Source organism: Anaerofustis stercorihominis DSM 17244 (assembly GCF_000154825.1).
In the GTDB taxonomy this organism is placed as follows: Bacteria; Bacillota; Clostridia; order Eubacteriales; family Anaerofustaceae; genus Anaerofustis; species Anaerofustis stercorihominis.
In genome coordinates this window covers 1-103155 of sequence record NZ_DS560017.1, presented here as the reverse complement: position 1 = coordinate 103155, position 103155 = coordinate 1, and the positions used below count along the sequence as shown (strand labels likewise).

The 103155-nt window shown below is 33.7% G+C and carries 92 protein-coding genes, 1 tRNA gene, 2 riboswitches and 1 other annotated feature; of the genes, 28 read left to right on the top strand and 65 right to left on the bottom strand.

Annotated features, from left to right (window positions below; genetic code table 11):
• Positions 1-163: 163 nt before the first annotated feature.
• From ANASTE_RS03790 to ANASTE_RS03780, 3 genes are all read left to right on the top strand, one after another.
• Entirely contained in the window at positions 164-1078 is a 915-nt protein-coding gene (locus ANASTE_RS03790; RefSeq protein ID WP_007049625.1) for a hypothetical protein, read from the top strand.
• 73 nt (positions 1079-1151) lie between these two features.
• Entirely contained in the window at positions 1152-1697 is a 546-nt protein-coding gene (locus ANASTE_RS03785) for a Holliday junction resolvase RecU (RefSeq protein ID WP_007049624.1), read from the top strand.
• Positions 1690-3336, top strand: coding sequence for a nucleoside kinase (locus tag ANASTE_RS03780; RefSeq protein WP_007049623.1), 1647 nt, complete (start codon positions 1690-1692; stop codon positions 3334-3336). The genes ANASTE_RS03785 and ANASTE_RS03780 overlap by 8 nt, the downstream gene beginning before the upstream one ends.
• A 125-nt stretch (positions 3337-3461) precedes the next feature.
• Here ANASTE_RS03780 and mgtE (ANASTE_RS03775) read toward each other — a convergent pair whose 3' ends face one another.
• From mgtE (ANASTE_RS03775) to ANASTE_RS03765, 3 genes are all read right to left on the bottom strand, one after another.
• Positions 3462-4793 carry a magnesium transporter gene (mgtE, locus tag ANASTE_RS03775; RefSeq protein ID WP_007049622.1) on the bottom strand — a complete coding sequence of 444 codons (1332 nt, stop codon included), beginning with the start codon at positions 4791-4793 and terminating at the stop codon, positions 3462-3464.
• 12 nt (positions 4794-4805) lie between these two features.
• A complete protein-coding gene (gene mgtE, locus ANASTE_RS03770) occupies positions 4806-6143 on the bottom strand; it encodes a magnesium transporter (RefSeq protein WP_007049621.1) in 1338 nt (445 codons plus the stop codon).
• A gap of 477 nt (positions 6144-6620) precedes the next feature.
• On the bottom strand, positions 6621-7469 hold the full coding sequence (locus tag ANASTE_RS03765; RefSeq protein WP_007049620.1) for a patatin-like phospholipase family protein: 849 nt from the start codon (positions 7467-7469) through the stop codon (positions 6621-6623).
• Positions 7470-7565: 96 nt separating this feature from the next.
• Here ANASTE_RS03765 and ANASTE_RS03760 point away from each other — a divergent pair.
• The 3 genes from ANASTE_RS03760 (at position 7566) to ANASTE_RS03750 (ending at position 11273) form a co-directional block, all read left to right on the top strand.
• Positions 7566-7641, top strand: a tRNA-Thr gene (locus ANASTE_RS03760).
• Positions 7642-9165: 1524 nt separating this feature from the next.
• Positions 9166-10053 carry a YihY/virulence factor BrkB family protein gene (locus ANASTE_RS03755; RefSeq protein WP_007049619.1) on the top strand — a complete coding sequence of 296 codons (888 nt, stop codon included), beginning with the start codon at positions 9166-9168 and terminating at the stop codon, positions 10051-10053.
• Positions 10054-10712: 659 nt separating this feature from the next.
• Entirely contained in the window at positions 10713-11273 is a 561-nt protein-coding gene (locus ANASTE_RS03750) for an SGNH/GDSL hydrolase family protein (RefSeq protein ID WP_007049618.1), read from the top strand.
• Positions 11274-11857: 584 nt separating this feature from the next.
• Here the strand turns inward: ANASTE_RS03750 and ANASTE_RS03745 are convergent.
• From ANASTE_RS03745 to ANASTE_RS03700, 11 genes are all read right to left on the bottom strand, one after another.
• The gene (locus tag ANASTE_RS03745; RefSeq protein ID WP_007049615.1) at positions 11858-14245 is read right to left on the bottom strand and encodes a homocysteine S-methyltransferase family protein; all 2388 of its coding nucleotides are present in this window, start codon (positions 14243-14245) and stop codon (positions 11858-11860) included.
• A gap of 165 nt (positions 14246-14410) precedes the next feature.
• Complete coding sequence (locus ANASTE_RS03740; protein ID WP_039944935.1) at positions 14411-15784, bottom strand: MATE family efflux transporter; 1374 nt, start codon at positions 15782-15784, stop codon at positions 14411-14413.
• Between the two features lie 116 nt (positions 15785-15900).
• Positions 15901-16500, bottom strand: coding sequence for a vitamin B12 dependent-methionine synthase activation domain-containing protein (locus ANASTE_RS03735; RefSeq protein WP_007049613.1), 600 nt, complete (start codon positions 16498-16500; stop codon positions 15901-15903).
• A gap of 482 nt (positions 16501-16982) precedes the next feature.
• A complete protein-coding gene (gene metF / locus ANASTE_RS03730) occupies positions 16983-17846 on the bottom strand; it encodes a methylenetetrahydrofolate reductase [NAD(P)H] (RefSeq protein WP_007049612.1) in 864 nt (287 codons plus the stop codon).
• Between the two features lie 189 nt (positions 17847-18035).
• Positions 18036-18602 carry an InlB B-repeat-containing protein gene (locus tag ANASTE_RS11280; protein ID WP_007049611.1) on the bottom strand — a complete coding sequence of 189 codons (567 nt, stop codon included), beginning with the start codon at positions 18600-18602 and terminating at the stop codon, positions 18036-18038.
• Complete coding sequence (locus tag ANASTE_RS11275) at positions 18568-19620, bottom strand: BspA family leucine-rich repeat surface protein (RefSeq protein ID WP_052294589.1); 1053 nt, start codon at positions 19618-19620, stop codon at positions 18568-18570. Before ANASTE_RS11275 ends, ANASTE_RS11280 begins: the two co-directional genes overlap by 35 nt.
• 164 nt (positions 19621-19784) lie before the next feature.
• Complete coding sequence (locus ANASTE_RS03720) at positions 19785-22661, bottom strand: metallopeptidase domain-containing protein (protein ID WP_007049609.1); 2877 nt, start codon at positions 22659-22661, stop codon at positions 19785-19787.
• 727 nt (positions 22662-23388) lie between these two features.
• Complete coding sequence (locus tag ANASTE_RS03715; RefSeq protein ID WP_039944933.1) at positions 23389-25638, bottom strand: leucine-rich repeat domain-containing protein; 2250 nt, start codon at positions 25636-25638, stop codon at positions 23389-23391.
• A gap of 310 nt (positions 25639-25948) precedes the next feature.
• A complete protein-coding gene (locus ANASTE_RS03710) occupies positions 25949-26749 on the bottom strand; it encodes an ABC transporter permease (RefSeq protein WP_007049607.1) in 801 nt (266 codons plus the stop codon).
• Positions 26742-27629 carry an ABC transporter ATP-binding protein gene (locus ANASTE_RS03705; RefSeq protein ID WP_007049606.1) on the bottom strand — a complete coding sequence of 296 codons (888 nt, stop codon included), beginning with the start codon at positions 27627-27629 and terminating at the stop codon, positions 26742-26744. The genes ANASTE_RS03710 and ANASTE_RS03705 overlap by 8 nt, the downstream gene beginning before the upstream one ends.
• A 194-nt stretch (positions 27630-27823) precedes the next feature.
• The gene (locus ANASTE_RS03700; protein WP_007049605.1) at positions 27824-28441 is read right to left on the bottom strand and encodes a TetR/AcrR family transcriptional regulator; all 618 of its coding nucleotides are present in this window, start codon (positions 28439-28441) and stop codon (positions 27824-27826) included.
• A gap of 923 nt (positions 28442-29364) precedes the next feature.
• Here ANASTE_RS03700 and ANASTE_RS03695 point away from each other — a divergent pair.
• Complete coding sequence (locus ANASTE_RS03695; protein WP_039944930.1) at positions 29365-29994, top strand: GNAT family N-acetyltransferase; 630 nt, start codon at positions 29365-29367, stop codon at positions 29992-29994.
• A gap of 672 nt (positions 29995-30666) precedes the next feature.
• On the opposite strand, the gene rplL is transcribed toward ANASTE_RS03695, so the two are convergent.
• From rplL to rpmG, 7 genes are all read right to left on the bottom strand, one after another.
• Positions 30667-31041 (bottom strand): 50S ribosomal protein L7/L12, encoded by a 375-nt coding sequence (gene rplL, locus ANASTE_RS03685; protein ID WP_007049602.1) that lies wholly within the window; start codon positions 31039-31041, stop codon positions 30667-30669.
• Between the two features lie 45 nt (positions 31042-31086).
• Complete coding sequence (gene rplJ / locus ANASTE_RS03680; protein ID WP_242648101.1) at positions 31087-31608, bottom strand: 50S ribosomal protein L10; 522 nt, start codon at positions 31606-31608, stop codon at positions 31087-31089.
• Positions 31609-31619: 11 nt separating this feature from the next.
• Positions 31620-31744 (bottom strand) — a sequence feature (ribosomal protein L10 leader region).
• Positions 31745-31806: 62 nt separating this feature from the next.
• A complete protein-coding gene (gene rplA, locus ANASTE_RS03675) occupies positions 31807-32496 on the bottom strand; it encodes a 50S ribosomal protein L1 (protein ID WP_039944923.1) in 690 nt (229 codons plus the stop codon).
• A gap of 79 nt (positions 32497-32575) precedes the next feature.
• On the bottom strand, positions 32576-33001 hold the full coding sequence (rplK, locus tag ANASTE_RS03670; protein WP_007049599.1) for a 50S ribosomal protein L11: 426 nt from the start codon (positions 32999-33001) through the stop codon (positions 32576-32578).
• Positions 33002-33024: 23 nt separating this feature from the next.
• Positions 33025-33582 (bottom strand): transcription termination/antitermination protein NusG, encoded by a 558-nt coding sequence (nusG, locus tag ANASTE_RS03665; protein WP_007049598.1) that lies wholly within the window; start codon positions 33580-33582, stop codon positions 33025-33027.
• A 6-nt stretch (positions 33583-33588) separates the two neighbouring features.
• Complete coding sequence (gene secE / locus ANASTE_RS03660; protein WP_007049597.1) at positions 33589-33828, bottom strand: preprotein translocase subunit SecE; 240 nt, start codon at positions 33826-33828, stop codon at positions 33589-33591.
• 12 nt (positions 33829-33840) lie between these two features.
• Positions 33841-33990: a 50S ribosomal protein L33 gene (rpmG, locus tag ANASTE_RS03655; protein ID WP_007049596.1), complete on the bottom strand. Its 150-nt coding sequence runs from the start codon at positions 33988-33990 to the stop codon at positions 33841-33843.
• Between the two features lie 1543 nt (positions 33991-35533).
• Here rpmG and ANASTE_RS03650 point away from each other — a divergent pair.
• Together ANASTE_RS03650 and ANASTE_RS03645 are read left to right on the top strand one after the other, a co-directional pair.
• Complete coding sequence (locus ANASTE_RS03650; RefSeq protein ID WP_007049594.1) at positions 35534-35890, top strand: helix-turn-helix domain-containing protein; 357 nt, start codon at positions 35534-35536, stop codon at positions 35888-35890.
• A gap of 46 nt (positions 35891-35936) precedes the next feature.
• Positions 35937-36212 carry a DUF6809 family protein gene (locus ANASTE_RS03645; RefSeq protein ID WP_007049593.1) on the top strand — a complete coding sequence of 92 codons (276 nt, stop codon included), beginning with the start codon at positions 35937-35939 and terminating at the stop codon, positions 36210-36212.
• Positions 36213-36561: 349 nt separating this feature from the next.
• Here the strand turns inward: ANASTE_RS03645 and ANASTE_RS03640 are convergent, their stop codons facing one another.
• Positions 36562-37320 carry a DeoR/GlpR family DNA-binding transcription regulator gene (locus tag ANASTE_RS03640; RefSeq protein ID WP_039944918.1) on the bottom strand — a complete coding sequence of 253 codons (759 nt, stop codon included), beginning with the start codon at positions 37318-37320 and terminating at the stop codon, positions 36562-36564.
• A 171-nt stretch (positions 37321-37491) separates the two neighbouring features.
• Between ANASTE_RS03640 and ANASTE_RS03635 the strand changes: the two genes are divergently transcribed.
• The 3 genes from ANASTE_RS03635 (at position 37492) to ANASTE_RS03625 (ending at position 40897) form a co-directional block, all read left to right on the top strand.
• Positions 37492-38142, top strand: coding sequence for a transaldolase family protein (locus tag ANASTE_RS03635; protein ID WP_039944915.1), 651 nt, complete (start codon positions 37492-37494; stop codon positions 38140-38142).
• A gap of 61 nt (positions 38143-38203) precedes the next feature.
• Positions 38204-39496 carry a PTS galactitol transporter subunit IIC gene (locus tag ANASTE_RS03630; protein WP_039944913.1) on the top strand — a complete coding sequence of 431 codons (1293 nt, stop codon included), beginning with the start codon at positions 38204-38206 and terminating at the stop codon, positions 39494-39496.
• Between the two features lie 519 nt (positions 39497-40015).
• Positions 40016-40897 carry a cation diffusion facilitator family transporter gene (locus ANASTE_RS03625; RefSeq protein WP_039944911.1) on the top strand — a complete coding sequence of 294 codons (882 nt, stop codon included), beginning with the start codon at positions 40016-40018 and terminating at the stop codon, positions 40895-40897.
• 273 nt (positions 40898-41170) lie between these two features.
• Here ANASTE_RS03625 and ANASTE_RS03620 read toward each other — a convergent pair whose 3' ends face one another.
• The 10 genes from ANASTE_RS03620 to ANASTE_RS03590 all read right to left on the bottom strand — a co-directional run bounded on the left by ANASTE_RS03620 (position 41171) and on the right by ANASTE_RS03590 (position 51163).
• Positions 41171-41569, bottom strand: coding sequence for an RrF2 family transcriptional regulator (locus ANASTE_RS03620; protein WP_007049588.1), 399 nt, complete (start codon positions 41567-41569; stop codon positions 41171-41173).
• A 260-nt stretch (positions 41570-41829) separates the two neighbouring features.
• Positions 41830-43749, bottom strand: a complete 1920-nt coding sequence (locus tag ANASTE_RS03615; RefSeq protein ID WP_007049587.1) for a leucine-rich repeat protein — start codon at positions 43747-43749, stop codon at positions 41830-41832.
• Between the two features lie 375 nt (positions 43750-44124).
• Positions 44125-45168, bottom strand: a complete 1044-nt coding sequence (locus ANASTE_RS03610; protein ID WP_007049586.1) for a zinc-dependent alcohol dehydrogenase — start codon at positions 45166-45168, stop codon at positions 44125-44127.
• 815 nt (positions 45169-45983) lie between these two features.
• The gene (locus ANASTE_RS03605; protein WP_007049585.1) at positions 45984-46253 is read right to left on the bottom strand and encodes a DUF6809 family protein; all 270 of its coding nucleotides are present in this window, start codon (positions 46251-46253) and stop codon (positions 45984-45986) included.
• 1 nt (position 46254) lies between these two features.
• A complete protein-coding gene (locus ANASTE_RS11910; RefSeq protein WP_007049584.1) occupies positions 46255-46422 on the bottom strand; it encodes a hypothetical protein in 168 nt (55 codons plus the stop codon).
• A 100-nt stretch (positions 46423-46522) separates the two neighbouring features.
• The gene (locus tag ANASTE_RS03600; RefSeq protein ID WP_007049583.1) at positions 46523-46693 is read right to left on the bottom strand and encodes a ribbon-helix-helix protein, CopG family; all 171 of its coding nucleotides are present in this window, start codon (positions 46691-46693) and stop codon (positions 46523-46525) included.
• A gap of 111 nt (positions 46694-46804) precedes the next feature.
• A complete protein-coding gene (locus ANASTE_RS12070) occupies positions 46805-46969 on the bottom strand; it encodes a hypothetical protein (protein ID WP_007049582.1) in 165 nt (54 codons plus the stop codon).
• Between the two features lie 26 nt (positions 46970-46995).
• Positions 46996-47163 carry a ribbon-helix-helix domain-containing protein gene (locus ANASTE_RS11690; RefSeq protein WP_007049581.1) on the bottom strand — a complete coding sequence of 56 codons (168 nt, stop codon included), beginning with the start codon at positions 47161-47163 and terminating at the stop codon, positions 46996-46998.
• 1091 nt (positions 47164-48254) lie between these two features.
• A complete protein-coding gene (locus ANASTE_RS03595; protein ID WP_039944909.1) occupies positions 48255-49646 on the bottom strand; it encodes an NAD(P)/FAD-dependent oxidoreductase in 1392 nt (463 codons plus the stop codon).
• Between the two features lie 49 nt (positions 49647-49695).
• Positions 49696-49791: riboswitch (purine riboswitch) on the bottom strand.
• A 211-nt stretch (positions 49792-50002) separates the two neighbouring features.
• Positions 50003-51163: a hypothetical protein gene (locus tag ANASTE_RS03590; protein ID WP_198004099.1), complete on the bottom strand. Its 1161-nt coding sequence runs from the start codon at positions 51161-51163 to the stop codon at positions 50003-50005.
• Positions 51164-51602: 439 nt separating this feature from the next.
• Here ANASTE_RS03590 and ANASTE_RS03585 point away from each other — a divergent pair, with 439 nt between their 5' ends.
• Entirely contained in the window at positions 51603-52193 is a 591-nt protein-coding gene (locus tag ANASTE_RS03585) for an SIS domain-containing protein (RefSeq protein WP_052294588.1), read from the top strand.
• A gap of 513 nt (positions 52194-52706) precedes the next feature.
• Here the strand turns inward: ANASTE_RS03585 and gatB are convergent.
• Together gatB and gatA are read right to left on the bottom strand one after the other, a co-directional pair.
• Entirely contained in the window at positions 52707-54137 is a 1431-nt protein-coding gene (gatB, locus tag ANASTE_RS03580; protein WP_039944907.1) for an Asp-tRNA(Asn)/Glu-tRNA(Gln) amidotransferase subunit GatB, read from the bottom strand.
• Positions 54138-54147: 10 nt separating this feature from the next.
• A complete protein-coding gene (gene gatA / locus ANASTE_RS03575) occupies positions 54148-55608 on the bottom strand; it encodes an Asp-tRNA(Asn)/Glu-tRNA(Gln) amidotransferase subunit GatA (RefSeq protein WP_007049576.1) in 1461 nt (486 codons plus the stop codon).
• A gap of 416 nt (positions 55609-56024) precedes the next feature.
• On the opposite strand from gatA, the gene ANASTE_RS12065 reads away from it, so the two are divergent.
• The 3 genes from ANASTE_RS12065 to ANASTE_RS03570 all read left to right on the top strand — a co-directional run bounded on the left by ANASTE_RS12065 (position 56025) and on the right by ANASTE_RS03570 (position 56774).
• Positions 56025-56192, top strand: coding sequence for a hypothetical protein (locus ANASTE_RS12065; protein ID WP_007049574.1), 168 nt, complete (start codon positions 56025-56027; stop codon positions 56190-56192).
• A 112-nt stretch (positions 56193-56304) separates the two neighbouring features.
• Positions 56305-56466 (top strand): hypothetical protein, encoded by a 162-nt coding sequence (locus ANASTE_RS11905; protein WP_007049573.1) that lies wholly within the window; start codon positions 56305-56307, stop codon positions 56464-56466.
• A complete protein-coding gene (locus tag ANASTE_RS03570; protein ID WP_007049572.1) occupies positions 56463-56774 on the top strand; it encodes a hypothetical protein in 312 nt (103 codons plus the stop codon). The genes ANASTE_RS11905 and ANASTE_RS03570 overlap by 4 nt, the downstream gene beginning before the upstream one ends.
• Before the next feature lie 164 nt (positions 56775-56938).
• Here the strand turns inward: ANASTE_RS03570 and ANASTE_RS03565 are convergent, their stop codons facing one another.
• A complete protein-coding gene (locus ANASTE_RS03565; protein ID WP_007049571.1) occupies positions 56939-57841 on the bottom strand; it encodes a LysR family transcriptional regulator in 903 nt (300 codons plus the stop codon).
• A 152-nt stretch (positions 57842-57993) separates the two neighbouring features.
• Here ANASTE_RS03565 and ANASTE_RS03560 point away from each other — a divergent pair, with 152 nt between their 5' ends.
• Complete coding sequence (locus ANASTE_RS03560; protein ID WP_039944905.1) at positions 57994-59136, top strand: acyl-CoA dehydrogenase family protein; 1143 nt, start codon at positions 57994-57996, stop codon at positions 59134-59136.
• Between the two features lie 466 nt (positions 59137-59602).
• Here the strand turns inward: ANASTE_RS03560 and ANASTE_RS03555 are convergent, their stop codons facing one another.
• Positions 59603-60805: an FprA family A-type flavoprotein gene (locus ANASTE_RS03555; protein WP_007049569.1), complete on the bottom strand. Its 1203-nt coding sequence runs from the start codon at positions 60803-60805 to the stop codon at positions 59603-59605.
• Positions 60806-60817: 12 nt separating this feature from the next.
• The gene (locus tag ANASTE_RS11685; protein ID WP_007049568.1) at positions 60818-62722 is read right to left on the bottom strand and encodes an acyl-CoA dehydrogenase family protein; all 1905 of its coding nucleotides are present in this window, start codon (positions 62720-62722) and stop codon (positions 60818-60820) included.
• A 140-nt stretch (positions 62723-62862) separates the two neighbouring features.
• On the opposite strand from ANASTE_RS11685, the gene ANASTE_RS03545 reads away from it, so the two are divergent.
• Positions 62863-63510 (top strand): Crp/Fnr family transcriptional regulator, encoded by a 648-nt coding sequence (locus tag ANASTE_RS03545; RefSeq protein ID WP_007049567.1) that lies wholly within the window; start codon positions 62863-62865, stop codon positions 63508-63510.
• A 439-nt stretch (positions 63511-63949) separates the two neighbouring features.
• Here ANASTE_RS03545 and ANASTE_RS03540 read toward each other — a convergent pair whose 3' ends face one another.
• Complete coding sequence (locus ANASTE_RS03540) at positions 63950-64906, bottom strand: ketopantoate reductase family protein (RefSeq protein ID WP_007049565.1); 957 nt, start codon at positions 64904-64906, stop codon at positions 63950-63952.
• A 66-nt stretch (positions 64907-64972) separates the two neighbouring features.
• On the bottom strand, positions 64973-65566 hold the full coding sequence (locus ANASTE_RS03535; protein ID WP_007049564.1) for a LexA family protein: 594 nt from the start codon (positions 65564-65566) through the stop codon (positions 64973-64975).
• 212 nt (positions 65567-65778) lie between these two features.
• Between ANASTE_RS03535 and ANASTE_RS03530 the strand changes: the two genes are divergently transcribed.
• Positions 65779-66075, top strand: coding sequence for a sigma factor-like helix-turn-helix DNA-binding protein (locus tag ANASTE_RS03530; protein WP_007049563.1), 297 nt, complete (start codon positions 65779-65781; stop codon positions 66073-66075).
• A gap of 502 nt (positions 66076-66577) precedes the next feature.
• Here ANASTE_RS03530 and ANASTE_RS03525 read toward each other — a convergent pair.
• Positions 66578-67000 carry a MerR family transcriptional regulator gene (locus ANASTE_RS03525; RefSeq protein WP_007049561.1) on the bottom strand — a complete coding sequence of 141 codons (423 nt, stop codon included), beginning with the start codon at positions 66998-67000 and terminating at the stop codon, positions 66578-66580.
• 122 nt (positions 67001-67122) lie between these two features.
• Between ANASTE_RS03525 and ANASTE_RS03520 the strand changes: the two genes are divergently transcribed.
• A complete protein-coding gene (locus ANASTE_RS03520; protein ID WP_007049560.1) occupies positions 67123-67965 on the top strand; it encodes an aldo/keto reductase in 843 nt (280 codons plus the stop codon).
• Positions 67966-68019: 54 nt separating this feature from the next.
• Here ANASTE_RS03520 and ANASTE_RS03515 read toward each other — a convergent pair whose 3' ends face one another.
• From ANASTE_RS03515 to ANASTE_RS03500, 4 genes are all read right to left on the bottom strand, one after another.
• A complete protein-coding gene (locus tag ANASTE_RS03515; protein ID WP_007049559.1) occupies positions 68020-68790 on the bottom strand; it encodes a nitroreductase family protein in 771 nt (256 codons plus the stop codon).
• A 564-nt stretch (positions 68791-69354) separates the two neighbouring features.
• A complete protein-coding gene (locus tag ANASTE_RS03510; RefSeq protein WP_007049557.1) occupies positions 69355-70602 on the bottom strand; it encodes an MFS transporter in 1248 nt (415 codons plus the stop codon).
• A gap of 88 nt (positions 70603-70690) precedes the next feature.
• Complete coding sequence (locus tag ANASTE_RS03505; RefSeq protein WP_007049556.1) at positions 70691-71335, bottom strand: TetR/AcrR family transcriptional regulator; 645 nt, start codon at positions 71333-71335, stop codon at positions 70691-70693.
• Between the two features lie 1034 nt (positions 71336-72369).
• On the bottom strand, positions 72370-73413 hold the full coding sequence (locus ANASTE_RS03500) for an alcohol dehydrogenase catalytic domain-containing protein (protein ID WP_007049555.1): 1044 nt from the start codon (positions 73411-73413) through the stop codon (positions 72370-72372).
• Positions 73414-73599: 186 nt separating this feature from the next.
• On the opposite strand from ANASTE_RS03500, the gene ANASTE_RS03495 reads away from it, so the two are divergent.
• From ANASTE_RS03495 to ANASTE_RS03475, 5 genes are all read left to right on the top strand, one after another.
• A complete protein-coding gene (locus ANASTE_RS03495) occupies positions 73600-74181 on the top strand; it encodes a nucleoside recognition domain-containing protein (RefSeq protein WP_007049554.1) in 582 nt (193 codons plus the stop codon).
• A complete protein-coding gene (locus ANASTE_RS03490; protein ID WP_007049553.1) occupies positions 74175-74699 on the top strand; it encodes a spore maturation protein in 525 nt (174 codons plus the stop codon). Before ANASTE_RS03495 ends, ANASTE_RS03490 begins: the two co-directional genes overlap by 7 nt.
• 908 nt (positions 74700-75607) lie before the next feature.
• Positions 75608-76666 carry an MGDG synthase family glycosyltransferase gene (locus ANASTE_RS03485; RefSeq protein WP_039944903.1) on the top strand — a complete coding sequence of 353 codons (1059 nt, stop codon included), beginning with the start codon at positions 75608-75610 and terminating at the stop codon, positions 76664-76666.
• Between the two features lie 9 nt (positions 76667-76675).
• On the top strand, positions 76676-77377 hold the full coding sequence (locus tag ANASTE_RS03480; protein WP_007049551.1) for a polysaccharide deacetylase family protein: 702 nt from the start codon (positions 76676-76678) through the stop codon (positions 77375-77377).
• A complete protein-coding gene (locus tag ANASTE_RS03475) occupies positions 77367-78413 on the top strand; it encodes a lysylphosphatidylglycerol synthase transmembrane domain-containing protein (protein ID WP_007049550.1) in 1047 nt (348 codons plus the stop codon). Before ANASTE_RS03480 ends, ANASTE_RS03475 begins: the two co-directional genes overlap by 11 nt.
• Before the next feature lie 44 nt (positions 78414-78457).
• Here ANASTE_RS03475 and ANASTE_RS03470 read toward each other — a convergent pair whose 3' ends face one another.
• The 8 genes from ANASTE_RS03470 to ANASTE_RS03435 form a co-directional block, all read right to left on the bottom strand.
• The gene (locus ANASTE_RS03470; protein ID WP_007049549.1) at positions 78458-80110 is read right to left on the bottom strand and encodes a tail fiber domain-containing protein; all 1653 of its coding nucleotides are present in this window, start codon (positions 80108-80110) and stop codon (positions 78458-78460) included.
• Between the two features lie 199 nt (positions 80111-80309).
• On the bottom strand, positions 80310-81038 hold the full coding sequence (locus ANASTE_RS12195; protein WP_007049548.1) for a peptidoglycan-binding protein: 729 nt from the start codon (positions 81036-81038) through the stop codon (positions 80310-80312).
• A 12-nt stretch (positions 81039-81050) separates the two neighbouring features.
• Positions 81051-81404 carry an SPP1 phage holin family protein gene (locus ANASTE_RS11270; protein ID WP_007049547.1) on the bottom strand — a complete coding sequence of 118 codons (354 nt, stop codon included), beginning with the start codon at positions 81402-81404 and terminating at the stop codon, positions 81051-81053.
• Positions 81391-81741 carry a hypothetical protein gene (locus tag ANASTE_RS03455; RefSeq protein ID WP_039944900.1) on the bottom strand — a complete coding sequence of 117 codons (351 nt, stop codon included), beginning with the start codon at positions 81739-81741 and terminating at the stop codon, positions 81391-81393. The genes ANASTE_RS11270 and ANASTE_RS03455 overlap by 14 nt, the downstream gene beginning before the upstream one ends.
• 240 nt (positions 81742-81981) lie before the next feature.
• Positions 81982-83946, bottom strand: a complete 1965-nt coding sequence (locus ANASTE_RS03450) for a DUF859 family phage minor structural protein (protein ID WP_007049545.1) — start codon at positions 83944-83946, stop codon at positions 81982-81984.
• Positions 83946-86063 (bottom strand): hypothetical protein, encoded by a 2118-nt coding sequence (locus ANASTE_RS03445; protein WP_007049544.1) that lies wholly within the window; start codon positions 86061-86063, stop codon positions 83946-83948. The genes ANASTE_RS03450 and ANASTE_RS03445 overlap by 1 nt, the downstream gene beginning before the upstream one ends.
• A gap of 2 nt (positions 86064-86065) precedes the next feature.
• Positions 86066-86641 carry a hypothetical protein gene (locus tag ANASTE_RS03440; protein WP_007049543.1) on the bottom strand — a complete coding sequence of 192 codons (576 nt, stop codon included), beginning with the start codon at positions 86639-86641 and terminating at the stop codon, positions 86066-86068.
• Between the two features lie 4 nt (positions 86642-86645).
• On the bottom strand, positions 86646-88157 hold the full coding sequence (locus ANASTE_RS03435; RefSeq protein WP_007049542.1) for a phage tail protein: 1512 nt from the start codon (positions 88155-88157) through the stop codon (positions 86646-86648).
• 69 nt (positions 88158-88226) lie between these two features.
• Here ANASTE_RS03435 and ANASTE_RS03430 point away from each other — a divergent pair, with 69 nt between their 5' ends.
• Positions 88227-88718 carry a hypothetical protein gene (locus ANASTE_RS03430; RefSeq protein ID WP_007049541.1) on the top strand — a complete coding sequence of 164 codons (492 nt, stop codon included), beginning with the start codon at positions 88227-88229 and terminating at the stop codon, positions 88716-88718.
• A gap of 310 nt (positions 88719-89028) precedes the next feature.
• On the opposite strand, the gene ANASTE_RS03425 is transcribed toward ANASTE_RS03430, so the two are convergent.
• From ANASTE_RS03425 to gdhA, 8 genes are all read right to left on the bottom strand, one after another.
• Entirely contained in the window at positions 89029-89322 is a 294-nt protein-coding gene (locus tag ANASTE_RS03425; RefSeq protein ID WP_156777667.1) for a hypothetical protein, read from the bottom strand.
• A 107-nt stretch (positions 89323-89429) separates the two neighbouring features.
• Positions 89430-89738: a hypothetical protein gene (locus ANASTE_RS03420; RefSeq protein ID WP_007049539.1), complete on the bottom strand. Its 309-nt coding sequence runs from the start codon at positions 89736-89738 to the stop codon at positions 89430-89432.
• Positions 89739-89812: 74 nt separating this feature from the next.
• Positions 89813-90205 carry a hypothetical protein gene (locus tag ANASTE_RS11265; protein ID WP_007049538.1) on the bottom strand — a complete coding sequence of 131 codons (393 nt, stop codon included), beginning with the start codon at positions 90203-90205 and terminating at the stop codon, positions 89813-89815.
• A 22-nt stretch (positions 90206-90227) separates the two neighbouring features.
• The gene (locus ANASTE_RS03410; RefSeq protein ID WP_148344992.1) at positions 90228-90593 is read right to left on the bottom strand and encodes a hypothetical protein; all 366 of its coding nucleotides are present in this window, start codon (positions 90591-90593) and stop codon (positions 90228-90230) included.
• Between the two features lie 165 nt (positions 90594-90758).
• The gene (locus ANASTE_RS11900) at positions 90759-90923 is read right to left on the bottom strand and encodes a hypothetical protein (RefSeq protein ID WP_007049536.1); all 165 of its coding nucleotides are present in this window, start codon (positions 90921-90923) and stop codon (positions 90759-90761) included.
• Between the two features lie 711 nt (positions 90924-91634).
• Positions 91635-92039, bottom strand: coding sequence for a sigma-70 family RNA polymerase sigma factor (locus ANASTE_RS03405; protein WP_007049534.1), 405 nt, complete (start codon positions 92037-92039; stop codon positions 91635-91637).
• Between the two features lie 295 nt (positions 92040-92334).
• Positions 92335-92781 carry a DUF1492 domain-containing protein gene (locus ANASTE_RS03400; RefSeq protein WP_148344991.1) on the bottom strand — a complete coding sequence of 149 codons (447 nt, stop codon included), beginning with the start codon at positions 92779-92781 and terminating at the stop codon, positions 92335-92337.
• 295 nt (positions 92782-93076) lie between these two features.
• Entirely contained in the window at positions 93077-94420 is a 1344-nt protein-coding gene (gdhA, locus tag ANASTE_RS03395; protein WP_007049532.1) for an NADP-specific glutamate dehydrogenase, read from the bottom strand.
• 290 nt (positions 94421-94710) lie between these two features.
• On the opposite strand from gdhA, the gene ANASTE_RS03390 reads away from it, so the two are divergent.
• The gene (locus tag ANASTE_RS03390; RefSeq protein WP_039944891.1) at positions 94711-95127 is read left to right on the top strand and encodes a PaaI family thioesterase; all 417 of its coding nucleotides are present in this window, start codon (positions 94711-94713) and stop codon (positions 95125-95127) included.
• An 84-nt stretch (positions 95128-95211) separates the two neighbouring features.
• Here ANASTE_RS03390 and ANASTE_RS03385 read toward each other — a convergent pair whose 3' ends face one another.
• From ANASTE_RS03385 to ANASTE_RS11260, 5 genes are all read right to left on the bottom strand, one after another.
• Positions 95212-96981: an Ig-like domain-containing protein gene (locus ANASTE_RS03385; RefSeq protein ID WP_039944889.1), complete on the bottom strand. Its 1770-nt coding sequence runs from the start codon at positions 96979-96981 to the stop codon at positions 95212-95214.
• A gap of 130 nt (positions 96982-97111) precedes the next feature.
• A riboswitch (cobalamin riboswitch) is annotated at positions 97112-97278 on the bottom strand.
• Positions 97279-97983: an ECF transporter S component gene (locus tag ANASTE_RS03380; protein WP_187361987.1), complete on the bottom strand. Its 705-nt coding sequence runs from the start codon at positions 97981-97983 to the stop codon at positions 97279-97281.
• On the bottom strand, positions 97973-99541 hold the full coding sequence (locus ANASTE_RS03375) for an ABC transporter ATP-binding protein (RefSeq protein WP_007049528.1): 1569 nt from the start codon (positions 99539-99541) through the stop codon (positions 97973-97975). Before ANASTE_RS03375 ends, ANASTE_RS03380 begins: the two co-directional genes overlap by 11 nt.
• Positions 99514-100407, bottom strand: a complete 894-nt coding sequence (locus tag ANASTE_RS03370) for an energy-coupling factor transporter transmembrane component T (RefSeq protein ID WP_007049527.1) — start codon at positions 100405-100407, stop codon at positions 99514-99516. The genes ANASTE_RS03375 and ANASTE_RS03370 overlap by 28 nt, the downstream gene beginning before the upstream one ends.
• Positions 100408-100415: 8 nt before the next feature.
• A complete protein-coding gene (locus ANASTE_RS11260; RefSeq protein WP_007049526.1) occupies positions 100416-101579 on the bottom strand; it encodes a DUF4430 domain-containing protein in 1164 nt (387 codons plus the stop codon).
• Positions 101580-101741: 162 nt separating this feature from the next.
• Here ANASTE_RS11260 and ANASTE_RS03360 point away from each other — a divergent pair, with 162 nt between their 5' ends.
• Complete coding sequence (locus ANASTE_RS03360; RefSeq protein ID WP_007049525.1) at positions 101742-102653, top strand: ketopantoate reductase family protein; 912 nt, start codon at positions 101742-101744, stop codon at positions 102651-102653.
• Positions 102654-103155 lie beyond the last annotated feature (502 nt).

Genomic DNA, 103155 nt, shown 5'->3' with positions numbered 1-103155 from the left:
AAAATACTTTTTAAATGTTTAATAACAAAAAAATAAAACGCATAAAGTATCTTTTCAATATGATTATCAAATTTTAAAGCTATATAGTCTTTAGTCGTTGTTCCTTTACAAAAAAGAAAAATTATGATAATATAAGTCATAATATCAATAACGGGAGTATATTATGAAGCCAAAAACAAGACAGTTAATAGCCAGGATAATTGTCGCTGTCCTTGCTGTATTAATGGTTTTAGGCGCCGTATCGCCTTATATCTGGGGAGCAGAAAAATATAAAACTTACACAAACGAAAAGCTTCATGTCAGCATGAAGCTTCCTTCTTCTGCGAAGAAAAACATGGAAAAACTGAGCGAAAACGCAAGAGAATTCCCCGTTAATTTCTATTTGACGGCGAGAATAGTCTACGGTGACATATATGAAGATACTTTAAGCGAAAAAAAACTTTCCAAGGATGAACTTTTAAGAGAAGAGGTTTATATAGAAAGTCAGTATACAAAAGATACTTGGAACGATAAAAAATATATCACAAAATATTTCAAAGATATTTTGGGGGACGCGAAAAGCGAATATTCTTTTGAAGTCTCAAAGTCCAAGTTAAGCGGGATACCTGCTTGGAAATGTTATTACAAAGGTAAATCCGCAAAGAGTGCGGGGTATTATTACCTGACCGTCACCAACGGAGGACTTTACGTACTTCAGCTCGACTGCTACTTAAAGAGCCTTTCGAATTATAAAGGCACGATAAATAAAATAAAAGACAGTTATACAATAACAAACCTTGTCGTTCCCGATGCTGCCGAAATAGCGGCAAAGAAAAAGTCTTTGGCAGCGAAAAAAAACAAGGAAGCTGAGGTAAAGGAAGAGCAGAAAGAGACACCGAAGGAAGAGACTTCGCCTGCTGAAATACAAACGGAAAAAGAAGGCGAATCGGTTTTCGGATATTTCTTTGGCGGAGGGATACTTATACTGATTGTCGGCGGGATAGTGATATATGCTCTAAGGCAGAAGAAATATAAGAATATGAAGAAAAAAAGAAAAGAACTTAGAGTAAAAAGGAAAAATAACGATAAAATAGAATAGAAAATGATAAAAAGAAGTTTTAAACTTCTTTTTATTTTAATATAATAAGGGTAAAGATATAAGGAGAGAAAAAATGGGATATTGGCAGACCAGAGGACTTCGGGGAAGCGACTTTGAAGATTTGATAAACAGGACGAACAAAGAATACTTTGACGACGACCTTGCAGTCGTACAAAAGATCCCCACCTCTATCAAGCCCGTAAAGCTTGATAATGAAAGAGGCGTGATTTCTCTTGCATATTTTGACGAAAAGAGTACAGTAGACTATATGGGAAATGTTCAGGGGATACCGGTTTGTTTCGACGCAAAGGAAACGACGCATAAATCCCTGCCCATAGCGAATATCCACTCTCATCAAGTCGAATTTATGGATAAATTCGATATGCAGGGAGGTATCGCATTTTTACTTGTTCACTTCAGTAAATTTGATGAATATTATATTTTAGATATGAAAACTCTTATCAAGTATTATAACGATGCGCAAAACGGGGGAAGAAAATCGATCCCTTATGAGGCATTCAATAAGGACTTGGAGATTTTTACGGACACGAAATATCCTCTTCACTATTTGGAAGGGGTAGGTACATATCTTGAGATTAAGGAGAAGACGAATGATTAAGCTTTTGATAGATAATAAAAAAGAAATAGAAGTAAAAGAGGGAACCACTATCGAGGACATAGTTGACTTAAGCGAAAATCACAGATTTGTGGTCGGGGGACTTGTTAATAACGTAGTCGAAAGTTTGAATTATGAATTCAAAAAGGACAGCACCTTTGAGTTCGTGTATATAAATTCCTCTCTCGGAAAGAAGATTTATGAAAAGACCCTGCTGTTCCTGCTTGCGGTAAGTTCAAAGCAGGTTTTTAAAGACAGGGAGATCTCCATAGGATATTCTCTCGGAGGAGGTATCTTCTTTGAATACACCGACGAGAGCGACTTGAGCGAAGAGGATATAAAAAAGCTTAAGTATGAAATGAAGAAGATAATAGAAGATAATTATGACATAAATAAACTCAAGACCACCAGAGAAGACATGAAAGCCTCTATCGATAAAAATATATTCCTTACCAACAAAGAACTGGTAGACTGCTTAAGAGACGGTATACTTACTTTATACGAGCTTGGAGGGGCTTACGGATATTTCTACGGGGACCTTCTTCCTTCCACAGGGTATTTAAAAGTATTTGACATAATCAAATACAATCACGGAGCGATACTCCTCGGGTGTGACAAGACTCATCCCGATAAGGTACATGAATTTTTTGATAATCCCAAACTCTTTGAAGAGTATGAAGAGTTCGATAAGTGGCTTAAAGATGTGGGGGTTACTAATATAGCTTCCCTCAATAAAAAAATCGAAAACAACGAAATTGAGGAGCTTATACTTGCAAGCGAAGCCAGACATGAATATCTTATAGCAAAAGCTGCGGATAAGATAATCACCTCAAAGGATAAAAAGAGGATAATTTTAATAGCAGGCCCCTCTTCTTCCGGAAAGACCACCACATCAAAAAGACTTCAGACTCATTTGATGGCAAGGGGGCTAAGCCCGGTTACCATAGGTCTCGATGATTATTTCCTAAACAGAGACATCACCCCCAAGGACGAAGACGGGAAACCTATGTACGAGTGTTTGGAAGCCATAGACGTTTCTCTTTTTAACGAACATCTCTTAAAGCTCATAAACGGAGAAGAAGTGGAAATCCCTATCTTTGATTTCCATACGGGAACGAGGAAGAAGTTCGGAAGAAAAATCAAAGTTAGCGAAAATAATCCTATAATAATAGAGGGTATCCACGGACTCAACGAAAGACTGACCGTTTCCATACCCGATAAGGATAAATTTAAGATTTATATATGTCCTTTTACCGTAATGGGTATAGACCAATACAATAGGATAACCACATCAAAAATAAGGATGCTCAGAAGGATAGTAAGGGATACTCATGCAAGGAGCAAAAAAGCGATAGACACGATAAGCATGTGGGAAGACGTTAGGAGCGGAGAAAAAGTAAATATAATCCCATACAGAGAGCAGGCGGATTATATAATAAATTCCACTTTGTTATACGAGATACCTATCCTTAAAAAGTACGCTTATCCTCTTTTACAGGAAATAGGAAAAGGAGAAAAGTATTACTATGAAGCCAGACATCTCCTCGATTTCTTATCCTTCTTTAAAACCATAGAAAACGAAGAATATATCCCCGGAGTTTCTATTTTAAAAGAATTCATCGGCGGGAGTTTTTATGAATAATATATAAGGGGCTCTGCCCCTTGTAACGGGTCTTAGGGCGAAACTTAAAAACAGAAAGGCAAATATTACACAAGAAAAGGTATTAGGAAAATCCTAATACCTTTGTTTTTTAGGGCCTAAGCCCCTTATAAATTCATTATTTTAAGTGCAACGTTGAAATATACGAGGATGGAACAAGTATCAACAAGGGTCGTAATAAGCGGAGCCGCCATTATCGCAGGGTCCAGCTTCAATTTTTTTGCCGCTATGGGCAGGATACACCCCATAAGTTTCGCCATTATGATAGTCGCTATCAAAGTGATACCGAGTACCAATGCAAGAATAGTATCGTGATAGAAGATTATTATCCTAATCCCGTTTACTATCGCAAGAGAAACACCCACAAGAAGTCCTATTTCCCCTTCTTTGAGCATGGCTTTGAATACGTCTTTAGGCTCAATTTCATCAAGGGCAAGACCACGGATAATCATCGTCGAGCTTTGTGAACCGCAGTTCCCCCCTGTCCCCGTTATCATAGGTATAAAGGCAACGAGAAGAGGAACTGTCGCAAAAGCCGCTTCATAGTGCGTTATCACCGCTTGAGTCATGGTCGCGGATAACATCAAAAACAACAGCCACATTATCCTGTTCTTGGCATGAGTGAAAGCGGGAGTCTTGAAGTAACTTTCGTCACTTGGCATCATAGCTGCCATTTTTTCGAAGTCCTCTGTGTTTTCTTCTCTGATTACGTCGATGGCATCGTCTACGGTTATGATACCTATAAGCCTGTCTTCTTTATCTACTACGGGAACGGCAAGTAAATCGTATTTATCGAACATCTTCACTACGTCTTCTCTGTCCGCCAAGGTATGAGTATAAATGAAGTTTGTCTCCATTATATCCTCGATCATCTCGTCCATATCGGAAAGAAGGATATCCTTGGTGGAAACAAGTCCGATGAGCTTTTTGGTCTTATCCGTAACGTAGCATGTGTATATAGTTTCTTTGTCTACCCCCGTAGCCTTTATTTTATTAAGAGCTTCAAGGACGGTCATATCTTTTCTTAAAGACACAAACTCCGTAGTCATGATGCTTCCCGCACTATCTTCGGGATATTTAAGTATTTCGTTTATTAGCTTCCTTGTCTTTACATCGGTATGTTTGAGTACTCTCTTCGCCACATTTGCAGGCATTTCCTCTACAAGGTCCGCCGTATCGTCTACGAATAATAAATCAAGTACTTCTTTAAGTTCTTCATCACTGAAAGCCCTTATAAGATATTCCTGATTGTCGTTATCTATTTCAACAAAAGTCTCTGCGGCAGTCTCCTTAGGAAGCAGCCTGAAGATTATGAGCACATCCTCCATGGGTATTTCGTCAAAGAGAGGTGCTATATCGTTTGGATTCAGCGTTTCCAAGAATTTTTTCAGTTCATAAAAACGTCTTTCATTTAACAGTCTTAATATTTTTTCTTCCATCTTACCCCTCCTTTAAATGTGTAATATGTTCATTGCAATATTAAAATATATTATCAGAGAACACGCATCTACCACCGTTGAAATAAGCGGAGATGCCATGACCGCCGGGTCTACTTTAATTATCTTTGCCAAAATCGGAAGGATACAACCAAGTATCTTTGACATAAAGACGGTACATATCAGCGTAAGCCCAAGGACTATAGCCAAAGTAATATTGTGATAAGTAAGGATTATCCTAAGTCCGTTGACAAGGCTTAAAACTACCCCCACCATTATGGATATGGCACTTTCCTTTTTTACTACCTTTAATATATCTTTGGGTTTTATCTCATCCAGAGACATCCCCCTTATAACCATGGTCGCACTCTGAGAACCGCAGTTTCCTCCGGTATCGCTTATCATCGGAATGAACGAAGCCAAAATCGGAACGACGGCAAAAGCCAGTTCGTAGTGAGTGATTATCGTTTGGGTAAAAGTCGCGGATAACATCAAAAACAACAGCCAGCCAAATCTCTTCTTTGCATGAGTAAAGACGGAAGTCTTAAAATAAGTATCTTCACTGGGAGTCATGGCAGCCATTTTTTCAAAGTCTTCGGTATCCTCTTCAACGATTACGTCGATAACGTCATCGACGGTTATGATACCGATGAGCCTCTTTTCATTATCCACAACGGGTATAGCAAGCAAGTCGTACTTGTGAAAAAGCTTAACGACCTCTTCCCTGTCTTCAAGAGTATTTGCATAAATAATGTTTGTTTCCATTATATCTTCTATTTTATCTTCCATATCGGATAAAAGAAGATCCTTAGTGGAAACGAGTCCGATAAGTTTCTTTTTAGAGTCCGTGACGTATAAGGTATAGATAGTTTCCTTGTCTATACCGGTTGCTTTGATTTTTAAAAATGCATCATATACGTCCATATCTTTTCTCAAAGATACAAACTCCGTAGTCATGATGCTTCCCGCACTGTCTTCGGGATACTTTAGGATCTCATTTATCTGCTTTCTGGTTTTATAGTCCGTATGCTTTAATATCCTCTTTGCGACACTTGCAGGCATTTCTTCTATTATGTCTACGGTATCATCTACAAATAATAAATCCAAAACTTCTCTTAATTCATCATCGCTGAAAGACTTTATAAGATATTCCCGGATATCGTTATCAAGTTCCGCAAATACATCGCTTGCCGTGTCTTTTGGCAAAACACGAAAAATAAGCGGAATGTCTTCCAATGGGATTTCATTAAAAAGAAGAGCAATATCCGCAAAATTCATTTCTTTTAGTACATCTTTGATCCTTCTGAAGTCACGACTATCTAAAAGTTTTAATATTAATTCTCCTTTGTTCATGTTTTTGAATTGAATGCTAAAACTAAACCTTAGGAGTATATTTAATTAGCTCGAAAATGAACGCACTTTTAAAGCAGTACGTCCTAAACTGATTATAATACGCCCTCCGGGTTCAGTGCTGATACTACTTCCCGCATCCATTTTCTTCACCACCTTTTCTTTATTTATCTAATAATTTATTATATGCGCTTTTAAAAATTTTGTCAACGATTTTACCCTTTCATTTGCTTTTCTTTAATAAATATAACAAATATCGTAAAACGAAAGTAAGTATAATATCTTTAGACATATTGCAAAAATATTAAGTTCATAATCGATTTTTACATATTATTTTATCATTATAAAACAAAAGGATTATTTAAAAATCTTATTATTAATCGAGATATTTTTAAAATGAAATAATCGTAAAAAAAGCGGGCACTACGCCTGCTAAAGCAGATTCCGCGCCCGCAAATATTGACTTTATTTTTTACTTTTCTATTTCCCGAACATCTTTACTATCTTATCCATGTTGGTCATAGCTTCTTTATACCCGAAGTCGTAAACCTGTTTGATATAATTATCGTCTAAAGTAAGCTTAGTATCTTCCAAATATGGATTTATTACAAGATCGGAAGCATTGATACCGTCGTAAAGGCTCCTGTCAGCCATGATATCTATGGTAGCGAAAAGCATATCGAAGTACTTCGTGCTGTCGGTACCTATTTTGGAATACTTCTTTAAGTTTATACTAAGGACCTTGTCCGCACCCTTATCCTTTAAGATATCCGCAGGCATATTATTTAATACGAGCCCGTCGACTAGAGTATATTTATCGCTTACAACGGGAGTGAAAACGCCCGGTATGGCACTGCTGGCTCTGACCGCAGTAGCAAGTCTGCCCTTATCCATTACTACCAGCTTACCGCTTTTCAAGTCCGTGCTGACCGCATAAAAAGGAATCAAAGTATCATTGAATAACTTATCTCCTCCGATACCCAAAAAGAACTTCTCTATATTTTCCGAATCTATCGCAGGAGAAAGGGTTATCCCTTTAAAAGAATTTATCAAATCCTTGGCGGAATCGAAACTAAGTTTATTTCTGACACTTTTATAATTGATTATATCCCTTACTTCCATGCTGAGTGAATAATCAAGCATTTCATCCGCACCTATACCCAGTGCATACAAAGCACCTACGATACTCCCCGCACTGTTTCCCGAAGCCATATCGAACTTGATACCATTCTCTTCCAAAGCTTTTATGACTCCGATATGAGCAAAACCTTTCACACCGCCTCCGCTGAAGCATATTCCCGTCTTTTTCTTCTTAATAAAGTTAAACATATCCTCACCTCTTAAATAAATTATATACGAAAATATAAATAAGTAAACAATAGTTATTGACACTTAATGATTTTTTAATTAAAATATAACTTGTGGGCTGGTATAACTCAGCTGGTAGAGTAACTCATTCGTAATGAGTAAGTCGTCGGTTCGAATCCGACTATCAGCTCCATTAAATTTTTTCAGGGGTTCCACCCCTATGACCCCGCTAAATCTTTGCTCGCCCAAAGATTTAGAATAAAGGGCTCCGCTGGGCGCGGTGCCAAAGCCTTCGGGAAAAGGGATATTAAACTTACTAAAGTCAATCACACGCATATTACCTGAATGATTTATTTACTTATTAGAAAATGACAACATCATATGTAAAAAGATTATAAATAAAATATATTGATTTATGAATAACTGTTATATTTAAATTACTAAGAGCTTTGTTTCAAAGTATAGGGACAAATTCTTTTTTTATTATATTGATTAAACAATGATTTATATTATTTTAAAGGTGTTAAATGCTTTCTATAAATGCAGTGCCTTGTATTACAATCAGCTTTCCTAAAATTTTGGAACAGTCGCTACCCCAACCATTATTAAATTAAAAGTTTTATGATTATACTGTTATCCCCCTTAAACAAAGAAAAATCAAATTTATTAAAGTAAATCAACCGCAAATTATCTTAAAAAGTTTATATGTTCTTTTTCAAAATAAAAAAACAAAAAATCTCTACTCAAGCCGTTGTAGCTTAGCATTCGTGGAAAGGATATTAAACTTACTAAAGTCAATCAACCGCTTATTACCTGAATGATTTATTTACTTATTAGAAAATGGCAACATTATATGTGAAAAGATTATAAATAAAATATATTGATTTATGAATAACTGTTATATTTAAATTACCATAAAGGATTTGTTTCAAAATATAGGGACAAACTCTTTTTTGTTTATACAGCTTCAAGCCAAGACATTTATATTATTTCAAAGGAGTTAAAATTTTTCATTCTAGAGGACATTACGCTGACAAGAAAGATATTAAACGCCCAATTTCCTTTCATATTTCAATTACATAAAAATTTATTTATCTCATAAGTTACCAGTTACTTTAAAATTATGAGGAACAAGTAAAGTATAGGTATAACAAGATATTAAATCTACTAAATTAAATCAACCGCAAATTATCTAAAAAAGTTGTTTACTTTTATAAATGATAACTTTCAAAGTACGAAAATGATATAACAAATATAAGTCATATTTAAGATAGTCACAATAACACCCTCTATTTATGATTATTTTAAGAATTATTTAGAATTATTGTTGAACATTCATTAAAATTCAAATATATATTTACACATACAAAATAACACGATTTCTTTAGTTTGCTGTACAGCAGTTTTACATTAACGATATTTTAAGGTTTCTTGTTTTTATATCAAACCGATTTTACCCAAACAATCACTATTATCAAAGCTCTAAAAATAAGTTTTATTTATTCATCTTCTTCTAAACTTCCATTCATCATTTACGCACCTAATTTAAACCCAAAAGTATAATAATGTACATGCAATCAGTAATATACATTCCTTAATCTTGGCTCCGGATCACAAAATAGTTTAATTAAAAAAGCCACTCTATTATTTCTTATTTTTATGTTTATTATTAAGTATATTTGGTGTAAAATATAATAAATAATAAAAGGGGTAAAAAATGAACCTATATCAGTTTTTAAAGGACATCAAATCAAGCCTTGACAAACTAAGTGAAGATTTTATTTATACATTCGCTGCACAGTCGGCTTTCTTTATGATGTTCTCTTTCGTACCTCTGATAATGATAATCGTCTTGCTCGTACAGTACCTTCCTTTGACACAGGAAGAACTCATAAGCATATCTATCCATATATTCCCTCAGGCGCTCGCAGGCTTTATCACTGACTTATTCAAGGGACTATATATAAACTACTCGGGAACAGTGCTCCTCGTTACATTTCTAACGCTTGTATGGTCTGCTTCAAAGGGTATTTACTCAATATCCAAGGGACTTAACACAATATATAAAACAAAAGATGAAAGAAATTATATTCAAATAAGAGGGGTATCTCTCCTCTACACGATTTGTTTCGGACTTATTTTCCTTTCGGTAATAATCCTGTTGATATTTGGGATAAACATAGCTAAATTTCTGCAAAGCGAACTGTTTTTTATAGGTGATCTTCATATAAATTACAGTTATCTGGGTGGATTTTTCTTGCTCCTTGCAATATTTCTTATAACATTCTGCGTACTTCCAAAGAGAAAATGTCATATCTTAAAAGAACTTCCCGGGGCGATATTTTCCTCGGCAGGCTGGATAATATTCTCCTGGCTTTACTCATTATATATAACAAAGGTCGGAGCAAACTCGCTTATTTACGGTTCTCTAAGTGCGGTGATACTCTTCATGCTTTGGCTATACATCTGCATGTATATAATCTTCCTCGGTGGAGAACTGAACGTTGTGCTTCAAACCTATGACATAAAGAAAATAGTAAAAAGCTGGTTTAGTAAACCAAAGAAAAAAGCGACGTTAAAGGATTATTTTAAACTGCTTTTTTAAAACAACATATAAGGGGCTCCGCTCCTAAAACCAAATGCAGGTCGTTACCCTGCGACCCAACATTCTGCAAGGCTCCGCCTTACGATCCGCCCTTTTTTGTCCGAAGAAACAAAAAAGGGGTAAAAATTCTTCCACTGCGTGGTGCTAAGCCTTCGGCAAAAGGGATATTAAACTTACAACAGATATTCACCCAAATATTACCTAAAAGAGTTATCACCTTTAATAAATAATAGAATTTTTCTTTTTAAGAGGTTAAAGTTGAGACTGTTTCATAAAAAGCGAACAGTATTTTTTCGGAAGAGAAGCTAGCCCATTCCCCCTACATATAGAATTTCATTTTACTATCAAATAATAAATCTTTATAAAAGGGACGGGAAAGCGACTGTTTCACAAAATGCGGGCAGTATTTTGACTGTTTACTATTTCGAAGAAATAGACATATTTTATAAATAAAATATGTGCAGTCTTTAGACTGATAAACAACACGAGCAAATTTACATAAGCAAGATTTGCGAGTTCCTTTAATTTATCCAGTCGCTTTTAGCCTTCGCGGCTTGAGCGAAGATTTTTTGGTACTTTTTAATCTTTTAAAAAGTGCCGGGGTGTAAGGGGCAGCGCCCCTAGGAAGTTTGTTTCAAGAAAAGAAAGGATACTGTTTTATGAAAGTAATATGTATCGGCGACAGCCTTACAAACGGAAACATAGGTTATACTTACAGAGATTATTTAGGTAAACGATACGAAACTATAAACAAAGGAATCGACGGAGATACGACGGAGGGCGTGGCGTTCAGACTTAAAAGATGTCTGAAAGATAAAAGATACAAGGATATAGATACATATATTTTATTTGTGGGGATAAATGATTTACTTTTTTCTTTCTCTGCATTTTCTTATTTTGATGAAGAAATGTACGAAAACAGTCAAACTGACTTCAAAGAGCTTTATGAAAGCATGCTTATTGATTTAAAAAATAATGATAAAAAAGTGATTATTATAGGTCTTCCTTACGTTGAATATTCCGACTTTAATCAAAATCTTATAATTTCAAGAAATAATGTAATAAAAAGCTTAGCAGAGAAATACGGCTTTTCATATATAGATATATATTCCCTTCAAAAAGAGGAAGCGGAAAAAGGAATACCCCTTACTTTGGACGGAGTTCATTTTGCCGAAATCTCCGCAAAGCTTTTGGCTGTTGCCATCACCAAACAACTTTAAGAAGTTCTGCCCTTAAACCCACATTAGTGGTTCTGTCCCTAAAATCCCGCAAACCTATTATCGGGCAAAATTTTCTAAAACAATCTTTACTTTTTGTAGGGCAAAGCCCTACAACCAATTATAAGGGACTCCGTCCCTTAAGAACCATGCCAGTATTTTTACAAATAAAAAACAACTTAGGGAAACTCGCAAATCTTGCTGATGCAAATCCGCTGCACAGTATAACTTCGAAATCGTGTTGTTTAATGTGCCGAGGCACATCTTGATTAAAAAAAATCCAGCCCATTTTTCTAATGGGTAAACAGTCAAATTCTTCCTCTGCGTGAGGAAAAGAGCTTCGCTAAAAGGAATATTAAACTTACTAAAGTCATTCACCCGCAAATCACTTAAAAGATTTATTAATTTAAAATAAAATTTTCTTTGTATGGGGAAGGGAATAGCTTCTCTTCCTAAAAATAGCGGGTAGCATTTCTTAGGAAATCGAGAAGCGTTAAGCTCCACCACGTCGAACGAGTGGAGCTCTTTATCTAATCTTTGGGTAAGTAAAGATTAGTGGGGCGTAGGGCAACGCCCTACATTGGATTTTAGGGTGAAACCTTAAATAAATTTTCAGCATAAGCAACACTCGCCATCGCATCTTTTGCATAATAATCGGCGTTTATGGTCTTTGCATAGTCTTTCGTCAAAACCGCTCCGCCTACAAAAACTTTACAGTCAGGAACTTTTTTATTTAGTTTTTTTATCGTCTCTTCCATACTTGGGACCGTGGTCGTCATAAGCGCACTCAGCCCCACAAGTTTTACATCTTCTTTTATGACAGTATTAACAATCAAATCCGGATCCACATCTTTACCGAGGTCGATAACATCATATCCGTAGTTTTCAAGCAAAACTTTAACTATATTCTTACCTATATCGTGAATATCGCCCTTTACCGTAGCTATCACTATCTTTCCTATTTTTTCTTCCTTTTGTCCGCTCTTAACAAGATGATTTTTTACTTCGTTAAAAGCCGCTTTTGCAGCCTCCGCACTCATCAAAAGCTGAGGGAGAAAGATAGTACCTTCTTCAAAACCTTTTCCCACTATATCTAAAGACGGGATAAGCTTTTTATTTATTATTTCCAAAGGTTCGCTTTTTTCAAGTTCCTCCAAAGTGGCTGTCTTGGCTCTTTCTTTCATTCCCTTTACGATGCTGTCTTCAAGGCTCATAAGCCCCTCTTTTTTTATCCCTGTTTCTCTCTTTTCACTTGCGTACTTATCTATATAATCCATGCACTTTTCGTCCATATCAGATAATGTCCTGAAGGATATATAGCTTCTCATCATATCTTCGTTATTGGGGTTTATTATCGCCGCATTAAGTCCTCTGTCCAGCGCCATTGCAAAGAACACCGAATTTATTATCATCCTGTTGGGAAGTCCGAAAGATATATTTGATACTCCCAGCACACTGTTCATTTTAAGTTCGTTTTTAACTATGGATAGAGTATCCAAAGTGACGAGAGCCGAAGAAGTATCCGCACTTACCGTCATTGCAAGAGCGTCGATTATTATATCTTTTCTCTCTATACCGTACTTCTCTGCTTCTTTGATAATCTTATTTGCGATTTTTATCCTGCCCTTTGCAGTCGAGGGTATCCCGTCTTCATCAAGGCAAAGTGCGACTACTACTCCACCGTATTTTTTTACCAGAGGGAATACTTCGTCCATGACTTCTTTTTTACCGTTGACGGAGTTTATTAGAGCCTTTCCGTTATATAGCCTAAGTGCCCTTTCCATAGCTTCCGTATTTGAAGTATCCACCTGAAGCGGAACGTCTACACTGAACTGTAATTCTTTTATTACCTTTTCCATCATCTCGGCTTCATTGATTTCCGGAAGTCCCACATTTACGTCCAGTACATGAGCACCCGCCTCTACCTGCGTATTCGCTTCATTCAATACATACTCTATATCATCTTCTATTAATGCCTGTTTAAAACGTTTCTTCCCTGTCGGATTTATCCTCTCCCCGATTATTATAGGGTCTTTGTCTATATATACACATTTAGAGAAAGAAGAAATCATCGTTAAGTCTTTCTTTGTTATTTCTTTGATTTCAACATATTTACAAAGTTCCACGGTCTTTTTGATATGCTCGGGAGTGGTCCCGCAGCACCCGCCGAGTACACTGACACCCATATCCGCAATTTCTTTCATTGTAAAAGCGAATTCGCCGCTGTTTATATCATAGACTGTCTTTCCTCCCTCACTTCTGGGAAGTCCCGCATTTGGATTTAACATCAGAGGAGTGGAAGAAACTTCAAGCATTTTACCTATAAAAGGTTTTAACTGAAGAGGACCGAGTCCGCAGTTAAGTCCTATGATGTCAACTCTAAGCCCTTCCATCATAGCGATTATACTCTCCGCATTCCCTCCCGTAAGGAGCTTTCCGTCCTCACCTAAAGTCATGGAAACGAATACAGGCAAATCACAGTTTTCCTTTGCCGCAAGTATAGCCGCCTTCGCTTCGTAACCGTCGGACATCGTCTCTATCAAAATGATATCGGGATTTTCCTTTACCCCAAAAAGAATGATTTCTTTATATATTTCATAAGCGTCGTTAAAATCAAGGTCACCGAGAGGCTTTAAAAGTTTTCCCGTAGGACCTATATCCAAAGCCACATAAGCATCTTTGCCGCTTTCTTTTACTGCCTCTTTCGCATTCCTGACTCCGCTTCTTATTATATTCTCCACCGAATAAGTACCCTCTTTATCAAATTTAAGAGAATTACATCCGAAAGTATTTGCAGATATGATATCTGCACCGCTTAAAAGGTATTCTTTATGGATATCTTTAACCACATCACTTTTATCGACATTCCACATTTCGGGGAACTCCCCCGCCTTTAAACCCTTTTCCTGAAGAAGACTTCCCATACCTCCGTCGAAGAATACTTTTCTTTTTTTGATAAGCTTTAATATATCCATAATTTTTCCTTTCTAATATAACTTTATCGTACATTGTCCTGTAACCAATTTGCAGGGCACTGCCCTACTACCCTTTTTATAGGGTTCCACCCTACGAACCGCCAGTATTTTTCCTAAGCAAAAAATATCTGAAAAATATTTGCGGGGGTTTATGGGCGGAACCCCTTATACAACCTGTTTATCCTCCCACTTGGGACTTCTATACCTGATAATAAAGAATATCGCCCTTATTACCCAGTCCATTATCATCGCCATCCAAACACCGAACACTCCAAATCCCATATATTTACCGAAGATATAGCTGAAAATTATCCTGCATATCCACATTGAGCTTATGGAAGTTATCATGCAGTACTTTACATCTCCCGACGCTCTTAAAGTTGCGGGAAGAGTAAATGCCAAAGGCCATACTATCATGGCAAAACATCCATGGAACAATAAAATCTTAGTTGCCTCGTTTGATGTCATATCCGATAGATTGTACGCATTCATGATTACGGGAAGAAGGAGTACGATAATACCAACAAACAATGCTATACATACATATGTTATCTTCAACAGCTTCTTTGTATAATACCTTGCCTGCTCGTATTCCCCCGCACCCGCACATCTGGAAATAACGGTGGTAACTGCGAGGGAAACAGCCATACCCGATAATATCTGGAACGCCGCCACTACGTTCGATACCGCATTTGCGGCTATTGCATAAGTCCCGAATGTGGAAACCAAACTTAATACAATGATTTTCCCTAGCTGGAACATACTGTTCTCAAGTCCGTTTGGGACTCCTATATATAAAATACTTTTTATCATATGAAAGTCGGGCTTATATTTAAAACTCTTCTTGATATGAAGTGTGACATTTTTGTTAAGCAGTAAGATAGTAATTACTATAGCCGCCACTATCCTTGAAAGGAGTGTCGGTATGGCAACTCCCGCAGTTCCGAAATGAAATCCGTAAATGAGTATAGCATTCCCTACAACGTTTATAAGGTTCATAAGGATGGAAACCATCATTGATACTTTGGAATTACCCATTGAACGAAATATCGCCGCTCCGGAATTATAAAGTGCGATAAAGGGGATTGAAGCACTTACTATTAATAAATAAGTGTTTGCATGACCCATTACATCTGCGTCTATGCTCCCGAAAACAGTGGTAAGTATAAACTTTTTAAGAACATATACCAAAATCATCACCGCTGTGGCTATAATAGTAATGAACCATACGAGCTGGTTAGAAGCCTCGCAGGCATTATCCCTGTCTCGTTTACCGAGATACTGCCCCGCAACCACAGCTCCTCCCGTTGCAAGAGCCGCAAAAATATTTATAAGAAGTAACATCAAGCTGTCCACGAGAGATACTCCCGAAACAGCCGCTTCCCCTACGCTTGCAATCATTATGGAGTCAGCCATACCTACCAGTATCGCAAGAAACTGCTCTACTATAAGCGGCAGTATCAAAATAAAAAGTGCTTTATTTGTAAATAAATAATCCTTGGTTTTTTCTTTGTTTTCAGATTTTGTCAAGATATTCATTATTTTCCCCTGTAGATGTAAAATTGCTTGAAACAAAATTGTAAATATTTGTAAAATTTAAAAGTAATTTTCAATAATTAATATTATACATCCAAGGAATGAATAATCAAACAGTTTTATTCATAATCGCAGACATTTTTATCTTCTTCGCTAAGACCAATAAAAGCCGTCACTGTCTTTGACGGTGCCATTATAAGGTTATCCATCAAAGTGGCTCCTATCCTCCTAGGCAAATCAAGGATTTTAAATATATCCCTTTGGTATTCGAGGGATAAATCCGCATATCCGGGAGAAAATCTCGGTCTTAAGAAAAGTCCTTCTTTTTTTGCTTTTTCTTTTATTTCATCTTCCATACTATCCATATAAACTTCTATCATACTTGCGGCAGAGGCTTGAAGAACTACGGCTCTACTCGCCGAAAGTTTGGAATACTTCTGAAGCAGGATATCCACTCTGGGACCCAAAGTCGCGGCAAATAATATGACTTTTTCGCAACCCCTCAAATTTCTGCAAAGGGCTTTGCTTTTTATCTTTAGGACTTCCATATCCAAAGTATCATCATCTATTCTATTTAAATCAAAAACTTTGTAAGTACTTTTCGGATTTGCACTTTTTTTAAGCAACTCTTCACATTCTTCCATAAGCTCTAAAGTATTATTATCAACTTCTTCGCATTTATACCCGAGATACCTTAAGGTTTCACTCCTGTTGAACATTATATTTCCTCTTTTCCTTTTTAAGAAACAAACATTTAAGGGACGCTGTCCCTTACACCCTGCTTAATCTTTGCTCGCCCTAATTCGCAAATATTGCTGACGCAAATCTGCTCATGTTATTTAGTGTACTTCGTACACATAGATTTTAATTAATTAAAATCTAAAAATCTTTTTTAAAGATTTAAAATAGTCAATTTAAGAATAAAGGGCTTAACTCATATGCCGTGATGACTTTAAACGCACTTCAATTTTCCATAAAATGCTGCCCCGTCCACTGACATTAAATATCAACCGTTTTATTAACATTATTTGAGTCAAATTCTATTAAAAGAAATACAGCTAATATTTCATAATATCACAAACATATCTAAATCATATATTTCGAGTTTCTTTATTTTATCTCTGTTCGATTTTCGGGGAACAGTCAAAACACGTATCATCTGCATAAAATTTCAACTTTCACAAATAAAATTATTTATATCTTATAAAATATTGGAAAGATTATTTTTTATCCCCTCTGCTATCTCCGGTTTATTCATGGAGTAAACATGGATCCCTCTCACATCATTGGCAAGAAGGTCTATTATCTGCTCCGTTGCGTAAGCTATACCCGCTTGTTTCATTGCCGCAGGATCGTCACCGAATTTATCCACTATGGCTTTAAAACGTGTTGGAAGGTAAGTCCCCGAAAGTTCGGTTATCCTCTTTATTTGTTTCCCGTTCGTAACAGGCATTATACCCGCGAATACCGGAACTGTTATCCCGATTTCCCTTATCCTGTATAAAAAGTTATAAAGTACGTTATTATCGAAGAACATCTGTGTAGTCAAGAAATCAAGTCCTGCATCTACCTTTTCTTTTAAAAAGTAGATATCGTCTGCCTTGTGTTCACACTCCACGTGTCCGTCGGGATAGCATGCTCCTCCGATACAAAAATCTCCGCTTTCCTTTATATCTCTTATAAGCTCTACCGCATGAGTATATTCCGATTTTTCCATAAGTGACTTATCATTTGGTATATCCCCTCTGAGAGCAAGTACATTTTCAATATCATTATCCTTTAAAAGTTTAAGCTGAGCTTTTATATCTTCCTTTGAAGAACACATACATGTAAGGTGAGAAAGTGTGGGTACTGCGTATTCCTTTTGGATTTCCTTTGCGATGTTCACGGTATACGAACTGGTGCCTCCTCCCGCTCCGTATGTAATGCTCATGAAATCGGGCTTTAATTTTGCGATTTCCCCTGTTGCTTTTTCTACATCCTTATAATTAACTTCATTCTTCGGAGGGAATACTTCGAAAGAAAGAGTAGGTTTATCATGCTTTAATATTTCTGTTATTTTCATTATTTACCCCTTAATACTGTGAATTTTTAGAATTATACCATAAATCCCCGTTATTATAAAGGAATTGAGAGTTATTCACCTATTGCGATTTATGATACCTATATATAACTAAAAGGAATATCAAAGTATTTTATATTAATGCTATTGTTTATAAAAAAAACTCTCATAAAACAGAGAGAGTTTTTTTATTTATTTTCTTTTCTTTATATATATTCCTGTAATTATCATTCCCGCACCCATTAATGCCGTTAATCCAAACCACAGGCTTAAGCTGTTATTATCAGACGTATCGGGCGTATTTGAATTTGTTTTCGACCCATATTTATTATCAGAGGAATAACTATTACCTATCTTTTTATCCGAGTTATCCTCATTCGAGCTCCCGTTCTGCGGACTGTTTTTATCATCGTCCCTTTTTATATCCTGCCACTGTGCATATAAAGTAATATCATCGTAAATATAGAAGCTATCTCCCGCCTTATATGAAATCCCGCTTCCGTCTCTTTTTGTGTTCCATTCCTTAAATTCTTTTCCCTTCACGGGTGTAAATGTATTTTTTATTACGGTTACCTTACTTTCGGCCATATAAGGAGAATTTTCATCATTTAAAATCCCGCGGCCTCCGTTACTGTCGTATAATAAAGAGTAATGAATGTTAAACATCAAATTGTCATTGTTGATACCGGTTTTAGTACTGTCATTAAAAGCAGTTTCACTTTCCTTACTTCTTAACGATTCCCAAAGCAGGTTTATCATCGATCCGCTTGCCGGCATCCTCAAACATACTCGATATATTAACACTCTCTTTCAATGTAAAATTAAACAAATCAACTCTCTTTAGAGAACCGTCGCCGTAAAACATAAAAGACATATCCGTAACATTGGAGGTATCAAAGCTCATTAAATTCACTAAAGATAACTTTGGGCATTCTCCGAACATACCATACATATTGGTAACTTTGGAGGTATCGAAATCAGATACATTTACAGAAGTTAACTTTTCGCATGTAGCGAACATGCTTGACATATCTCTTACATTTGAAGTATCAAAATGCGATAAGTCTAAATCGGTCAAGGCGGTTTGAGAAAACATAAGCGACATATTCCTAACTTTGGAAGTATCAAAGCTTGTTATATCCGGTGAAGATAACTTCTCACAACTATCGAACATATTTGACATATCCGTAACATTGGAAGTATTAAAACCGGATAGATCCAAGTTAAATAAAGATCGGCAGGCAACAAACATCCATTTCATCTCAGTAACTTTAGATGTATCAAAACCCGTCAAATCAATATCGGTCAAAGAATCCATAGTGGAAAACATATTTTGCATATCCATGACTTGAGAAGTATCAAAAGAAGATAAATCAAGTCTTTTAACAGTAAACAGACCACTGAACATCCTATTCATAGATATGACTTTTTTCCCTTTAAACTCACCGTTCGGACACGGATTGGGAAGAGGCTGTCCGTCTTTCCAAGTATAAGTATTTCCCGAGGAATCTACAGCAGTCGTGGTATAGCTTCCACCTCCTCCTATCTTATTTAATTGATATATAAAGCTTTTATCATCATCGCCATTACCGTGAATTCCTACACTTAATCCATCCTGCCCGCTGTAGCTGCAATCCGTATAAGTATAAAATTCTTCCCTTTGAGCATCGGTCAAATTATCCGAGGCTGCATATACTTCATTATTAAAAGTAATTCCCATACTGACTAAAAAAACGAATGTAAAAACGATTAAGGATAACAATAATTTATTTTTCATGATTTTTTTCTCTATCTTATTATATTTACTTTATTGTAGCATAAAATGAAACAAATATTTAAGGAAACTGTTTAATAATATGATTTCAGATACATATCTTACATTTTCTACCATAATTATTAATAAACTATCAAAGGTTTTTATGAACAATAAAAAAGCAAAGGCTATCTGACCTTTACTTTTTTTATGCTTGAGTAAGAAGAATAAACTGTTTTCTTACCTACCTTTTTATAGGCTCTGACTTTATAATAATAAGTCTTCTTTGATTTAAGTTTTTTATTAGTATAACTTCTGCTCTTTGTAGTCTTTATAAGCTTGTATCCCTTGCTTTTCTTTGTGGAACGATAAATCTTATATCCGCTTGCACCTGATACTTTATTATATTTTACTATTGCTTTTTTCTTTCCACTTTTTAATTTTACGGACGGACTTTTCAGAGAAGGCTTTACTTTTACGGTGTTGTATTTGCTCGTTACCATTCCGTTTTTATTGTTATAAGCAACAACTCTGTAATAATAATATCTTCCGCAGGTAAGCCCGGAATTTATATAAGAAGAACTTTTATAGCTTAATGTCTTGATTTTCTTAAACCCGCTCTTAGAAGATGTCGAGCGATATACATAATATCCGCTTGCATTCTTGACTTTCCCCCATGAAACTTTTACGGCATTGTAATTATAACTCACAGATTTTGATTTTACTGCCGACAGAGATATCTTAACGGGAGGCCTAACGACGGGTTTATCATCTTCTATAGGCGGCTTGACAGGTTTTTGTTCTTCTTCGGATATGGTCACGGCGTCCTTTGATTTTAAAATTACTTGATATTTAACATTATCTCCTACCAAAGCATAGACCTTTTTGCTGTCAACAAAAAAACTCATATCGGAGGATTTTGAATATATATCATTACCCAGCTTATTCCATTTAACATCCTTTAAATAATAGATTTTGGAAGTTCCGTTATCTATGGTCCCCATATAAATCACATCGTTCTTCACACCAAAGCCTGCGTCGTAAGACTGAAAATCCAAACCCGATATAGTATCATCATTCCAATTACTACCGTCAAATTTTGTCATTACGATTTTTTCATCTTTATTTCCATTATATCCGAAAGCATAAAGACCGTTATTGTCTGCACATAAATCGATATATGATTTATATCCTCCCGAAAGCTCATGAACTTTCTTAAATATATTATTTTCAAGCTTATATATTGATACATTGTTTATACTTGTATCATTGTCCGCATACATAAGGTAAACGGAATTTTTATACATTACCATTCTTGGATTTACTATATATTTTGCATCCAGCGTATTCCCGACACTGTCCATACCGCTTCCGTTCCATTTAACAACTTTAACATTCTTATTATCACTGTCATAAACCATATAAAGTTCATTGTTTAAATTTACGGCGTAAGGTGAATTAGAAAAGCTGCTGCCTGTCTTTGCTCTCCATTTTTCGACCCATTTCCCACCTTCGTATTTTTTTAATACAACGGCATTGTTATTTCCTATGTATTCCGGATAAAAGACATATACTTCTCCGTTTACCACAGCCATATTTGAATTGAGCCTTACATCGTTTCCTATTTTTCCTCCGAGAAGACTGAAAGTATTATTTTTATACTCATATACCTTATCTTGGTTTAAAACATATATGCTGTCGTTATACTTTTCTACTGCCGTAGGCTGCATACTATCCCCGAAAGTCAAATTTCCGTTATCCTTTATGGTTTCCCACTGATTTTCGGTATCCAATTTCGGCATGGTAAGGTCAAAAGTTATATAATCATCACCCTCATCGGTCACTTTTGCAGTTATCATACTGTTGGCACCGTTTGTATATACTATGGCATTATCTGTAATCCCCTTATTTACATCACTGCTTCCGATAGAGACTCTCTCAGGATTATTCTTAATCGATAGAGCAGCTTTCATCACATTTCCGCCGTTGTCGTTTACTCCCGTTTCCCCCGGACGGAAAACATATATGTAATTGCTTTGAAGATTGCTTCTTTGGTCATTTGATAAAGCATCGTTTACCCTATAGCATATAAGCCCCGAGTAAGGTATTTTCTGATCGACATTATTATAGTCATTTATATCCGTCTTTTTTCTGTATTCGAATACAAAATATTCATTTTCATTTAAAGAAGTCCTTACCATAACGGCATTCTTCCCCTTATCGGAATATGGTTTATGTAGTGTAAAGGACTTTGTACCATCGAATACTTCTTCTTTTAAATCATCATATCCCAAAACCTTTCTGTTCCAGCTTAACAGATGTGAAGGGAAAGGTGTAGTGTGTGCCATTATATCATAAGTCCCTACAGGGTCGCCTCCTTTATTGGTATACAAATCAAGTATCCCTAAACAATGAATGAATTCATGGACGGTAGTTGCTGTAGAGTCTGGCATTCTGCTGTTCAAAACATTGTAATTAAATATACTCTTTCCCGCTATTTTAAAATCAGGGTCTTCAAAATTGGCTTTGTGAGACCACAATAAATCTCCCCTATCGCCATCGTCAGGATAATCTTCCTGAGAAATCTGAGCCATTATTGTTACATTATCTATATACCCGTCATTATCCTTATCTATCAATGAAGAATCTATTTTATCCTCGTATCCCTTCGCCTTTTTAAGACAATCTGAAACAAAGGTCTCTCCGTTTGAATAATCGGATTTATCTTTATCTAATGTGATATATGTTATCGTTCTGTTATCATCATTGACCTGAGGGAAATAGGAAGTAACGTTTACTTTACCATTTGAAATCAACTTCATATATTTTTGAAATGATTCTTTTATAGAACTATCATCATATTGATTAAATTCATGCTCCATATGAGTAAAATTTGTATGACCGCCATAAGAATCTTCATTGTACATTTCACTGGTATCGCTCTTAAAACGTACAATAAAAACAAGGTTTCCCATTTCTTTAGTCGAAGCATTTGCACTAGGTATAAAGGCTAAAAAGCTTAAAAGCAAAACACTCAAAACTATCAAAGTCTTTTTTAATTTCATTTTTATTTCCCCCAATATATCTTACTTTGATTATATTATATCTATTTTAAAATAGCTACCAAAATCGGTAAAACCTTTACAAAAAATATGATTGTTTTATATATTTTTGTAACTTATAGAATGAATTCAATATACACAAAAAAAGATAAAGGCTATTTGACCTTTATCTTTTTTACACTGGAATAAGATGAGTAAACTGTACTCTTTCCTACTTTTCTATATGCTCTGACTTTATAATAATAAGTCTTCTTTGTTTTAAGTTTTTTATTAGTATAACTTCTGCTCTTTGTAGTCTTTATAAGCTTGTATCCCTTGCTTTTCTTTGTGGAACGATAAATCTTATATCCGCTTGCACCTGATACTTTATTATATTTTACTATCGCTTTTTTCTTTCCACTTTTTAATTTAACGGACGGACTTTTTAGGGAAGGTTTAACTTTAACGGTGTTGTATTTGTTTCCGAGAATTAATTTATCCGATTTATTATATGGAACAACTCTAAAGTAATAATACTTACCGCATATAAGTCCTGAACTTACGTATGATGTGGTTTTATTACTTAGTGTCTTTATTTTAGTATACTTACCTTTTAAGCTGGTTGATTTATAAATATAATATCCGCTTGCGTTAGAAGTTTTATTCCAACTTAACTTAACTGCATTATAATTATAGCTTGATGCTTTAGTTTTAAGAGAACCAATGATAAGCTTTGGAATAGATGAAGTTTTTAATGGGATTTATCACGAGTACAAGTATATTTCATAACTCCATTATGACTCACAGTTGCCTTTTGAGCTACAACACCTCTATCCCAAGCATGCCCTAAAACTTCTATTTCCATTTCGGAATTTGGCATTATTTCATTACATACATTACATACTTTATACATTAATCCATTTTCAGTACACGTAGGAAGGATTGCAATAACAACTTTATTGAATTTATGACCTAATGCATTACCTACAAACTTATCTTCTTTATAACCACAATTCCTTGAACATTCCTGATGTAAAATTCCAGCTTTAGTACATGTTGAGGAAGTTTCTCTTATAGTTTTCATATCATGTCTGAGAGATGATATAACCTCATCCCTAGTATCATGACAAACTTTACATACTTTATGTTCACTGCCCTCTTTTGTACAAGTAGGCTCCAAACTTACAAAACTTTCATAATCATGTCCGTTAGGTAATCCTTCCATTATATCCTGAGTATACCCGCATTCTCTAGAACATATTTTATGAATTATCTTAGACTCCGTACATGTTGCCGGAGTTTCTCCTATAATATGCATATCATGTCCCAACTTATCAATCTGTACATCTTCAACTTTACTGCAAACTTTACACGTTTTTACTATAAGTCCAAATTCAGTACAAGTTGGTTCCAATTGTATTTCTTCATTAAAGTCATGAGGAAGCATTGGAATAATTTCATCAACTTTTCTATATTTACATACACTGCACGTTCTACTCTTTTCTCCTTTTGAAGTACATGTAGCATCTATGATATTTTCATCTCCTAGTGAACATATATTATTATATTTAAACTTATAACCAAGAGGCTTCAATTTATTATAATAGTAAGTATATACACTTGATTTAGCATGAGCTTCTATAATAATACTATCATCATATGAATTATCTGTAAAATTAAATGAATATTTGCCAATTGAAGGATTTACGGCTTTTATAACAGCCAACTTTATATTTTTACACATATCAAAAGCAAAATCTCCTATAGTACTGACATTATCAGGTATAATTATACTACTTAAACCTACGCACCCATAAAAGGACGACTGCCCTATAAAGGTCACCGTATCAGGTATATTTACTGCTTTTAAATTTTCACAATTATAAAATGCATATTTATCTATATACTTTAATCCTTCATTAAGAGTTACGTTCTCAAGAGAGTATGTATCTCTAAAAACACTATCACAAATTTTTTCTACATTACTTGGTATCACAATACTTTTCAAAGAAGTTTCTGAAAATGTATAATCTTTAAGAATTTTAATATTATTAGACAATGTTACACTTACTAAATCTTCACAGTAAGCAAATGAAGCATCTTCTATTTCAGTGACGCTATCCGGAATATCTATACTTTTAAGTCCTGTTCGAGAAAAGGCACCATTACCTATAAAAGTAAGTTCTTTTGGAAGTATAATCTCAGTTAAATTAATGCAGCCTAAAAATGATAACCCATCTATCATTTTAACAGTATCGGGAATCACAATACTTTTTATACCACAATCTTGAAATAAACCACTTGATATTTTGTTTATTGTTTTAGGTAAAGTTACATCTGTTAAATAAGTACAACCGGCAAACGCTAAGCTACCGATATCCGTAACGGTATCGGGAATATCAATCGTTGAAATCTTGGTAGCTGAAAAAGCTTCCTTTCCTATGGACAATAAACCTTCCGGCAATTCTAAATTTGTAAGTTCACTACATCCGGCAAAAGCATAATCACCAATAATTTCAACTGTTTTGGGAATATTCAAATCTGCAATTCCGGTATTAGAGAATGCACGTGATTTGATATTTTTAGTTCCTTCGGATAATTTTATACTTGTTAAATTAGAACACTCATAAAAAGCGAATTCATCAATAATTTCAACAGTACCCGGTATTTCAATACTTGTTATTTTATTACTTCTACTATTAAAACTGTTATCAGGAATATAAGTGACAGTATAACCATTTATAATACTTGGGATTATAATATCCCCACTACAATCAGGACCTTCGCTTACGGATACTTTTTTAGAACCTGGCGTATTATTAATAATTTGAAATGTCAACTTATCATCATCCGAATTAAACTCTTCCCACAGCGTATAAGAATAGTTGCTAGTTTTATTTGTATTATATGTATCACTATTCTGAGCAGACACGCAGGCACTTCTAAAACACATTATGCACAGTGAAAAAACAAATATAACAACAAGTTTGTTCCTTTTCATATCATTTCCCCTTTTTATATAATAACGAACAATTTAGATATAAATATCAAAATCTTTTACTATATTTATTATACTACAAAATACCACCCAAATCACAAGAACTTAACTAATAAACTTAAATAATCTGCTCTCACGGGGCACTACGCCTGACTTCGTCAGATTCCGCGCCCCTTAATTATCTACTAACACCCCAAAAAGCGTTCAATATTGATCAACCTAAATCATAACCATTAGCTTTGACACAGCTATAAACATATTCCCTTCAAATATACAAATAAAAAACGACCTCTACCAAAGGTCGTTTTATTATTTACACCGATAAGTCTTTCTTAGAAAACACCAAAGCTCCTATTATAAACATAACTGCAGCAAGCAGATATAATACACCCATACATATATACGAACTCTCGTCTCCTGCTACGATCCCGCTCGTATCAAACAAAGTAAGAGGAGTTAAGTATTTAAGTTTTTCAAACTTATCTCCCGCCTGAGAAAGCATTTGAATGAGAAGAAAACCGACGTTAAAAGCCGCAGATAATCCCAGAGCATACTTGCTGTCGGAGAATATACATGAGAACATAAAGCATAATGCGACGATAAAAGCCTGAAGTCCGAACAGCCCTATATTCATTACAAGGAATTTTCCTATATCAAGTTCACCCTCAAACATTACCTGACTTAAAACTATTGAAAGTACAGTCACATACACTATCAAAATCAATACCATAAGTATCATAGTAAATATCCATGTTGCTATTATTTTTCCTCTTCTGTTGGGAGTGGATAATATATAGGACATGGAACCCTTGTCGATATATCTTGTTATAAGCCTGTTTGACAGGATTATGGAGAATATCATCGGAAAGGCTACAAATAAAAATCCATATAAATAATTTGATATGAATTCTATCATGGTACTTCCGGGGTCAGACATTTTAAATGCGGAAAAAAGACCCGGCATGCTTTCAGCCATCTGTTTTAAGCTTTCGCCCAGCTTAGGGTCGAACATGCTTATTATCATCGAAGAATAAAGAGTAAGTACACCTATGAATATAAGAAGTATTTTATAGTTGGACTTTATTTCTTTTTTCAGTAAAGTTAAATTAATCATTATTTTCGCCTCCGTAAAAATGCATAAAAAGCTCCTCAAGGCTTTGCTGTTCGATATCAATATCAATTACATCAAAAGACGCAAGCTTCTTTATGAATTCGTCCATATTCCCTTTTACACCGACCTTGACGACTTTATCTTTAATGGAAGTATTCATGAACATAGCCGCAAAATTTTTAGCTTCGAATTCGTTTTTAAATTCTATCCTGAAATTCTTGTTCTTATTTTCCTTTAATTTATTTATGTCTTCGGTAAGAACAAGCCTTCCGTTTTTGATTATTACGCTCCTGTCACAGGTCTTCTCTATTTCTTCGAATATATGAGATGACATCAAAATCGTAGCTCCTCTTTCCTTTTCTTTTAAAATCAGTTCCACGAATTTATTCTGCATCAATGGGTCCAGTCCGCTTGTAGGCTCGTCTAAAATGAGTATATCCGGGGAATTCATAAAAGCACATACTATGCCTATTTTTTGTTTCATCCCCTTAGACATCTTCTTGATTTTACCGCTTGCGTCAAGTTCAAAAAATTCCTTCAGCTCGTCGGCTCTGTCTAAGTTATTCATCCCCTTCATGTCTGCGATAAACTTTATGAAATCGTCCCCCTTCATTTCGTCCATCAAAGAATTTTCTCCCGGCAGATATCCGAGAGATTTATTTACTTCCTCCGCATTTTTAAAAGGATCCAGCCCGTCTATACTTACACTTCCCCTATCCCCTTTGATAAACCCCAAAAGCGTTCTTATCGTAGTTGTCTTCCCTGCCCCGTTGGGACCTAAAAAGCCTAGGACTTCTCCCTTTTTGACTTCAAAACTAAGGTCGAATACGCCTTTATTACTTCCGTAATCCTTAGTCAGATTTTCTATTTTTATCACACTCATTTTGCTCTCCTTATTGCTGTTTCATTATTTATGACAAGAGGATCTCTTCTCTTTGATTTAATAACTGTTAGTGTTTATACTTTTTCCCTTTTTAGAACTGTTTTGATAGCATACATTATCAAAATTCTAAAGGTCATTCACAGACACCGATAAATCTTTGCGATTATCCGTAAATAATATATAAATCTATTATATTATTTATAAAAATTATTCTTAAATATCTCCATCCACTTATTAAATTCCACAAGCAGTTCATCAATATTTACTTTCTCATGTTTCATTCTCTTTTCATGCATGTAGCCGTCGCACATCCATATGGACATTTTATAAATCTCGTAAACATCTTCTTTTCTCTTGAATTTCGATAAATCCAGATTGGAAAAATAAAGCTCAAAACTATCTTCATATAACTCGGCGAGCTGTTCATTGATTTCATCCGAAATCAACTCTTTATCGTTATAAAAACATCTCAGACAAAAATCCATAAGAAAAGGATTTTTTTCCAAAAGATTTATTTTTATCTCCGCCCCGTAATCAAGCAAATCAAAGAAATCGGTTATTTTTCCGATCTCGCTTTGGTCTATATTATCCGAAACCAGCTTCATTGCATATTGATATATAAACATGTATAAGGTCTTCTTATTTTTAAAATAGTGAAACAACAGACCCTTTGATATATCGGCCTTTGCCGCAATATCGTCCGTAACGGCTCTATTGTAGTCATTCTTTGAGAATACTTCCATAGCCGCATTTATTATCCTAAGCTGTTTTTCCTCCTCAAGAGAATAGAACTTTTCATTTATTTCTACCATATTTGACCTCTTATCAACATTATTTATTTACTAAAAATCAATCTAATGTATATATTTCATAATTAAACTATTTATTGATTATATACCATGCAGCCCCAAAGTCATCACCAATAAATACATAATAAAATATCATATATATAACTTAAAACTTGGATTTTTATACATTGTTTCAAAATCAAGGCTATGTATCAATAACCAAAGTAATTTATCATACTTAAGTTAAAACTATATAATCGGTTAAAATTCATAGCTCAAGTTAAGTTATTTTAATATATTTCAAGCAAAAATATATCCTGACTCAGTGCTTAAAAGCTTCTTATTAAATATGTATCATCTTATAAATATTATTTTGCCATTATTATATATAACTAGTTTCATGTTCATTTACAAAAAGCTTGATCACTCTACCCCACGGAAATTTCGATTCTTCTGTTCTCGTTAATTCAAAAAATATGATTTTCATACATAGCTTTTTTGTCCCTTATAACCAAAGATTAGAAACACACTTATTTTAAATGTTGGTTCTTATGTTTATAATTATAAAAATCTAATATAATAAATTAATTAACATTTTATTATTAAAATATCACTTAAGCTAAATATTTTCTGATCTAATAATATAAACAAAACTTATTATAAAACATATATCAAATCGTAAATATAATACCGCCCATATTATTTACGTATCCATACTTTTGCATCTCTTACGGCAAAGGATAAGGCACTGAGCCTAGGAGAAATTTTGGTTCTTTTTATTCCTAAAAAGAACATATACTCCCCTTAACCGCCTCGGTTAATAACAAGTATAATCCATTGACTATTTTTGTAAACCCCCTCAGTCAATAAATTTCATATTCTTTTAAAACCAAGAACACTGGAACTTTTATATAAATATGATAGAATATCATTACACGGAGGACATAATGACACAAGATAAAATCAAATTGAGAGAATTAAAAGAACAAGACTTACCGGAAATAAAAGGATTATTATATGAAACATGGATAGAACCCGACTTTGGAGATAATGAAAAAGTCGCTGATAAAATGAGCATGATATTCTTATATGAACTTTTGATAAGGCATACTTACTCAAAAGTAGCGATATACGAAGAAAGAGTAATAGGAGTTATACTCGGAAGAAGCGATAACACATATAAGCTTAGATATAATTTGAAATATCTTATCAAAACCGTTTTCCATGCTTCATCTCTATTTTTGACAAAGGACGGAAGGAAAGCCATAAAAGAAGGAAATAAAGAAGGTGAAGCGGATAAACAGCTTTACGATAAAGTAAAAGACCATACGAACGGAGAGCTGGTCCTTTTTGCGATGGATAAAAATATGAAAGGCATGGGGATAGGGAAAAAATTATTAAATGACTTTTATAGCTACATGAAAAAAGAAAATGTAGACACGTTCTATTTATTTACAGATTCAAAGTGCGATTATTCTTTTTACGATTACAACGGATTTGAGAAAAAAGACGAAAAGGAAGTCGTCTTTAATAATCAAAGGGAAAGGTATTTTGTTTATACCAAAAATGTTGAATAAGGGCTTTCAGCCCTTAAACCTTCCTGCGGGGTTTCGCCCCGCACCCCACCAAAAATTTGCTCGTCCAAATTTTTGGATTAAAGGACGCCACTCAATCGCCGTGGTGGCTTATAGCGACTGGATTTTCTACAAAATGCTACCCGCATTTTGTGAAACAGTCGCTACCCCATTCCCCTAACATAAAAAGTTTTATCTTAAATTAAAGGTAGTAAATCTCTTAGGTAAAATGCGGATGAATAACTTCAGTAAGTTTAATATCTCTTCCACGAAGGCTTAGGCACCTCGCCCAGCGGGGTCGTTTTGTTCATTCTGTGACTATTAAAAAACTTCGAAGAAGGCTTACTAAAATTTACTTAAGTCAATTTTATATGTGTGAAACACAATTAATAACACGATTTCGAAGTTATGCTGTGCAGCGGATTTGCAGCAGCAATATTTGCGAGTCGGACAAGCAAAGAATGGTCAGGTTTTTAAGGGCAGAGCCCCTAGGAATGTTGTTTCTTTAATAAAAGATTAAAATTCGCAAATAGCCATAAATGGAATTTGCTCATGTTGTCCGTTATATTTCATATAAAAATATTTTATCAAAGCTAAAATATTCAAGACTCTTCGAGTCTTCGGATAGTCAAAAAAAGACCATCATACGATGGTCTTTTTAAAATAATCGTTAAATTATTTAAGTTCGATTTGTCCGCCAACTTCTTCGATTTTAGCTTTGATTTCTTCAGCTTCTTCTTTGCTAGCGCCTTCTTTAATAGCTTTTGGAGCGTTATCAACGATTTCTTTAGCTTCTTTAAGTGCTAAACCTGTTACTTCTCTAACAGCTTTTACAACTTTAAGTTTTGCATCTCCTGCTGATGTTAATACTACATCAAATTCTGTTTGTTCAGCAGCTGAGCCTGCAGCACCTGCATCACCTGCAACTACTACTTGTGCAGCTGCGGCACTTACACCAAATTCTTCTTCTAAAGCACTAACTAATTCAGATAGTTCTAAAACTGACATTGATTTTACTTCTTCAATAATTTTATCAAATTTTTCACTCATTTTAATTTTCTCCTATTATTTTCTTAATTATTTTACGCTACGAAACTAAGCACTTGCCTGTTCGTCTTCTTCTTTCTTTTCTTTGATTGCATTGATAACACATGCAAAGTTTGAAATTGGAGCTTGTAAGCTTCCAAGCATTTTTGCAAGTAATGCTTCTCTTGATGGTAATGTTGCGATTTTTTGTAATTCTTCAAGACTTGCTATGCTGCCTTCGATTACGCCGCCTTTGATTGTTAAACATTCCAAATCATTTGATTTAGCGAATTCGCTAACAACTTTAGCGGGAGCAACAACATCACTGTTACAAAAGCCAACAGCAGTACTTCCTTTTAATGCATCTACAAGTTCATCATATCCGCATTCTTTTGCTGCAAGTCTTAAGAATGTATTCTTATAAATCTTATAATCTACATCTGCTTCTCTCGCATTTTTTCTGAATGCAGTATCTTGTTCCACATTGATACCTTTATAGTCAACTAAAACGAATGCCTGTGCATTTTTCATTTTGTCTACTATTTCGGCAACTATGGCTTTTTTACCTTCTAAAATAGTTTCTGATGCCACGATATTTCCTCCTATCATAAAAAATACTCTTTCCGCATGTTAAGAAGAAAGAGTATCTGTAACTCCACTCTTAACCTCGGCAGGAACTTTACGGATTTTCTCCCCCTGCTGTCTGCGGTATATATAAAAGGTTTTACCCTTTTAAAGACGTGAATAAGTTTTATTTAATTTTAAAACTTAATTATTATACAACATTAATTAGAATTTTGCAACTGAAAGTTTGATTCCAGGAGACATTGTGCTTGTTAGAGTAACGCTTCTGAAATATTGACCTTTAGCAGCAGATGGTTTTGCTTTCTTAACCGCTTCTATCAATGTATTTAAGTTTTCTGTGATTTGTTCTTCACTGAAGCTTGCTTTAGCTATAGCAACGTGAATGATGTTTGATTTGTCAAGTCTGTATTCAACTTTACCGGCTTTGATTTCTTTCACTGCCTTTTCAACATCGAATGTTACAGTACCTGATTTAGGGTTAGGCATTAAACCTTTAGGTCCCAAAACTCTACCTAGTCTACCTACAACACCCATCATATCAGGAGTTGCTACGACTGCGTCAAATTCAAACCAGCCTTCTTTTTGGATTTTATCCAAATATTCTTCGGCACCTACATAATCAGCGCCCGCAGCTTTAGCTTCTTCGGCTTTTTCACCTTTTGCGAATACCAATACTCTAACTGTTTTTCCTGTTCCGTGAGGAAGTACGATCGCTCCACGAACTTGTTGATCGGCATGTCTTGAGTCAACGCCGAGTTTAACGTGAAGTTCAACCGTTTCGTCGAATTTAGCTGTCGCCATTTTTTTGATCAAAGCTACAGCTTCGTTTATATCGTATGCTTTACCTTGTTCAAGCATTTCTTTTTTTGCAAGATAATTTTTACCTTTTTTCATTATATATATATCCTCCTGTGTGGTTACATTTAAATCCTTATTTATCTCTCCCACATACTACGAAATAAATAATTCCTTATTATTCTTCTACCGTGATACCCATACTTCTTGCAGTACCTTCGATCATGCTCATAGCTGTTTCGATCGTAGCTGCATTTAAGTCAGGCATTTTCATTTCCGCAATTTCTTTAACTTGCGCTTTTGTTAACTGAGCCACCTTGTTTCTGTTTGGTTCGCCGCTTGCTTTTTGTAAGTTAAGCGCCTTTTTGATAAGAACCGGTGCAGGTGGTGTCTTTGTTATAAATGTATAAGAACGGTCTTGATATACGCTGATTACAACAGGGATTATAAGTCCGCCTTGTGATTCTGTTTTTGCGTTAAATGCTTTACAAAAGTCCATGATGTTTACACCATGCTGACCAAGAGCAGGTCCAACAGGTGGTGCAGGTGTTGCTTTACCTGCAGGAATTTGTAATTTTATCATTCCAACAATTTTCTTTGCCATTTTACTATCTCCTAAAAATTCAATTAAAATTTACTTACTTGTGTAAAATCAAGTTCTACAGGTGTTTCCCTGCCGAACATAGATATGTTTACTTTTAATTTAGCTTTATCTATATTTATTTCTTCTATTACTCCCGTGTAGCTTTCAAAAGGTCCGGATAAAACTTCTATTTCATCGCCGACTTTAAGATCGGTAGTAATCGTTTCTTTTTCAATAATTCCGAGATTTCTAAGTTCTTCTTCCGTTAATGGTACAGGTTTTGATGCGGGACCTACAAATCCGGTCACCCCTCTGGTATTTCTGACGATATACCAAGCGTCATCAGTCATGTACATTTTTACCAAAACATATCCGGGAAAGACTTTTTTTTCTACAACTTTTCTTTCTCCGTTTTTAGTCTCTTCAACTTTATGCATAGGCACTACGACTTCTTCGATTATATCGGACATATTCCTTCTTATAACAGCGGCTTCGATATTCTCTTTGACCTTGTTTTCATATCCGGAATAAGTATGTGCAACATACCAAAGTGCTCTAGTGCTGTCGCTTTCAATTTGTTTTACATTTTCACTCATATCCATTACCTACTAAAAAAGACCTTTTAATAAACCTAAAACAGTATCTAAGCCCCAAATAAATAGTGTCAGTACCGCACAAATCACTACAACCACTATCGTATACTGAATCAATTCATCCTTTGTAGGCCATGTAACTTTTTTCAGTTCCACAGACACGCCTCTGAAAAAGTTTGAGACGCTTTTAAACCATCTAATTAGAAAAAATTCAGGTTTCTTTACGGCTTTAGCATTTTTATTACCTTTTGCCATGATCCATACCCCTTATTTTGTTTCCTTATGATTAGTATGTTTCTTGCAAAATCTACAATACTTTTTAAGTTCTAATCTTTCTTTTGGATTATCTTTATTTTTCATTGTATTATAGTTTCTTTGTTTACACTCTTCACATGCAAGTGTTACTTTTACTCTCATTATTTACAACCTCCGCTGTATTCTTGTGAAATTTCATATCTACAGGATTAAATACGAAATCTCTGCAAACTTTACTTTTTATAAGCGGTCCACATCACTGATAAAAATTCGGCTTGCAACATTAAAAAAAGGCTTTTTTCGCCTTTAGCACAATTAGTATACCATATATATGGGAAAAATCAAGAGAAATAAGGGATTTTTTTGAAATTTTTATGGTCTTCTGCACTTTTCATTTACCCTTAGATATTATATATAAAACTCTCTCTTATAAATATTAATGAGAATTCATTAACATATAAAAAATAATTTTTCAAATCACATGGGCAGTGACTAAAATGTGACCACTTTCGAGATAAATATTGAACAAATATTCGAAGTAGTATATAATAAGACCGAGCCGTAGAATAAGGTGCGGGTGGTTTCCTCTTTACTACATAAAGGGGGTGGTGCTATGAAGATAGATTACGTACTGATAATAAAAGTACTTATACTACTATTCGAAATAGCCGCCGCTATTTTAAGTTTCTTTATTTAAAAAATAAGAAAAATTAAAATAACTACCCAGTTGCAACCTAGGTAGTTATTTGTTATTAAAAAACACATCTGGGAAGCCACCTTCATCTCTACGGCTCCTTCTTTATTTATATTATATTCTTTAATTTATATCTTGTCAATACTTATATTAAGGGCTGTCCGCCCTTAAACCCATTGTAAGGGACTCCGTCCCTTACGAACCCTGCAAATATTTTTCCGAAGCAAAAAATATTCGATAAAATGCTTTCACTCAATCGCCGTGACGGCTTTAACGCGGTTCGATTTTCTACAAAATGCTGCCCGCATTTTGTGAAAGAACCGCTATCCCTACCAATAAAAAACTAGGGATTCTACACCTTTCACCACTCAAAGTTTTCTCCAAAGCAAAAAACTTTGAGTAAAATACTTCCACACTGTGAAGCTAAAGCTTTCGGGGAAAGGATATTAAACTCATAATCCATATTAATCCGAATAATACCCAAGAGATTTATTTTCTATAGTTTAAAAATATACTCATATTTCCTTGTAAGACTTTAACATATGATTTTAGACAGTTGCTATTACTATCCATATAAAATTAAACTTATTAACTTAAAACAAGATGATAAAAAAGAATACAAATGTATTTTTTTTGCAGGATTTTATAAAACTATTTTTCAAAACTATTTCTGTTTACGCACTCTTATAATTTAAACTATATTTATCAATATGAGATTATACTTTTCAATTTACTTTAACAAAATCACTCTTAAAAAATACCAGTTAAGTTTAAAACTCTTCACAACTATAACCGATAAAATACTTCTATTCTCTTAGTCTATTCAAATATAAACAAATAAATATTAAAATAATATTGACGATACAATCTGTAAAAATGAATAAATGAAACATGCTGATAATGAGCAATTACAGTATGTAAACAGATATAAATCGTAAAATCACAATCTGAATTGCCTTATTAAAAAAGAAATAAATATTATTTAAAATAAAAAACAAAAACGGATTTAAGATGAAAATAGACTATAGAAAACTAGGAAAAAGGTTAAAAGAGCAAAGGAAGAAACAAGGTCTTACACAGGAAAAATTAGCGGAGTATGTAAACCTGTCGGTAAGTCATCTTAGTCATATAGAAAACGGGAACGAAAAGACATCACTTCAAACTATAGTTAATTTAGCAAATATTTTAAATATAAGCCTTGATGACCTTTTAGACTTAAATTTGAGAAAAAGATCCATGTACCTAACGATAAGAGAAATCGATTTACTGTTTAAAGACTGTACAAAAGAAGAACGAAAAATATTGATAGATAATCTTAATTATTTAAAGAGGGTCGAGTTGAGAAAGACGGAGAAAGAATATATATAAGCTAAATAAAATGGATTTTAGATTTTTTATAAAATAGGAGCGAAAAATGGAAAGAAAAATATTGGAAGATTTGTTTTATGGAAATATAGAACCGATGCAAATAGAAAGTGAACTTAGTGATGAGGTCTTGGAAAAAGGGAACAATCTATTTAAAAAAGAAAATAGTTTTAGCAAAAGTTTATCAAAAGAAAAGTCAGAAGAATTTGAAGAACTGAGTAAAAAGTGGCTGGATTATAATTTAGCTGATTGTGCTCATTATTTCATTGTGGGTTTCAAACTTGGAGCTAAAATGATGAAGGGTATATTGGAAGAAGATAAATAAAACACTCCTATAGGGTGTTTTTTTATTTAATAATATTATTCTTGTAGGCAAATAACGGGTTAATGACATCAGCAAGTTAAAAATTTCTTCAACGAAGGCTTTAGCCACCGCGGCGAGCGGGGTCGTTTTGTTCATTCTGTAACTATTAAAAGACTTCGAAGAAGGCTTATTAAAAATCACCTTAGGAAATTTTATATGTATGAAACACATTCAATAACATGATTTCGAAGTTATGCTGTGCAGCATATTTGCTTTAAGAATATTTGCGAGTCGGACAAGCAAAAAATAGCGGCGAATAGAAGCGCCTCATGGAATTAAGGACTAAAAGGGGCAGCGCCCCTGCCCTTTTTTAATAAACGACCATACACTCATTTTCCTCTGCCAAATAAATTATCTCGTCCCCTGGTCTGTCATTGGTGATTAAGATATCTATATCTTTGAAAGAAGCAAAAGGATAAGGGCTTATGATATCGAATTTTTTGCAGTCTATCATCATTATAACTTTATTTGCATTTTCCATGACTTTTCTTTTAAGCTCACATTCATTGTAAATAAGACTGGAAAATCCTCCGTCCATGCTAAATCCTGAAGCACTTAAAAAGGCAGTATCGATATTTACTTTATCAATGCTGTATAAAGCGGTAGGTCCTGCTAAAGATACCGCTCGTTTATTGAGGCTCCCTCCCGTAAGGTTTATATCTATGTTGTTTTTCAGCTGTAAATCAAGAGCGATTATAGGATCATTGGTAGTAACAAAACAGTACTCATCGGGTATTATTTTTGCAAGCTCCAAGACCGTAGTACCGGAATCCATATAAAGACAGCTTCCTTTATCTATGTATTCCAAAGCTTTAACCGCTATTTTACTTTTCTCAAATTTATTTACTACTTTTCTATGCTGATGAGTCAAATCTTCTCTCAGCATATTGTCGTTTAGTACTGCGCCTCCTCTCGTTCTTATGATATAACCGTTTTCCTGCAAAGAATTAAGGTCTCTTCTTATGGTCATTTGAGTATAATCGGGAAACAGCTCACAGAGCTCCTTAATACTCACTTCTCCCTTTTTCTTGATATAGTTATAGATTATCATCGTTCTTTTGGATGCCATGATAACACCTCCTGATACAAGTTTACATCCATATGTTAGTTTTGTCAATAAATATAACATTTAAATGTAAGTTGACAATGATATAATGCAGATATATACTGACATTAAAGATAGTATCAACGATACCAAATTAACATTTAAATGTTATATTTAACTTGGAGGAATGTAAAAATGGAATATAGGATTTTTTTGGATACCGCAAACATCAAGGAAATTGAAGAAGCTTTGAAAACAGGTATAGTAACGGGGATTGCAACAAATCCTAATAAAATGGCAAAAGCAGGCAGGACTTACGAAGATGTACTGAAGGATATAAGAAGTATATTCGACGGACCCGTTGCCGTTGAAGCTATTTCAACAAAGGCGGAGGATATAATAAACGAAGCACAGGAGCTTTCTTCCATGTCCGAAAATATTGTAATAAAAATACCCGCAAACATCGAAGGGATAAAAGCTATAAATAAACTCGTTCCAATGGGGGTAAAGACGAATGCGACACTTATATTCAACCCCGCACAGGCACTTGCCGCAGGTCTTGCAAATTCACCGTTCATAAGTCCTTTTATAGGAAGAGTGAACGATATAGGACACGACGGTCTTACACTATTCAAACAAGTAAGAGAAATATATGATTTTTATGATATAAATTCCAAAGTCATAGCCGCAAGTATAAAAAACTGCAGCGAAGCTATCAATGCAGTCTTAAACGGAGCTGATTCTCTTGCTCTTACATATAAAGTATTCAATCAATTATTTGAACACCCTTTGACCGAAATAGGGATTAAAAACTTCACCAGGGATTACGACTCCATATATAAATAAGAACATAAATATTAAGCATAATTAATATTCAAAATTCATTAATTTGAAAGGAGGAAATAAAATGGATTTTATAATGAGTATTTTTAACTTTATAATCGATATGGGTGCTGCTGTAATGATGCCTATCATATTGATTATAATAGGCCTGATAATGGGAGCGAAGTTTGGAGATGTCGTAAGAGCCGGAGTCACATTCGGAATTGGTTTTATCGGTCTTAATCTTGTCATCGGTCTTATGTCAAGCACCATTACTCCCGTAGCAAACGACTTGGTAAAAAATCTCGGTTTTAAACTGACTGCCATTGACACAGGCTGGGCGACAGCATCCGCACTTGCATGGAGTACGGAAATAGTGCCTTTGGTATTTATGGCGATCCTTCTTACCAACGTAGTGATGTTACTGTTTGGTTTGACAAAGACGATGGATATCGACATTTGGAATTACTGGCATGCACTTTTTATAGCTTCTTGTATAGTACTTGTAACGGGGAATGTATTCGTAGCCGTTTTATCATCTATAATAAATATGGCTATATGTTTCAAACTGGCAGACTGGACGCAGAAAGACTGCGAAGAAGTATTGGGGCTTGAAGGGATATCCCTTCCTCATATGCAGGCTGTAAACTGGGCGATAATCACATACCCACTTAACTGGCTCCTTGACAGGATACCGGGAGTAAAAGACATTGAGTGGACCACGGACGGAATAGTGGAAAAATTAGGTTTGCTTGGAGAACCTATGATGCTGGGACTTATCATAGGCGGTTTATTATCTGCGGCAGCTCAGTTTTCCGCACCTGATGTAAACGTTATAAACGCTATCCAGCAGATTTTTATCGTCGGAATGAACGTAGCGGCGGTACTCTTACTGATACCTAGGATGATTTCATTATTGATGGAAGGTTTGATGGTCATTTCCGAAGCTACGCAGGAATTTCTAAATAAGAGATTTCCGGGTAAAGAAATATACATAGGACTTGATGCGGCAGTTGCAACGGGACACCCATTCGTAATAGCAACAGGGTTACTCATGATACCTATAACTTTACTCTTAGCATTTATACTTCCCGGAAATACCACACTGCCTTTGGCTGACTTATCTGTTCTTACTTTTGCAGTTATATTTTCCGTTGTGCCTTGCAAAGGCAACTTGTTCAGAGCACTTATAATGGCGACCATAACCATGATAATAGTACTTTACGTTGCATCTTATGCGGCACCGTATATGACGGGACTTGCGAGCAATGCCAACCTAACGGTTCCCGAAGGTGCGGCACAGCTTACTTGCCTTGGTGCGGCTTTTCAGTGGTATTCATGGATACCGTTCGCACTTGCAAAATTCTTTTTGACATAATTTTATATAACTAAATATATTGTTACAATAAAAAATGTGCAAGGAGCAAAACTCCTTGCACATTTTAAAGTAATATTTAAATCGGTTCTGCATTTTTTATCTTATTTTAAATTAATATTTTGATTTTTCATATTTACCTTATACTAACTTCACTTATATTTTATCTAAAATGAATGCAATAAACGCTCCAAAGATTTGTATTGTCCCCTTTCACTGTTATCATATACGTTTTTTATAAATCTAAGATATGTTCAAAATTAAATATTAATAATAAACACCGTTTCTTGATTTATCATACATGATATTTGGGGTAACCAAGATTTGTATGATTTAAGTAAATTTTCCGCCTTTAATAAAGAACACATCAAAGCTTATTGACATATAATAAAATATGTAGTAATATACGTCTAATAAATTTAGCGAAATATCGTATTAAACAGACTTAGGTCGGGCTAATAGCAGCAGGATATATCTGTGGGTTTCATGGATATATTTTTTTATAAACATAAGGAGTTAAAAATGGATAAGACTTTGGAAAACAAACAAATCGCAATGAAAGTTTCATGGTGGAGCATGATAGTCAATATCCTATTATCTATAGTAAAAGTAGCGGTAGGTCTTTTTGCAATGTCTTCGGCTCTTATATCCGACGGCGTTCATTCTTTATCGGATGTGTTCAGCACCGTTGCTGTAATGGTAGGGATAAATGTTTCAAGCAAAAAATCCGACAAAGAACACCGCTACGGACATGAAAGGCTTGAATGTGTCGTAGGGATGTATTTATCCGCTTTCCTTGCTGTAATAGGTGCGGGTATAGGCTACGACGGGATATTGAAGATAGTAAATCATACTCAGATATCAACCCCGGAAAGCATAGCTTTATATATAGCCATATTATCCGTGGTAACAAAGGAAGTAATGTTCAGAGTAACCATGAATGCGGGAAAAAAGACAGGTTCAACAGCTCTAATGGCAGACGCATGGCACCATAGGTCGGATGCACTTTCTTCAATAGGAAGTTTCATAGGTATACTCGGAGCAAGGCTCGGATATCCTATCCTTGACCCTATAGCTTGTATAGTCATATGTATACTTATATTTAAAGCCGCATTCGATATAGGAAAAGACAGTGTAGATAAAGTTGTGGATAAATCGTGCGACGAACAAACAATAAAAGAGATGAAAGAAGTAATTTTAAATATCGACGGAGTGTATTCCATCAAAGACATAAAAACAAGACTATTCGCAAGCAAAAAATATGTAGATATAATAATATACGTAAACGGAGAGATTTCCGTTGCCGAAGGGCATCATATCGCAATGAACGTTCATGAGGCAATAGAAACGGAATTTGAAGGAGTAAAGCACTGCATGGTCCATGTAGATCCGATTTTCTTTTAACTATAAAAAAAACGACCGCTTTGTATGCAGTCGTTTTTTGTTGTGATTAGTTGATTTAAATGAATTTTAGTTTTAAGGTTATTGTTTTTGGTTTCTTTTAATATCCCCTCCTTTAAAATAAATTTTAGAGTTGAAAAGTTTATATTAATACATAAGTATTATTATCTATTTGCTAAATTTCCTTTTTTATATTTATACGTATGGGTTAGATATTAATATTGAAAGGAAATTTAGCTTATAATATCAAAAAGATATCATGGGCATTTTAATGATTTATCTCATCAGACTTTTAAGCGTGGTTTTTCTAAGAATTTTCTCTATACTCCCCTGAAGCCCCACATAAAAAGCATGGACTTTGCAATTCCCGTGTCCGTCCTTTGAACATTCTCTGCCGTCCAAGGCACATCGGTTTATATTTATAGAACCTTCAACCAAAGTTACGATATCAAATACAGATATATCTTTCGGATCAACTATTAATTTATATCCTCCGTCAATTCCTCTTACTGCCTCTACATATCCGCATTCTCTAAACTTTGCCATCAACTTATACAAATAATTTTCAGGTATCTTGGTAGCCGAGCATATATCCCGCCTGCTGACTTCCCTGTCCTTTTCGGCAATATATATAAGAGATCTTATTGCATAATCTGTAGTTATATTCAGCTGCATTTTTTCACCATATTCAAATTTTATCTTGTTTTAAATAAATTAATTCTTTTCCGTAAATCACTGTATTTTAATCCCTATTCCAAACAAATGAAATTAAAATACATATTATTGACTGAGTATAAACTCAGTTACAAATATATTATAATATAAAATAATATAAAAGTATACAAAATTCGACAAAATTTTTAGGATATATTATAAATCCTTTATAATAATTTATAACATAAAATAAAAAGGACCGTTTTAGCGGTCCTTTTTTATTATTTAACTTTTACTTTATAAACCTTAGAAAAACTTCCTTTATATTTTCCGTTAACGGCTCTTACTTTATAGTAATAGGTCTTTTTTGATTTAAGCTTCTTATTTACATATTTTCTGGACGATGTAGTCTTTATCTTCTTAAATCCTTTGTTTTTCTTGGTAGAACGATATATTTCAAACTTTCTCGCTCCGAATGTCTTGGATATGTTTATCGTCGCTTTTTTCTTTCTGCTCTTTAGCTTTAATTTTGAAACTTTCTTCGGTACGACAGTTACTGTAACCCTAGCATACTTACCGCTTCCGTCTTTTGCCCTCGCATAAATATAGGCTTTGCCTATATCTTTAGCTTTTATTGTTCCTTTCGAAGATACACTAGCCACGTATATAACGGAAGAATCATACGATACAGATTTATAACTTGCATTCGAAGGCGATACGCTTGTCTTCAACATATAAGTACTGCCTATGCCAAGCTTTAATGATGTTTTATTCGTTTTTACTTTTGTAATCTTCACTGTAACAAAAGGTATTTTATTATTTTTAGCAAAGGTTTGAGCATAAGACCCTTTTTTACCACAAATAACAACATTAGGGCATTTATAAAAAGCATTTGAACTTATTGATGTAACGCTCGCAGGTATTTCTATAGACTGCAAATTCCTGCAGCTGCTAAACGCACTTGCATTTATGCTTTTTACAGAAGAAGGAATTTTTATATTCTTTAAGTTACCGCAAGCACCGAACATCTTTTTTGAAATCATAGGAAGTCCTTTTACTTTCGTTGATTTTACTGATTTCGTATTTGAAGTATCACTTACTACTTGATTTTTTATATTAACTCCGGTCAACTTGCTGCAAGATAAAAATGCTTCTTCATCAATATATTCAACTGACGAAGGAATAGTTACTGAATTTAAATAATAGCAATCAGCAAAAGCTTGATATCCGATACGTTCCACAGAATTAGGGATATTTACCGATGTCAATCCGGAATAAGAAAATGCATTTTTACCTATTAATATCACACTGTCGGGAATATTGATATTTTTTAATGCATATGTACCATTAAAGCAGTTTTCATCAATAAACTGTACTCCTTTTTCAATATATACATTAGATAGTTTTTTACAACCGTTAAAGGCTATTTTTGTATCTGTTACAGAAGATGGTATTGTCATACTTGTTAATGATTCACACCCACTAAAAGCTTGGCTTAAATCTGTAACCGTACTAGGTATTTTTAAATTTTTTAATCTTTTACAATCTGAAAAAGTACTATATAACGAGGTAGTACCTTCGGGTATATTTACGCTTTTTAAGCTGCTGCAGCCATAAAACGCACTGTCCATATTAAATTTATTAGAAACCTTAACCGGTAATTTTACACTAACAAGACTATAACAATTTAAAAATGCATAATTTATATTCTCAATTGTATCCGGAAGAGTAATGGAAGTAAGAGAAGAACAAGAATCGAAAGCACCACAATCTATCATTAACAATCCACTTGGAAAATTAATATCCGATAACATAGTACAATTTTTAAAGGCATAAGGCTCAATATTTTTAATAGTATCTGGAAGTTTTACTTTTCTGATTTTCTTATTGTTACTAAAGGCATCCATGCCTATTTTTGTTATACTTTGCCCTTCAATCATACTTGGAATTGTAACATTTGTATCATTTCCATTATATTTAACTATACAACTACTATCCTTATCATACTCAAAATCTCCATACATTACTGAAGCCATCACTTTTTTTACAGAATTGCCATTTCTTTTCAATTCATCTTTTGACTGTACAGATTTTTTAAGTTGTGTATTATTAGTCTTTTCAGACGCAAATACAGAAAAAGGAGTTATTATGCTAAATAAAATAAACACTGACATAAAACTCGCAACAAATCTTTTTTTCATTTTTATTTCCCCTAATCAATTTATATATAATATTATACTACTTCATGCGATAGAAAGTAAAATAAAATAATACAGAAATTGTTATATTTAATAACTTCCATGTTATTTTTATCTATCTATATCTACATTTATACTCCAAAGAAAAGAAAAACAGCCCCCTTAGCAAGGCTGTTCTTCTTTTCTTTAATCTCGGTAATATTTTATTACCGACTACCCTTATTAAATAAATTATAATTTCGCCCTAAAAGACGCCTATCTTTTTTACGAAACCAAAAAGATGAAAAAAGTCTTCTACTTTAGCCGAATCGGCTTATTGACACCCCTTATTCCAAATCTTTGGATGAGCAAAGATTTAGGGACAAAGTACCTTTTATTTTATTCCCAAGGCTTAAGTACGACTTTGATAGCTTCCCCTGTCTTGATAGCCTTGATACCTTCTTTTATATCTTTTAAAGGCATGATGTGTGTAACGAATTTTGTTGCATCGATTTTCTTTTCAACGATCAATTCGACAGCTTTGGCAAATACATCAGGTGCATAAGCAAATCCGCCAACTACGTTCAATTCTTTATAATGAATCAAGTTAGAGTCAAAGGATACATGACAGTTATCCTTTGGAAGACCACCGAATAGTACTACAGTTCCTCTTGGTTTAACAAGATGTGTAGCCTGTTCCTGAGCGGCACCTACCGGACATGCAACTATTACAACGTCTGCTCCGTAACCGTTAGTTTCTCTCTCAACACATTTTTCAAGAGGTTCTTCTTTAGGATTATTGAATACATCTGTAGATTCAAATCTATGAGCCATTTCAAGTCTTGATTCGCTTGGTTCTGAAATAATGACTTTTCTTGCTCCTCTTGCTTTTGCAATGGCACTATGTAAATTACCTAAAGGACCTGCACCCATTATAACTACATCGTCGCCTTCTTTGACTCTCGCGAATTCCTGAACTGAATAAACGCTTGATGTCGTTTCAGCCAACGGGATCAAATCAAGATCGAAATCATCGGGAACTTTTACTATAGTATCGTCCGTACAGCAGTCTTCGGGAAGTGCTGTGTACTGAGCATAACCTCCCGGTAAGTTTGTTCCTAAAGTTATCTTGTTTTCACAGTGGTTCTTTAAATCATGTGTACAGTAATAACATTCTCCGCAAAGTCCAACAAGCGGATTTATAACGATTTTTTCGCCCTTAGGATATTTTTCATTATTACTTTCAACTATTTCGCCTGCGGCTTCATGACCTAATATATATGGTGGTGTAACTGCAAAGTGACCTGATGAGAATGTCCTTACGTCAGAACCGCAAAGTCCTACGGCATCTACTTTTATAAGAACTCCTCCCTTAGGGCACTTAGGTGTTTCTACTTCTTCAAGCCCGAAATCTTCGGGACCTCTGAATACAACTGCTTCCATTTTATCTTATCTCCTTATATAAAAACATATTTTAAATACATCATTATGTATTTCCTAATATTTATTATAAACATAATTACTATCTTTTCAAGGCAAACTTAAATGAAAACATTTGCACGTTACTGTATACACGTTTATTCGTGGTTTTTTGATACTTTTGCTCATTAAATAGATATTTTATTATCTATTTAAAAATCATTATGTTTATTACATTATTTTCCATTGTGAAAATATTAGGAGTGATTTCATCATTAAATGATATAATTTTCTTATAAGTTAACATCTCTTTTAAATACTCCTTACTTATCGTTATAAGTTATGCTTGGTCATTAGATAAATAATTCTTTTAAGTGATTTGCGTGTGATGTACTGTTATAAGTTTAATATCCTTCTTTGAACTTATCTTATTTTCTATCCTTATAATTTAAAGTTACTATTTCATATGAGAAATATATGACTCTTTTAGATAACCTGCGATTGAATGACTTAAGTAAATTTAATATCCCTTCCAAGCTTATATCAAAAAAGATTTAAAGGGAAAACTCGTCTCGATAATGAAGTTTGGGCAGCGGTCGTTTTAAAAATCTCGGGGAGAGATAAAAAAATAACTCGCAAATATTCCTTCGGCAATTTGCTCGTGTTATTCATCAAGTGTAAGCTTGCATAAATTTAACTTTTGTTAAATTTATCTGTTCTGACGAACAGTGAATAGTCAAATCCGACCGCCATAAAAGCCACCACATCGATTTAGTGGAGCCTTTTATTCTAAATCTTTGGGCGATTTAGCTGGGTGTAAGAGACAGCACCCCTATTATTTACTCTTCAAAAACCTCGACCATGATCCTAGCCCCCGCCTTAAATCCCATAATAAATGCGTCTTTAACTGCAAGGGGTTCCAATAAAAATATCTTATTCATTAAATTCACATAATCCTTTTCAAGTTCCTTTGGAAGTCTGTATCTGATATCATTTTCCTTTTCGCATACTTCATAATACATTTTCTTATATTCATCCAAAGAATAAGCAAACTGTTCTATGGGCTCAAAATCACCGTAGTATATTTCGTTTAAGATACTATCTTTCATATCACTGCACCGCCTTCCCCGTTTTTTTATCCCCGGTGAATTCATCTATGGCAAAACTTACAAAATCTTTAAAACATATTTTCTTTTTCTTACAGTATTTCAATACCGACAAATATGTTTTCAAATCCAGCCTGAACCTTATTACATTGTCACTTTCTTTCTTATTCATGATTTTTCCTCCTGATTTAATATTTGAGTTCCATAAATTAATTATAGTAGTTGGAACTCAACAAGTCAAGAGAAAAATAAAAAAACACTCAAAATGAGTGTTAATTAATATTTAAATATTCCTTAATAGCATTTCTAATAAACTCTGCTCTTGTAATTTGTTTTTTTTCACATATTCTTAAAATTTTATCGTTTGTACTCTGATTTATTCTTACTTTTATATCAATATCCAGAGGATTATTACTTTTAGGTCTTCCCATTTTTTTACCCATAATGTTTCCTTAATTAATATTTATAATGTGGTTTCCATAAATTACACTTAGTTTAATATATATAATAAACTTTGTCAAATAAATCAAACTATATAGAAGTTTTTATTTTATTTATTTAAAAAATTCAGTAACGGCTATTCTTACAACTTCACCGCATGTTATATTATTTTCTTTGCTATATTCAATAATTTGCTTATTCATTTCCTCTGTAACCCTTACTCTAAGCCCTACATTTTTGGGATTATCTACTTTGGGTCTACCCATCTTTTTACTCATTATTCATCTCCATATCCAAATATTAATTATTTATTTAATAATTCATCAATTGCATTTCTTATAGCTTCAGCACGTGTAATATGATTTTTCTTACTATAATCAAGAAGCTTATTATTCATATCAGTTGTTATTCTAACTTTAACCTCTACATCTTTAGGATTTTCAAGCTTTGGTCTACCAATCTTTTTACTCATTTATAAACTCCTAATTATTCATTAAAATACCATACACTTTATGTACTCCAAAAAGTATCTTTAGTTTAATATATATTATATATTTTGTCAAATAAATTGCATTCTAAAGTTTCATTATTATTTTTTAATGCGGGTAATTTACTTTTATCTTTAATATCATTATTAACTAAAAAAGCTCTTAATTTTTAATACAATATATAACTTTTAATATTAACCGTGGAGGGGTAGCGACTGTTCCAAAATTTTCGGGTAGAAAATTTTAGGAAATCCGGTTGAGTTAAAAGCCACCACGGCGATTGAGTGGAGCCATTTATTCTAAATCTTTGGGCGAGCAAAGATTTAGCGGGGTGTAAGGGGCAGCGCCCCTTATATACTATTGTGAACAGAAAGTGACCACTTTCACCATAAATATTGAACAAATATTCGAAGTAGTATATAATAATACCGAGCCGTAGAATAAGGTGCGGGTGGTTTCCTCTTTACTACATAAAGGGGGTGGTGCTATGAAGATAGATTATGTACTGATAATAAAAGTACTCATACTACTATTCGAAATAGCAACCGCTGTTTTGAGTTTCTTTATTTAAAAATATTTTTAAGAAAATAAAAACAACTACCCAAAACGCTAACTCAGGGTAGTTGTTTCAAAAACTAACAACTTTGAGGAAGCCACCTTCATCTCTATGGCTCCTTCTTTGTTTATATTATATTCTTTAATCTATTTCTTGTCAATAATTCTAACTAGTTTAAAAGTGACAAAAATTTGCTATATCATTTTTGAACTTTTAAAGTTGTTATTTACTAATAAATAAGTTTAATTTGAATTATGGGCTGGGACAGCGGTCGTTTTGCAAAATTGCGGGTTTCTTTTGAATACTGCCAGCATTTTGTGAAATAACCTATATCCCGCACATTACCTTGAAAAGTTTTATATTATATCTAAGGTAATAAATCTTTTAGGTAATTTGCGGGTGAATGACTTCAGTAAGTTTAATATCCCTTTTAGCGAAGCTCTTAGCACCGTGCAGCGGAAGACTTTTTTTCATCTTTTTTGGCTTCGGAAAAAAGATGGTCGCCCTTTAGGGCGAAACCTAAACCAATTCTCTGCCCATCAACACTCCCATAACGGAAGCCATCATAAGCCCTCTGGTCCATCCGCTGGAATCCCCCAGACAGTGAAGTCCTTTTATATTGGTGTTGAATTTATTATCCATTTTAACTCTGTTGGAATAAAATTTAAGCTCGGGAGAATATAAAAGTGTTTCCATTGAAGCAAAGCCCGGAACCACATGGTCTACGGCTTGAATGAAATTGATTATATTCATCATCGCCCTATAAGGCATTGCGGAAGTTATATCCCCCGCTACAGCGTCGGGAAGAGTAGGTTTCACATTCGACCTAACAAGCTCCTTCTGCCATGTCCTCTTTCCGTCCAATATATCTCCGTACCTTTGTACCAATATCCTGCCGTCTCCCAGCATGTTCGTAAGCTCTCCCACCTTTTGAGCGTAAGCTATAGGCTGATTGAAAGGCTCCGTAAAATTAAGGGAACAAAGTATGGCAAGATTAGTGTTTCCCGATTTCAAATCTTTATAAGAATGTCCGTTTACAACGGCAAGGTCATTGTCGTAATTTTCCTGACTTACAAACCCTCCCGGATTTTGACAGAACGTACGGACTTTGTTTTTAAAAGGTTTTGGATATCCGATAAGTTTGGATTCATATAAAGCATTGTTCACGCTTTCCATGATTTCATTCCTTACCTCTACTCTGACTCCGATATCCACTGTACCCGGTTCATGAGCGATACCATGCTCAGCACATAAGTTTTCAAGCCAGTCCGCACCTCTTCTTCCCGTTGCAACGATTATATCATCTGCATATATCTCGTCTTCTTTTTCACCTTTTTTGATATATACTCCCTTGCAGTCTTCGCCCTCAAGAATAAGGTTGGTACATTCATATCCGAATATTATTTCAACTCCGTTGTTTTGAAGGTACTTCTCTATTGCAAGATATATTTCCTGTGCTTTTTCCGTACCAAGATGTCTTATCGGACAATCAACAAGCTTGAGTCCCGCCTGTATTGCCCTTTTTCTGATGTCTTTTACTTCTTCGCCTTTATTAATACCTTCTATATGTTCATCGGCTCCGAATTCAAGATATATCTTATCCGCATAATCGATCATTTCCTGAGCCAAATCTTCACCAATCAGCGAAGGTAGATCTCCCCCTACTTCATAGCTAAGTGATAACTTCCCGTCACTAAACGCTCCCGCACCCGAAAATCCCGTTGTGATATGACAGTATGGTTTGCATCCCACGCATTTTTTAAGTTCGGTCTTAGGGCATTTTCGCTGTTCTATAGCCTTGCCTTTTTCAACCATTACGATCTTCTTTTTACTTCCCTTTCTTATCATTTCAAGGGCCGTAAAAATCCCCGCAGGTCCTGCTCCTATTATAACTACATCTGTTTTCATCATATTACCTCCGTGTTCTTGGCAAAAAAATAACTGCCTTGTAAACATGTAGACTACTCCCATTGAGCATTATAGTCAACTGTTACGGCAGTTGGTAGAAACATTCATCCAATCATGAATTTATATAATCTCTCCAATCAAGTATTTTAATGTATAATCAACGATTTGTCAATGAAAACATTTAAATAAAATTTACTGAACCGATAGGCAATAAATTTTTAATAACAGCTTATTATTTTTCAATTTCAATAAATAATATGCTTTACCGAATATAAAATGATTAAAATATCAAAAAAGACTTCGCAGGCATTTAACGAAGTCTTTAAAATTTATTCTAATATTGATCTAAGTTTTAAATTTTATTTTATTTTAACTATTTTTCTCACAGAGAATAACACACCCAAAACAGATATCAAGAAAACCAAGCTTATCAGCGTTAAATTTGTATTGTCATATGTATTGGGAGATTTCACATCGGTACTTGTCTTTTTAATATGCGGTTTATTTTCTTTATCTGAAGTATTATCCTTTACAGGTTTGGTTTTATGGGAATTATCTTCTTTTTCATCATCAGATGGTTTGGTTCCTTCTTTTTTTATTTCAAAAGTGCTGTTATTACCAAGTATGGTTAATTCCTCCACACCCATCTGCGGATAATCGGGGTAAAGGGGAATTTCCAATTTCGTATCCTTTATAAATAAAGTAAAACTGTCGCAGTTTAAAGTTTCTTTAGCATTGAGAGTAAAACTGCCGTCTTCATTTACGTCCTTTACGGTTCCGTCGGATAATTTTAATGCAATACATTTATTTTTTACCGCCAAATTATTGTCGGCATCTTTTATCTGACCTTTAAATCCTTCTCCTTTTTTCACATCTGAATTTTCGATTTTCAGCTTTATGATATAGTAATAACGACTTCCACTTGCAACATAATATTTATCATTTATGACCTGACTATATAACGATAATTTCAAACGATTATTAAATAAATTTTCGTCCTTTATTTTTACGATACCATTTTCATCGACTTTGTAATCGGAACCTCCTCCAGTATAACCACAAAAAGTGATATATTTTTCTATAGGATTATTATCATCGTCTTTAAAAGAAAATAAAACGGTATCATTATAATCTTGTATTTCTGCATCTACCTTTACATTTTTTGTTTCATAACTTTGATCTTTAAATGTGTACCATTCTGTCTTATCTAATTTAAATGAATTATATTCATCATTTCCGTCAAAATCGATTTCAAGATATGTTATAACACCATCACCCATATTAGGTGTAGGCATCCAATAACATTCCCCATAATTATTCGTTGTTAATGAAGCAAAGGAAGAGCCTCCCCTGCTGTCGTAGCCTTTTATTTTAAATTTACCTAAATTCGGAATTAAATTCCCGCTTTCTTTATCCCAAACGGTTAAAATAACAAATGAATATTTCGTAATACCCAATGGATTTAGATTTTCTATTTTTACATCAATATCTTTTTTACCATTCATTTGAGTTTTAGCCATTGTTATATTAGGTGTACATAAAGTTATAAACATAATGGAAATAAGGATTAACGATAAAATAATTTTTTTGGGTTTCATACTTTGTACCTTTGTATAATATATATTTTAAATCCGTGATATAAATTTATCATAAGTTTTTTAATTATATCATAAATAATATATTTTTTAGATTTTTATTTCATTTTGAAACCAATATAATAACTTCGGAAATCAAACACAGTAATAACTAAATCAAAATCATATTTTTAAATTGAAACATATAAACAATAAAGAAACCCTTACTTTTATATCAGTTATTTAATATGAAACCGTAAAGGATTAATCACATAAGTTTTTATAAATTTTTCAATGCAGTAAAAAAAATATTTAAATAAACAATAAAAAATGGTAATATAGAAATATAAATAAACGATTAAATCAATAAAGGATGGTGAAAAACATGAATAACAAAGAAGTATTAAAAGAAATGCTTAATAGAGAAGTAAACGCGGTAAATAACCTCAGCAAGGTGCTTGATTTTGATAAAATCGATAAAGCGGTTGAAAAAATAGCAAACTGCAAAGGGAATGTGATTTTTGCAGGCTGCGGTTCATCGAGCACTGCGGCATTCAGGGCGGCAAACATATATAATTTCTTATATATCCCGTCTGTAGCGATCAATGTTATGAATGCCCTTCACGGAGAATATGGAATGATTAGAGAAGGGGATATATTTATCCCTATATCTAAAAGCGGAAACACCGAAGAACTCGTACAGTCTATCCCCATAGCAAAGAAGCTGGGAGCATATATAATCGGTCTTACGGAAAACGATAATTCTTACATAGCCGAAAATTCCCATATAGCTATTACTTTCAATTCCTTAAAAGAACTGGACGACAAAGATATGGTAGCCACATCTTCCACAACATGCTCGAGCATTATCCTCGATATAATAGGCGGTGCTGTAATGAAGAAAAATAATATAACGGATAAAGACTTTAAACTCATTCACCCTAACGGTGCGGTTGGACAAATGCTAAAAGATTAATAAGGGGCTCTGCCCCTTAAGAACCCTGCCAGTATTTTTCCGAAGCAAAAAATACTGGACAAAATGCTTCCACTCAATCGCCGTGTTGGCTTTTACGCAGTCGGATTTTCTAAAAATCTCTACCCGAGATTTTTGAAACGACCGCTACCCAAACCCATCTAAAAAATTCTATTTATTTATATTACTCTTATACCTCTTTCATAACTATTTTTCAAACACGAAATACCAATATTAGATACACAAAATTCACATAATAATTATTTTTATAAAGCAATGCTCTACCACATATAAAAGTGAACTATATATTAACAAATTTACTCAATATTTATTAAATATCTAATGTTCAAATTAATTTTCATATTAACTCTTTATAATAAATAGCAAACGTATAACTTTAAAAAGTTAAAATGTTTATCTATTAAAAAATTATGAACTTACATTAACGATAATCCTTTCATATATTTTTTATATTTTCTCACAAAAAAGAGACTGCGTCTGTTAGACGCGTCTCTTTTATAATCCGAGTATTTCGTTGATTAATTGATTAACTATTCCCGGATTGGCTTTTCCTTTTGTCTGTCTCATTACCTGACCGACAACAAATCCGCCAGCTTTTTTCTTTCCGCCTTTTAAATCTTCAACGACCTGAGGATTATCATTTAATATCTTTTCTACGATAGCCTTGATTTCTCCGGTGTCGTTCATTTGTTTAAGTCCTTTTTCTTCGACTATTTCTTCGGCGTCTTTTCCGCTTTCAAACATTTCGCTTAAGACTTTTTTAGCCGTAGATAAGTTGATATCTCCTTTATCTACCAAGTTAACGAGCTTTGCAAGGTTACTTGGAGTAAACTTGATGTCGGAGAACTCGAGTTCATTGCTGTTCAGATAAGCTGAAATATCCCCCATTAGGAAGTTTGCAACTGATTTTATATTCTTTGTATCCTTTATAGCTTCTTCAAAGAAGTTTCCTACTTCTATAGATGAAGCAAGGAAACCTGCGTCATATTCGCTAAGCTTATATTCGTCGATAAATCTCTTCTTTTTAGCGTCAGGAAGTTCGGGCATTTCTTCTTTATACTTCTGAATTTCCTCATCCGTAAGGATTATAGGTACAAGGTCGGGGTCAGGGAAATAACGATAGTCATGAGCGTCTTCTTTACTTCTCATAGAGAAGGACTTGCCCTTTTCGTCATCCCATTTTCTGGTTTCCTGAACTATTCTTTCGCCCTTTTCAACAGCCTTTACCTGTCTTTTATATTCATATTCGATAGCTCTCTTTAAAGATCTGAAAGAGTTTAAGTTCTTCATTTCCGTTCTCGTTCCGAATTCAGAAGAACCTTCGGGCATTACGGATAAGTTTACGTCGAAACGAAGTGAACCTTCCTGCATTTTACAGTCCGATACACCCACCGTCAAAAGATTGTTTCTTACCGTTTCGGCAAATAGTAATGCTTCTTCCGCACTTCTGATTTCGGGTTCCGTAACTATTTCTATCAAAGGAACTCCGCAGCGGTTGTTATCTAAAAGAGTCTGATAATCTTCGTGGATAAGCTTTCCCGCGTCTTCTTCGATATGGATCCTAGTTAAATTTATCCTCTTCTCTTCCCCGTTTTCCTTTGTTATATCAAGATATCCACCTATACATAAAGGCTGGTCGTACTGAGATATCTGATAAGCTTTCGGAAGGTCGGGATAGAAGTAATTCTTTCTGTCAAGCTTAGAATAGTTCGCTATTTTGCAGTTTAGAGAAAGCCCCGCTTTTACCGCATACTCAACTACTTTTTTATTTAAAACCGGAAGTGTTCCCGGCATTCCCATACATCTTTCACATACATGTGCGTTTTCTTCGGCGCCAAATTCCGTCGGGCAAGAACAGAAAATCTTACTTTTGGTGCCAAGTTCGCAGTGGATTTCAAGCCCTATAACCATTGTATAATTTTTCATTTCTTACCTCCTATAAATTTGGTTTTTGTTTATGATGATCCGTTACATTTTGATAATTGTAAGCAGCCTTTATTATCTTACCTTCATCGAATACATTTGCTGAAATCTGAAGTCCTATAGGCATACCGTTTTCGGACATTCCGCAAGGTATACTTGCAGCAGGGATACCTACCAAGTTAGCCGTAACGGTGAATATATCAGCCAAGTACATTTGAGTTTGGTCGGTTGTTTTTTCTCCGATTTTAAATGCTTCGCCGGGTGTTGTGGGAGTAAGGACTATATCGCATTTTTTGAATATATCGTTATATAAATCTTTGATAAGTTTTCTTACTTTCAAGGCTTTGTTGTAATACATATCGTAGTATCCCGCAGATAAAGCATAAGTTCCGAGAAGTATCCTTCTCTTTACTTCTTCCCCGAAACCTTTTGTCCTGGAGTTGATTATTATATCTTCCAAAGTTTCGCCCTCTTCTCTTACTCCATACCTGATACCGTCAAATCTGGATAAGTTCGAAGAAGCTTCAGATGAAGAAATAAGGTAGTAAACAGGTATTGCATAATCGAAACAGTCAAAGGAAATATCTACGATTTCAGCTCCCATTTCCTTGAATTTATCTATGGCTTTTCTTATATTATAAACAACATCTTTATCTATTTTATTTTCGTCCAAAAGAGCATAATCCACGCCGACTTTCATTCCCTTGATATCTTCACTAAGGAAAGAAGTATAATCCGGCACGTCCACTTTCATACTGGTAGAGTCGTTTTCGTCATGTCCCGCAATCACATTGAGTACACTTGCAACGTCTTTTATATCTTTTCCGAAAGGACCGATTTGGTCAAGAGAAGAAGCAAAAGCAACAAGTCCGTATCTGGATACTCTTCCGTAGGTAGGTTTAAGTCCGGTCACTCCGCAGAATGCGGCAGGAGTCCTTATCGATCCGCCTGTATCGGAACCGAGAGAGAATGCGGCTTCACCCGCACTTACGCTTACGGCACAGGCTCCCGAAGAACCTCCCGGAACTCTTGAAGTATCCCATGGATTTTTTACGATATGATAAGCCGAGTTTTCGTTTGAAGAACCCATTGCAAATTCGTCCATATCCACTTTACCGAGTAAAACGGCTCCGCTTTTTTGAAGCTTTTTATAAACCGTAGCGGAATAAGGAGGTATAAAGTTATCAAGAAGTTTGGATGAACAAGTAGTCCTTATATCCTTGGTACACATATTATCCTTTAGAGCATAAGGTATACCGTCCAAAACACTTAATGTTTCCCCTTTCAATATCCTTTCTTCACTTTCCTTTGCATTTTTCTTAGCAAGGTCAAAAGTCTTTGTCAAGAATGCGTCAAGCTTAGTATCCACCGCTTCTATCCTATCGATATAGCTGTTTAAAACTTCACTTGCACTCACTTCTTTTTTATCTAGAAGCTCTCTTAACTCATATATAGTTTTGTCATATAAAGCCATGTTTTTTCCTCCATGTTTTATTAATCATTTACTTTATTATTAACTCTTCCATTAATTGTTTTATTATACATTTTTTTCATATTATTTGCAACTAATTATCAAACCATTTAAGGGCTATCCGCCCTTAAGAACCCGACCATTTTTGTCCAAAGCAACAAAAATGGATAAAATGCTTCCACTCAATCGCCGTGGAGGCTCTTACGCGACTGGACTTCCTCAGAAAATCTACCCGATTTTCTTGGAACAGTCGCTACCCCACCTCGATTACATAAAATTTTTGCCTTTTTATATAAAAAAATACAATATAAATAAAAATAAACATAGGCGATATATCATACTTTATCCTACTTTTACATTGACTTACGTACATAAATAGTATTATAATATATACGTACATAAGAAGGGAGGGTATTTTATTGTTACGAAAAGGAAGACCCACAAATAATCCCAAGAGAAACAGAATGGAAGTAAGATTATCAGATGAGGATATAAATTATTTAGATTTTTGCTGTAAAAAGCTAAATAAAACAAAAGCTGAAATTATAAGGCTCGGGATCAAGTTGGTTTATGAAAAGGAAAAATAAAAGGTAGCCCACCCGCTCACCAAGCAAACATGGACTACCAACCCCAAACGGAGTATGTAAATATTATACACTTCGTACCTCTGTTTGGCAATAAAACACGGAGGTATTTTTTATGAAAGAATATAAATATATAGGTATTGATATGGATAATCAAACTAAAGAAAAGTTAAATAAAATATGCAAATCAAATAATATCAGTGAACAAGAAGCAATACATCAAATAATTTCAAGTCTAAAAAATCATCACTTTTTTAGCAATGAGGAACAAAAATGAAAAATCGAATATTGGAAGAAATATATGACAATTACATAAACAGTGATATCAATCAAAGTAGAGACGGTTTTGAAGAAATCAATAATAAAAGATTTATTATCATAAAAAAGATAAATGATACCGTGGGAGACGAAGTCTTCCGAAAAATCGAGCAGGATATCGGAGATTATGCTTATTTTGCTGAAAAAGAATGTTTTATCAGAGGATATAAAGAAGCAGTAAATAACCTCAGACAAATAATAGAAAACATATTTTTATTTGTTTCCATATCAGACGAAAATAAATTCAAGAACTATAAGATGAAATAAAAAGCTCCCATAAAAGGAGCTTTTTATTTTCTAAATGACGCTGCGATGTAAGCTATGGTAACTTTTAGATCTCTCCCCTTAAGTATATAATTTTAAAACTAAGAGGAAATTTTAATAATCATACTTAATAAAAACACCTTCGCATTAGGCTGATAACGATTTTATTAATTCAATAAATCCTCTATCCCGACTTTTTTATCCAATAAATCAAGTGCTAACTCCATTTGCGGACTAAGCCATTTATTTTTATTATAAACATAAATGGAATTAAATATTTTTTCATCAAGCTCTGTCTTGATCGGCACCAACGAACCGTTTTTTAACTCTTCTTCGATAGAATAGGTCGGAACGACCGCGATCCCCAAATTATTCATTACGCACCTTTTTACTGCTTCTATACTTTGAACTTTCATATAAGGATTAAGCACAATTTCCTTTTGATCAAGATATTTATTCATTTCAATTTGATAATACCCGTCCGGTTCATTGCAAATCAAACTAAGAGGTTTTCTTTGATTTGGAGTAGTAAAATCAAGCAAATCTTTATTTATAAAAGGAGAAGCAACAAGAAGGATTTTATATGTGCCCAGTCGTTTATGAATGACAGTATCGGGATAACTGCTTTTTTCACAATTTATACCTATATCGGCACTACCCTCCATAACGGCTCTGTTTATTTCTCCTGAAGGTATTGAGTTTACAATAAGGCGAATATTCGGTGCTTTATGTAAAAATGCTTGTAAAAAGGGCTGCATATTATATATTAAAATAGAATCGGGGATAGCCAGCTTTAACGAGCCTGTAATTTCAGAAAGACTTTTCCCGTAGTTATTTATTTGTTCCTCATTATGTAAAATCGTGTCAATATAAGGAAGTATATCCTTACCTGCTTGTGTAAGCTCCATTTTCCTTCCTATTTTTTCAAATAGTTTTAAAGACAATTCTTCTTCCAACTGCTTTATCTGAAATGTGATCGTAGATTGTGTGTAATTCAAAGTATCTGCCGCCTTTTGAAAGCTGCCTGTTTCAAGAATGGTTTTAAACGTTATTAAACTTTTTGTATTCATATATACCTCCAACAATATATCGAATATATCGAATTAAGAAATCAAAAACATTAACTTTTTAAATATATTTTCCTATGCTATTATATATTTCAAATAAAAGAAAAGCAAGCATTTCAATCTTTAAAGATAGAAAAAAGCAGGAGGATTTAAATATGGATTTTAAATTTAAAAAAGAAGAACAACAGGTAATTGACCTAATTCACGAATTTGGAGTAAATGAAGCAGCACCATTAGCGGCAGAAGTCGATGAGCAGGAACGCTTTCCCGAAGAAAACAGAAAAAGGTTAGCCGAACTCGGTATGATGGGCATTTGCTACCCCAAAGAATATGCAGGTGCAGGTCACTCATATCTTACATATATCGCAGTCATTGAAGAATTGGCAAAGCATTGTTCCACTACATCCGTTATGTTATCCGATCACCATTCTTTAGGTGCTTTCCCTATATCGGAGTTTGGCACAGAGGAACAAAAACAAAAATATTTAGTACCTCTTTTAAAAGGAGAAAAACTCGGAGCGTTTGCGGTAACAGAACCCTCCGCAGGAAGTGACCTCTCAAATCAGCAAACGACGGCAGTAGATATGGGAGACCATTGGTTACTAAACGGTTCCAAAATATTTATTACAAACGGCTTTTATGCTGATACATATTTTGTTACAGCTATGACGGATAAAAGCAAACGCAGTAAAGGTATTTCCGGATTTATCGTTGAAAAAGGCACACCGGGATTTACTTTCGGGACAAAGGAAAAAAAGATGGGTATACGAGGTTCTGCAACATATGAACTGGTTTTCCAAGACTGTAAGATACCAAAAGAAAATCTATTGGGAGAATTAGGAAAAGGCTTTAAAATGGCTCTTATGACATTGGACGGCGGGCGTATCGGGGTTGCGGCACAGGCGCTGGGGATTGCTCAAAGCGCGATTGATCACTGTAAAAAATATGTCACTGAGCATATGCAGGGAGAGCAGAGAATTTCACAATATCAGTTTACACAATTTGAACTTGCAGATATGCAGGCAAGAGTTGACGCAGCCCGCTTATTGGTATACCGTGCCGCACAGGCGAAACAAGACCATGAAGCATTTTCACATCTTGCAGCCATGGGTAAATTATACGCCGCGGAAGCCGCAACGAATGTAACACGCCGCTGTATCCAGCTAGTCGGCTATGACGGATATTCAAGGGATTATCCATTCGAGCGTTTGATGAGAGATGCAAAAATCACAGAGATTTATGAGGGAACTAGCGAGGTTCAGAGAATGGTTATTTCTTCATGGATGGGCATTAAATAATATAAAAGAATAACGAAATCATATATCTTTTATATGTTTATAAAATCAAACTATTTTTCATAAATAAATTTCTTATATTATATAAAGATTTTAAAAATAAATTTAAATTTTGACTTTTAATTATACTTACTCTTATCATTAAAAAATGATAAATGATTAAAAATAAAAAGCTCCCATAAAGGAGCTTTTTAAATTTCTAAATAACGCTGCGATGTAAGCTATCGTGACTTTTATATATTCCACAAATTCTTGTTTTCGATAGCGAAGTAAAATTTAGTAAATTTTGATTATAACATTCCCTCCCAAAAGGGATAGGGTAGCGACTGTTTCACAAAATGCGGGCAGCATTTTGCAGAAAATCCAGTCGCCTTATAAGCCTCCGCGGCTTGAGCGGAAGCATTTAACTCAAAGTTTTTTTGCTTTGGAAAAAACTTTGCGGGGTTTTAGGGAAAGCGCCCCTTATCTACTATTCATTAATAGATTCAATTATCGCATCCGCCAAAACATCCATTTCAACAATGCTGTTCTCGTTAAGTTCGGAAACAAGTGAAACCTGTTCATTTAAAACGGTCATCAACTTCATTTCATCCAAGAATTCCTTCATAAGTTCTCCTGATTTAGGAGCCCAAGAACCGTTTTCCACTAAAGCTACCGTACGTTTTTGAACATTGAGTGCTTTCATATCCATTAAATAATTGTGCATTGGAGGATATATACCAAGGTTATACGTAACCGAAGCAAGCACTATATGACTGAGTTTAAATGTTTCGCTTATCAAATATGAAATATGAGTCTTTGAAACATCAAACATCGATATATTGCTCATTCCTCTTTCCACGAGCTTTGAAGCCAGTACGTTTGCCGCATTCTCGGTATTCCCGTACATAGAAGCGTATACTATCAAAACGCCCTTTTCTTCGGGTTCATAACTGCTCCATTTATCATACTTATCTAATAAATATCCGAAATCGTTTCTCCATACGGGACCGTGAAGCGGACAAATCATTTTGATATCTATGGTTCCCGCTTTTTTTAATAGTGCCTGAACATGAGGTCCGTACTTACCTACGATATTTGTATAATATCTTCTTGCGTCGTCTATCCAGTCTCTGTCGAAATTCACTTCATCGTTAAACAGTCTTCCGTCCAAAGCTCCGAATGAGCCAAAAGCGTCCGCAGAGAAGAGTACTCCGTTTGTAAGGTCGAATGTGACCATGGCTTCGGGCCAGTGTACCATAGGAGCCATAACGAAAGTCACTTCGTGCTTACCGAACTTTCTCGTATCTCCTTCTTTTACTTCGTCCACATGACCGTCAACGGTAAAGTGGAACTGTCTCATCATCAAAAATGCTTTTTCCGTACTGATTATCTTGACGTTGGGATATCTTATGAGTATCTCTTCAATACTTCCGCCGTGGTCAGGCTCCATATGATTTATTACCAAATAGTCAAGATCTCTTCCGTCCAGTACATATTCCACATTTTCCAAAAATTGTCTCGCAACAGACCAGTCAACCGTATCGAACAAAACCGTTTTTTCGTCCATTAACAAGTATGAGTTGTATGAAACACCGCGAGGTATAGGATGAACATTTTCAAACAGTTCAAGTCTCCTGTCGCTGGCACCAACCCAGTATAGATCCTCTGTTACTTTTCTTACGTTATACATTTATTAGCCTCCTTATGCCTCTATAAATTCATTCTTACTTTCTCCGCAGTCCGGACAAATCCAGTCTTCCGGAAGTGCTTCAAATAATGTTCCCGGAGAAACTCCCGCACTTTCATCACCCACAGCAGGGTCGTATTCATAACCGCAGCCGCTGCATACAAAAGTCTTCCAAGGCGGAGCTTCCTTCTTAGGTGTAGCTTTTCTCATTTTTACCATAGGAGGAGCAGGTTTCTTTTCCTCTCCGTTATCGAGAGCCTTTGTAAGGATAGGAAGTACTTCCGTCAAATCCCCTACTATACCGTAGTCCGCATTTTTAAATATAGGTGCATTCTTATTTTTATTTATAGCAACTATCGTCGTAGCCCCGGTTATTCCTTTTAAATGCTGTCCCGCACCGGAAATACCGCATGCGATATATAAGTTTCCGTTGAACTTCTGACCCGACATACCCACATATCTGTTTAAAGGAACGTATTTAAGTGTTTCCGCTACAGGTCTTGAAGAGCCTATCGCCGCTCCCGCCTGGATCGCCAAATCCTCGATAAGTTTCATATTCTTCTTATCTCCTATCCCTTTTCCTACGCTTACTACTCTTTCTGCTTCGGGGATAGGTGTATCTATATCTATTCCAACGGTAAAGTCGTATCCATCGTTTTTAAGCGCCGTTACCAAGTCCTCTACCTTTTTATTGATATCTCCTTCTTCGAATATCTTTTTCTTTCTTGCTCCGGTTATAGCTCCCTTGGCTTTCGCCGAAACTTTTTCTTTCTTTGGAGTCTTACCTACTATATGAGAAGCTATTACGACTCTTTGGATTTCGTTCGTACCTTCGTATATGGTACAAATCTTAGCGTCACGATAAGCTCTTTCCACGTCCATACCTTTTAAATAACCGCTTCCGCCGAAGATTTGAAGTGCGTCGTTTACGACTTCAAGACAAATATCAGATGAATACATCTTAGCCATTGCCGATTCCATTCCGTAAGGTTCATGGTGTTCTTTTAGTTCAGCCGCAGAATAATTTAAAAATCTGGCACATCTGAGTTTTGTTGCCATATCCGCAAGCTTAAATCCAATGACTTGATTATGTGCGATCGCAGTCCCGAACTGTTCTCTCTCTTTTGCGTATTCCACCGCATTTTCATATGCACCCTGAGCTATACCCAGTGCCTGAGAAGCGATACCTATACGTCCGCCATCCAAAGTAGCCATAGCGATTTTAAAGCCTTCGCCTTCTTTACCGAGTAAATTTTCTTTAGGAACTTTAACGTCGTTGAATATAAGCTCTGCTGTCGCAGAAGAACGGATACCCATTTTATCGTAGTGGTCTCCGAATTCAAAACCTTCCCAGCCCTTTTCAACGATAAATGCACTTATCCCTCTAGTTCCTATACCGGGTGTGGTTACCGCAAATACGACATAAGTATCTGCTTTATCCGCATTTGTTATAAATATCTTGCCGCCGTTTAAAAGGTAATAGTCTCCCTTTAATTCCGCAGTAGTTTCAGTTCCGCCTGCGTCGCTTCCAGCATTAGGTTCGGTAAGTCCGAATGCTCCCAGCTTTTCGCCTTTCGCAAGAGGAACCAAGTATTTTTTCTTTTGTTCTTCGCTGCCGAAGGCAAATATAGGATATGAACCTAAAGAAACGTGAGCGGAAAGTATAACGCCGACTCCTCCGTCAACTCTGGATAATTCCTCTACCGCAATGGCATAAGAAATAATATCAAGTCCGACACCTCCGTATTTCTTCGGATATGGTATACCCATAAATCCCAATTTAGCCATTTTCTTTACTATTTCATCGGGAAATTGATTTTTTTGGTCAAGCATAAAAGCAATAGGCTTTACTTCGCTTTCTGCAAAATCCCTGATTTTTTGACGAAACTCCTCGTGTTCTTTCGTTGTCGTGAATAACATAATCATTTCTCCTTTCTAAAATGAAACTAATCACTTACTCTTGATTTATACTAATTGTAAACCTTTTTTATAAATAAATTTGTGACATTTGCAACATTTATGATATAATATAAAAAAACTTTTCTTTACCGGAGGATATTATGAATAAATATTTTATAGATGACGGGATATCAAATGATTCCATAAATCAAATGTTGGTGTGTTTTAATCCCAAGATAAAAAACTACAGTCATAAGGATACGATCCTTCGCTACTCCGATAATAAAATTCAAGTCGGACTTATTTTAAGCGGGAATGCATCTCTCCATGCCATAGACATCGACGGAAACGATATGCTTTTGGAAACTTATACCACAAAAGATATGTTCGGTCAGATATTCTATCTTCCTTTGGATAACTACGAATATCTGGTTACGGCAGAAGACAAATGCGAAGTCATGTTTATCGATTATAACCATATAATAACCCCATGCGAAAAAGTATGCACTCATCATACAAAACTCATAAGCAATCTATTCATGATGGCGGCAGAAAGAGCCCAGTCTTTATCCCTCCATTTAAATATACTAAAACAGCCAACCATACAAAAAAAGCTAATAACATATTTAAAATATGTAAGAAGTGTGTCGGGAGAAAATCCCTTTACCATACCTATGTCGCTATCTTCCCTTGCTCAGTATCTATGTATAGACAGAAGTGCAATGACAAGAGAAATAAAAGCAATGAACGATAAAGGAATAATAAAATCCCATAAGCGTAAGTTTCTTTTATTAAATACAGATAAATAGTATCTCCAACTTAACAGTAAATTATGTCAAATCCTCATTTTTTATTCAAATATTTTTATAAGGGGTTTTACCCCTTAAACCCCACCATTCTTTGCTTGTCCAAAGAATGGATGAAACGACCCCGCTTGCCGCGGCGGCTAAGGCTTCGCCAAAAGGGATATTAAACTTACCTAAGTCACTCAACCACATATTACCTTAAAGATTTATTAACTTTAATTTAAGATAAAACTTTTTTATAGGGGGTGGGATAGCGACTGTTTCGCAAAATGCGGGCAGCATTTTGCAGAAAATCCAGTTGCTTTAAGCCACCGCGGCTTGAGCGGAGATTTTTTGGTACTTTTTAATCTTTTAAAAAGTGCCGGGGTATAAGGGGCAGAGCCCCTTAATGTTTGTTTCTTTATAAAAGAACAAAAGCCTTCATATTATATGAAGGCTTTTGTTACTGATATTTCTTTATCATCTCTTCGTAATTTTCATAGAAGACAGGACAGTCTATGCCATTTTCTTTTCCGCACTCATAAACGACTTTACAAACATAAAATAAATCCTTTATATCTATATCCAGACTTAATATCCTTCTCATGAATTCATTGTTTTTAAGAGAGTTCCTTATTACCATCCCCGCTATCATTGGCGGAGTATTATAGTTTGAAAGTATATCCTTATAATACCTTAAATCCACTCCTCTTGAACGTATTATTGAACATATCTGTCTGATTGATGTAAATGAATTTGATATTGCCCCCGAAGAATTGACTATACTGAAAAATGCGTTTTTAGTATCATTCAAATCAAAATATCTTCCCGCAGTGGTTATAAACCCCGCACTTACTCCCATATATACCCATATCCACTGAAGCATATCATAAGGAAATTCTATCTCAATATCGCAGTCACCGAATAACTTTACGATATCATCATAATTATTGATATTCGATTTTTCTTTTCTTTCAAGCATTACGGACTTAAATAAAACAAAGTCAAATTTGTTTTGTTGTATATTCCCCGCAGTCAAAGGATAAGCAATTATATATTCATACCCCAAAGTGATTTCTTCAAGTTCTTCTCTCGTATACCAAAGAGCATTGAAAAGTACCAAAGTACCTTTTAACTCATTATCTCTTATGGTCTTTACCGCATCCGCTATCATACCCGGAGATACAGAAATAAATATAAAATCAAATGAAGTATCTTCGGCTAAAGCCACTTCATAAAAATCTTTTTTGTTTTCCCCTTTTTCTCTAAATCTTCCGTCTAGAAAACTGATATCCAGCCTTTTTTGAATGCTTTTTCTCTTGTTTTCTCTTATAAAATGATAAACGTCATGTCCGGCTTTTTTAAAGGTAAAACCGTAGGCAGTTCCCACTGCACCCAAACCTAAAATCATTATTTTCATTTAATACCCCTTATTTAACTTACAATAATAAGGTGTATGCTTTTTTAATTAAAATAAGAACTTATGCTAATAACTTCTTTCAACTTTTACCACTTTACCGAATATCTGAAGCTGTTCCATATCTTTACCGATAAATACTCTCGTATCGTACATAGGGTTAAAGGATATCAGAGATATTGAATTATCTGTTTTCTGAACTTTCTTGATAACCCCTTCTTCTCCTCCTATTATCACAACAGCCAAATCTCCGCTGTCTATATCCGGCTGAAGCCTGACAAGAGCCAAATCCCCCTCCAATATCTGAGGAGCCATACTGTCCCCTCTTACCTTTAAATACTTATATTCGTCTTTGTTATTAATGTTGATAGCCTGAGATATCCCGAGGAATTCATATGTTGCTATCCCGTCTCTTCCCGCAACCACAGTACCTATTATCTCTACATTCATGACATTGTTTATGTCTCCGAAAGGTGCATTTAATAGATAATCAATAGATACATTAAATAGAGCAGAAATCTTTTGAAGAGTATCCACGGAAGGGATTATCCCCGCACTTTCATATTTAGCTATTGAAGATTTATCTAAATCCAAAGCATTTGCAAGATCTACTTGAGTCATACCATGCTCTTTTCTAAGAGACCTTAATTTTTCACCGAACATTTTTTATTCTCCGTTTCAAAAATATTTTATAACCGTATATGTATACCTACATTATAGTGAACTATATTCAGAATGTAAAGAGAGAATTGTTTTAGATTGAATAATATTCATATTCATCTTGACATAAATTACCAATTATATTAAAATATGAATATAATTCATATTAAACAAAATAAAATCTGAAAATAAAGAAGAAAAAAAGGAGATTAAACATGAAAACAACAAACTATAAAAAAACAGAAAAATTACTCAAAGAAATGGTTATTTATGAAAAGATCCTGGAAATAAGAGAAGAAGAAAACACAAGAAAACTTATGGATAATATAAATAAAGCCATGGAATGTCTCACCGATTTGGAAAAGAAAATCATAACCGATTTTTATATAAATAACCTTACTATGTATGAAATATCACTGGAAATACAGCTTACAAGAGAATATACATCAAAAGTAAAAACAGCTGCCATCAGAAAAATGGAACATGTACTTTTCGGCAAAGACGCAGCGTAGAATAATGAAATAAATAAAAATTCTTATATTATCATCTAAATATTTGAAGTTTTACCTATAACCTGTAATTATTTCTTTATGAAAAATTTATATATTTTATATCATAATTATAAAAACCAAAAAAGAGACTAGACATCTCTTTTTTTAATGTATTATTTAAAAGTCATAAATGAGAAGATTTTTATAAATCAAACTTATAACAGCTTTTATAAATCAATAAATAATAACGATATTACTATAATATTTTATGAAGCCAGAATAAAACCGTTAATTTTTATACCAATTATCCTATTTATCATAATTTTAAGCTTATATATGTTCATAAATAATTTTTATTGATAATTAACTTTAAACCCACATTGACCCAGTAATTTTATATCAACAATATATATCAAACATTTTCATCAATTATTTTAATGTTATAAATATTAAAAGTGTAAGCTCCTTTTAACATAGTCGGCATTGATACTTAAAAAAACTTCTGCTTGTTTTATTCACAAAATCATACTACATCAATATGTTCAATGTAGTACCCCTCTTTCCTGGGGTTTGTATTATCCGTAAGATCACCGTTTATTATATCTTCATAATGCTTTACTTTATTTTCAAGATATATAAGCCTTTCTTTTGCCTCTTCAAGCTGCTTTTCTGCTATTTCTCTTTGTTTCAATATGATATCAAATCTTTCATGTATGGTATTATCCCCTTCAAGGCATAAATCGATATAATTCTTTATATCTTCGATAGACATCCCGCATTCTTTAAGACATTTTATACCTATAAACCAGTTTACAGACTCTTCGTCGAATAAACGCACATTGTTTTTATTCCTCTTTACATTTGGAATTAAATCCCTGTCAGTATAATAACGTATGGTATGCTCGCTTAAATTCAACTTTTTGCTTATATCTTTTACCGTATACATAATTTTTCTCCTTTTTTAAAAAAAGTATTGACTTAGAGTTACTCTAAGGTAGTAAAGTCATTATATCACTTATATTATTAAATGTAAATTAAGTGAAAAGTATTATTTTAAGGAGAATAAAAATGGAATATGTAACATTAAATAACGATTTAAAAATGCCGATACTCGGATACGGAGTATATCAAATCCCCGACCATAAAGAATGTGAAAGATGTGTTATAGATGCAATAGATACGGGATACAGATTGATAGACACCGCACAGGCATACTTTAACGAAGAAGCGGTGGGAAATGCAGTGGAAAAATCGGGAGTAAAAAGAGAAGATTTATTCATAACTTCAAAAGTATGGATATCCAATGCAGGATATGAAAAAGCAAAAGCGTCAATCGAAGAGTCATTGAATAAATTAAAAAGCAACTACATAGACTTAATGCTCATACATCAGCCTTTTTCAGATTACTACGGAACATACAGAGCTATGGAAGAAGCTTATAAAGAAGGTAAATTAAAGGCGATTGGCGTCAGCAATTTTTACCCTGACAGACTAGTGGATTTGATTAAATTCAATGAAATAACACCTATGATAAATCAAGTGGAAACACACCCATTCAATCAGCAGACGGAAGCTCATGAAATAATGAAAAAATATAATGTTCAAATAGAAGCTTGGGGATCCTTCGCAGAAGGCAAAAACAATATGTTTTCCAACGAAGTATTAAAAGAAATCGGAAAAAAATACAATAAATCCATTGCTCAGACAGCACTAAGATTTTTAATACAAAATGGAGTTATTGTTATTCCCAAATCCACACATAAAGAAAGGATGAAAGAAAACTTCGATGTGTTTGATTTCCAACTATCGGATGATGACATGAATTTAATCAAAACATTGGATAAAAAAGAAAGTCTGTTTATAAATCATTACGACCCCGAAACAGTGGAATTTTTATCAGGTATACATTAAAAAGGGATAGCTATCCCTTTTTTTATTTAAATATATAATTTATCATATATTACTTTAAAATCTTCTAACTTTAGCAGGTTCTTTAAATGTTGTCCTATGATATTTTACATTGGCATATCCCAAAACCAACGCTGTCACTGCTCTGTCTTTTCTTTTAAGCCCCAGTTCTTTTCTTAATTTTCTGCTGTTATTTACCGCCATAGCAAAAAATCCGCTGAAAAGAACACCCAATCCGTACGCTTCTGCCATGAAAGCCATATTCTCAGCAGCTAAAGAACCGTTAACTTTATCTTTTGATACTATAAGGATAATGGCAGGTGCTTTTTTAAAAAAGAAATCTTCGTCTATTTTAACCCTTGAGACTTCTTTGGAAAAAGGCTTAAGTATTTTAGTGATTTTTTTAAATAATGACACCGCTATTTTCTCGAATCTCTTTTTATCTTTTTCAAGTACAATAAAAGAAACATTTTGAGCATTTTTACCCGTTGGAGCAAATCTCCCCGCTTCGATAATATCTTCTATAATTTCTTTTGGTATCTCTTTATTTTTAAAATTACGTATACTTCTTCTGGTCTTTATCGCATCCATAAGTTCTTTTGGATTTAATCTAACTTGTTCATTGTACTGCTCTGATTTTTCATCAAATCCCGTAAGTATTATTGCATTTTTAGGACAAATAGCTTCGCAGTGACCGCAGTACAAACATTCCATTGTAATTATCTTTGCCTTCTTATCTTCCAGCTTGATGTTTGCAGTCGGACAATCCCTTTTACACAGTCCGCAGCCTATACATTTATTTTCATCAACTTCAATCATATGTTTCATTCGATACCTCCGCTAATGTTTTATCAGCTACCAAAGTATTATAACAAATGATTTTATATTTTCATTATTCGTAAAGAATTTCTTTACCATTATAATTTGTTATATGAACAAACTTTTAACATAAATTTTAAATTAAAAAACTATTACCTATATATCATTTATTTTAATAATAAAATATCTCTTCTCTAAAATACAAGGAAAATCTTTCTTATCACTGTTAAAAAATATAATTGATAAATAAAATATATAAAAATCTTTAATCTCATAAGCAGCATTGTTTTTAAGGTTATTATGAATCAAATATCAAAGAAATAATTATTAGTTTTATTTCTGCTATTCATAAATATAGATAAACTAAATTCAATTTTTTTAAATCCAACATCATACTATCTTTTATTATATGGATAATAATAATGTATTTATAAAAATAATTATTTAAAATTTTTTAGTGTTAAATTTATTAAATTTGCTCGGTCATTTTCATATTAACAAAATTAAAATATTAAAACTTTTTATTCCGGAACGCTCAAAACACTACAGCTTTATTAGCACCACCCTATCATCCTAATCGTTGATAACAGAAAATACTTTCTTGGAAGCAAGACCTATAAGTAAACTCATTACAGCACCTATAAAGATAACAATATAGCTGTTAGTCATGAAGTTTTGAAACAAAAACCCATATATCACCTGTCCCAGCGGCTGAGAACACATAGAAAGGCACATAACGAGTGAAATCATCTTTCCTATCAAATAGTTAGGAGTCACTATCTGCAAAAAAGTCATTGCTTTTATGGTAAATATAGTCGCAAAAGTCATGATCAAGAAGACCGACACCAATATTACCGCATAAATAAATATATCTGACAATCCTAACATCATCGAAAGCGCTATCGGTATAAGCAAAATCGCAGCCCATGAAAGGAGTACATGACACTTTTCCATTTCAAATCCCTTAAATTTGGTAGCAGTCAGGATACCTCCCGCCAGCCCTCCCAGTGCAGTGATACCCTGTGCGATACCGTAAAGCTGAGATGATACCGTCTCGGAGAAATCAAGAGCCTGAGTTATGATTACCGGAAGACCGACTATTATAAGAGAACTTAAAAATAAATTGAAAGCACAAACTATAATTATCACTTTACCGATTATAGGCTTATCATTCTTTATAAATCCCCCGCTTTCACTCAAATCCTTTTTTACTATATTGAAAATACCATCCGTATCTTCCCTTTTTTCAAAAGGTATCTTGATGAATATTTCCATTACAGCGGAAAATAAAAAGCATATTATACTTATTATAAGTATCGGTTTTAATCCGAAAAACCCATAAAGAGCACCCCCTGCGACCGGACCGATAAGGCTTGAAAGAGAATTGATTTGGTTTATTATCGCATTCGCACTAATAAGATTTTCATCATCCATAAGTGAAGGTATACTCGCCTGCACGGATGGCTGATAAGCCCCTGCAATACCGTAAAGCAACATCAAAGTCACTATAAATAAAACTATCATATTTACACTGCCGAATAGAAACGTAAATAATAACATGAGTAAGCTCGTGGCAAAATCCAGTATCACCATGACATTCCTCTTGTTCACCCTGTCCGCAACTATCCCTCCTATGGGAGAAAGCACTATCATAGGAATAAAAGCACATGCGGACACCGTGGCAAATAATGAAGGTGAACCTGTCTTGTTAAGCAAATAAAGCGGAAGTGCAAATCTTAATATAGCATTTCCGAAAAGTGATATTATCTGCCCTATTACTATTAAAGTAAAATCTTTTGAAAATAATTTTTGCTGTTTCATTTGTTATCCTTTCGTAAGTTATTTTCATTTTAATACCAACCGTCGGTATGTAAATCTTTTTAAATAAACTGCCCTCAGGCAGCAATATTTAACTTAATATATTTCTGAACACATCAAGTTTGTTCATCATATCTTCATTTACAATATCCATTCCCATACTTTTAAGCAAATCTTTTAAGAATAACACTCTGTCGGTAAATTCATCTTTAGTATAATGGATCACCGCAGGATCCATCCAGATATTAAGAAGTAATATCAAAACTTCCGCCATTATTTTCGGATTTTCTCCCTTTATGGAGCCGTCCTCTATCCCCTCTTCTATTATGGGCTTTAGTATGTTTGGTGCTACATCATTCAGAGAAGTATATAAATGCTGAACAAGAAATTTAGGATTTTGTAAAATATCCGGCGAAGCCGCTATAAAAGGCAGATGAACAGAGCTTGTAATAGAAACCAAAATCAAGGTCCTTATCTTTTCAAGACCCGACAAACTATTGTCTTCAATAGCCTCCATAGCTTCCTTTTCACTTAACTTGTAAACTTTATCACTGACAGCTTCAAATATTTCTTCCTTTGAAGAAAAGTGATGATATATGGCGCCCTTGCTCAGATCCCCCAGTTCATCAATTATATCCTGAATAGATGTACCTTCGTAACCTTTAGTTGAAAAAAGTTTATAAGCCGCATCAATTATTCTGTTTACCGTAACTTCGGGATGTTTATTTCTTGACATTATTTATACATAACCTCCATACATACCGCTAGTATGTTTATATGATATACTTATAAGTCTTTTTTGTCAATGGTTAATTTTAGATTTCGCTATAAAGGGTGACCATATTTTTTCCAAAGCCAAAAGGAAAAAGTCTCCCACTGTGTGGTGCTAAAGCCTTTACCAAAAGAAATCTTTAACTTACATAATTTATTCACCCGCTATTTACATAAAAAATTAACTACTATATTAATATAATACTCTTATATTTACTCAGTTTTAACAACTATAGTATTAAAACTCTATGACAGAAATAAAATAAGGAAATTATTCACTAATATTTCTTGTATAAACTTAATAATACTATTTTGCGTACGCTGTATATTCAAATCAAATAAAATCTTAACATTGATTAAAAAATGACTAAACTCAAACGTCGCAGAAAATATAATGCAACTGGATTTTCTACGAAATGTTACCCGCATTTTGTAAAAAAGTCGCTAACCTAACCCATATAACTAGAAAGTTTTATATTTAAAATACGATAAAACTTTTTTGATAAGAAGAATGAGATAGATTCTCTTCCAAGAAACGCTGGCAGGACTTCTTAATAATTCACAAATACTGCTAAAGCAAATTTGTTCATATTCTTTATCATCTTATCGGATAATCGTATTTATAAAAAAATACGCCTATTTCTTCGAAATAGTTAACAGTTACATTGAGAAGCGTAAAAACCATCAAGGCGATTCAGTGAAAGAATTTGACTGTTTACACATTTTAAAAATGAGCCGGATTTTAATCCGGATGTGCCTTAGCACATTAAACAACACGATTTCTTAGTTTTCTGTGCAGCGGATTTATGAAGGAATATCTGCGAGTTTTCATTAAGTTATATTTTCATCTTTATAACAAGACTGAGCCTTGCAGAAGGTGGATATAAGGTACTCAGTCCCTTAGAAGGAGTATTAAAGCAGAGCCCCATTGGTATTTATTCTTTATACAAAGGAATAAAAAAGAACCGCGTTAAGCGGTTCTTTTAAAGAATATATGTATTATTCCCAAGGTTTCAAAACTACTTTAATAGCTTCACCTGTTTTAACTAAATCGATACCTTTTTTGATGTCTCTTAGAGGTATTACGTGTGTTACGAATTGGCTTGCATCAATTTGACCTGATGTAATAAGTTCAACAGCTTTAGCAAATACTTCAGGAGCATAAGCATATCCGCCGTAAAGAACTAATTCTTGGTAATGGATCAAGTTAGAGTCAAATGCTACGTGACAGTTATCTTTTGGAAGACCTCCGAAAAGAATAACTTTTCCTCTTGGTTTAAGTAAGTGTGTAGCCTCTACTTGAACAGAGCCTACAGGACAAGCTGTGATAACTACGTCAGCACCAACACCTTCTGTTTCCTGCATTACGAAGTCATGTAAATCACCATATTGTGGGTTTACGAAATCATCTGTTGTTGTGAATCTTGTTGCCATATCAAGTCTTGATTCGCTTGGTTCCGAAATGATAACCTTTTTAGCTCCTCTTGCTTTTGCAACTGCACTATGTAAGTTTCCTAATGGACCTGCACCGATAACTACTACAATATCGCCTTCTTTTACGTTAGCGAATTCTTGTGTAGAGTATACACTTGAAAGTGTTTCAGCAAGTGGGATTAAATCTAAGTTAAATCCTTCCGGAGCTTTTACGATACCGTCATCCGTACAGCATTCTTCAGGAAGGGCAACATATTGTGCATATCCTCCCGGCATTTCTGTACCAAGTACTTTTTTATTGCTGCAGTGGTTCTTTAAACCGTTTTTACAGAAATAACATTCTCCGCAAAGTTTGATAAGCGGATTTAATACTACTTTTTCTCCTACAGGATAATTTGCATTATCACTTTCCACAACTTCACCGGCAACTTCATGTCCTAAGATATGTGGTGGTGTAACATCTTTATGACCTGAAGAGAATGTTCTAATATCAGAACCGCAAAGTCCTACTGCATCAACTTTTATTAACACACCTTTTTCGGGACATTTAGGTGTTTCTACTTCTTCTAAACTAAAATCATTTGGTCCTCTAAATACGACTGCTTCCATTTATTATTTCTCCTTAAAATTAATTTTTTTTATTTTTTCGATGAATTGATTATATCACAAAGTCAAGCAGAATAAAATATAAAAAATGAAACTTTTGTAATTTGAAAAAGTTTACATTTTAAATTTTTATAAAAGTCACATGACAAATGTCACATTTTTAAGTTTTTAGGAGGAAAAAGAGAATTTATGTTAGATAAAATTTGGTATTTTATAATTATAATTTCCGTGATTTACGGAGTCGCAACGGGAAATATTGAAAATGTTACAAAGGCATTTTCAACTTCGGGAGAGGATACGGTAAAGATATGTATTTCATTACTTGGAACGATGTGTTTTTGGATGGGTATGATGGAGATAATCACAAAAAGCAAATTGATAGATAAGGTAAACAGTTTATTCAAACCCATTATTAATATATTATTTAAAGACTTAAAACATAACAAGGAAGTGATAAATGCCATTATTTTAAACCTTTCCGCCAATTTCCTCGGTCTTGGGAATGCCGCCACCCCATTTGGTATTGAAGCAATGCACCAAATGAATAAAGTAAATGATAAAAAAGATACATTAAATGACGATATGATTATGTTTCTGATACTAAATACAACATGTTTTCAGCTCCTTCCCACATCTATATTCGCCTATAGGATGTCCTACGGCTCAACAAATGTCGGGATAGTTTTTATCCCAATACTATTATCTACCCTATTTACAACAATTTCGGGAATCATAATAGCAAAAATTTTCAAAAGGTACAATAAATGTTAAATTTAATATCATCAGGCGTATTAATCGCCATAATACTGGGGATTTTAACCTATGGAATCAAGCAAAACATAGATATTTATGCGACATTTGTCACAGGAGCTAAAAAAGGGATAAAAACAACTTTAAACATATTTCCGTTCCTTTTGGCATTCACGGTAAGCGTCAGCGTCTTTCGTGAAAGCGGACTGAGCGAATTTATCGTAAAGATACTCTCCCCTGCCTGCAGCGTTATACATTTCAAAAGCGAACTCCTGCCTTTAATGTTGTTCAGACCGCTTTCAGGCTCGGGAGCCAGTGCCGTACTGTGTGACATATTCAAAGTATTCACCCCCGATTCATTCATCGGTCTTGCGGCAAGCGTTATGATGGGTTCAACGGAAACCACATTATATGTACTAAACGTATACCTGTCCGGCGAAAACATAAAAAATATCAGGTATGCTTTTAAAGCATGTCTTCTTGCCGACCTTGTCGGATTTATATTCGCTTATATAATATCCATGATATTTTTTACTTAACAAAATAAAATTTAAATAGCTATTTATCTCACCAATCAAAACAACACATTAAATCTTCACATTAAAAGCGTTTAAAGACTCACAACTTTGTTTTTATGGTTTTGATTTTACCATATAAGCCAAATCATAAGAGTCTTTTCCTCTTGTATCTCTACAAACTTTTGTTTGTATTAATTCTCAAATACTCTAAAAGCTAATCAGCAAGGATTGATAATAGTGCAATATAAATAATGGTCTGTTGTTTTTTAAAAAGCGGATAATACTCATAGATTATGTAGATATGAAAGTATATGGCATTTACTATCCTTTTTATTAAGGCTAGGTATTTCTTAACTATATTGATATATATTGATATATATTTTATAAATCTTTACCATATTTAAAAGGGGTGGAGCGAATAACAAAATCCAAAGATATTTTTAAAATATTTAAAAGCCTCTGCTTAAATTAAATGAAAAATTTTAATTTTTATACATTTGAAAATAGATTATATTCAATAAATCAAGATGTGTATTAATACATAAAGAAACACGATTTTAAATTTATGAGTTTCATCTAATAACATTTATTCTCATTTATAAATGGCTTTCTTTAAGATTTATATGAAAATATTTTTAAGATAAATGTATCAATATCATCAAATAAGTCACCGCATTTTAAATTTATATAACAAAATGTGTCAAGCTATTAACAAAGACTTTGACCGGCAAAAAATGACGAAAATAAAACGTAAGATTAAAAAATATAAAAGTTTAACATTAAAGCCCTTAAATATTTCTTAAATTATTAAGATTACATTAAATCTACGTAATATGTTTATTAAATCCCCCATTTTGTGAAATTTATATGATATATTTAAGAAAACATATTTTAAAAGCATTTTTCTAAATGAAGAAAAGAGGGAAAAAATGAATGTATTAATATTGACCGCACGCTTCGGCATGGGGCATATCAGTGCAGCCGAAGCAATAAAAGAAGAAATAATTTCTTATAATAAAAACGATAAAGTCTATATCGTAGATGTAATTGACTTTTTATTTCCGTCATTTTCAAAAACGATTTACTCCGGTTTTAATAATCTGACCAGCAAATTTGCATCTCTATATAACCTATTAAATAAAACGGCAGGTAATCATAACAATTCCGTGCCGCTAAAAAAAGTTTTGGTAAAAAAAGTAGATGACCTTTTAGACAGGTACGAAACTGATTTTATTATCTCCACTATCCCAATAGCAAGTAAATATATATCAATGTATAAAGAAACAAAGAAATCAAACATTCCTTTGTATACATATATCACGGATATAACAGCTCATAACGAATGGCTTGGGAAAGAAACTGACATGTATTTTGTGGGAAGCAAAGAAACAAAAGATGAACTTATTCAAAAAGGTGTAGAAGAAGATAAAATACAAATCTGCGGGATCCCTGTTAGACAAGCATTCAAAAACAACAATGCTGTAGAACAAAAACATAAAAAAGAAATACTGATAATGGGCGGAGGTCTCGGACTTATCCCGGGAATAGAAGATATACTATATAGACTAAACAAAAACGAAAATATAAATCTAACGTTGATATGCGGAAAAAACAGAGAATTATATCAAAAGATAAAAACAAAATTTCCGTCAGTAAATGTAGTAGGATACACAAACAAAGTCCATGAATACATGATGAGATCTGATTTGATAATAACAAAATCAGGAGGGATAACGACATTTGAAGCTATCCATACATCATGTCCTCTTTATATAATAGAACCTTTCTTGATGCAGGAAGTCGGGAATGCACGGTTCATTGAAAAGAATAATATAGGTAAAATAAAATGGAGCAAAAAATCAGACTTGGCTGATGAAGTAATAGAGCTTATAAAAGATGAACACGAATTAAATAAAATGAAAGAAAATATGGATAGAATAAGAGAAGAAATAAATAACGACTATCTTCTAAGTGTTTTATCCGCATAGGAGAATATAATGAAGTTAATGATTATATCAATCAGCATAGTGATTTGTGCTTACCTATGTTATTCACTCTTTCCCACCTATATTTATAAAATATCATATAGACAAAAGAAAAAGAATGAAGAATTTTTTGATAAAAGTATATATCTCACATTTGACGACGGACCGGATAAAGATTATACGATAAGGCTATTGGATTTACTCCAAGAATACAATGTAAAATCAAGCTTTTTTGTTGTCGGGACATTTGCACTGGATAATCCCGATATAATAGAAAGAATGAAAAATGAAGGTCACAGTATAGGACTTCATTGGTATGAGCATAAAAGTGCAATGCTTCAAACACCAAGAATGACTAAAGATAATATGAACAGAGGGATCAATGCACTAAAAGAACTTGGCATTAATACAAAGCTGTTTCGCCCTCCTTGGGGACAGTTTAACCTAAGTATGATTTCAGAAATCAAGAAGAATAACATGACACCTGTCCTTTGGGACGTTATGGCAGAAGACTGGGAAGAAGATACCACCACTCAAATAATAAAGGATAAACTTATAAACAGAGTAAATAATAATGATATAATATGTCTTCATGACGGAAGAGGGAAAAACAAAGCCCCTCTTAAAACGATAGAAGCTTTAAGAGAAATGATACCAAACTGGTTAAATCAAGGCTATACTTTTAAGACAGTAGGAGAAAAATATGAACGATAATTCAAGATTTAAGACTATGTTTAAATCATTTATATTGTTTGTGACTTTAATAGTCCTAACTTTTTATATACTATTTAAAGACGGCAATATCACTGCAATATTCGACACCATAAAAAATGTAAATTTGAATTATATATTCCTCGCTGTAATGTGTATGTGCCTCTTTTTAAGCTTAGAAGGTATCAATATAATAAGAAACGTGAATCTGCTCGGTTATAATTTGGGATTTTTCAGAGGTATAAAATATGCCCTTGTAGGATTTTTTTTCAGTGCTATTACTCCTTCCTCTTCGGGAGGACAGCCTATGCAACTTTATTATATGAATAAGGATAAAATAGACTTATCTCACGGAGCAATTGCCTTGTTTATCGAACTTGCAAGCTATCAGTTCAACGCGGTACTAATAGCCGTAACTTCATTTATAATAAACTTCAGCTTCTTTACGACAAAAGTAGGAAATATCAAATATCTTCTATTTATAGGGATATCACTTAACGCACTTGTTTTCTTTTTTATATTCTTTGCCATATTCTCAAAGAAACTAATGCCCAAAGCTGTAAATTTGATAACCGCGATACTTACAAAGCTAAAATATAAAAAAGTAGAAAGTTTCAAAGAAAAAGCGGATAAAGAGATAGCAGAATATAAACAAGCGGCTGACTTAATAAAAAAGGAAAAGCTTTCGCTTTTAAAGACAATCCTAATTACATTTTTCCAGCTTAACTTTATGCATGCCGTATCGTTCTTTGTATATAAGTCATTCGGGCTTGATACTTACAATATAATAGAAATAATAACTATACAGTCGGTACTATATTCTTCCGTTGCGGCACTCCCTCTACCTGGAGGTATAGGAGCAAGTGAAGGAGGATTTCTGACACTGTTTAAGTTCTTCTATCCTATAGGGCTTGTAAGCTCTGGAATGCTTCTTACACGAGGGATAAACTTCTACCTCTTTGTTCTTATCTCAGGAACTGCGGTAACGATATATACTCTAAATTATATAAGGAAAAGCAGTAATGCCGTGAAGGTATAAAAATAAAAAGAGAGGAGAAATGCTCCTCTCTTTTTTATTTTTATCTATTTATTATTTTTAAGCTCTTTTATTTCTTCTTTGAGTTCTTTTACTTCATTCATAAGCTTTTGTATCATCATTGTATTTATTGAAATGAATTCTTCATATCTAAGTCCATATTCATAATCAACGATTTTTTCTCTGTCAGACTCATTATAATAATCAAGTTCTTCTCCATCCTTATCTACAGGAGTTTTTACTATAGGAGCAAAATCACTATATTTAAGTCCCGCATTTTCGATGTTTTCTTCAATTTCTTGAGCAATAAACCCATAATGAGTTCTATGACCGTCCCCTTCAACAGATCTATAAGAAACAGGTCTTAAACCTTCAAAGAATTTTTCTATTTTCTCATCCTTAATTATTGAGTTTATATCATATTTCTTTCTTTTATCAGATGTGGAAACAGAACCGGTTTTTGAATAAATGGTATTCCATCTATAAGAAGCCGAACCTAAATAGCAAGTCCCATTTGCTCTGTTACGGAAAAGATATTTACTGTCAGCATAAACATATTCAATATTGCTGGCATTTGCGGCTGATCCGGAATTATTGATACAAAGATTGATTTTTCCTCCCGCATATAAACTTACGGCATGAGTCCCACCGCTTAACCCATCCTGACCTACAGCAACATTTCCTGCCGATGTACGAGTTATTAATCTAAGCCCATCAGAACTTATCAATCCACCGGGTTTGGTATCTGTTTTAAAATATGAAGCCGTAGCGTTTGCTACAGTTAAATTTTTAGAAGTGTCCAAATTTAATCTATCTATTTTTTGTTTATCGGCACTTGACAATAATCCATTTGAACTTGTAGTTGCGACAGAATACTTAGTATCTGTAAAAACTGCATCTGAAGGCACAGACTTTTCAATGGTAAACCCATTAACCGTTCCCGCATTATCTGCATAATCCGATTTATCAACTTTTCCGTCATCATTTGTATCATATACGGATTTAAACATATCTCCACAAGAAGCCGCTTCAACATCAGTAAGTCTGTCATTTAATAACTTACCTTGTTTTGCGGATAAAGCTTCATCGGCACTGGAACTTATGAGATTATCAGCAATCGAAATACTATTTGCATTTTCGCTTATTCCATCTAATTTAACTTTATCCTCTTTGCTCATCAATCCATCTATAACCGAACTTGATTTTTCATATGTAGTATCAGTGAATTTTGCATCTGAGGGTACAGCTTTTTCTACAGTGAACCCATTTATCTTTTGTGCATTTTCGGCTAAATCTACAATACCATTATTGTTTGCATCATATATAGACTTAAACATATCGCCCTTAGGTAAAGTCTCAAGATTTGATACTCTATCGTTTAATAGCTTACCCTGTTTTGCAGAAAGAGCATCTTCAAAGCTGGTACTCGTTATATTATCAATTACATCTACTTTGGTTGCTCTTTCACTTATACCATTTAACTTTGCTTTATCAGTACTGCTCATTAGTCCGGATATGCTTTCCGTAGCTATATCATACTTAGTATCCGTAAAAACGGCATCCTCCGGCACATTAACTTCAACTGTATGACCATTTACCTTTTCTGCATTATCAACAATATTATTATCATTCATATCATACAAAGATTTTAACATAAATATTTCAGTTGCTGACATTACATCATTATTTTTTTCTTCCATAATATATTCCTCCTTAAAATCAGATCCTTTGACATGTCAGTATAATCCTTTAAATAAATAATACATTAAAATTGATTTTAAAATTCATTATCAATTTAATATGTTTTTGTATGAGAATAAATAAAAAATAGAGATTTAATACATCCTCTATTTTTTATTTATATATTCAACCAATTGAAATTAATAATATACACACTAATTATTTATATAACTTACTCCAAGTCTTAGCTCCAACGATACCATCAACGACAAGTTTATTTTTCTTTTGGAATTTCTTGACCGCACTTAGAGTAGCACTCCCAAATATCCCGTCAACTTTTAATTTATATCCGCCTTTTTTATTTAGTTGAGTTTGAGCTTTCTTAACATAAGAACCTTTACTCCCTTTTCTGATTAACGGATATTCACTCACCGGAACGGTATACTTAGGTCTACAGTAGCATTTTATCCAAGAATTAGTCTTATGATACTTTTTCTTACAAACCGCACCTCCATTGGAATCAAAATCCCTAGAACTCGTATTCCCTTCAACAGTATAAACATAATTTCCTTTAACATCATAAACAAGCCCTACATGGGAGTTAGTACCGAAAATGATTATATCCCCTTTTTTAGGGCTTTTGCTTATTCTTTTTGCCTTGCTGAAATTACTGTATATGGTCGGTACATAATTTGAATACCCCAACATTACCTTTTTGCCTGTATTTTTACCAAAAGCTTTATAAAAACACCAAGAGACAAAATTAGCGCACCAATAGTCATTTAAAGTACCAGCACCTCTTATCTTTTTCATATCCCTGTTATATTTGGTATAGTTTTTATCACCTTTATTGGCTGTCTTGCTGTCCAAGCTCTTATTTGATTTTTTCTCTATGTACCCAACCTCCGATAACGCTATTTTTAGCACTTTACTCGCTGAATTTGCCATACAAATCCCTCCTTAGTCCATATCCATTTCTTTAAGTTCTTCTTCACTTAAAAAGTAATCCATATCATCTTCCTCTGCTTCTTCCACAGCTTTCAAATCTTCTTTAGTCACATCTCCGCTTTTAAGTGCGTTTTTTAAGTTATCACCTTCGATCGCAGCAGATGTAAAAGAGTTGTTCTTCCAAAAACCTATCACCGCCGATACGATAACCGAAACACCTGTCACTACTGTATATATAGTATTTTCATCTATATCCAACTTCGTAAAACCAAACATTGCCGCCGCACCGTTTATCATACTTACAAGTAAAAAAATCATTCTTGCAATAGTATCCGCAGTTATTCCCTTTAAATCAATTTTCTTCATTTTTTATATTCTCCTTTTCCAAATTTATTATTTTCTCTTCATGTTCGCTTAGTTTCTCGCTGTGCTCATCTACCCGTCTCCACATGGTCTTAAGTTCCTGCCCCTGCAGTATCTGAGTCTCCATCAAATCCGTAAGCTGTTTATTTATACTCTTTATATCGCTTCTGGTTTCATTCGTAGTATTACAAATAGTATCCAGCTTCACACTCATCTTCATCTGTTCTTTAACATCATTTGAAGTATCTTTCTTTGAACTTCTGTAATATGTAAGGCCTACGAATATTATTGTAAATAGCGACAGTAAAAGCGATAGATCTATCGTACTTTCAGCCGTCATTTCTATATCTACCTCCTTTCCGCATCTTATAATGTTCAATATACATTTATATTTCAGTTATTTCTTAACCCCTTTTTATAAAATAATTAAGGTCTTCTAAATTATTAAAATAGTTAAATATCAAAGTATTCTTATAATCTTTTTCATAATAACTAAAATAAAAAAGCTCATTAAAAATATAAATATCTTTAATGAGCTAATAATTGTTATAAACGTATTACTAATATATTAAATTTGACACTATTCTATTCTTTCCCAAATATTAACAACTTTATATGGCGGCATGTTATTATGAACGCCACTTCCGCCGATCGAATCCGATGAAGCAGAATGATCATGACTAAAATGCCAACTTAATTTTTTCCATGCATTATCCGGTGTAGTATTTGATACACTATAATTTCTTTTTAAAGTAATATCTCCTTGGAAATATGCAGAATCCCATGCTGTTGTTCCGGCACAGAAGAAAGTCCCCATATTACCATTAGCATTTCTAATATTTACTGTAATAGGATGATTATGAGAAGGCATTTCTGAAACTGTCAGTTTATGGCTAGCCTCACCGCCATCTTTTATATCACTACTGATTTTATAACTGCTATTTGAACCTAATAAAAATACACCTTCTAATTTACGCCATTTACCTCCCCATTCAGTATTAGGATCGAAACTCGCATTTGTCGTTTGATAAATAGAACCGACCGGATACATAGAGTCAATCAGCCCAAGTCCTTCTACGGATTTATGAAAAACTGCAGGGATATCGACTTCAAAAGCATCTTCTTCAGAATATTTACCTATTGCAACACCTTTTCCGCCTGCCTTAAAATCCACTGTAACAAATTTTGTTTGCAGTATAAAACTTTGTTCAAAAGTATGATTAAAATCGCTGAACTTAGCAATTATATCAAAGCTTTCATCGGAAGAAAAAGGAATACCCGTTAGAGAAGGAACTTCAACCGAAATCGGTTTTGTCACTCTGCTTTCAGTATTGAAATAAGATAACACATTATCGCCAATAGGCAATTCGCCTTCATCCAAAAGAACTATATTCCCGCTATGAATATGTGCAGGTTCACCGTCTTCACTGCATTTCTTCGAATACAAATCAAATTTAAGATTATTTTTATTGTTAACGGCACTTAAAGCCATATCAAAAGAAATGTTCAAAGAACTTCCGTTGTCATCAGTTCTTACTGCACTAAAATTCGTAACGGTCGGAACCGAATAAGGATAAACAGTTATCTTACTTGCGTCAGATGTATTGGAGTATCCTCTTGAATCCTTAACGGTAGAAGTTATGGCTACTTCCCCGGATGATGGAAGAGCACTTGACGAGAATTTAGAAGACGTCGAAGAGTAAGTTTTACCACCAATATTGAGTGAATAGTTTTTTATAGTACTATTATAAATTCCAACTGACGAAATCGTAGTATTTAAAATACTGACATTTTGAACATAAAGCCCCTGACATAATTTATTCCCGACAAATGTATTAGTAGGTTTTTTAGGCTTAAAATCGTTATTATTGGGAACCGTGACAGTAAAGCTTGTTGTTTTACTTCCAACGTTAGTGCTTCCGCTATAAGTAGTACAAGTTACATTGACTTTTCCAGATGTCGCATTTGGCAGTTGATTTGCAATAGCTTTATCCAGTGAAAAGGATGTACTTCCTCCAACACTGCTTATTGTTTTGGAATAACTGCCAATTGTACAAACTACTTTATGTGTAAAACTTGTACTTTTGCGGTTCGTATTTATTGTTATAGAATTTCCCAAGCTTTGTGATGTCGGGCTGACGGTAGGTGCAGACGCCCTAGGTATGGTTTTAAGCGCAAAAGAAGTTGAAACTTTTCCCGTACCTAAACTAATGCCTGTGGGATGAGATGCACTTACCGAAACGGATTTTTTACCGTCAGAACCATGGGTTATATTTAACGTTACAGAAAACAATTTGTTATATGTTCCCGTACCTTTACTTCTAAAATCAAATGATACGGATTTTGTATATTTAGTTCCATTTATACTATAAGTAAATGTATGTGAATTTAGATTATAACTTTGTGAATTAGAACCTGCTTTGTACATTCCAAACGTAAAAGTCACATTTGAAGTATTTTTTTCTATATTTTGTGAATTGGTTACGCAGGAAACATATAGATCATAACTGCTTCCTCCGGAATAATTACCTTTAACAGTTGCCATTAATTATTACCTCCTTGATATTTAATCGTTAAATTTCCGTCATTACCCGACTCAAATATGAATTTACCTATGTTGACCGAACTTATTGCATTGATTTCATTTGTCCTAAGCCCCCCTGAATAAATACTTGTAGGAGGCAAATAATCATCAGTACTGAAATTTATTTTTCCGTTGGCAAGATATATATTTGCTGTTTTATCGGAAATAGCATTTATATCTTCCTTACCCTCAGAGGAGTCTTTAGAGTCTGCCAATAAAATATTTTTATTGATATTTTCTCTCATCGGAGCATTGGGCGCATTTCCCTCCACATTTATCCAGCTTGCATTCAGTCCGACAGTACTTAAATAGGTAGTCACAAAAGAACCGTCGGATGTCGCACCGTTCTGCCAAATATGTTCATTTTTATCATATTCATCAGTCCAGAAAAAACCGTCTTGATTCATCATATAGACAATTTTACTGTCATTAAGCTTCTCCTGATCATGAAAATATAATATGCTGCTTCCGTCGTCCTGTAAATCAACCGTGTTATATAAACCGAACATAGCATTAGCAACTTTATTAAGTTTTAAAACATCTTTTTCTCTCGAAGTGATTTCATATTTGATTTCATCTTTTATCTTATCAATTATATTAGCTTCGTGTTTTGTAAGAGGATTTGACGAAGCATATCCTTTTTTTTGCTCACTGACACCTTTTGCCTCTATAGTCGAAGAACCATTCAATTTAAATGTATGATGAGTTATGATACTCTCGATAAGATTTCCATGATTATCCTCGAATATTATTCTACATAATGGCCATAAAAACGGCATGGAAATAGTCGTTGCTTTAAAAGGAAGATACCTAAGTACCTTCATTCCCTTTAATCCAGCTGCAATTTCTTTGGCTTTGTTTTTATATTCCGTTACCTCTTCCGTAGTACCGTCGCCTTCACCGCTTCCACCTTCAATCGGTGTATCCGATTCGGCAGATATGGAAGGGTCGGTATCATCGGGTATTTCAAGTTCGGGAGGCATATCAGAAGTATTTGTATCATCCGTATTTGTATTGTCTTCACCTGTACCCTCCGATGTATCCCCGGTATTTTCCGAGTTATCTTCTTCCGTTTCTTCGCCTTCTGCAGTCGTTGGGTCTGATATAAGGTCATTTCCCGAAATCGTATATACCAAAGATGAAGATTTTATTCCTTTTGCCGATAAATAAGACAAATCACAGTTTTCATATTCGTTTTCAAAAACAGCAGGCTCAGAATTATTACCGTCTTTACTTTGAACGATTATTTTATCAAGTACCAAAATGCTCTTATCGTATTCGCTTGAATAACGCATATTCGGTCTTAATACAAATTTATCTTCCGTAGAGGGGATTAAAAAGTCTTCATAAAATCCTAACTGTAACTCACCATCCCCGTCCATATAAGCACATGTACCCGTTATTTCACAGATCCACTGCAGGATTTGTCTACAAGTAAGACTTTCGCTCTGAGGCAAATCATAAGGGATATAATCCATATTGGGAAGATCTAAAAAGTCTCCCAAACTGCTCTCCGCATTATCTTTTATCATACACTGGTTATATATTGCAAATAAAATTTGCTGAATACTCATTCCCTGTTCATAATCCTTGAAATCGAATACCTTATCAAATGCAGCCATATAATCAAGTGCGGTAAGAGATATCGTAGTCTGATTTTTGATTTGTTCATCTACGATAAATATCCCCATAGGTATGTATGAAATAAGTCCGTCTTCTCTTTTAACGGAAACATTAACTCTAAGTGTAGCCCCTGCGAAATTGACATCATCGTATATACCAGTGTGGTTATCCAAAGTCATTTTAAGTTCCGCGGCTACGGCACTGCCGATTTCCACATTATCTCCGCTTGCGGTATATCTGTCTATGGAAAATGAACCCGCGATTATATTCTCCTCTGTAATACGGTTAATGACTTGTTCGGGATTTTCATCGGCTTGTCCATCTTCACCGAATAAAATATCCAAAGGAGTATTATCGACTGTCGGCTCATCAGCAAGCTGATATGATACTTCAACTCCCTGACGAGTGGAGCTCATAACAGCATCATAAGCTTTTTTTGAAATATTAAAACTCATAATTATACCTCCTCACCGGGCTGTATAATGACTTCTTCATTCGGATTTTCAGCTGCTTCGGGAATTTCTTCTTCGGTAAGTATTTCATCCTCCTCAGCTTTCCTTTGAGCCAAAGTCAGTGAAAAACTATCCCAAAATCCCATCTTACCGTTATATAAAGGTACACTGGTTTCTCCGAGATAAAATTCATCTATCCTATAGGAATTTTTTCTCGGGTCAAAATAACAAACCGTTACATATTCATCGGAAAAGTTATTTAAAAGAATAGCTAAATTATCGCTGTTCATAGACCTGTAAGAAATGGCTATTTCAATGTACTTACCCAGCCTCATTTTGTTGTATGTAGTATCCTCCGTCCTTCCGCTGTCGGAAGAAAGAAGTTCTTTGAGTGCACAGCTGTAGCTTGCGGGACATACTCCAAGGTCGATATACTCCGCATACTTGACTCTTATATCATTCCCCTCTTCGTCCTGTTCGGTACTGTCATATACATTTGTGATTATATAAGGAAGAGGATTACATAGTTCCGTCAAACTTCTGCTCGTCAATTCATCATATTTCATTGTTAATTTTTCCATTTATCTACACCCCCAATGCAATGACGGTCTTGCCGTCTCTTCTGTTTCTTCTTTCGATTGCCGTAATGATATCTTCCGCTTTTACGCTTCCGTTTTCATCCACGATCTGTATAGTCCAGTCTCCGCCTATACCGCCCGAACCGAGTGCCGATGCAACAGCATCGTAAACACCTCTGGAAACACTGTCAACGATTTGATTGTTATTCATTACCGCAGTCCTGCTTCCCATTGTTCCTACAAGTTCCGGACCGGCTTCACGGGCGATGAACATCTGACCTGCATCGACGAAACCGCCCATTGCCCTGTAAGATATATCAAAATCAATATGAGGCACACCTCTTAAACCAATAAGCTTAGCAGCATCATATAGCCAGTCGGGAGAACTTCCCCACGTAACATTAAGTCTTATATTAGGTAAATGAAGTGCGGAAGCTAACCCCCTTACTCCATCTCGGGCAAGTTTCGCCCATCTTTCAACCGTAAACCAAGGAGCTATATGTTTATTGTACCAATCAGAAATCGCTTTTCTTACATATTTAAGAGCCTTATCAAACGCATCTCTTAAACATGGTCCGATATTTTTAAATGTACCGTCCCATTTTTTAGCTCCAAAAAAGCCTGCAATATGTTTATTGTACCAATTTTGAATACCTTTCCAAACTCTTCCTAATGTATTATCGAATATCTCTTTAAACCCTTCCATTATAAGTTCCGTATCTCCGTTAAAAAGTCCTCTGAGGATTTTGATAAATCCACTAAGTACTCCTGCAATCGACGTTATGTTATCTGTCACAAAACCAAGTAATGTTAAAAATATACCTATAACCCCCTCTACCAACGGAGCCAAATATGTTCCGCAAAATTCAACCATACCTTGAATTATAGGTAAAAACGGTTCGATAAGAAGAAGTGCCGCTTCCCCAAGAAATAATCCGAGCTGATCAAATAACTCCATTATTCCATCTATCATAGGTTTTAAATGCTTTTCATAAAATTTTGTTAAAGATTCTACGACGGAATCAATAACTGGAGAGATATCTTCTTCCCAAACCTTTGTTAAGCTCTCGGAGAGTGGCTCGAATACATCAGCAACCTTTTCTCTGAATTCCTCACTTGTCTGCATTGCATATAAAAATCCCGCTCCAAGTGCCGCGACGATAGCAAGTACAACACAAAGAGGTCCCGCAAGAACTGCAGCCCCCTCACCGAGTCCCGCAAATGCGTCCGATAATCCGCCAAGAACACCTGTTAATGGACCTGAGGATCCTAAAATAGCACGCATTCCATCACCAATACTTATTAAGAAATCAGAAAAGCCTAAAGATTGCATAATCGACATTGATGTAGATACTGTACCTAAGGCAACTGCGAAATCCTCAAAAAAAGATGTATCAAAAGAATTCGATAATTCTTTTTGTATTTCTTTTGTCGTTTCCAAAATGCCGTTAAGCATTTCTTTTATAGAAGACAATGTTTTAACAACATTATCATCAATAGTTAATTCAAATTGTTCCATACTAAATTTCCTTTCTTTTAAATTTTTTTGTGTTATAATTTATTTAATTATTAATGTTGAGGTGCTATCATGAGTAAAAATAAAAAAAAATATTCAATGTTTACGACTACTTACTGGAGAGAAGTGGAATTATCAAATAGAGGTGCATCAAGTGCATTAGAAGGTCTATATGATAGTGGCTCTTTACCTGTTTCTCAAGGTGTAGAAATAATAGTTTTTGCTTACGAAGATAAAATAACTTTTGAAACGACTAATCCAAATTTAAAGAAAACTTTTAATTTGGATTATAGTAAAATAACTTCTATCGAAAAAACGGTAAAAAATAATATTGAAAGTACACCATTAAACCCTATAAGCAGAAGTGCATTATCTCAGGATAAATACTGCGTTATAAACTATAAATCAGATAATGAGAAGAAATTTATTAAATTCCTCTATTCAACAGGTGTTTCATCTTTATTAAGAGTTCGTAATAAAGGTTATTGTAAAATATGTGATTTCTTTGATTTTGTATCCTCAAAAATACAAAACGGGAATGAAACCGAAATTACCGATTTATAATTTTACTCATTTACCTCAAAACCTTAACCTTTCAACTTAACCACCCCTTTCTAAAATTTGTAATTAAAAAAGACAACAAAAGTTGTCTTTCTTTTTTGCGGTTTATACCGCATACATAAGCCTCAATGTTTAAAGATTATGTATGGGGTATAATTCTTCGATTTGAAGAATATTTTACCAAGACGAATATTTTCTTCAAAACGAAGAATAGGAGCATTTTTTACTTTTCTTCGAAATGAAGAATAATATAAGGTTTACTGATGTAATTCTTCAAATCGAAGAAGTGTATAATAAAAAGAGAAAACTCATTTTACTTGGTTTTCTCTTCGAATTCTTTATTAAACATTGCCGCATATGCATCGAAAAGCTCGGCTTCCTCAGCTTTACTTTCTTCAATATCTTTATTTTCAAATAAAGGAAATGGTTTATCCGGATATTTTGTATTTTCTGCAAGTACGTTTGCAACCGCATGAGAAACATAAATCCCGTTTATCCAAAATAAATAATTATTCTTTTCGATTTCTCTTTTTTCTTTATCTTCATAAGCTTTGATAAAAGGCAGCAATCTTTTTGGAGTAAGCCTCCAAAATAAGTCATAATCCACACCAAGCATCAATGCATTAGGAAGATAAAATTCATTTATCAGTTCGCTGAAAGAATTATATTTTACCTTTTCTTTTATGCTTTTTACGTCTTCTGTCTCTTGCTCTTTTAAGAGCTCTGTTTCTGGTTCTTGTTGAGAGCTTGAAAAAAACCGCTTTCTTCTACCGCCTTATTTATCTCTTCCAGCATTTCGTCCAAAGAGCCGCCGTTTTCAAGATGTTCTTCCATTTCTTTTCCTGCCTTTTCATAGTCCCCGTTCATTGCAAGGCCTAAAAAACCCCTTACTGTAGATAATATTTTTTTGTCCATATCCGTTAGAGAAATACCCATTTCCTCTAAAGTACATATAGTATTAAAATTAAGTTCGGGTATAGTATAATTTTTATTATTAATGATCATTTTTAATTTTCCTTTCATATTAAAAAATATTTTATAAAATACTTTTGATTTCTGCTACTTAGGAGGGGTAACCCCTCCTCATATTTATGTAATTAAGCTACTTTTGTGATTTTAGAACCCGGAAGTACAACAACTTTCATATCTACTGCCGCATTTAGACCTGCGCCAACGATCAAAGCATTGTGTTTACCGCTGAATGAATATTCAGTTTCGCCGAAGTTTACTTTATAAGTTAAATCTAAGCCTTCTGCTCCCACTAATTGTTCGAATACAGATGCATCATAGTTAGCAACGAATTCCATAGCTGCCATACCTTTGATACCGGGGATGAATTTTTGTGAATCATCCGAAAGACATGTTACTTCGATAGCTGCCGGTGCAGCTCCTAAATCAGGGAATGATTTGATTGCAACGTCGATATTGATAGCTGTTTCTCCTTTAGTTCCTGTAATATTTAAAATTGTTCCTTGTGTACTTATTGCCATTGTTATTTTCTCCTTTAAATCTTTATTTTGTTTGTTTTATCAGCTCTACTATAGCCTTTGCCAAATCGAGCTTTTCATCTTCTCTGCAGGTCATTTTTGGTATTATGGTTTCATATTGTTCCTTGAATATTCCGCCTTCCACAAATGTCTCCTTTACCTTTAAGTTTAAAAGGGCATTGTCATAAGCTTTTTTGATACTCTTTATATCATTCAAAAGCTTAGAGTTTTCCTTGTCTTTTTCATCCAGCTTGTCCATCAGTAAAACTACATCTTTTTTATATTTTTTATACTTCTCATTTACTTCGTCAAATCTGAACTTCGGTATCATGAGTACTTTGGACTGCACGGGATTTTCATTTACAAGAATACCATCACTCTCTCTTACCAAACTTTGTCCCTCCTTTCTGTTTGTTTTCGCTGTCATTCAGCGTAATCCTTTTTTTATCCAAGTATCGCCTTGAATTCTGCGCTATATAAAATAGGAATAAATAAGTTTAAGAACAGATAATAAATGTTGTTTTTTTCTTTCTTATTTACCCCATTTTTAGCATAACTAAATTGTTTTCTTTAAATAAATAGTCGTCTCTTTTCTGTAACCGGAAGTAGAGGGATATAGATTTGTCGTCATATCCATAACTTCATAGCCGTCAGAAATCAGAGAAGCTAACTCACTTTCAATATATTCGGGATCCCCCGAAATACACTTAACGTCTATCATAGTTACCTCCTTATTAAGGTTTTTATATAAATCACTTACCGAAACAAACCAAACAGCAGTAAGTCTGCTTCATAGGAATTCCACCTCCCCGACATTATCCGGGACGCACCGTGGTGTGACCCTGCTATGCGTAAGTATCATTATCCCTTTTATAACCTCGTCGCCTTAAAAGATATTTCTTTTATTTTGTGCAGTAGTGTTGTAAACAGTTACCTTTATCGCAAGCGCACTTGCACCTCGGCTCTTTTATAAAAGAACGTATCTGATTTGTTTATATTCACTTTTCAATCATCGTTAAGTCCGTTTTCCCTTCCTCATATCTTTAAGGAATTTTTCTTTGATTTAAGTACCGCTTTTTAAAAATTATTTTAATGATTTAATATAGTTACTGATTTTTGATACTAATATAAAAGCATTTATATCAGTAAATACCTATGGGGCACTACGCCTTGCTTCGCAAGATTCCGCGCCCCGCATACTCCTACTTCTCAATCGTTTTTTACATACTTTAAACATTCCAAAGTTAGAAAATAAAAAATAATTTCTTTTTATAAATTGTTAGATTAAATATTGTAAAGATTTTTAAAGTTTGATAATTCTTTATCCTTTACATATCGAAAACTAAAAATTTAATTTAGTTGAATTAATAAATAGATTTATAGGTTTGTTTTTAATAAAAGTCTCTGTAGGTTACCTTTATGAGTTTTTTTATTACAAAATACTTTTTAGCTTTTCCAGTATCCTCTTTTTCCTTTTGTTTACAGCTTTCTGAGACAAAGAAAATATTTCGGCAATCTCTCTTTCAGATTTATTTTCAAAGTAATATAAATCAATCAAAAACATTTCATCTTTATTAAGAGCCGATAAAGCCTCTCTTAAACGTTCTTTTTCTATATCCTTTAGTAGTTTTTCTTCTGGAGACATTTCTATAAGCCCTTCGTTATATTCAAATACGATTCCCTTTTCCTTCATTCCTTCATATGAATACTCATTATCTCTTTTCTTTTTATCCAAATATTTTTCATGCTCTCTTTCTTTGTAATATGCCTTATACACAGCCTCACTTACTTCTATTCTTTCATTTCTGACTAATAGTGTTCTGATATTTTTATCCATGACTTTTCTCCTTTTCTTTCGTCTTTTAATCGGTTAAAACAGAAAAGAAAGTCACGGATATTTCGCCAAATAGCACTGCCATGTATTCATTTTTTTCTCCGGATTTGGGCATAAAAAAAGAGCCAAGGAAAACCTTGACTCCTAAAGCCTTTTATTTACAGAAATAAAAAAGGACCCAAGAAAAGGTCCTCTATCCCTATAATAAAATTTTATCAAAATATCAGTTCACATACAGTAAAGCAAGTGTTTAATTATAGTTCCTATTTAGTATTAAATTATTAATCTAAATTTAAACCTACCATAAATACCCTTTTAATTCCGGAATCTTATAGCCAAACAAACAGACAGAAAACAATCTTAAAGCTTCTTTCTTCCTCTTATAAAATGTAGTTCTGGATATATTAAGTTTTTCCGCTATGCTCTCTCCCGAAAGATGATCTGCACTTATGTATAAATCATTTAATATAGTATAATAATCCATTCCATATCTCGGATACTCTCTAAGCTGCCCGACAGCACTAAGGATTGAAGAAAGTATCAATGATGAATATTCATTCTTATCCACGTTATCTAAAAAATCTTCCTTTTGTTTATCCGGCGCAAATATTTCAAACATCACATTTGCCCTTTTCATATCCCCCTCACCTACTTCCAAAGCATAATCGTACATGTCATTTAAGGAATTATTTGTAGCCCAAAATACCGGAAGGTAAAGCTCCAGTGCTAATTTTGACTTATTCATAATTTCTTTTTCATTGGTAAATTCCAATTTTAACACCTCCAATTTAGTTAAATTATCAATCACTTTAATACCATTTTATCGAATATACGTTCTATAGTCAATATATTTTAGAATATTTGTTCGAATAATAGGGTAAAAAAAGAAACCAACATATAATGCTGATTTCTTTTATCTCTTTTTATAATACTAAATATTATGATACTACTGTTAAAAAAATATTTTAAATACATTAAACCTAATTTAATCTGCGTACCAATCAAAGTTTTTATACTTCTAATTTTTCTAAATCACTTTTTTAATAAACACCTTGTGCAATCATAGCTTCCACGACTTTTTCAAATCCTGCAATATTTGCACCTGCAACCAAATCGTATCCAAGTCCGTACTTTTCACTTGCGTTTTTACTGTTTTCATGAATATTCTTCATAATTTCTTTTAATTTAGCATCGACTTCTTCGGCTGTCCAAGAATATCTCATTGAGTTTTGAGCCATTTCAAGTGCTGATGTGGCAACACCGCCTGCATTTGCAGCTTTTGCAGGTCCTAAAACAACTTCGTTTTCTTTAAAGTATTCCATAGCTTCAGGGGTAGTAGGCATATTTGCACCTTCAACTACCAATTTGATACCATTTTCTTTTAATTTCTTAGCTTCTTCAATTCCTATTTCATTTTGTGTAGCACAAGGAATAGCTATATCACCTTTAAGTCCCCATGGTTTTTCTTTTGCGTGGAATTCGGCACCGAATTTTTCTGCGTAATCTTTTAATTTTACATCATTTCTTTCTCTTATTTGAAGTAAGAAATCTATTTTTTCATCAGTATTGATACCGTCTTTATCGTAAACATATCCGTCTCTGCCTGAGATAGAAACAACTTTAGCTCCCATTTCTTTTGCTTTTATACATACTCCCCAAGCAACGTTTCCGTAACCGCTTAAAACTATAGTCTTATCTTTAAAACTATCACCCAATACTTTTAATACTTCAGAAGCATAGTACATTACACCAAAACCCGTTGCTTCAGGTCTTATTAAACTACCGCCGTAAGGAAGTCCTTTTCCTGTTAGTACTCCGTTTTCAAAAGCACCTCTTATTCTTCTATACTGTCCGTAAAGATAACCGATCTCTCTTCCGCCTACACCTATATCTCCTGCAGGAACGTCCACATCGGGACCTATATGACGATATAATTCGCTCATGAAACTTTGGCAAAATCTCATGATTTCAGCATCCGATTTTCCCTGAGGATCAAAATCAGAACCACCTTTACCGCCGCCTATAGGAAGCGTTGTAAGAGAATTTTTAAATACTTGTTCAAATCCCAAAAACTTAACTACACTTAAATTTACGCTCGGATGAAATCTAAGTCCTCCCTTGTATGGTCCTATAGCACCGTTGAACTGTACTCTGAAACCTCTGTTTACTTGTACTTTACCTTTATCATCGACCCAAGGAACTTTAAACATTATAGCTCTTTCAGGTTCTGTTAATCTTTCTAAAATCCCCATATCTTCATATTCAGGATGTGCCTCGATTACAGGTCTTAAGCTTTCCAAAACTTCCATGACAGCTTGATTGAATTCAGGCTCGTTAGGATTTTTAGCCTTAACCTCTTCAAGTACTTTATTAATATAATCCATTTTTTATCCTCCCTATAACAAAAAATATTTAATTTTTAGTTGAGACGAAGAAAAAACATAAAATATCTAACAAGTATTTTCATAAAGCTAAACACTTTATGTTTTCTGTCGTCTCCGAGTTTGAAATTTCTGAAATTTCAAAACTTTTACATATTATAATACAATTTTTTTACATATACAAGGGATATTTTTACTTACATAAAAAAAATTTACAATAATTTTCATTTTAATTAAATCTATCAAATAATCAATTTTTATGATATATTAAAAATCATAAGGAAGTGATGGATATGAACTATGAAAAAATAATGGAATTTCTTAATACAAACGATAAATTTACAATGAACAATAATATTACGATTACTAAAATTTCAGAGGGAAAATCAGAAGCAGCAGCAAAAATCAATGATGCTAACTGTAACTTTATGGGGTATCCTCACGGAGGGATTTTATATTCAATGCTTGATGTCCTTGCGGGAACATCGGTCCTTTCCTTTGGATATGTATGTGTAACGGTAAATATAAATGCTAACTTTATCAATAAAACAAAAGATAAAATACTTTACGGATATGGTGAAACAGTGAAAAAGGGACACAATATATTCGTATGCAGATGTACCATAGAAGATGAAAATAAAAATGTAATATGTACGGGTCTTGCCACAATGCACCCTCTAAAATTTAAAATAGAAGATTATATAAAATAAAGCCGCATAATAATGCGGCTTTTATAATTATATATCTATTTTGCTCGCTAAGGGAAATAAGCATAGAATAATATAGATATAAAATTATTTAACTTTATTTGATTTTACAGTCTTAGCAAAATTGCTCTTATTTGAACTGTCTTTGACAGCTCTTACTCTGTAATAGTATTTTTTATTCTTCTTAACTTTTTTATCTACGTATTTATTCTTTTTGACCGTAGCTATTTTTTTATATTTTTTACCTGACTTTTTATAAATCTCATATTTCTTCGCATATTTAGCTTTTTTGAACGTAACGGTTACTTTCTTCTTTCCCGCTTTCGCCTTTACTTTTGTAGGAATACCGACTTTAACAGCCGCTTTAACAGCTTTGGAATAACCGCTGTAATATCCCCCGTTATAGGCTCTAACTTTATAGTAATAATTCTTTCCTGAAGTAACTTTCTTATCGGTAAAAGATGTTTTTGTAGTCGTAGCATATTTGGCATAGCTCTTGCCGTTATATTTATAAATAACATACTTGGTAGCACCGCTTACTTTACTGTAAGAAATTTTTGCATATTTATGTCCGCCTGCTGCTTTTACGGTTCCCAACTTACCTAGCTTTACATTTACTTTTACACTTTTGGATACTTTATTACCATATACAGAGTTTACTGTAATAGTAGTACTGCCTACACCTTTAGCAATTATCTTACCTCTACTGTCAACAGTTGCAATTTTAGTATTTGATGATTTATATGTAGTTACAGCATTACTAGGTGTAACAGATACTTTTAGCTGATAAGTATTTCCAACTTGTGCAATATTTATAGACGAAGTATTTAAAGATAATGTAACACTATCAAATGGCTTAAATGTAATACCGCTTAAATCGTATATATTGATATTTTTCGAATAGGCAATTAACGCATATAAAGCCTGATCAGTAGACATTCCATCAACATTTCCATCCCAACCTTTAAACATATGGGTTTTACTGTCATAGTAGCTCATTAAACCATCATATAATGTTTTACCATCGGAATTTTTATATGTTTCAATATCTACTCCTGCAGTACATAATGCAACAATTACTTGAGATGTAGTACACGCACTGTAATTTACATCACCATTTTGAGATTTAGCTTGCTCTTCTTTTAAAATCTGCAAACCTTTGTCTATAAATTCCTTTACATTTTCTTTATCTTTATATTTATAAAGAACTTGAATCGCCTGAGCTGTAGAGTCATAATCTATATAAGTAACTCCATCATATTCATAAGAGAACTTTCCATCTTTATCCAAATATGAAAGTATATCATCGATTAAAATATCAATACTACTTACATATGTACTATTTGATAAATCATAATTAGAAACATTAACTGCATTAAGAACAGATATAGGAATAGAAGCATACGTTCCCTTAAAATCATCTTTATCTTTTAACATTTGCTCAAATAAGTTTACTCCCGCTATAGGTTTGGTCGTATCTACACCAATAGAAGCAAGACCTATTATTGTTCTTGCATAATCGGTTGAAGTTTTTAATGTACTAATATTTTTAATTACATTTTGCTTATATAATTCATTCCATGAGTTAAGTCCCGGAATGGAAGATGTTAAATCTCCGCCTCTGTTGACTGCAAATATACTCCAATCCCCGAAATAAGTAGATGGCTTAGGATTTGATGCCGCTGCCTTACATGCTTTAGCAATATTAAGAATATTTTTATTTAATTCTTCTGAAGTGACACTTTGAGTTACTTTTGAATTTGATTTTAAATTCCCGGCAAACACCGGACCTGCTATACCAAACACCATCATCATAGAAAGTAAAAGTGCTAAAATTTTTGTTTTTAAACTTTTCATAAAATTTCCTCTCTCTTCTTTTAATTGTTTTTTAAACAATAAAAATAAGCCTTAATAAGGCTTAGAGTAGTCAAATATAACAGCTATTTACAGCCATTTACCTTACTCTATCCTTGTGTAGAGTTTATAGGTCTTATTAAATAGGTCTCCTGACTTAAGCTTCATCATAAATATCGTCTTCCCGCTTACACAACAGTGACATTTTGATATTTACTCTTCTAATACAGTAGCACAGACTGTGCAGGAATCTAACCTGCTTCCCTTTCATTTAATAAGTATATAAACTTTAAGTTATTTTTATTCTAGCTCTATCATACCATACTTTTCTTTGATTCGACTAATTTTTTCTAAAAAAGGTTTATTTAAAAACCATAAAAAAACTGCCGTCGAAAGAGCATGTACAAAATCAAAGGGTATTGATAATAAATAAATTGATTTGATATTATCCCAAGTTATCCCGCTTGTAAACATAACAAGAGAATGGAAATTCACTATACCTCCGTAAACTATCATTACAAACAAAAAACCTATAAGGCAAACGAATATCCTGTTATGTTTCTTTTTTAATACCACTCCGGATAGTGCTCCTATCATACCAAAAGCAAACATCTGCCACATAGTCCATGAGCCCTGACCAAAGAAAAAATTTGAAACAAAAGCTGATATGGCACCAATAAAAAATCCCGCTTGTCCTCCGAGAGTCATTCCTGATATTATTACTATAGCCGAGGTTGCTTTGATTTCGGGAGCGAAAAAGAATAATACTCTTCCGAGAACAGCTATAGCCGACATGGCAGAAATCAAAACGATTTCTCTTGTTCTTATTTTCTTTTTTTCAAATATCATTATAAAAGGTATAAATGATAATATTAAAATCAAAAAACTAGGTATTAAATATTTTTTTCTTCCAAAGCTTTTAATGGATATATATAATACTAAAGGTACTCCAATAAGAAGAGAAACTATGGTAAATAGGTTTACTTTCTTTTTTTTATTTATCATATACATTTACCTCATCAAGAAGTATGGCATTATCAAGTCTTTCTTTTGTGATCCTATTTATATCTGTGGTATAAAAATAGTTTTCACCGAAAAGTTTCCTGCTTTCTTTAAAAGAAACTATATCCCCGTCAAACATTATCGTACTCAAAGGTATATATTTTGATATAAACTCCATATCATGACTTACGACTATTATGGTTACACCATTATTATTCAATCCTTCTAGTAACTTACCTATTTTATCTTTATAAATAACATCCATTCCTTTGGTAGGCTCGTCCAAAATCAAGATATCCGGATTTACAAGAAGAACTTTTATAAGTGCCATTATCTCTATTTCTCCCCCCGATAAATCATAAGGATGAGAATCAAGTAAATTTTCAGCACCAATCTTACTTACCAAAGAAATATAATCTTCACTTATATCTTCAAGGTCTTTTCTGATAGTATTCTTAATAAAAAGACTTACAGGATTTTGAGGAAGTACTGCGACTTTGCCGGTTGAAACTACTTTCCCTCTATAAGGTTTAATAACTTTCCCCAGTATATTTAACAGAGTACTCTTCCCCGCACCGTTTGGTCCTATGACAGAAATAAAATCTCCCTTATATACTTTCAAAGACATATCTTTTATTACATCAGGACTATGCTTATGGTATCTGAACCATATATGCTTTAAAGCAATGGCAATTTCATTACCTCTTATAAAGCTCTCATTTTTTATTTCCTTAAACTTTATATCCGTATTATCAACAAGCTTTTTTGCTTCTTTAACAGTCAATACATCTCTCTTATCAAATATTTTATTTCCGAGCTTAACGGGTGAAGGAAGAAAATCATAATATTCATTATTTTTTTCTATTATATTATTTATCATTTCAAGATTATTTCCCTGAAATTTTATCTTACCACCGTCAAGTAATATACATTTATCGGCTTTATCAATTATACCGCTTAAAGAATGCTCGGTGATTATGATCGTAGTTCCGAACTCTTCGTTTATTTTAGTAAGAAGTGATATAAATTCATTTCTCATTACAGGGTCTAACTGTGATGTAGGTTCGTCGAGAAGAAGGATTTCCGGAAAAGAAAGCATACTGCATGCAAGATTCAGCTTTTGTTTTTCTCCCCCCGACAGTGCAGATGTATCTCTGTTCATCCACTGAGACATAGAGAAAAAACTTGACATCTCCGCGATCCTGCTTTTCATGGTAACTTTATCATATCCCAAATTTTCCAAAGTAAAAGCAAGCTCGTGCCATACCTTATCGGTTATTATCTGTGCCTCTATATTTTGAGATACATAACCTATCTTTTCACATCTTTCCCTTATGGTTAAATCATTTATATCTTTACCTTTATATAAAATATCACCTTTTTTTTCTCCGTAAGGAGCAAGGCTTACGCTTAGATGTTTCATTAGGGTAGATTTTCCGCTCCCCGATTTACCAAAAAGAAGTACGAAATCACCCTTATTTATTTCAAAGGAAATATCATTTAAAACTTCTTTTGAATTGGGATATGAAAAAGTTAAATTTTTTGCTTTGATAAGTTCCAAACTATTTCCTCCTTGATTTCTATAAGTAAGGGTATAAATGCAAATATAAAGTAAGATATAAAATATATGATATTACTTCCACCTATGGATGTAAAAGAAAAATCGGAAAAGAATATGATATGAAAAGCATTTTTATATATTCCAAAACCTAGAATGACTATGATAAATATCATAAATATAAGTATTACTTTATCCACATTTGTAAACTTTTCATTTTTATAACTGCTTTTACCCTTTAATTCATACCCTCTGGCAACCATTGTATTGGCACTGTCAATACCGTCCTCGAGAGCAAAAGTGATAAGTCCGGAAATCATATTTACACCATGTCTTATCCTATCGAAAATATTTCCGTCACCAAGACCTTCTCCTATACATTTCTGAGAAGCTTTTATCTTATTAAATTCTTCTTTATACCTTGGAATAAAACGAAGTGTCATTGAAAACATCAAAGAAAGTTTAGGGATACTTCCTTTGAATACATATACGATTTTATCTCTTGTCATGATTTTATTAAATGACGAAAAAATCAGAAACATATCTATAATCATAAAACCGGCAAAAAACCCATAATAAATCGCTTCTTTTGTAATCATCTTATTGTTTATATAAAATAATATAGTACTTCCCTGATGATTTATCAAAGGGTTCAATATTATTATAAATACCAAAAGCGGGAGCAAAACTCCCGCACTGAATTTCAGACTTTTTAATCCTCCTAAATATAAGCTATAGGAAAATGAAGAAATGAATGATATAAATAGTATGGCAGGGTGCATAAAAAACATAGTCATACCCATAACCACTATAAAATATAACATATTTACAAAAGCACTATGATTATAAAACATAGTATTTTCTCTCATATTCGCACCTACTTAACATCAAATTCCCAGTGAATATTATCTCCGTCATTTAATACATATCTTGAACATCCGAAGCTCGGTCTGCTTCCGTTCACATAATAAAGCCAACCCGAAGATTTCCCGCAGTCGAATTCATAAAGATTGTTGATCCCTCTTACGTAAGCTGAAGAATACTCGGTATAACCGTCAGCATCAAAAGGTATTCCGCTGTTGCGCATTTCTCTTTCCAGAACATCATATACATTCTCACCGTCATAAAAAGTTACATTTCTCGGTCCGTAAATATACCCGTTCTTCGGAACATTTTTTTCTTTTCCTTCTTTTAATTTATCTTTATTATCCAGTATATCTTTACATTCAACAGTCAAAGTACAGCTAAGAGTAGTTTTCTTATCTACTTTTTGTTTATCCAGATTTATCGGAGAACCGTTGCTCTTTTTTATCTTGCTTTTCTTTGAAGCTTTTTTCTTCTTATCACTTGAAGCTTTACTTACTTTTTTTGAAGAAGATTTTTGAGCTGCCTTTTTATTCTCTTCTTTTTTATCTTTAGTGTCTTTTTCTATTTTCTCTTTTTCTTTTTTACTTTCTGCTTTTAATGATACTGCTTTTTTCTTTACAGACGACAGAGTTTTACTGTTTACTCCGCTCGCTAAAATATAGATATTATCGGTTTTCGTTACATCGAAGGTAATATCATTATTATTACTTACCGCATCTTTTACATATGATACTTTACCGTTTTTAAGTTCAAACAAATAAGCATTTCCTTTGGTATTTACCTCTTTAAATGTAAGTCTGGGAGAACCGTTCAAATTTATATCTTTATTATATGTAAAAACGGTAATATTAGATGTTCCGAGAGTTTTAACTATATTTTTCTTATATTTAGTATAAGGTTTGATTTCGAGATTAGTCTTTTTTGTATCTGTAACCTTACCCTTATCATAAGTCCAGGTATAATTTAAATTATCGTTATTACCGTTTACAATAAGAGCCTTACTGTCAGTCTTTGCTTCTGTCAAAACTTTTACCATATCGGGATTATCTTTTAAATCATATTTTAATGTGGCACCCGAAATATCCATAGTACATAATTTAAACACAATAAAAAATAATATTGCCGCTATCGGAATTATAAAAGCTAAATTCTTTTTAAAGTTACTTTTTTTCATTTTGCCCTCTAAATTTCTAAATATATTACATTAAAATTTCTATTAATTCATTATACTTTAACATTTCCGCATTGTAAAGATTATAATTAACACTAAATCATAACCAAATAATTACTTTTGTGTTAAAATATTAAAATAATGAAACCTTAAAGGAGATTTATTATGAATATAAAAAATGTATTTATCTCGGGAGCAGGTGCCCTGGGACTTATGTATGCTTCTTATTTATCAAAAGGAGTGGGAAAAGAAAATGTATACTTTATAGCAGATGACAAAAGAGTGGAAAAATATAAAAATTCTAAGTACTATGTGAACGATAAAGAACATAATTTTAATTTTATATCTAATAATACAGATTTAAAAGCGGATCTGATAATACTTTCGGTAAAGTTTACAGGGATACATGAGGCTATAAAAAGTTTAAGGAATATTGTAAAAGACGATACTATTTTTATTTCAGTGATGAACGGCATCGAAAGCGAAAATGTAATAAAAGAATACTACGGAGATAAACATCTTTTATACTGCGAAGTTCACGGAATGGACGCTGTAAAAGAAGAAAATAAAATATATTTTTCAAAGCCAGGATTAGTTTGTTTCGGAAGTAAAGATAATAAGATAACCGAAGATGTAAAAAGTGTAGAGGAAGTATTAAAAAAATCAAACCTTCCATATGAAATACCGAGTGATATAATGCATAAAATGTGGAGTAAACTGATGCTTAACGATGCAGTCAATCAAGTCTGTGCAGTATTTGAGACCGGGTACGGAGGTATTCAAAAAGATGGAAAAGCAAAAGATATGGTAATAGAAACAATGAGAGAAGTATCAAAGGTCGCAGAGGCGGAAGGAATAATACTTACGGAAGATGAAATAAATGACTGGATGGATTTGATGTGTACGTTAAATCCTGATAATATGCCCTCACTTAGACAGGATACAAAGGCAAAAAGGAAAACGGAAGTTGAACTTTTTGCCGGAACTATTAAAAAACTAGGGAAAAAACATGCTATACCTACGCCTCTCAACGATTATTTATATGATAAAATAAAGGAAATAGAAAATAATTATTAGTATATTTTTTATAAAATCAGTTGATTAAAAAAGAACATAAATAATTTATTATTATATGTTCTTTTTTATTTTCATTTATAAACTAATTTATATAATTACATATCTGATATTTTTTCAATTACACTTATTTACACATTTTCCCTGTTATCACAAGCTACTTTTGAGATACTTGGTATTTAATTTTATTCCGCTTTTTTATAGAAATATAAGTACTCCAACAAATACTATTTAAAGGCTATATATTTCTATTTATAAAACAAAGTCACACTTTTCCTGAATTTTAATACTATATAGTATAAATAGTAAGGAGGGAAAGAAAGAACATGAACTGTAAGAATGATAGAATGATCATAGATTGTTTACTAGCTGCCATAATATTTGTTCTACTTGTATTAGTCTTTCCTAAATGGGTTTGGTACGCCTTAGTTATTGCCGGAGTTGTCTACTGCTTTTTCAATATATTTAGGGAAACTTTCACACATAATAAATGGTAATAAAAAAA

Coding starts and splice junctions, on each gene's coding strand:
- ANASTE_RS03790 (WP_007049625.1), top strand. CDS start 164: ATGAAGCCAAAAACAAGACAGTTAATAGCCAGGATAATTGTCGCTGTC.
- ANASTE_RS03785 (WP_007049624.1), top strand. CDS start 1,152: ATGGGATATTGGCAGACCAGAGGACTTCGGGGAAGCGACTTTGAAGAT.
- ANASTE_RS03780 (WP_007049623.1), top strand. CDS start 1,690: ATGATTAAGCTTTTGATAGATAATAAAAAAGAAATAGAAGTAAAAGAG.
- mgtE (WP_007049622.1), bottom strand. CDS start 4,793: ATGGAAGAAAAAATATTAAGACTGTTAAATGAAAGACGTTTTTATGAA.
- mgtE (WP_007049621.1), bottom strand. CDS start 6,143: ATGAACAAAGGAGAATTAATATTAAAACTTTTAGATAGTCGTGACTTC.
- ANASTE_RS03765 (WP_007049620.1), bottom strand. CDS start 7,469: ATGTTTAACTTTATTAAGAAGAAAAAGACGGGAATATGCTTCAGCGGA.
- ANASTE_RS03755 (WP_007049619.1), top strand. CDS start 9,166: ATGAACCTATATCAGTTTTTAAAGGACATCAAATCAAGCCTTGACAAA.
- ANASTE_RS03750 (WP_007049618.1), top strand. CDS start 10,713: ATGAAAGTAATATGTATCGGCGACAGCCTTACAAACGGAAACATAGGT.
- ANASTE_RS03745 (WP_007049615.1), bottom strand. CDS start 14,245: ATGGATATATTAAAGCTTATCAAAAAAAGAAAAGTATTCTTCGACGGA.
- ANASTE_RS03740 (WP_039944935.1), bottom strand. CDS start 15,784: ATGAATATCTTGACAAAATCTGAAAACAAAGAAAAAACCAAGGATTAT.
- ANASTE_RS03735 (WP_007049613.1), bottom strand. CDS start 16,500: ATGTTCAACAGGAGTGAAACCTTAAGGTATCTCGGGTATAAATGCGAA.
- metF (WP_007049612.1), bottom strand. CDS start 17,846: ATGAAAATAACAGAAATATTAAAGCATGATAAACCTACTCTTTCTTTC.
- ANASTE_RS11280 (WP_007049611.1), bottom strand. CDS start 18,602: ATGATAAACCTGCTTTGGGAATCGTTAAGAAGTAAGGAAAGTGAAACT.
- ANASTE_RS11275 (WP_052294589.1), bottom strand. CDS start 19,620: ATGAAAAATAAATTATTGTTATCCTTAATCGTTTTTACATTCGTTTTT.
- ANASTE_RS03720 (WP_007049609.1), bottom strand. CDS start 22,661: ATGAAATTAAAAAAGACTTTGATAGTTTTGAGTGTTTTGCTTTTAAGC.
- ANASTE_RS03715 (WP_039944933.1), bottom strand. CDS start 25,638: ATGAAAAGGAACAAACTTGTTGTTATATTTGTTTTTTCACTGTGCATA.
- ANASTE_RS03710 (WP_007049607.1), bottom strand. CDS start 26,749: ATGATTAATTTAACTTTACTGAAAAAAGAAATAAAGTCCAACTATAAA.
- ANASTE_RS03705 (WP_007049606.1), bottom strand. CDS start 27,629: ATGAGTGTGATAAAAATAGAAAATCTGACTAAGGATTACGGAAGTAAT.
- ANASTE_RS03700 (WP_007049605.1), bottom strand. CDS start 28,441: ATGGTAGAAATAAATGAAAAGTTCTATTCTCTTGAGGAGGAAAAACAG.
- ANASTE_RS03695 (WP_039944930.1), top strand. CDS start 29,365: ATGACACAAGATAAAATCAAATTGAGAGAATTAAAAGAACAAGACTTA.
- rplL (WP_007049602.1), bottom strand. CDS start 31,041: ATGAGTGAAAAATTTGATAAAATTATTGAAGAAGTAAAATCAATGTCA.
- rplA (WP_039944923.1), bottom strand. CDS start 32,496: ATGAAAAAAGGTAAAAATTATCTTGCAAAAAAAGAAATGCTTGAACAA.
- rplK (WP_007049599.1), bottom strand. CDS start 33,001: ATGGCAAAGAAAATTGTTGGAATGATAAAATTACAAATTCCTGCAGGT.
- nusG (WP_007049598.1), bottom strand. CDS start 33,582: ATGGATATGAGTGAAAATGTAAAACAAATTGAAAGCGACAGCACTAGA.
- secE (WP_007049597.1), bottom strand. CDS start 33,828: ATGGCAAAAGGTAATAAAAATGCTAAAGCCGTAAAGAAACCTGAATTT.
- rpmG (WP_007049596.1), bottom strand. CDS start 33,990: ATGAGAGTAAAAGTAACACTTGCATGTGAAGAGTGTAAACAAAGAAAC.
- ANASTE_RS03650 (WP_007049594.1), top strand. CDS start 35,534: ATGAAAATAGACTATAGAAAACTAGGAAAAAGGTTAAAAGAGCAAAGG.
- ANASTE_RS03645 (WP_007049593.1), top strand. CDS start 35,937: ATGGAAAGAAAAATATTGGAAGATTTGTTTTATGGAAATATAGAACCG.
- ANASTE_RS03640 (WP_039944918.1), bottom strand. CDS start 37,320: ATGGCATCCAAAAGAACGATGATAATCTATAACTATATCAAGAAAAAG.
- ANASTE_RS03635 (WP_039944915.1), top strand. CDS start 37,492: ATGGAATATAGGATTTTTTTGGATACCGCAAACATCAAGGAAATTGAA.
- ANASTE_RS03630 (WP_039944913.1), top strand. CDS start 38,204: ATGGATTTTATAATGAGTATTTTTAACTTTATAATCGATATGGGTGCT.
- ANASTE_RS03625 (WP_039944911.1), top strand. CDS start 40,016: ATGGATAAGACTTTGGAAAACAAACAAATCGCAATGAAAGTTTCATGG.
- ANASTE_RS03620 (WP_007049588.1), bottom strand. CDS start 41,569: ATGCAGCTGAATATAACTACAGATTATGCAATAAGATCTCTTATATAT.
- ANASTE_RS03615 (WP_007049587.1), bottom strand. CDS start 43,749: ATGAAAAAAAGATTTGTTGCGAGTTTTATGTCAGTGTTTATTTTATTT.
- ANASTE_RS03610 (WP_007049586.1), bottom strand. CDS start 45,168: ATGGAAGCAGTTGTATTCAGAGGTCCCGAAGATTTCGGGCTTGAAGAA.
- ANASTE_RS03605 (WP_007049585.1), bottom strand. CDS start 46,253: ATGAAAGATAGTATCTTAAACGAAATATACTACGGTGATTTTGAGCCC.
- ANASTE_RS11910 (WP_007049584.1), bottom strand. CDS start 46,422: ATGAATAAGAAAGAAAGTGACAATGTAATAAGGTTCAGGCTGGATTTG.
- ANASTE_RS03600 (WP_007049583.1), bottom strand. CDS start 46,693: ATGGGTAAAAAAATGGGAAGACCTAAAAGTAATAATCCTCTGGATATT.
- ANASTE_RS12070 (WP_007049582.1), bottom strand. CDS start 46,969: ATGAGTAAAAAGATGGGTAGACCCAAAGTAGATAATCCCAAAAATGTA.
- ANASTE_RS11690 (WP_007049581.1), bottom strand. CDS start 47,163: ATGAGTAAAAAGATTGGTAGACCAAAGCTTGAAAATCCTAAAGATGTA.
- ANASTE_RS03595 (WP_039944909.1), bottom strand. CDS start 49,646: ATGATGAAAACAGATGTAGTTATAATAGGAGCAGGACCTGCGGGGATT.
- ANASTE_RS03590 (WP_198004099.1), bottom strand. CDS start 51,163: ATGGCTAAAACTCAAATGAATGGTAAAAAAGATATTGATGTAAAAATA.
- ANASTE_RS03585 (WP_052294588.1), top strand. CDS start 51,603: ATGAATAACAAAGAAGTATTAAAAGAAATGCTTAATAGAGAAGTAAAC.
- gatB (WP_039944907.1), bottom strand. CDS start 54,137: ATGAAAAATTATACAATGGTTATAGGGCTTGAAATCCACTGCGAACTT.
- gatA (WP_007049576.1), bottom strand. CDS start 55,608: ATGGCTTTATATGACAAAACTATATATGAGTTAAGAGAGCTTCTAGAT.
- ANASTE_RS11905 (WP_007049573.1), top strand. CDS start 56,305: ATGAAAGAATATAAATATATAGGTATTGATATGGATAATCAAACTAAA.
- ANASTE_RS03570 (WP_007049572.1), top strand. CDS start 56,463: ATGAAAAATCGAATATTGGAAGAAATATATGACAATTACATAAACAGT.
- ANASTE_RS03565 (WP_007049571.1), bottom strand. CDS start 57,841: ATGAATACAAAAAGTTTAATAACGTTTAAAACCATTCTTGAAACAGGC.
- ANASTE_RS03560 (WP_039944905.1), top strand. CDS start 57,994: ATGGATTTTAAATTTAAAAAAGAAGAACAACAGGTAATTGACCTAATT.
- ANASTE_RS03555 (WP_007049569.1), bottom strand. CDS start 60,805: ATGTATAACGTAAGAAAAGTAACAGAGGATCTATACTGGGTTGGTGCC.
- ANASTE_RS11685 (WP_007049568.1), bottom strand. CDS start 62,722: ATGTTATTCACGACAACGAAAGAACACGAGGAGTTTCGTCAAAAAATC.
- ANASTE_RS03545 (WP_007049567.1), top strand. CDS start 62,863: ATGAATAAATATTTTATAGATGACGGGATATCAAATGATTCCATAAAT.
- ANASTE_RS03540 (WP_007049565.1), bottom strand. CDS start 64,906: ATGAAAATAATGATTTTAGGTTTGGGTGCAGTGGGAACTGCCTACGGT.
- ANASTE_RS03535 (WP_007049564.1), bottom strand. CDS start 65,566: ATGTTCGGTGAAAAATTAAGGTCTCTTAGAAAAGAGCATGGTATGACT.
- ANASTE_RS03530 (WP_007049563.1), top strand. CDS start 65,779: ATGAAAACAACAAACTATAAAAAAACAGAAAAATTACTCAAAGAAATG.
- ANASTE_RS03525 (WP_007049561.1), bottom strand. CDS start 67,000: ATGTATACGGTAAAAGATATAAGCAAAAAGTTGAATTTAAGCGAGCAT.
- ANASTE_RS03520 (WP_007049560.1), top strand. CDS start 67,123: ATGGAATATGTAACATTAAATAACGATTTAAAAATGCCGATACTCGGA.
- ANASTE_RS03515 (WP_007049559.1), bottom strand. CDS start 68,790: ATGAAACATATGATTGAAGTTGATGAAAATAAATGTATAGGCTGCGGA.
- ANASTE_RS03510 (WP_007049557.1), bottom strand. CDS start 70,602: ATGAAACAGCAAAAATTATTTTCAAAAGATTTTACTTTAATAGTAATA.
- ANASTE_RS03505 (WP_007049556.1), bottom strand. CDS start 71,335: ATGTCAAGAAATAAACATCCCGAAGTTACGGTAAACAGAATAATTGAT.
- ANASTE_RS03500 (WP_007049555.1), bottom strand. CDS start 73,413: ATGGAAGCAGTCGTATTTAGAGGACCAAATGATTTTAGTTTAGAAGAA.
- ANASTE_RS03495 (WP_007049554.1), top strand. CDS start 73,600: ATGTTAGATAAAATTTGGTATTTTATAATTATAATTTCCGTGATTTAC.
- ANASTE_RS03490 (WP_007049553.1), top strand. CDS start 74,175: ATGTTAAATTTAATATCATCAGGCGTATTAATCGCCATAATACTGGGG.
- ANASTE_RS03485 (WP_039944903.1), top strand. CDS start 75,608: ATGAATGTATTAATATTGACCGCACGCTTCGGCATGGGGCATATCAGT.
- ANASTE_RS03480 (WP_007049551.1), top strand. CDS start 76,676: ATGAAGTTAATGATTATATCAATCAGCATAGTGATTTGTGCTTACCTA.
- ANASTE_RS03475 (WP_007049550.1), top strand. CDS start 77,367: ATGAACGATAATTCAAGATTTAAGACTATGTTTAAATCATTTATATTG.
- ANASTE_RS03470 (WP_007049549.1), bottom strand. CDS start 80,110: ATGGAAGAAAAAAATAATGATGTAATGTCAGCAACTGAAATATTTATG.
- ANASTE_RS12195 (WP_007049548.1), bottom strand. CDS start 81,038: ATGGCAAATTCAGCGAGTAAAGTGCTAAAAATAGCGTTATCGGAGGTT.
- ANASTE_RS11270 (WP_007049547.1), bottom strand. CDS start 81,404: ATGAAGAAAATTGATTTAAAGGGAATAACTGCGGATACTATTGCAAGA.
- ANASTE_RS03455 (WP_039944900.1), bottom strand. CDS start 81,741: ATGACGGCTGAAAGTACGATAGATCTATCGCTTTTACTGTCGCTATTT.
- ANASTE_RS03450 (WP_007049545.1), bottom strand. CDS start 83,946: ATGGCAACTGTTAAAGGTAATTATTCCGGAGGAAGCAGTTATGATCTA.
- ANASTE_RS03445 (WP_007049544.1), bottom strand. CDS start 86,063: ATGAGTTTTAATATTTCAAAAAAAGCTTATGATGCTGTTATGAGCTCC.
- ANASTE_RS03440 (WP_007049543.1), bottom strand. CDS start 86,641: ATGGAAAAATTAACAATGAAATATGATGAATTGACGAGCAGAAGTTTG.
- ANASTE_RS03435 (WP_007049542.1), bottom strand. CDS start 88,157: ATGGAACAATTTGAATTAACTATTGATGATAATGTTGTTAAAACATTG.
- ANASTE_RS03430 (WP_007049541.1), top strand. CDS start 88,227: ATGAGTAAAAATAAAAAAAAATATTCAATGTTTACGACTACTTACTGG.
- ANASTE_RS03420 (WP_007049539.1), bottom strand. CDS start 89,738: ATGAAAGGAAAATTAAAAATGATCATTAATAATAAAAATTATACTATA.
- ANASTE_RS11265 (WP_007049538.1), bottom strand. CDS start 90,205: ATGGCAATAAGTACACAAGGAACAATTTTAAATATTACAGGAACTAAA.
- ANASTE_RS11900 (WP_007049536.1), bottom strand. CDS start 90,923: ATGATAGACGTTAAGTGTATTTCGGGGGATCCCGAATATATTGAAAGT.
- ANASTE_RS03405 (WP_007049534.1), bottom strand. CDS start 92,039: ATGGATAAAAATATCAGAACACTATTAGTCAGAAATGAAAGAATAGAA.
- ANASTE_RS03400 (WP_148344991.1), bottom strand. CDS start 92,781: ATGAATAAGTCAAAATTAGCACTGGAGCTTTACCTTCCGGTATTTTGG.
- gdhA (WP_007049532.1), bottom strand. CDS start 94,420: ATGGATTATATTAATAAAGTACTTGAAGAGGTTAAGGCTAAAAATCCT.
- ANASTE_RS03390 (WP_039944891.1), top strand. CDS start 94,711: ATGAACTATGAAAAAATAATGGAATTTCTTAATACAAACGATAAATTT.
- ANASTE_RS03385 (WP_039944889.1), bottom strand. CDS start 96,981: ATGAAAAGTTTAAAAACAAAAATTTTAGCACTTTTACTTTCTATGATG.
- ANASTE_RS03380 (WP_187361987.1), bottom strand. CDS start 97,983: ATGATAAATAAAAAAAAGAAAGTAAACCTATTTACCATAGTTTCTCTT.
- ANASTE_RS03370 (WP_007049527.1), bottom strand. CDS start 100,407: ATGAGAGAAAATACTATGTTTTATAATCATAGTGCTTTTGTAAATATG.
- ANASTE_RS11260 (WP_007049526.1), bottom strand. CDS start 101,579: ATGAAAAAAAGTAACTTTAAAAAGAATTTAGCTTTTATAATTCCGATA.
- ANASTE_RS03360 (WP_007049525.1), top strand. CDS start 101,742: ATGAATATAAAAAATGTATTTATCTCGGGAGCAGGTGCCCTGGGACTT.